Source organism: Streptomyces sp. R35 (genome assembly GCF_041053035.1).
GTDB lineage: Bacteria > Actinomycetota > Actinomycetes > Streptomycetales > Streptomycetaceae > Streptomyces > Streptomyces lutosisoli.
This window is the reverse complement of record NZ_CP163440.1, coordinates 7,700,724-7,816,066: the sequence shown is the minus strand read 5'-3', so window position 1 is coordinate 7,816,066 and position 115,343 is coordinate 7,700,724. Positions and strand designations below refer to the sequence as shown.

General features: G+C 70.4%; 93 protein-coding genes and 5 tRNA genes (2 of these 98 cut by a window edge). 37 read left to right on the top strand and 61 right to left on the bottom strand.

Annotated features, from left to right (window positions below; genetic code table 11):
* From coaD to recG, 3 genes are all read right to left on the bottom strand, one after another.
* Nucleotides 1-345 carry the 5' portion of a pantetheine-phosphate adenylyltransferase gene (gene coaD / locus AB5J50_RS35465; RefSeq protein WP_330307547.1) on the bottom strand. The gene continues 165 nt to the left of window position 1, outside the view, so only the first 345 of its 510 coding nucleotides appear in the window; the start codon lies at nt 343-345; the stop codon falls past the left edge of the window.
* Nucleotides 342-929 (bottom strand): 16S rRNA (guanine(966)-N(2))-methyltransferase RsmD, encoded by a 588-nt coding sequence (gene rsmD, locus AB5J50_RS35460; RefSeq protein ID WP_369262556.1) that lies wholly within the window; start codon nt 927-929, stop codon nt 342-344. Before rsmD ends, coaD begins: the two co-directional genes overlap by 4 nt.
* 139 nt (nt 930-1,068) lie before the next feature.
* The gene (gene recG / locus AB5J50_RS35455; protein ID WP_369262554.1) at nt 1,069-3,282 is read right to left on the bottom strand and encodes an ATP-dependent DNA helicase RecG; all 2,214 of its coding nucleotides are present in this window, start codon (nt 3,280-3,282) and stop codon (nt 1,069-1,071) included.
* 167 nt (nt 3,283-3,449) lie between these two features.
* Here recG and AB5J50_RS35450 point away from each other — a divergent pair, with 167 nt between their 5' ends.
* Both AB5J50_RS35450 and AB5J50_RS35445 read left to right on the top strand, forming a co-directional pair.
* Entirely contained in the window at nt 3,450-5,285 is a 1,836-nt protein-coding gene (locus AB5J50_RS35450) for an HSP90 family protein (protein WP_369262553.1), read from the top strand.
* On the top strand, nt 5,282-8,326 hold the full coding sequence (locus AB5J50_RS35445) for a tetratricopeptide repeat protein (RefSeq protein ID WP_369262551.1): 3,045 nt from the start codon (nt 5,282-5,284) through the stop codon (nt 8,324-8,326). Before AB5J50_RS35450 ends, AB5J50_RS35445 begins: the two co-directional genes overlap by 4 nt.
* Nucleotides 8,327-8,438: 112 nt before the next feature.
* Here the strand turns inward: AB5J50_RS35445 and AB5J50_RS35440 are convergent, their stop codons facing one another.
* The gene (locus AB5J50_RS35440) at nt 8,439-8,726 is read right to left on the bottom strand and encodes a hypothetical protein (RefSeq protein ID WP_369262549.1); all 288 of its coding nucleotides are present in this window, start codon (nt 8,724-8,726) and stop codon (nt 8,439-8,441) included.
* Nucleotides 8,727-9,080: 354 nt separating this feature from the next.
* A complete protein-coding gene (locus AB5J50_RS35435) occupies nt 9,081-10,880 on the bottom strand; it encodes a DAK2 domain-containing protein (RefSeq protein ID WP_369262547.1) in 1,800 nt (599 codons plus the stop codon).
* A 259-nt stretch (nt 10,881-11,139) separates the two neighbouring features.
* Here AB5J50_RS35435 and rpmB point away from each other — a divergent pair, with 259 nt between their 5' ends.
* Entirely contained in the window at nt 11,140-11,325 is a 186-nt protein-coding gene (gene rpmB, locus AB5J50_RS35430) for a 50S ribosomal protein L28 (protein WP_037625034.1), read from the top strand.
* A 99-nt stretch (nt 11,326-11,424) separates the two neighbouring features.
* Here the strand turns inward: rpmB and thiD are convergent, their stop codons facing one another.
* Complete coding sequence (gene thiD / locus AB5J50_RS35425; RefSeq protein WP_369262545.1) at nt 11,425-12,222, bottom strand: bifunctional hydroxymethylpyrimidine kinase/phosphomethylpyrimidine kinase; 798 nt, start codon at nt 12,220-12,222, stop codon at nt 11,425-11,427.
* Nucleotides 12,219-13,184 carry a thiamine-phosphate kinase gene (locus tag AB5J50_RS35420; RefSeq protein WP_327431999.1) on the bottom strand — a complete coding sequence of 322 codons (966 nt, stop codon included), beginning with the start codon at nt 13,182-13,184 and terminating at the stop codon, nt 12,219-12,221. The genes thiD and AB5J50_RS35420 overlap by 4 nt, the downstream gene beginning before the upstream one ends.
* Nucleotides 13,185-13,390: 206 nt before the next feature.
* On the opposite strand from AB5J50_RS35420, the gene AB5J50_RS35415 reads away from it, so the two are divergent.
* Both AB5J50_RS35415 and AB5J50_RS35410 read left to right on the top strand, forming a co-directional pair.
* On the top strand, nt 13,391-13,624 hold the full coding sequence (locus AB5J50_RS35415; RefSeq protein WP_028802415.1) for an Lrp/AsnC family transcriptional regulator: 234 nt from the start codon (nt 13,391-13,393) through the stop codon (nt 13,622-13,624).
* A 20-nt stretch (nt 13,625-13,644) separates the two neighbouring features.
* Nucleotides 13,645-14,154, top strand: coding sequence for a DUF3515 domain-containing protein (locus AB5J50_RS35410; protein WP_369262543.1), 510 nt, complete (start codon nt 13,645-13,647; stop codon nt 14,152-14,154).
* 21 nt (nt 14,155-14,175) lie between these two features.
* On the opposite strand, the gene AB5J50_RS35405 is transcribed toward AB5J50_RS35410, so the two are convergent.
* The 3 genes from AB5J50_RS35405 to AB5J50_RS35395 form a co-directional block, all read right to left on the bottom strand.
* Nucleotides 14,176-15,333 (bottom strand): D-alanine--D-alanine ligase family protein, encoded by a 1,158-nt coding sequence (locus AB5J50_RS35405; protein ID WP_369262541.1) that lies wholly within the window; start codon nt 15,331-15,333, stop codon nt 14,176-14,178.
* 130 nt (nt 15,334-15,463) lie between these two features.
* Nucleotides 15,464-16,474, bottom strand: coding sequence for an NAD(P)H-dependent glycerol-3-phosphate dehydrogenase (locus tag AB5J50_RS35400; RefSeq protein ID WP_369262539.1), 1,011 nt, complete (start codon nt 16,472-16,474; stop codon nt 15,464-15,466).
* Nucleotides 16,471-17,247, bottom strand: coding sequence for a lysophospholipid acyltransferase family protein (locus AB5J50_RS35395; RefSeq protein ID WP_327431995.1), 777 nt, complete (start codon nt 17,245-17,247; stop codon nt 16,471-16,473). Before AB5J50_RS35395 ends, AB5J50_RS35400 begins: the two co-directional genes overlap by 4 nt.
* Before the next feature lie 144 nt (nt 17,248-17,391).
* Between AB5J50_RS35395 and cofC the strand changes: the two genes are divergently transcribed.
* On the top strand, nt 17,392-18,030 hold the full coding sequence (cofC, locus tag AB5J50_RS35390; protein ID WP_369262536.1) for a 2-phospho-L-lactate guanylyltransferase: 639 nt from the start codon (nt 17,392-17,394) through the stop codon (nt 18,028-18,030).
* 127 nt (nt 18,031-18,157) lie between these two features.
* The gene (locus tag AB5J50_RS35385; protein WP_369262534.1) at nt 18,158-18,361 is read left to right on the top strand and encodes a hypothetical protein; all 204 of its coding nucleotides are present in this window, start codon (nt 18,158-18,160) and stop codon (nt 18,359-18,361) included.
* 95 nt (nt 18,362-18,456) lie between these two features.
* Here the strand turns inward: AB5J50_RS35385 and AB5J50_RS35380 are convergent, their stop codons facing one another.
* The 4 genes from AB5J50_RS35380 to leuC form a co-directional block, all read right to left on the bottom strand.
* Complete coding sequence (locus AB5J50_RS35380; protein ID WP_369262532.1) at nt 18,457-19,110, bottom strand: HU family DNA-binding protein; 654 nt, start codon at nt 19,108-19,110, stop codon at nt 18,457-18,459.
* Nucleotides 19,111-19,248: 138 nt separating this feature from the next.
* Nucleotides 19,249-19,479, bottom strand: a complete 231-nt coding sequence (locus AB5J50_RS35375) for a hypothetical protein (RefSeq protein WP_327431991.1) — start codon at nt 19,477-19,479, stop codon at nt 19,249-19,251.
* 254 nt (nt 19,480-19,733) lie between these two features.
* Nucleotides 19,734-20,327 carry a 3-isopropylmalate dehydratase small subunit gene (gene leuD / locus AB5J50_RS35370; protein ID WP_369262531.1) on the bottom strand — a complete coding sequence of 198 codons (594 nt, stop codon included), beginning with the start codon at nt 20,325-20,327 and terminating at the stop codon, nt 19,734-19,736.
* Nucleotides 20,328-20,333: 6 nt separating this feature from the next.
* Nucleotides 20,334-21,764, bottom strand: a complete 1,431-nt coding sequence (gene leuC / locus AB5J50_RS35365) for a 3-isopropylmalate dehydratase large subunit (protein ID WP_369262530.1) — start codon at nt 21,762-21,764, stop codon at nt 20,334-20,336.
* Nucleotides 21,765-21,956: 192 nt separating this feature from the next.
* On the opposite strand from leuC, the gene ndgR reads away from it, so the two are divergent.
* Entirely contained in the window at nt 21,957-22,673 is a 717-nt protein-coding gene (gene ndgR / locus AB5J50_RS35360; protein WP_007384919.1) for an IclR family transcriptional regulator NdgR, read from the top strand.
* A gap of 73 nt (nt 22,674-22,746) precedes the next feature.
* On the opposite strand, the gene AB5J50_RS35355 is transcribed toward ndgR, so the two are convergent.
* A complete protein-coding gene (locus AB5J50_RS35355) occupies nt 22,747-23,265 on the bottom strand; it encodes a DUF4188 domain-containing protein (RefSeq protein ID WP_369262529.1) in 519 nt (172 codons plus the stop codon).
* 109 nt (nt 23,266-23,374) lie between these two features.
* On the opposite strand from AB5J50_RS35355, the gene AB5J50_RS35350 reads away from it, so the two are divergent.
* Entirely contained in the window at nt 23,375-24,019 is a 645-nt protein-coding gene (locus AB5J50_RS35350) for a MerR family transcriptional regulator (protein WP_369262527.1), read from the top strand.
* 55 nt (nt 24,020-24,074) lie between these two features.
* Here the strand turns inward: AB5J50_RS35350 and AB5J50_RS35345 are convergent.
* The 10 genes from AB5J50_RS35345 to AB5J50_RS35300 form a co-directional block, all read right to left on the bottom strand.
* A tRNA-Glu gene (locus AB5J50_RS35345) sits at nt 24,075-24,147 on the bottom strand.
* Nucleotides 24,148-24,166: 19 nt separating this feature from the next.
* Nucleotides 24,167-24,238: transfer RNA gene (locus AB5J50_RS35340), tRNA-Gln, on the bottom strand.
* A gap of 21 nt (nt 24,239-24,259) precedes the next feature.
* Nucleotides 24,260-24,332: transfer RNA gene (locus AB5J50_RS35335), tRNA-Glu, on the bottom strand.
* A 62-nt stretch (nt 24,333-24,394) separates the two neighbouring features.
* Nucleotides 24,395-24,467, bottom strand: a tRNA-Glu gene (locus AB5J50_RS35330).
* Between the two features lie 42 nt (nt 24,468-24,509).
* Nucleotides 24,510-24,581: transfer RNA gene (locus AB5J50_RS35325), tRNA-Gln, on the bottom strand.
* Between the two features lie 93 nt (nt 24,582-24,674).
* Entirely contained in the window at nt 24,675-25,409 is a 735-nt protein-coding gene (locus tag AB5J50_RS35320) for an HAD family hydrolase (protein WP_369262525.1), read from the bottom strand.
* A gap of 50 nt (nt 25,410-25,459) precedes the next feature.
* Entirely contained in the window at nt 25,460-26,134 is a 675-nt protein-coding gene (locus tag AB5J50_RS35315) for a DUF4241 domain-containing protein (RefSeq protein WP_369262524.1), read from the bottom strand.
* A 124-nt stretch (nt 26,135-26,258) separates the two neighbouring features.
* On the bottom strand, nt 26,259-27,734 hold the full coding sequence (gltX, locus tag AB5J50_RS35310; RefSeq protein WP_369262523.1) for a glutamate--tRNA ligase: 1,476 nt from the start codon (nt 27,732-27,734) through the stop codon (nt 26,259-26,261).
* Nucleotides 27,727-28,503: a fumarylacetoacetate hydrolase family protein gene (locus AB5J50_RS35305; protein WP_327431983.1), complete on the bottom strand. Its 777-nt coding sequence runs from the start codon at nt 28,501-28,503 to the stop codon at nt 27,727-27,729. Before AB5J50_RS35305 ends, gltX begins: the two co-directional genes overlap by 8 nt.
* A 133-nt stretch (nt 28,504-28,636) precedes the next feature.
* On the bottom strand, nt 28,637-28,825 hold the full coding sequence (locus AB5J50_RS35300) for a hypothetical protein (RefSeq protein WP_327431982.1): 189 nt from the start codon (nt 28,823-28,825) through the stop codon (nt 28,637-28,639).
* Nucleotides 28,826-29,422: 597 nt separating this feature from the next.
* Here AB5J50_RS35300 and AB5J50_RS35295 point away from each other — a divergent pair.
* The 9 genes from AB5J50_RS35295 to AB5J50_RS35255 all read left to right on the top strand — a co-directional run bounded on the left by AB5J50_RS35295 (nt 29,423) and on the right by AB5J50_RS35255 (nt 43,125).
* Nucleotides 29,423-33,226, top strand: coding sequence for a nitrate- and nitrite sensing domain-containing protein (locus tag AB5J50_RS35295; protein WP_369262521.1), 3,804 nt, complete (start codon nt 29,423-29,425; stop codon nt 33,224-33,226).
* Nucleotides 33,227-33,235: 9 nt separating this feature from the next.
* Nucleotides 33,236-33,649: a roadblock/LC7 domain-containing protein gene (locus AB5J50_RS35290; protein WP_010984127.1), complete on the top strand. Its 414-nt coding sequence runs from the start codon at nt 33,236-33,238 to the stop codon at nt 33,647-33,649.
* Between the two features lie 110 nt (nt 33,650-33,759).
* Nucleotides 33,760-34,158, top strand: coding sequence for a DUF742 domain-containing protein (locus AB5J50_RS35285; RefSeq protein WP_327431980.1), 399 nt, complete (start codon nt 33,760-33,762; stop codon nt 34,156-34,158).
* Nucleotides 34,139-34,714: an ATP/GTP-binding protein gene (locus AB5J50_RS35280; RefSeq protein ID WP_028802395.1), complete on the top strand. Its 576-nt coding sequence runs from the start codon at nt 34,139-34,141 to the stop codon at nt 34,712-34,714. The genes AB5J50_RS35285 and AB5J50_RS35280 overlap by 20 nt, the downstream gene beginning before the upstream one ends.
* A gap of 351 nt (nt 34,715-35,065) precedes the next feature.
* Nucleotides 35,066-38,299 (top strand): nitrate- and nitrite sensing domain-containing protein, encoded by a 3,234-nt coding sequence (locus AB5J50_RS35275; RefSeq protein WP_369262518.1) that lies wholly within the window; start codon nt 35,066-35,068, stop codon nt 38,297-38,299.
* Between the two features lie 10 nt (nt 38,300-38,309).
* Complete coding sequence (locus AB5J50_RS35270) at nt 38,310-38,723, top strand: roadblock/LC7 domain-containing protein (RefSeq protein ID WP_005479603.1); 414 nt, start codon at nt 38,310-38,312, stop codon at nt 38,721-38,723.
* A gap of 94 nt (nt 38,724-38,817) precedes the next feature.
* The gene (locus tag AB5J50_RS35265) at nt 38,818-39,417 is read left to right on the top strand and encodes a DUF742 domain-containing protein (protein ID WP_327431978.1); all 600 of its coding nucleotides are present in this window, start codon (nt 38,818-38,820) and stop codon (nt 39,415-39,417) included.
* Nucleotides 39,398-39,979: an ATP/GTP-binding protein gene (locus AB5J50_RS35260; protein WP_099502672.1), complete on the top strand. Its 582-nt coding sequence runs from the start codon at nt 39,398-39,400 to the stop codon at nt 39,977-39,979. The genes AB5J50_RS35265 and AB5J50_RS35260 overlap by 20 nt, the downstream gene beginning before the upstream one ends.
* Before the next feature lie 122 nt (nt 39,980-40,101).
* A complete protein-coding gene (locus AB5J50_RS35255) occupies nt 40,102-43,125 on the top strand; it encodes an NACHT domain-containing NTPase (RefSeq protein WP_369262515.1) in 3,024 nt (1,007 codons plus the stop codon).
* A 58-nt stretch (nt 43,126-43,183) separates the two neighbouring features.
* On the opposite strand, the gene AB5J50_RS35250 is transcribed toward AB5J50_RS35255, so the two are convergent.
* Entirely contained in the window at nt 43,184-43,375 is a 192-nt protein-coding gene (locus tag AB5J50_RS35250) for an acyl-CoA carboxylase subunit epsilon (RefSeq protein ID WP_369262514.1), read from the bottom strand.
* Nucleotides 43,376-43,431: 56 nt separating this feature from the next.
* The gene (locus tag AB5J50_RS35245; protein ID WP_369262512.1) at nt 43,432-45,039 is read right to left on the bottom strand and encodes an acyl-CoA carboxylase subunit beta; all 1,608 of its coding nucleotides are present in this window, start codon (nt 45,037-45,039) and stop codon (nt 43,432-43,434) included.
* 506 nt (nt 45,040-45,545) lie between these two features.
* Here AB5J50_RS35245 and AB5J50_RS35240 point away from each other — a divergent pair.
* Nucleotides 45,546-46,166 (top strand): YceI family protein, encoded by a 621-nt coding sequence (locus AB5J50_RS35240; RefSeq protein WP_327431974.1) that lies wholly within the window; start codon nt 45,546-45,548, stop codon nt 46,164-46,166.
* A gap of 472 nt (nt 46,167-46,638) precedes the next feature.
* The gene (locus tag AB5J50_RS35235; RefSeq protein ID WP_369265601.1) at nt 46,639-48,243 is read left to right on the top strand and encodes a subtype B tannase; all 1,605 of its coding nucleotides are present in this window, start codon (nt 46,639-46,641) and stop codon (nt 48,241-48,243) included.
* Nucleotides 48,244-48,416: 173 nt separating this feature from the next.
* On the opposite strand, the gene AB5J50_RS35230 is transcribed toward AB5J50_RS35235, so the two are convergent.
* Nucleotides 48,417-49,874, bottom strand: coding sequence for a DHA2 family efflux MFS transporter permease subunit (locus tag AB5J50_RS35230; RefSeq protein WP_369262511.1), 1,458 nt, complete (start codon nt 49,872-49,874; stop codon nt 48,417-48,419).
* Between the two features lie 110 nt (nt 49,875-49,984).
* Here AB5J50_RS35230 and AB5J50_RS35225 point away from each other — a divergent pair, with 110 nt between their 5' ends.
* Nucleotides 49,985-50,431, top strand: coding sequence for a MarR family winged helix-turn-helix transcriptional regulator (locus AB5J50_RS35225; protein WP_369262509.1), 447 nt, complete (start codon nt 49,985-49,987; stop codon nt 50,429-50,431).
* 87 nt (nt 50,432-50,518) lie between these two features.
* Here the strand turns inward: AB5J50_RS35225 and AB5J50_RS35220 are convergent, their stop codons facing one another.
* Nucleotides 50,519-51,601 (bottom strand): FUSC family protein, encoded by a 1,083-nt coding sequence (locus AB5J50_RS35220; protein ID WP_369262507.1) that lies wholly within the window; start codon nt 51,599-51,601, stop codon nt 50,519-50,521.
* 71 nt (nt 51,602-51,672) lie between these two features.
* On the opposite strand from AB5J50_RS35220, the gene AB5J50_RS35215 reads away from it, so the two are divergent.
* The gene (locus tag AB5J50_RS35215) at nt 51,673-52,131 is read left to right on the top strand and encodes a MarR family winged helix-turn-helix transcriptional regulator (RefSeq protein ID WP_369262505.1); all 459 of its coding nucleotides are present in this window, start codon (nt 51,673-51,675) and stop codon (nt 52,129-52,131) included.
* Nucleotides 52,132-52,254: 123 nt separating this feature from the next.
* On the opposite strand, the gene AB5J50_RS35210 is transcribed toward AB5J50_RS35215, so the two are convergent.
* A complete protein-coding gene (locus AB5J50_RS35210) occupies nt 52,255-53,613 on the bottom strand; it encodes a hypothetical protein (protein WP_369262504.1) in 1,359 nt (452 codons plus the stop codon).
* Between the two features lie 346 nt (nt 53,614-53,959).
* Nucleotides 53,960-56,971, bottom strand: a complete 3,012-nt coding sequence (locus tag AB5J50_RS35205) for a glycoside hydrolase family 3 N-terminal domain-containing protein (RefSeq protein ID WP_369262502.1) — start codon at nt 56,969-56,971, stop codon at nt 53,960-53,962.
* A 133-nt stretch (nt 56,972-57,104) separates the two neighbouring features.
* Between AB5J50_RS35205 and AB5J50_RS35200 the strand changes: the two genes are divergently transcribed.
* Genes AB5J50_RS35200 through AB5J50_RS35190 form a run of 3 tightly spaced genes read left to right on the top strand, consistent with a single transcriptional unit; the run spans nt 57,105 to nt 60,069 of the window.
* Nucleotides 57,105-58,973: a ricin-type beta-trefoil lectin domain protein gene (locus tag AB5J50_RS35200; protein WP_369262501.1), complete on the top strand. Its 1,869-nt coding sequence runs from the start codon at nt 57,105-57,107 to the stop codon at nt 58,971-58,973.
* 24 nt (nt 58,974-58,997) lie between these two features.
* Nucleotides 58,998-59,507 carry a hypothetical protein gene (locus AB5J50_RS35195; RefSeq protein ID WP_369262500.1) on the top strand — a complete coding sequence of 170 codons (510 nt, stop codon included), beginning with the start codon at nt 58,998-59,000 and terminating at the stop codon, nt 59,505-59,507.
* Nucleotides 59,508-59,526: 19 nt separating this feature from the next.
* Nucleotides 59,527-60,069: a hypothetical protein gene (locus AB5J50_RS35190; RefSeq protein ID WP_369265600.1), complete on the top strand. Its 543-nt coding sequence runs from the start codon at nt 59,527-59,529 to the stop codon at nt 60,067-60,069.
* Between the two features lie 16 nt (nt 60,070-60,085).
* On the opposite strand, the gene cimA is transcribed toward AB5J50_RS35190, so the two are convergent.
* The 7 genes from cimA to ureA all read right to left on the bottom strand — a co-directional run bounded on the left by cimA (nt 60,086) and on the right by ureA (nt 68,557).
* The gene (gene cimA, locus AB5J50_RS35185) at nt 60,086-61,690 is read right to left on the bottom strand and encodes a citramalate synthase (RefSeq protein ID WP_369262499.1); all 1,605 of its coding nucleotides are present in this window, start codon (nt 61,688-61,690) and stop codon (nt 60,086-60,088) included.
* Nucleotides 61,691-61,997: 307 nt separating this feature from the next.
* Nucleotides 61,998-63,071, bottom strand: a complete 1,074-nt coding sequence (locus AB5J50_RS35180) for a TolB family protein (RefSeq protein ID WP_369262497.1) — start codon at nt 63,069-63,071, stop codon at nt 61,998-62,000.
* On the bottom strand, nt 63,068-64,318 hold the full coding sequence (locus AB5J50_RS35175; RefSeq protein ID WP_369262496.1) for a TolB family protein: 1,251 nt from the start codon (nt 64,316-64,318) through the stop codon (nt 63,068-63,070). Before AB5J50_RS35175 ends, AB5J50_RS35180 begins: the two co-directional genes overlap by 4 nt.
* Before the next feature lie 183 nt (nt 64,319-64,501).
* Nucleotides 64,502-65,092, bottom strand: a complete 591-nt coding sequence (locus tag AB5J50_RS35170; protein ID WP_369262494.1) for a TetR/AcrR family transcriptional regulator — start codon at nt 65,090-65,092, stop codon at nt 64,502-64,504.
* Nucleotides 65,093-65,103: 11 nt separating this feature from the next.
* The gene (locus AB5J50_RS35165) at nt 65,104-66,141 is read right to left on the bottom strand and encodes an agmatine/peptidylarginine deiminase (protein ID WP_369262493.1); all 1,038 of its coding nucleotides are present in this window, start codon (nt 66,139-66,141) and stop codon (nt 65,104-65,106) included.
* A 26-nt stretch (nt 66,142-66,167) separates the two neighbouring features.
* Nucleotides 66,168-67,865: an urease subunit alpha gene (locus AB5J50_RS35160; RefSeq protein ID WP_369262492.1), complete on the bottom strand. Its 1,698-nt coding sequence runs from the start codon at nt 67,863-67,865 to the stop codon at nt 66,168-66,170.
* Nucleotides 67,862-68,557 (bottom strand): urease subunit gamma, encoded by a 696-nt coding sequence (gene ureA / locus AB5J50_RS35155; protein WP_369262490.1) that lies wholly within the window; start codon nt 68,555-68,557, stop codon nt 67,862-67,864. The genes AB5J50_RS35160 and ureA overlap by 4 nt, the downstream gene beginning before the upstream one ends.
* A gap of 165 nt (nt 68,558-68,722) precedes the next feature.
* Here ureA and AB5J50_RS35150 point away from each other — a divergent pair, with 165 nt between their 5' ends.
* Nucleotides 68,723-70,156 (top strand): cytosine permease, encoded by a 1,434-nt coding sequence (locus AB5J50_RS35150; RefSeq protein ID WP_369262488.1) that lies wholly within the window; start codon nt 68,723-68,725, stop codon nt 70,154-70,156.
* Between the two features lie 466 nt (nt 70,157-70,622).
* Here the strand turns inward: AB5J50_RS35150 and AB5J50_RS35145 are convergent, their stop codons facing one another.
* A complete protein-coding gene (locus AB5J50_RS35145; protein WP_369262486.1) occupies nt 70,623-71,711 on the bottom strand; it encodes a branched-chain amino acid aminotransferase in 1,089 nt (362 codons plus the stop codon).
* 279 nt (nt 71,712-71,990) lie between these two features.
* Nucleotides 71,991-73,034 (bottom strand): 3-isopropylmalate dehydrogenase, encoded by a 1,044-nt coding sequence (locus AB5J50_RS35140; RefSeq protein ID WP_327431956.1) that lies wholly within the window; start codon nt 73,032-73,034, stop codon nt 71,991-71,993.
* Between the two features lie 142 nt (nt 73,035-73,176).
* Here AB5J50_RS35140 and AB5J50_RS35135 point away from each other — a divergent pair, with 142 nt between their 5' ends.
* The gene (locus AB5J50_RS35135; RefSeq protein ID WP_369262484.1) at nt 73,177-74,742 is read left to right on the top strand and encodes a purple acid phosphatase family protein; all 1,566 of its coding nucleotides are present in this window, start codon (nt 73,177-73,179) and stop codon (nt 74,740-74,742) included.
* Nucleotides 74,743-74,839: 97 nt separating this feature from the next.
* On the opposite strand, the gene AB5J50_RS35130 is transcribed toward AB5J50_RS35135, so the two are convergent.
* Together AB5J50_RS35130 and AB5J50_RS35125 are read right to left on the bottom strand one after the other, a co-directional pair.
* Nucleotides 74,840-74,968: a hypothetical protein gene (locus tag AB5J50_RS35130; RefSeq protein WP_268240522.1), complete on the bottom strand. Its 129-nt coding sequence runs from the start codon at nt 74,966-74,968 to the stop codon at nt 74,840-74,842.
* 204 nt (nt 74,969-75,172) lie between these two features.
* Nucleotides 75,173-76,606: a DHA2 family efflux MFS transporter permease subunit gene (locus AB5J50_RS35125; RefSeq protein WP_369262482.1), complete on the bottom strand. Its 1,434-nt coding sequence runs from the start codon at nt 76,604-76,606 to the stop codon at nt 75,173-75,175.
* Between the two features lie 67 nt (nt 76,607-76,673).
* On the opposite strand from AB5J50_RS35125, the gene AB5J50_RS35120 reads away from it, so the two are divergent.
* The gene (locus tag AB5J50_RS35120; protein ID WP_369262480.1) at nt 76,674-77,627 is read left to right on the top strand and encodes a LysR family transcriptional regulator; all 954 of its coding nucleotides are present in this window, start codon (nt 76,674-76,676) and stop codon (nt 77,625-77,627) included.
* 30 nt (nt 77,628-77,657) lie between these two features.
* Here the strand turns inward: AB5J50_RS35120 and AB5J50_RS35115 are convergent, their stop codons facing one another.
* Nucleotides 77,658-79,262 (bottom strand): serine/threonine-protein kinase, encoded by a 1,605-nt coding sequence (locus AB5J50_RS35115; protein WP_369262478.1) that lies wholly within the window; start codon nt 79,260-79,262, stop codon nt 77,658-77,660.
* Nucleotides 79,263-79,348: 86 nt separating this feature from the next.
* Nucleotides 79,349-80,248 (bottom strand): LysR family transcriptional regulator, encoded by a 900-nt coding sequence (locus tag AB5J50_RS35110; RefSeq protein ID WP_369262476.1) that lies wholly within the window; start codon nt 80,246-80,248, stop codon nt 79,349-79,351.
* Between the two features lie 139 nt (nt 80,249-80,387).
* Between AB5J50_RS35110 and AB5J50_RS35105 the strand changes: the two genes are divergently transcribed.
* A complete protein-coding gene (locus AB5J50_RS35105; protein WP_369262474.1) occupies nt 80,388-81,395 on the top strand; it encodes an NADP-dependent oxidoreductase in 1,008 nt (335 codons plus the stop codon).
* Between the two features lie 48 nt (nt 81,396-81,443).
* On the opposite strand, the gene AB5J50_RS35100 is transcribed toward AB5J50_RS35105, so the two are convergent.
* Nucleotides 81,444-81,983 carry a GNAT family N-acetyltransferase gene (locus tag AB5J50_RS35100; protein ID WP_369262473.1) on the bottom strand — a complete coding sequence of 180 codons (540 nt, stop codon included), beginning with the start codon at nt 81,981-81,983 and terminating at the stop codon, nt 81,444-81,446.
* Between the two features lie 156 nt (nt 81,984-82,139).
* On the opposite strand from AB5J50_RS35100, the gene AB5J50_RS35095 reads away from it, so the two are divergent.
* Both AB5J50_RS35095 and AB5J50_RS35090 read left to right on the top strand, forming a co-directional pair.
* The gene (locus AB5J50_RS35095; RefSeq protein ID WP_369262471.1) at nt 82,140-83,060 is read left to right on the top strand and encodes an alpha/beta fold hydrolase; all 921 of its coding nucleotides are present in this window, start codon (nt 82,140-82,142) and stop codon (nt 83,058-83,060) included.
* Between the two features lie 75 nt (nt 83,061-83,135).
* Complete coding sequence (locus AB5J50_RS35090) at nt 83,136-83,342, top strand: DUF5988 family protein (RefSeq protein ID WP_327431947.1); 207 nt, start codon at nt 83,136-83,138, stop codon at nt 83,340-83,342.
* A 97-nt stretch (nt 83,343-83,439) separates the two neighbouring features.
* Here AB5J50_RS35090 and pruA read toward each other — a convergent pair whose 3' ends face one another.
* Together pruA and AB5J50_RS35080 are read right to left on the bottom strand one after the other, a co-directional pair.
* A complete protein-coding gene (gene pruA / locus AB5J50_RS35085) occupies nt 83,440-85,071 on the bottom strand; it encodes an L-glutamate gamma-semialdehyde dehydrogenase (RefSeq protein WP_369262469.1) in 1,632 nt (543 codons plus the stop codon).
* Nucleotides 85,072-85,202: 131 nt separating this feature from the next.
* Nucleotides 85,203-86,129, bottom strand: a complete 927-nt coding sequence (locus AB5J50_RS35080) for a proline dehydrogenase family protein (protein ID WP_369262467.1) — start codon at nt 86,127-86,129, stop codon at nt 85,203-85,205.
* Nucleotides 86,130-86,272: 143 nt separating this feature from the next.
* Here AB5J50_RS35080 and AB5J50_RS35075 point away from each other — a divergent pair, with 143 nt between their 5' ends.
* Nucleotides 86,273-87,496 carry a PucR family transcriptional regulator gene (locus AB5J50_RS35075; RefSeq protein ID WP_369262465.1) on the top strand — a complete coding sequence of 408 codons (1,224 nt, stop codon included), beginning with the start codon at nt 86,273-86,275 and terminating at the stop codon, nt 87,494-87,496.
* A 172-nt stretch (nt 87,497-87,668) separates the two neighbouring features.
* Here AB5J50_RS35075 and AB5J50_RS35070 read toward each other — a convergent pair whose 3' ends face one another.
* Nucleotides 87,669-89,102 (bottom strand): PLP-dependent aminotransferase family protein, encoded by a 1,434-nt coding sequence (locus AB5J50_RS35070; RefSeq protein WP_369262463.1) that lies wholly within the window; start codon nt 89,100-89,102, stop codon nt 87,669-87,671.
* Nucleotides 89,103-89,149: 47 nt separating this feature from the next.
* Here AB5J50_RS35070 and AB5J50_RS35065 point away from each other — a divergent pair, with 47 nt between their 5' ends.
* Entirely contained in the window at nt 89,150-90,406 is a 1,257-nt protein-coding gene (locus AB5J50_RS35065; protein ID WP_369262461.1) for an MFS transporter, read from the top strand.
* Between the two features lie 107 nt (nt 90,407-90,513).
* On the opposite strand, the gene AB5J50_RS35060 is transcribed toward AB5J50_RS35065, so the two are convergent.
* Nucleotides 90,514-91,104: a TetR/AcrR family transcriptional regulator gene (locus tag AB5J50_RS35060; RefSeq protein ID WP_369262459.1), complete on the bottom strand. Its 591-nt coding sequence runs from the start codon at nt 91,102-91,104 to the stop codon at nt 90,514-90,516.
* A gap of 110 nt (nt 91,105-91,214) precedes the next feature.
* On the opposite strand from AB5J50_RS35060, the gene AB5J50_RS35055 reads away from it, so the two are divergent.
* A complete protein-coding gene (locus AB5J50_RS35055; RefSeq protein ID WP_369262457.1) occupies nt 91,215-92,774 on the top strand; it encodes an MFS transporter in 1,560 nt (519 codons plus the stop codon).
* A gap of 147 nt (nt 92,775-92,921) precedes the next feature.
* Nucleotides 92,922-95,888 carry an AAA family ATPase gene (locus AB5J50_RS35050; RefSeq protein ID WP_369262455.1) on the top strand — a complete coding sequence of 989 codons (2,967 nt, stop codon included), beginning with the start codon at nt 92,922-92,924 and terminating at the stop codon, nt 95,886-95,888.
* 97 nt (nt 95,889-95,985) lie between these two features.
* On the opposite strand, the gene serA is transcribed toward AB5J50_RS35050, so the two are convergent.
* The 6 genes from serA to AB5J50_RS35020 all read right to left on the bottom strand — a co-directional run bounded on the left by serA (nt 95,986) and on the right by AB5J50_RS35020 (nt 105,993).
* Nucleotides 95,986-97,575: a phosphoglycerate dehydrogenase gene (gene serA, locus AB5J50_RS35045; RefSeq protein WP_327431936.1), complete on the bottom strand. Its 1,590-nt coding sequence runs from the start codon at nt 97,573-97,575 to the stop codon at nt 95,986-95,988.
* A gap of 287 nt (nt 97,576-97,862) precedes the next feature.
* A complete protein-coding gene (gene ilvC, locus AB5J50_RS35040; RefSeq protein ID WP_327431935.1) occupies nt 97,863-98,861 on the bottom strand; it encodes a ketol-acid reductoisomerase in 999 nt (332 codons plus the stop codon).
* 115 nt (nt 98,862-98,976) lie between these two features.
* Nucleotides 98,977-99,504, bottom strand: coding sequence for an acetolactate synthase small subunit (gene ilvN / locus AB5J50_RS35035; protein ID WP_327431934.1), 528 nt, complete (start codon nt 99,502-99,504; stop codon nt 98,977-98,979).
* Nucleotides 99,505-99,530: 26 nt separating this feature from the next.
* The gene (locus AB5J50_RS35030; protein WP_369262452.1) at nt 99,531-101,378 is read right to left on the bottom strand and encodes an acetolactate synthase large subunit; all 1,848 of its coding nucleotides are present in this window, start codon (nt 101,376-101,378) and stop codon (nt 99,531-99,533) included.
* Between the two features lie 244 nt (nt 101,379-101,622).
* A complete protein-coding gene (locus AB5J50_RS35025; protein WP_369262451.1) occupies nt 101,623-104,820 on the bottom strand; it encodes a putative bifunctional diguanylate cyclase/phosphodiesterase in 3,198 nt (1,065 codons plus the stop codon).
* A gap of 231 nt (nt 104,821-105,051) precedes the next feature.
* The gene (locus tag AB5J50_RS35020; protein WP_369262449.1) at nt 105,052-105,993 is read right to left on the bottom strand and encodes a 2-hydroxyacid dehydrogenase; all 942 of its coding nucleotides are present in this window, start codon (nt 105,991-105,993) and stop codon (nt 105,052-105,054) included.
* 75 nt (nt 105,994-106,068) lie between these two features.
* On the opposite strand from AB5J50_RS35020, the gene AB5J50_RS35015 reads away from it, so the two are divergent.
* Both AB5J50_RS35015 and AB5J50_RS35010 read left to right on the top strand, forming a co-directional pair.
* Entirely contained in the window at nt 106,069-107,076 is a 1,008-nt protein-coding gene (locus AB5J50_RS35015; RefSeq protein WP_327431930.1) for an aldo/keto reductase, read from the top strand.
* A gap of 110 nt (nt 107,077-107,186) precedes the next feature.
* Nucleotides 107,187-108,356, top strand: a complete 1,170-nt coding sequence (locus AB5J50_RS35010) for a sorbosone dehydrogenase family protein (protein WP_369262447.1) — start codon at nt 107,187-107,189, stop codon at nt 108,354-108,356.
* Between the two features lie 29 nt (nt 108,357-108,385).
* Here the strand turns inward: AB5J50_RS35010 and AB5J50_RS35005 are convergent, their stop codons facing one another.
* From AB5J50_RS35005 to AB5J50_RS34980, 6 genes are all read right to left on the bottom strand, one after another.
* Nucleotides 108,386-108,664 (bottom strand): DUF6191 domain-containing protein, encoded by a 279-nt coding sequence (locus AB5J50_RS35005; RefSeq protein WP_369262445.1) that lies wholly within the window; start codon nt 108,662-108,664, stop codon nt 108,386-108,388.
* Nucleotides 108,665-108,702: 38 nt separating this feature from the next.
* Nucleotides 108,703-111,786: an AAA family ATPase gene (locus AB5J50_RS35000; RefSeq protein ID WP_369265599.1), complete on the bottom strand. Its 3,084-nt coding sequence runs from the start codon at nt 111,784-111,786 to the stop codon at nt 108,703-108,705.
* A gap of 164 nt (nt 111,787-111,950) precedes the next feature.
* Entirely contained in the window at nt 111,951-112,148 is a 198-nt protein-coding gene (locus AB5J50_RS34995; protein WP_369262443.1) for a hypothetical protein, read from the bottom strand.
* A gap of 182 nt (nt 112,149-112,330) precedes the next feature.
* Nucleotides 112,331-112,942 (bottom strand): hypothetical protein, encoded by a 612-nt coding sequence (locus AB5J50_RS34990; protein ID WP_369262442.1) that lies wholly within the window; start codon nt 112,940-112,942, stop codon nt 112,331-112,333.
* 35 nt (nt 112,943-112,977) lie between these two features.
* Nucleotides 112,978-113,553, bottom strand: coding sequence for a GNAT family N-acetyltransferase (locus tag AB5J50_RS34985; protein ID WP_369262440.1), 576 nt, complete (start codon nt 113,551-113,553; stop codon nt 112,978-112,980).
* Nucleotides 113,531-115,343: the 3' portion of an MMPL family transporter gene (locus AB5J50_RS34980; protein ID WP_369262438.1), read on the bottom strand. 467 nt of this gene lie beyond the right edge of the window; only the last 1,813 of its 2,280 coding nucleotides appear in the window; its start codon lies beyond the right edge, outside the window; the stop codon is at nt 113,531-113,533. The genes AB5J50_RS34985 and AB5J50_RS34980 overlap by 23 nt, the downstream gene beginning before the upstream one ends.

Below are 115,343 nucleotides of genomic sequence, written 5' to 3'. Positions count from 1 at the left end.
GTTCATCTGGGCCATCTGGAGTTCGTAGTCGAAGTCGCTGACCGCGCGGAGACCCTTGACGATGGCGGGGATGTCGCGCTGCTTGCAGAAGTCGACGAGCAGGCCGTGGTAGGCCTCGACCTGGATATTGCCGTATTCGGCGGTGACCTCGCGGATCAGCTCGATCCGCTCGTCGACGGTGAACAGGCCCTGCTTCGACTGATTGATCATCACCACGACGTGCACGACGTCGTACAGCCTGGAAGCGCGGGCGATGATGTCGAGGTGTCCATTGGTGATGGGGTCGAATGACCCCGGACAGACGGCGCGGCGCAACTGTGGTCCCTCGCTCTCCGGTCCGGTCATCGTGCGTCTTCGCACGTAGAGGCGGCGCGACCGTACCAAAACGTCCCCTCGCCGTAACGACGGGCCCTGATCGCTTCGAAGCCGTCGGGCCAGCCGAATTCGCCGCCTCTGGTGCTGCGCTCCACGGTGACGAGGGCTTCGGCCGCGAGCCAGCCCTGCGTGCGGAGTGTGAGCAGAATCTCCCGAAGATCGTCGTCCGAGACGGCGTACGGAGGGTCGAGGAAGACCAGGTCGTACGGGTCTGCCGGCGCCGGCGCCTGGATGATCTGTTCCGCTTTGCCCGACCTGACCTCGGCGCCGGGGAGACCCAGCGACTTGACGTTCTCGCGGATGACCTTGGCCGCGCGGGCGTCGGCCTCGACGAGCAGGGTGTGTCCGGCGCCGCGGCTGAGCGCCTCCAGTCCGACGGCACCGGAACCGGCGTACAGGTCGAGCACGCGCTCCCCGTGCAGCGGGCCGCCGAGCAGGGACTGCCAGGTGGAGAAGAGGCCCTCGCGCGCCCGGTCGGAGGTGGGCCGGGTGCGGGTGCCCTGCGGGACGGCTAGGCGGCGTCCGCCGGCTGCGCCGGCGATCACGCGGGTCATCTGGGGTCCTTGTCCGTGGGGGTGGTTACGGATCCAGTTTGGCAGGCGGAGGTGGGGGTGGTTTGCGTCGTGGGCGGCTGCGGGCTTCGCCGTGGTTGCTCGCGCAGTTCCCCGCGCCCCTTTCAGGGGCGCTGCATCCTCAGCCCTTTTCCAAGTACTGCTCCCTCTCCTCGTCCAGCAGCGCGTCCAGCGCCGTCCGCAGGCCGGGCAGGCGCTCCAGGTCCGGGTCGGCGGCCACCACCGCCGCCGCCTCCTCACGGGCCTCGGCGATGATCTCCTCGTCCTCGATGACGGCGAGCATGCGCAGCGAGGAGCGGACGCCGGACTGGGCCTGGCCGAGGACGTCGCCCTCGCGGCGCTGTTCGAGGTCGATGCGGGAGAGCTCGAAGCCGTCGAGCGTGGACGCCACCGCGGTCAGCCGCTGGCGGGCCGGGCTCGCCTCCGCCATCTCGCTGACCAGGAGGCAGAGTCCGGCGGCGGAGCCTCGGCCGACGCGGCCGCGCAGCTGGTGGAGCTGGGAGACGCCGAACCGGTCGGCGTCCATGATCACCATCGCCGTGGCGTTCGGCACGTTCACCCCGACCTCGATCACGGTCGTCGCGACCAGCACGTCCGTCTCGCCCGCGGCGAAGCGGCGCATCACGGCGTCCTTGTCGTCGGGTTGCATACGGCCGTGCAGGACCTCGACCTTGAGGCCTTGGAGAGGGCCCTTGGCGAGCTGTTCGGCGACGTCCAGGACGGCGAGGGGAGGGCGCTTCTCGGCCTCGTCCTCGGGGGACTTCTTCTTGGTCTTCTTCGGGTCGTCCTCCTCGTCTCCGATGCGGGGGCAGACGACGTACGCCTGATGGCCGTTCTCCACTTCCTCGCGTACGCGCTCCCACGCGCGCGTGAGGAAGTGCGGCTTGTCGGCGGCCGGGACGACATGGCTGGCGATGGGCGAACGTCCGGCGGGGAGCTGGTCGAGGACCGAGGTCTCCAGGTCGCCGAAGACCGTCATGGCGACGGTGCGCGGAATGGGCGTGGCGGTCATGACCAGGAGGTGCGGGGGCTGCTTGCCCTTGCCGCGCAGGGCGTCGCGCTGCTCGACGCCGAAGCGGTGCTGCTCGTCGACCACGACCAGGCCCAGGTCGTGGAACTGCACCTTGTCCTCGATCAGCGCATGCGTGCCGATGACGATGCCGGACTCACCGGTGACCAGATCGAGCAGCGCCTGCCGCCGCGCCGCCGCGCCCATGGATCCGGTGAGCAGCACGACCTTGGTGGAGTGCTCGGCCCCGCCGAGCATGCCGCCCTCGGCCAACTCCCCCATCATCTCCGTGATCGACCGGTGGTGCTGCTGGGCGAGCACCTCGGTGGGCGCGAGCATCGCGGCCTGCCCGCCCGCGTCGACGACGGCGAGCATGGCGCGCAGGGCCACCATCGTCTTGCCCGATCCGACCTCTCCCTGGAGCAGGCGGTGCATCGGATGCTCGGTGGCGAGGTCGTCGAAGATCTCCTTGGAGACCTTCTGCTGGCCCTCGGTGAGGGTGAAGGGCAGCTTGGCGTCGAAGGCGGTGAGCAGGCCGTCCGGCTTGGGGGTGCGGGCCACGGCCGGGAGTTGGGCGTCGGCATGGCGGCGGCGGGCCAGGGCGACCTGGAGGACGAAGGCCTCGTCCCACTTGAGGCGGGCGCGGGCGTCGTGGATGTCGGCCTTGGTGTGCGGGCGGTGGATCTTGAGGAGGGCTTCGGGGAGGGCGACCAGGCCGCGGCCGTCCCGGAGGGAGTCGGGGAGGGGGTCGACGGCTTCCTGGGCGCTCGGCAGCACCGTCTGCACGGACTTGGCGATCTTCCAGGACTCCAGCTTGGCGGTGGCCGGGTAGATCGGGATGAGGGCGCCCGCCCAGGAGTCGACGCTCTCGGCGGCTTCGTCGCTGTCGCCGCGCAGCAGCTCGTACGCCGGATGGGCCAGCTGGAGGCGGTGGTTGAAGACGGAGACCTTGCCGGAGAACATCGCGCGCGTGCCGGGCAGGAGGTCCTTGTGGGGCTTGTGCACGCCGTTGCCGAAGAAGACCAGCTGGAGGCGGCCGCTGCCGTCCGTGATGGTGACTTCGAGGCGCTGGCCCTTGCCGCGGGGTGCCCTGGACGAGGCGAAGGTGTGCAGGCGCGCGTCGGCGACCTGGGCGACCACCGTCACATGCTCGTCCATGGGGAGGTCGGCGAGGTGGGTGAGCTGCCCGCGCTCCTCGTATCTGCGCGGATAGTGGTGCAGCAGATCGCCGACGGTGTGCAGGCCGAGGTGCTCGGCCATCACCTTCGCGGTGGCGGGACCGAGCGCCTTCTTCAGTGGTTCTTCGAGCACGGGCACGAGATCCATTGCACACCACCGCACTGACAATGCCGTATACGTCCTGGAAATCCGCTGGTCAGGCGGGTCGTTCCGGGCCTAGGATGACCCGCTCCGGCCCTCTTCGCGGTCACCGTCCGCCGGGACCGCCCGACCCCGCGCCGTCGCCCGTCCCCCCACCCACCGGCGCAGCGACGATGGACTCCCAGACTTCACAGCCATCACAGGCACCCCAGTCACCTCATTCGTTCCAGGTCGACCTGCGCGGTTTGGTGGACCTGCTCTCCCATCACCTCTACTCCAGTCCCAAGGTCTATCTGCGCGAGCTGCTGCAGAACGCCGTGGACGCGATCACCGCGCGCCGGGCCGAGCAGCCCGATGCCCCGGCCACCGTGCGCCTGTACGCCGAGGGCGGCGCCCTGCGGGTGGAGGACTCCGGTGTGGGGCTCACCGAGTCCGACGTGCACAACCTCCTCGCGACGATCGGGCGCAGCTCCAAGCGGAACGACGGTCTGGAGTCGGCCCGCTCCGACTTCCTGGGGCAGTTCGGCATCGGGTTGCTGGCGTGTTTCGTCGTCGCCGAGCGCATCCGGGTCGTCAGCCGCAGCGCGCGGACGCCCGACGCGGCGCCCGTGGAGTGGACGGCGGCCGACGACGGCTCGTACACCGTGCGCACGCTGCCGCACGAGGCGCGCACCGAACCGGGCACCACCGTGCACCTGGTGGCGCGCGCCGGGGCCGGCGAGTGGCTGAGCGAGGAGCGGGTCCGGTCGCTGGCGCGGGACTTCGGGTCGCTGCTGCCGTACGACGTGCGCGTCGGCGACGAGGTGATCGCGGACCTTCCGGCGCCCTGGGACCGTCCTTATCCGAGCCCTGCCACCCGGAGGGTGGCGCTGGCACGGCACTGCCACGACCTGTTCGGTTTCACGCCGCTGGACTCGATCGACCTGGACGTGCCGCTCGCCGGGATCCGGGGCGTGGCGTACGTCCTGCCGTCCGCGGTCAGCCCGGCCCAGCGAGCGGGCCACCGCGTGCACCTGAAGGGCATGCTGCTCACCGAGCGGGCCGAACAGCTGCTGCCCGACTGGGCGTTCTTCGTGCGCTGCGTCCTGGACACGGACAGCCTGCGGCCCACCGCGTCACGGGAGTCGCTGTACGAGGACGAGACGCTCGCGGCCGTACGGGAAGCGCTGGGCGAAAGGATCCGCTCCTGGCTGACCGGGCTCGCGGCGGGTGACCCGGACCGCCTGGCGGCCTTTCTCTCCGTCCACTACCTGGGGGTGAAGTCCCTCGCGCGGCACGACAAGGAGATGCTGCGCACGATGCTGCCGTGGCTGCCCTTCGAGACGACCGACGGGCGGCTGTCCCTGGAGGAGTTCGCGCAGCGGCACCCGGTGGTCCACTTCACGCGGACCGTGGAGGAGTACCGGCAGGTCGCGCCGATCGCCTCCGCACAGGGCGTCGGGGTGATCAACGGCGGCTACACGTACGACAGCGAGCTGATCGAGGCGCTGCCGTCGGTGCGTCCGGGAACGGTCGTGTCGGAGCTGGACGCCGACACCGTGACGGCGCACCTGGACGCGGTCGACACGGCCGAGGAACTGGCCCTGTCGGCCTTCCTGGCGGCCGCGCGGGCCAAACTCGACCCCCTGGGCTGCGATGTGGTCCTGCGCGCCTTCCACCCGCTGTCGGTCCCGGCGCTGCACCTGGACGACCGGGCGGCCCGCCACGAGCAGGCACGCGCGGAGGCGGAGGAGCAGGCCGACGACCTGTGGGCGGGCATTCTCGGCTCGCTGCGGGGCAGCGCTCCACGCGCGCGTCTGGTCCTCAACCACCTCAACCCGCTGATCCGAAGGATCAGTTCACTCAGTGACCCGGAGCTGATAGGCACCGCCACCGAGTCCCTCTACGGGCAAGCCCTCCTCATGGCGCAGCGCCCCCTGCGGCCGGCCGACTCCGCGCTCCTCAACCGCGCGTTCATCGGCCTCCTGGAGTGGGCCACCCACGACCCCGGGAAGGACGACCGCCGATGAGCCAGGCCATGGACTTCGACACGCTGCGCCAGGCGATGGCGGACAACTACGAGCAGCCGGAGGGGCCCGCCCGCAACGCGCGCGCGGAGCAGCTGCTCGTCGAGGCCGAGAAGCTGAACATCCCGCTCGCCGTCATCGAGGCGCTCGGACACCAGCTGAAGGTCTACAACTACAGCTCCGAGAAGGACAAGATGTTCGTCCCCTTCGCGCGCCTGCTGCGCATGTGGGACGAGCGCCCCGAGGACTTCGACGAGTATGAGATCCATTCGCTGCACTGGGTCTTCAAGTGGATGTCCGCCGGCATGCTCGACCAGCCGCACGTTCCACTCGCCTCCATAGAGAAGTGGCTCGGCGAGATGGAGCACCGCTACCGGCTGGCCGGACACTCCGAACGGGCCGTGCGCGGCGCCGAGTTCAGCGTCGCCGCCCACCTGGGCGACCTGGAGCGCGCCGAGCGGGCGTACACCGCCTGGCTGGCCGCCGACCGGGACACCATGGCCGACTGCCACGCCTGCGAGCTGCACAGCCAGGGCTGGTGGCGGGCGGTGCGCGGCGCGGACGCGGAGGCGCTGGAGCTGTGGGGACCGGTCCTGGAGGGCGAGTACACCTGCGCCCACGAGCCGCACACCGTCCTCGCCTCCTCCCTGGTGCCCCTGCTGCGCCTGGGACGCGTGGACGAGGCGCGCGCCCATCACCTGCGGGGCTTCCGGCTGGTGCGCCCCATGGAGAGCATGCGCGGCGCGTACGCGGACCACGTGGAGTTCTGCGCGCTCTCCGGCAACGAGGCGCGCGCCCTGGAGCTGCTCGCCGAGCGGCCCTCCTACTTCACGGACTCCGGGGACCCGCGCAGCAAGCTGGACTTCATGGCCGTCACGGCGCTGCTGATGGACCGGCTGAACGGGCTCGGACTCGGCGACCAGGCGGTGCCCGGTCCCGCCGGGCGCGCGTGGACCTCGGGGGAGCTCGCCGTCCACGCGCGCGGGGAGGCGCTTTCGCTGGCCGCGCGCTTCGACGCGCGCAACGGCACGTCGTATGTCAGCGAGCGCGCCCGCGCGCGCATGGATCAGCCGGCGCTCGTGGACCGGCTCCCGCTGGGCGTGCGCTCCACACGCCCGGCGCGCACCGGGCAGCACGCTACGGCGCCCGCTCCTCTGCCGCGCGCCATCACGGAAGCCGCCGCCGTGACCTCCTCCGGCGAGCCCGGCCTGTCCGCGCTGCTCACCGAGGCCCGGCGGCTCTCCGCCCTCCGCAGTCCGGAGGCCGTAGAGGCGTGGGCCGCGGTCTCGCGCGCCGCCGAGGGCCACGAGCTGGATCTCCGCGACCGCGCGGAGATCGCTGACCACGCGGCGATGGAGCGCGGCCCGGAGGGCATCGAGCTCTTCCACCGCGCGGCCGAGCTGTACGCCGAGGCGGGCGACCCCGGCGAGGCACTGGCGGCCCGCTCCCGCGCCGCGTACATCCACGCCCTGAGCGGCGCGACGGAGGAGGCCCTGACGGCCGCCTCGGAGCTGTACGAGAAGGTGCTCGCCCTCTTCAAGGAAGGCGGGACGGGGGTGTCCCAGACGGCGTCCGTGCTGGTGGGGCGGGCGCGGATCTTGATGCACCGGGTGGATGAGGCGGAGGGCGGCTCCGGCGCCGAGGCTGAGGCCGAGGCGGCGGGCTACGCGGAGGCCGGGGGCGATGTCGTGGCCGCCGCCGAGGAGGCCGCGCGGGAGTTGCTGGCGCTTGCCGAGCCGCATGTGGCGGACGTCCCGTTGGCCTCGCGGGCGGCGGAGGCGCAGGCGATGCTCGGGGAGCTCGCGGCGCGTTCCGGGGACGCCGAGGAGGCCACGGACCGGCTCTCGCTGGCCGTGGAGACGTTCGTGGCGGCCGGGCTGCCGTGGTTCGCCGTCGAGTACGACTCCCGGCTCGCCGGGATCGCCCTGCGCCTCGGCGACACGGACAGGGCGGAACGGGCGGCGCGCGCCGCGCTGGACCACGCAGGGGCGTACCTGGAACCCATGGGCCAGGCCCAGTTGCACCTCCAGCTCGCTGAAATCCTCGGCACCAGTGGGCAGTTGCGGCCCGCTTCGGAGCACGCCATGGAGGCCGCGCACTGGGCCGACGAGGCGGGCCAGGCCGGCACGCTCGGCGCCTGGGCCCGGCACCAGCTCGGCGGTTTCCTGCTCCGTCAGGGGCGGTGGGCGGAGGCCGCCGAGGTGCTGGAGTCGGCACTGCCCGATCTGACCGCCGACATGCACGGTGAGGGTGCGATCGTGCAGACGCGGTGGTGGCTCGGCGACTGTCTCACCGAGCTCGGTGAGCACCGCGAGGCCGCCGAACACTGGCTGCGGGCCGCCGACATCGCCCAGCACTGGCCTGAGCAGCGCGACCACGCGATGCTCGCGCATCTCGCCGCCGAGGCCCTCGGGCACGCCGGGCTGCCCGCCCAGGCCGACCAGGCGTACGCCCGTGCCGGCGATCTCTGGCGTGGCCTCGGCAACGTCCATGGGCTGGTCCGAGCGCTGCGAGCGCGGGCGTGGGCGGCGGCTCGTACGGACGGGGGGCTCGACGGGGCGCGGGAGTTGATGGGGGCGGCGGTGCGGGAGTGCGAGTCCGCGATCGCGGGCGCACCTCTCGGATCGGGCTCGCCGTCCCGTGCGCCCGCCGGTTCCGGTTCGCCGGACGACTCCGACGCGCGTCCTCGCCTCGTCTCCGAACTCGGCCACACCTATCGCCAGTTCGGGGATCTCGTGGCCCGTTCCGTGCCCAGCGACGCGGAGGAGGCTTCCACCCGGGTCACGTTCGAGGAGGCCTTGGGTCACATCACGAAGGCCATCTCCGTGTTCGGCTCCCTCGGGAGTGACGGGCTCGATGCTCGGACCGGGGCCGAGCTCGCCGCTGGGTGGCTGGAGGCCGATCTGGGGCGGGCCGCCGCGGCCTTGGCACGCGCGCGTGGGGTGCTTTCCGCTTACGCGGGGTTGGAAGGGGAGACCGCGGAGGCGCGGTGTGCTGAGGCGGGGAACATGGTGAAGCTGATGGAGGCGGGACAGGAACGCTGACGGTTGCCGCCGGGCGGCCGGAGGCTTCTTTCGCCCCCGCCCGCCCCTTCCCGTGCGTGCCCGTCCCTGGGGGATGCGCCCCCAGGGACGGGCACGGCCCGAAACGCCAGGCTCAGGCGACGCCACTTTCGGTGGAGCCGCAGTCGTGACCGGCGCCGAGGTAGCCGTCGCCGCTGTTGGAATAGGCGCTGTCCACACTGCCGCAGGCTCTCACCCACACGTCCGCACCCTCGGGGATGTCCGACCAAGGGTGCTTCGTGTCCGTGGTGCCACAACCGGACGTATTGTGAATCGTCCGGAAGTGCCATCCGTCCCCGGACTTGTACCACGTCAGCTGAGCCCAGACGGTGCCGCCGTCGCACTGGCTGTCATGGATTTTGAAATCGTCGCCGTTGGACACGAAGTACGCATAACCGTCACCGTTGCTCGCGTCCGAACCGGGCGAGTCCGTGCCTGCGCTGGCGGACGTGGCGGTCCCCAGGACCAAGCACGCAGCAGCAGCGGCGACAGCCGAGAGACGACGTCTGGACTTTGCTGTCATTCCGGAAATTCTCCGATCTGGAGGAAATCAAGGGCGGCTGCACACCACTCATCCGAATCAGCGCATCTCGCCGCAGATGACGTGTTCACGTAGACTCTCACGCGGGGTGCGTCGCGATCAAGCCAAATTTGCGGGGGTATGAACGCGACAACTCCGGCTTGTTCGGGGAGAGTTCATCCAAGAAGCCTTGCGGTCGGCCAGTTGAGGCGCTGGCTACTCCACGCCGATCAGCAGCAGCGCGCCCTGGCGGCCACCCCGGTAGACCATGGTGTCGACGGCGAGCCAGGACTCCCGTACCCGGGCTTCCAGGCGTTCGGCGATGCCGTCGGGGGCCTCGTCGCCGAGGACGAGAGTGACCATTTCGCCGCCGGCGGAGAGCATGCGGTCGAGGACGGTTTCGGCGGTGAGGGTGATGTCGGAGCCGATCACGGCGACATCGCCGTCGATGAGGCCGAGGACGTCGCCGGCCTGGCAGATGCCGGCCATGGTCCAGGACTGCCGCTCGGCGACGGCGACCTCGGCGTAGCGGGTGGCGCCGGCCGCGGAGGTCATGGCGACGACGTCCTCGTCGAAGCGGCGCTCCGGCTCGTGGACGGCGAGCGCGGCGATGCCCTGCACGGCGGACCGGGTCGGGATCAGCGCGACCCGCACGCCCTCCGTACGGGCCTGCTCGGCAGCGGCGGCGGCGGTGTGGCGCAGTTCGGCGTCGTTGGGCAGGAGCACCACCTCGCGCGCGTGGGCCCGCCGTACGGCCTCGACGAGCTCCCCGCTGGCGGGCGGCTCCCCGGGCCGCGCGAGCACGGTGGTCGCCCCGGCCTCCGTGTACAGCCCGGCCAGGCCCTCGCCGGGCACCACGGCCACGACGGCGCGCTGTGCCCGCTCGCGGGGCGGACGCCCGGCCGCGCCGCCGGTGTGTACGTCCCCGAGCCCGAAGTGTGTGATCCTGATCCGGTACGGCCGCCCGGCCTCGACGCCCGCCTCCACGGCGGCGCCCGCGTCGTCCGCGTGCACATGGACGTTCCACAGCCCGTCCCCGCCGACCACGACGAGCGAGTCCCCCAGGCTGTCGAGCCGGTCCCGCAACCGGGCCACGGCCGCGTCATCCGCCTCCAGGAGGTAGATGACCTCGAAGGCGGGGCCGCCTTCCTCCGGCGGCCCTTCCCCGCACACATCGGCGTGGACTCCGCCGATGCCCGCGCCGATGACGTCGCTCATGCTCAAGGTCTTCTCCACGCGCGCGTGGACCTCCACCTGGGCCGAGAGCACCCCGGGCGTCTCCCCGGTGAACGTCTCCACCAGCGCGGCCAGCACGGCCACCAGTCCCCGTCCGCCCGCGTCGACCACACCGGCGCGCTCCAGGACGGCCAGCTGGCCGGGGGTCGCCGCGAGGGCCGCTCGTGCACCCTCGTAGGCCGCGCGGGCGACCGTGCCGCAGTCGCCCTCGGCGCCGGTGGCCGCGTCGGCGGCGGCCGAGGCGACCGTGAGGACCGTGCCCTCGACGGGGTGGGCGACGGCCTGGCGCGCGGAGTCCGCGGCATGCCTCAGAGCGAGCCGCAGGCCCTGGCCATCGGCGTGAGCCGCCTCACTGTCATCGGCCAGCACCTGCGCCATGCCGCGCAGCAGCTGCGCGAGGATGGTCCCGGAGTTGCCACGGGCCCCGATCAGCGCCCCGTGCGCCATCGCCCGCACCGCGTCGGCGAGGGTGGGCCGGCCGGCCTCCGTGAACGCGTTGTCACGCCCCCCAGTGGCCGCGAGGGCCGCGCTCAGGTGGTCCGCGGTCGCCGCACTCCCCTGACCGGCAGCGGCCGCGGTCTCGTAGCCCGCGAAAACGGCCTCGACCGCCGTGGCGGCCGACTCCACCGTCAGATACAGATTCGTCCCGGTGTCTCCGTCGGCCACCGGGTAGACATTGATCGCGTCGATCTCTTCGCGCGCCCGTCCCAGCGCCTCCAGCGCCAGCCCGCACCAGGTGCGCACCGCGAGAGCATCCAATGTCTGCGGCACCTGCGGCACCTGCGCCTCCTTGAGCTGCTGGACGTGGGACGCAGCGTAGACCCAGGACGGGTTACTGCCGGTAGGCGGCCCTGGGGAGGGCCTGGGCAGTGCCCGGAGCAGCCATGGTAGTTTCGTTCTCCGGACGCAGTCGTTGTATGCTGCTCCAGTTGCCCGATTCGATCGGGTCTTCCTCCTGGCACCGCCACTCAGATCCTAGATCTCGATTCCGGCATGCCGGGATCAACCGTAAGAGCATCTGAAGTCTTTGGAGTGACCCGTGGCTGCCAACTGCGACGTCTGCGGCAAGGGGCCGGGCTTCGGCAACAACATCTCGCACTCGCACCGCCGTACGCCCCGTCGCTGGAACCCCAACATCCAGCGCGTTCGTACCGTGGTGGGCGGGACGCCGAAGCGCGTGAACGCTTGCACCTCGTGCATCAAGGCCGGCAAGGTCACGCGCTGACAACCGCTAGCGCGCGGCCACTGCTGGTTCGCTTGCACTGAACCGGTCCACCTCACGGTGGGCCGGTTTTTTGCTGCCCTCACGCGCGCACGTAAACGCTTACGCGCCCGCCCTGAACCGCCAGCCGTGATCCACCGGCCCGATCCCGCCCCCCAGCGCGAACCCGGCCGCGATCGCCCCGGTGACGTACTCCTTGGCCGCCGCCACCGCCTCCGGCACGGACTGCCCCTTCGCCAGCCCGGAAGCGATCGCCGACGCCAGGGTGCAGCCCGTGCCGTGCGTGTGCCGGTTGTCGTGGCGCGGGGCCTGCAGCCAGTGCTCCTCGGAGCCGTCCGTGAGCAGGTCTACGGCATCACCGGGCAGATGACCGCCCTTGATCAGCACCCACTTCGGCCCGTACGACAGCACGGCCGCCGCGGCCCGCCCGAAGTCGTCCTCAGAATCGACCCGTACACCTGTGAGCTGGGCCACCTCGTCGAGGTTGGGTGTCGCCACGGTCGCCACCGGCAGCAGTTTCGTCCGTACGGAGTCCAGCGCGGAGGCGGCGAGCAGCGCGTCCCCGTGCTTGGAGATGCCGACCGGGTCGACGACGGCCGGGGCGTCCGTACCCCCGATCAAGTCGGCGACCGCCTCGACGAGTTCCGCCGAGGCCAGCATGCCGGTCTTCACGGCCTGGACGCCGATGTCGTCGACGACGCTGCGGTACTGGGCGCGCACCGCGTCCACCGGCAGCTCCCAAGCGCCCTGGACGCCCAGGGAGTTCTGCGCGGTGACGGCGGTGATCACGCTCATGCCGTGCACACCGAGCGCGAGCATCGTCTTCAGGTCGGCCTGGATCCCGGCTCCGCCACCGGAGTCGGAGCCCGCGACCGTCAGGACCGTGGGCGGTGCACTCACGACTCGATGTCCCCGAAGTGGTCCCAGCCGCCCTTGCTCGTCCAGGGCGCCCCGTCCACCGTGACCTGGGGCAGCGCCGAGGGGTTGAGCACCTCGCCGATCACCTTCCAGCGGGCGGGCAGCTTCACGTCCGGCGGGAAGGTCGCCACGATCGCGTGGTCCTCGCCGCCGCTGAGCACCCACTGGATCGGGTCGACGCCGACGGCCTGTCCGATGTCGTTCATCTGGGAGGGAATGTCGATGTCTCCGGAGCGGACGTCGATGCGCACCTTGCTCGCCTCGGCGATGTGTCCGAGGTCGGCGATCAGCCCGTCGCTGACGTCCGTCATCGAGGTCGCGCCGAGCCCGGCGGCCGCCGGACCCGCGTGGTACGGCGGTTCGGGCCGCCGGTGGGCCTCGACGAAGGCGCGCGGCGAGCGGAAGCCCCGCGAGAGGACCGCGTACCCGGCCGCCGACCAGCCCAGCCAGCCCGTCACGGCGACGACGTCACCGGGCTGGGCGCCGCCCCGGGTGACCGGCTCGTGGTTGCGCAGGTCGCCGAGCGCGGTGATCGAGACCATGATGGTGTCGCCGCGTACGACATCGCCGCCGACCACGGCCGCGCCCGCGACCTGGCATTCGTCACGCAGCCCGTCCATCAGCTCGGACGGCCAGGTGGCCGGGAGTTCGGCCGGCACGACCAGGCCGAGCAGCAGCGCGGTCGGTACGGCGCCCATGGCGGCGATGTCCGCGAGGTTCTGCGCGGCCGCCTTGCGCCCGACGTCGTACGCGGTGGACCAGTCGCGGCGGAAGTGCCGTCCCTCCAGGAGGATGTCGGTGCTCGCCACGACCCTTCGGTCCGGCGCGGCCACCACCGCGGCGTCGTCGCCGGGGCCGACCCGGACGGCCGGCGTGGTGGTGAGACGTGAGGTGAGCTCTCGGATGAGCCCGAACTCCCCCAACTCGCCCACGGTGCCTTTCATGATCGTAGTGCTCCCTCTGTCGCTACCCGTGCCCGGTCGCGAGCCGTCTCCGTACTCGGTACGGTCGAGTTGACCGTCAACTTGTGCAGTCTGTGCACCCCGGCGCGCAAGCCCCAGCCACCGCGGGTCTCCCCGCGGCGAGCGGCAACGCGATACCGTGGCGTTCCTTTTCCCCACATGATCCTCGTGGCCGCCCTGGAGGTTCCGTGGTACAGGCGTACATCCTGATCCAGACGGAGGTCGGCAAAGCGTCGACCGTCGCCGAAACGATCAGCAAGATCCCGGGGGTGATCCAGGCCGAGGACGTGACAGGACCGTACGACGTGATCGTGCGTGCCCAGGCCGACACGGTCGATGAACTCGGCCGCATGGTGGTCGCGAAGGTCCAGCAAGTGGACGGCATCACCCGCACCCTGACCTGCCCGGTCGTTCACCTCTAGCCCCCGTCTACCCTTGGCCGGTGAACTTCTTCCGTCACCGGCGCCCCGTTCTGCTCGGGCTGCCCGCCGTCGCACTGCTGATCACGATTGCGGGCTGCTCCTCAGCAGACGACAACGCCTCGGTCTCGGTTCCGAGCCCGAACGCGAAGGTCACCAAGCTGTGCCAGAACCTGGACAAGGTGCTGCCGCGGAAGGTCGACGGTCTGAGCCGCGAGGACCCCGAGCCCCGGTCCGCGCTGACCGCGGGCTGGGGAAGCCCGGCGATCATACTGCGCTGCGGTGTCGAACGACCCCCGAAGATGATTGACCCCAAGGTGGCCCTCGGCAACGACCCCAAGGCGGCCGGCGGCAACGTGAACGGCGTCGACTGGCTGATGGAGACGCAGGACGACGGGTCGACCCGCCTCACCACCGCGAACCGCAGCGCGTATGTCCAGGTCACGGTACCGAAGGGCACTGACAACTCCGGCGTGCTCGTCGACCTGGCCGCCTCCATCAAGAAGGCGATCCCCAAGGGGATCGCCAACTGACACGACCGTCGTACGAGGTGCTCAGCGCAGCCCCGTCGAGCGCCGCAGCGCCGCCTGCACCAGGCGGTCCACCAGCTCCGGGTAGCTGACGCCGGTCTCCTGCCACATCCGCGGGTACATGGAGATCGGCGTGAAGCCCGGCATCGTGTTGATCTCGTTGATCACGAACTCGCCGTCCTCGGTGAGGAAGAAGTCCGCGCGGACGAGGCCCTCGCACGAGGCCGCCTCGAAGGCTTCGACGGCCAGTCGCCGCACCTCGGCGGTCTGCTCCGGCGTGAGCGGCGCGGGCACGATCCCGTCGGCCGAGTCGATGTACTTGGCCTCGAAGTCGTAGAAGGCGTGGGACTGCACGGGCGGGATCTCCGCGGGCACGGAGGCGCGCGGGCCGTCCTCGAACTCCAGGACCCCGCACTCGATCTCGCGGCCGCGCAGCAGCGCCTCCACGATGATCTTCGGGTCGTGGCGCTGGGCCTCCGCGATCGCCTCGTCGAGGCCCGAGAGGTCGTCGACCTTGGTGATGCCGAACGAGGACCCCGCGCGCGCGGGCTTCACGAACAGCGGCCAGCCGTGCTCGCCCGCGAAGTCGATGATCTTCTTCCGGGCGGCGGACTCGTCCTGCTGCCACTCACGCGGCCGGATCACCACGTACGGGCCCACCTTCAGGCCGAACGAGGTGAACACCCGCTTCATGTAGTCCTTGTCCTGGCCGACGGCCGAGGCGAGCACGCCCGAGCCGACGTACGGGACTCCGGAGAGCTCCAGGAGGCCCTGGAGGGTGCCGTCCTCGCCGTACGGGCCGTGCAGCATGGGGAAGACGACGTCCACCTCGCCGAGGGCCTTGGGCACGGAACCCGGTTCGCTGTAGACGACTTCGCGGTTGGCGGGGTCGACGGGAAGCACCACGCCGCCCTCGCTCGACTCGGCGAGCTGCTCGACGCTCGGCTGCTGCCGGTCGATGATGGCCATCCGGTCCGGCGCGTCGGCGGTGAGCGCCCAACGGCCGTCCTGGGTGATACCGATCGGCAGGACGTCGTACTTGGTCCGGTCGATGGCGCGCAGGACGGCGCCGGCCGTGACCACGGAGATCCCGTGTTCGGAGCTGCGGCCGCCGAAGACGAGGGCCACACGCGGCTTGCGAGGCGGCTGCTCGGGGCTCTGGGGGAGGTTCTCGGTGCTCATATCGCGTTGAGAGTACCCGGTGGTACGGCGGTGAGTCAGCGCCCCACCGCGGCCGTTGCTCAGCGTCGCACGAGCGGTCGCACAGCGTTGATTCCGGGGCGGCGTACGAGCCTTCGCACCACGCCCGTGCTCAGCGGCGCTCGGGCTTCGCGCTGCGCGACATCAGTTCCTTGACGGCGACCACCGGAGGCTTGCCGTCGTGCACGATGGCGACGACCGTCTCCGTGATGGGCATGTCGACGCCGTGCCTGCGGGCCAGATCCAGCACGGACTCACAGGACTTGACGCCCTCGGCGGTCTGCTTGGTGACCGCGATGGTCTCCTGGAGGGTCATGCCCTTGCCGAGGTTGGTGCCGAAGGTGTGGTTGCGCGAGAGCGGCGAGGAGCAGGTGGCGACCAGGTCGCCGAGGCCCGCGAGTCCGGAGAAGGTCATCGGGTCGGCGCCCATGGCGAGTCCGAGCCGGGTGGTCTCCGCGAGCCCGCGTGTGATGAGCGAGCCCTTGGCGTTGTCGCCGAGGCCCATGCCGTCCGCGATGCCGACGGCGAGACCGATCACGTTCTTGACGGCGCCGCCGAGTTCGCAGCCCACCACGTCGGTGTTGGTGTACGGGCGGAAGTACGGCGTGTGGCAGGCGGACTGGAGGCGCTGGGCGACCGCTTCGGAGCGACAGGCGACCACGGCGGCGGCCGGCATCCGCGCGGCGATCTCACGCGCCAGGTTGGGCCCGGTGACCACGGCGATCCGGTCCGCGCCGACCTTGGCGACGTCCTCGATGACCTCGCTCATCCGCATGGTGGAGCCGAGTTCGACGCCCTTCATGAGGGAGACCAGGACGGTGTCGGGAGCGAGCAGCGGTGCCCATTCCGCGAGGTTCCCGCGCAGCGTCTGCGAGGGCACCGCGAGGACGGTGAAGTCGGCGTCCGCGGCGGCCTCGGCGGGGTCGGTCGTGGCCCGCAGGTTCTCGGGGAGTTCGACGCCCGGCAGGTAGTCCGGGTTCGTCCGGGTGGAGTTGACCGCCGCGGCGAGTTCGGCGCGACGCCCCCACAGCGTGACGTCGCACCCCGCGTCGGCGAGCACCACGCCGAACGCCGTGCCCCACGATCCGGTCCCGAAGACGGCCGCCTTGACCGGCTTGCTCACGTGCCCTGCCCCTCTTCCTGCTGTGCCTGTGCTTTTTCCTTGGCCGCGGCCCTGCGGCGCTGCGCGATGCGCACCTCACGCGGGTCGTACGGCTTCTCGGGCGCCCTCTCGCCGCGGATCTGCTCCAGCTGCGCGGTGATGGCGGCCATGATGACCTCGGTGGCCTCCTTCAGGAGGTCCGGGCTCATCTCCTTGTCGTAGAAGCGCGAGAGGTCCACCGGCGGGCCCGCGAGCACGTGGTGGGTCTTGCGCGGAAGGAGGTTGGGCTTCTTGGCGTACGGCGGCAGCAGTTCGTTGGCGCCCCACTGGGCGACCGGAATCACCGGGCACTTGGTCTGCAGCGCGACGCGGGCGGCACCGGTCTTGCCGGTCATCGGCCAGCCGTCGGGATCGCGGGTGAGGGTGCCTTCGGGATAGAACGCGACGCACTCGCCGCGTTCCACGGCGTCGATCGCGGCCCGGAAGGCGCTCAGCGCGTCGGTGCTCTCGCGGTAGACGGGGATCTGTCCGGTGCCGCGCATCGCGGCCCCCACGAATCCCTTCCGGAAAAGGCCCGCCTTCGCCAGGAATCGCGGAACACGCCCGGTGTTGTACTGATAGTGCGCGTACGCGAACGGGTCCACATGCGAATTGTGGTTCACCGCGGTGATAAATCCGCCCTCGACCGGAATGTTCTCCATTCCGCGCCAGTCCCGCTTGATCAGAACCACCAGTGGTGGTTTGCAGAGGACCGCTGCGAAGCGGTACCAGAAGCCGATTCTGCGGCGGGGCACGCGGACACCTTCCTCTAGGGCCTGGGGGGCCGCACAAGTGTCGCCCCAGGCCGCCTGTCTGTCGAGAACACCGTACGCCCCGGCTTCCGGACCGCCAGGGCCGCAGGGTCACAATGGGGCGCGACAAGGGAGGGCGGAACGCTGGTGCGGTGGACTTTGGTCATACCCCTCAAACCTCTGGCGCGCGCCAAGAGCAGGCTGGCGGACACGGCCGCCGACGGACTGCGCCCCGGGCTCGCCCTCGCCTTCGCGCAGGACACCGTGGCGGCCGCGCTGGCCTGCGCCGCGGTCCTGAATGTGGCGGTCGTCACGGACGACGCCCTGGCCGGCCGGGAGCTGGCCGCACTCGGGGCGCGGATCGTCACGGACGAGCCGGGAGGGGGCCTGAACGCGGCGCTGGCGCACGGAGTGGCGGCTGTACGCTCCCTAACTCCCGAAATCGCCGTGGCCGCCCTGAACGCCGATCTGCCCGCGTTGCGCTCCGCGGAATTGGGCCGGGTGCTTGATGCCGCCGGTGAATTCCCGCGGGCATTTCTTCCCGATGCCGCCGCAATCGGTACGACGCTGCTGACCGCAGGGGCTGGGCAGGAATTGCTGCCCTCTTTCGGTGCGGATTCCAGGTTGCGGCATCGGGCCTCGGGTGCCGTGGAACTCCGGCTCGACGCCGTGGATTCCGTACGGCAGGACGTGGACACGGGGGATGATCTGCGGGCGGCGCTGGCGTTGGGGGTGGGGCCTCGGACGGCTGCTGCGGCGGCTCGGTTGCTGATTCCCGGGCAGTAGGTGGGTGGGTTCTTCGGCTGCCGGTCCGTTGTGGCTGGTCGCGCCCACGCGGCGGAGCCGCACGATGTCACAGCCCCGCGCCCCTTTCAGGGGCGCTGCAGCCAGCCGGGGTAAGTAGGCTGGCCCCATGCAGGCGACCTCGTACACGTACGACTCCGAGACCCGCAGCGGACAGGTGCTGCTCGACGACGGCACGCCGGTGCCGTTCGACGGGGCGGCGTTCGATGCCGGCGGGCTGCGGCTGCTGCGGCCCGGGCAGCGGGTGCGTATCGAGACCGAGGGTGAGGGCGAGGCGCTCCGGATCACCTTGATCACCTTGCAGACCCTCTAGAGGCCGCGAAAGGCCCCGTGAAGGCCACGAACACGCCGCGGGCCGGGCTCCCAGTGGGAGCCCGGCCCGGCGCGTGAGTTGCCCCTGCGCCCCTGCTACTTGCGGGCGGTGGCCTTCTTGGCGGTGGTCTTGCGAGCCGTCGACTTCTTGGCGGGGGCCTTCTTGGCCGTCGCCTTCTTCGCCGGAGCCTTCTTGGCCGTCGCCTTCTTGGCGGTGGTCTTCTTCGCCGCGACCTTCTTGGCGGTCGCCGTGGTCTTCTTGGCGGTCGTCTTCTTGGCCGTCGCCGTGGTCTTCTTCGCGACGGCGGTGGTCTTCTTCGCGACCGTCTTCTTCGCGACCGTCTTCTTGGCCACGGCCTTCTTCGCGGTGGTGGCCTTCTTGGCCGCGGCCTTCTTGACCGTCGCCGCGGCGCCACCGGTCAGGCTGCCCTTGGGCGCCTTCTTGACGGCGACCTCGCCACCCCGCGGGAGCTTCTTCGAGCCGCTCACCAGGTCCTTGAAGCCCTGGCCCGCGCGGAAGCGTGGCACAGAGGTCTTCTTGACCCGAACGCGCTCACCCGTCTGCGGGTTGCGGGCGTAGCGAGCCGGACGGTCGACCTTCTCGAAGGAACCGAAGCCGGTGACCGAGACCCGGTCCCCGCTGACAACTGCACGGACGATGGCGTCCAGTACGGCGTCGACCGCGTCGGCGGCCTGCTGACGCCCGCCGACCTTGTCGGCAATCGCTTCTACGAGCTGCGCCTTGTTCACGTCTTCCCCTTCGGAGACATTGCCCGAACGAATGCGTTCAAGCTTTTTCGCACGTTAGGCAGATATATACCGCAAATCAAACACGAAACGGGCTAATCACCCTTGTGCCGCAACGAACTCGGACTGTCGTGGAGTTCCTCAGCGTTCCTCTTCGAGGAATCGACCCTCGTCGAGGTCAGTGGTGAAGCGCTCCAGACGCCTTGTCGCATCGGCGAGATCGTGCTTGGCCACGGCCGTAATGACCAGCAGCTTCCGGGTCAGCGCCATCCGTACGCCCTCCGGGACTTGCAGTGCGCGCACTCTTGTGTGCGCTTCCTTGAGTTGGGCCGCGACTGCCACGTAGAGCTCGAGTTGGCCGTCGTGTTCCATGCACAGATTGTGCCATCTGGGGCGAGTTGTCGCCTGCGCAGGGTCTAACTGCCGTCCCTGGAGGGGGTTCTGAGCACCTCGGCAGGACGCGGGGCCAAGATGCGCGTACCCAGGCAATCGCCTTTGTAAATAGGGGAGTTGGGCCCTTCCGAAGAGGTGTTCCGGAGCCGTCCGAGGGCAGACACAGCTGTACCCCCAACCGTCCACGATTGGGGGTACAGAGGGGTGTTGCCGTGGCCGAAATCAGCCTTGCGTCAGACGTGCAGCGTCTTCGGCTTGTACGACGGCCGCTTGGCCTCGTAGGCCGCGATGTCACCCTCGTTCTGGAGGGTGATGGAGATGTCGTCCAGGCCGTTCAGCAGCCGCCAGCGGGCGTTCTCGTCGAGCTCGAAGGCCGCGGTGATGCCCTCGGCGCGCACCTCGCGGGCCTCCAGGTCGACCGTGATCTCGGCCTCGGGGTCCTGCTCGGTGAGCTCCTGGAGGGCGTCCACGATCTTCTGCTCCAGAACCACCGTGAGCAGGCCGTTCTTGAGCGAGTTGCCCCGGAAGATGTCCGCGAAGCGGGAGGAGATGACGGCCTTGAAGCCGTAGTTCTGCAGCGCCCAGACGGCGTGCTCGCGCGAGGAGCCCGTACCGAAGTCGGGACCGGCGACCAGAACCGTGGCTCCCTTGCGCTCGGGCTGGTTGAGGATGAAGTTCTCGTCCTTGCGCCAGGCCTCGAACAGCCCGTCCTCGAAGCCGTCCCTGGTCACCTTCTTGAGCCAGTGGGCGGGGATGATCTGGTCGGTGTCGACGTTGCTGCGGCGCAGCGGGACGGCCCGGCCGGTGTGCGTGGTGAATGCTTCCATGGCTGATCAGACTCCAGCGGGCGTACGGACGTCGGCGTCGGACAGGTCGGCCGGCGAAGCCAGATGGCCCAGCACGGCGGTGGCGGCGGCGACCTGCGGCGAGACCAGGTGCGTACGGCCGCCCTTGCCCTGCCTGCCCTCGAAGTTGCGGTTGGAGGTGGACGCGGAGCGCTCACCGGGGGCCAGCTGGTCGGGGTTCATGCCCAGACACATCGAGCAGCCCGCGTGCCGCCATTCGGCGCCGGCCTCCTTGAAGACCACGTCCAGGCCCTCGGAGACGGCCTGCAGACCGACCCGCGCGGAGCCGGGGACCACCAGCATCCGTACGCCGTCGGCGACTTTGCGGCCCTCGACGATCGCGGCGGCGGCGCGCAGGTCCTCGATGCGGCCGTTGGTGCACGAACCTACGAAGACGGTGTCGACCTTGATGTCGCGCAGCGGCTGTCCGGCGCTCAACCCCATGTATTCCAGGGCCTTTTCGGCGGCCAGGCGCTCCGAAGCGTCTTCGTACGAAGCCGGATCGGGGACGGACGCCGAAAGCGGCGCGCCCTGGCCGGGGTTGGTGCCCCAGGTGACGAACGGCGACAGGGAGGCGGCGTCGATGACGACCTCCTCGTCGAATTCCGCGTCGTCGTCCGACTTCAGGGTCTTCCAGTACGCGACGGCGGCGTCCCAGTCCTCGCCCTCGGGGGCGTGGGCGCGGCCCTTCAGGTACGCGAAGGTGGTCTCGTCGGGGGCGATCATGCCCGCGCGGGCGCCGGCCTCGATCGACATGTTGCAGATGGTCATCCGGGCTTCCATCGAGAGCTTCTCGATGGCGGAGCCGCGGTATTCCAGGATGTAGCCCTGGCCGCCACCCGTACCGATCTTGGCGATGATCGCCAGGATCAGGTCCTTGGCGGTGACGCCGTCGGGCAGATCACCGTCGACCGTGATGGCCATGGTCTTCGGGCGGGCCAGCGGCAGCGTCTGGGTGGCCAGCACATGCTCGACCTGCGAGGTGCCGATGCCGAACGCCAGCGCGCCGAAGGCGCCGTGCGTGGAGGTGTGGGAGTCACCGCAGACCACGGTGGTGCCCGGCTGGGTCAGGCCCAGCTGCGGTCCCACCACGTGGACGACGCCCTGCTCGACGTCGCCCAGCGAGTGCAGGCGCACACCGAACTCGGCGGCGTTCTTGCGCAGCGTCTCCAGCTGGACCCGGGAGACCGGGTCCGCGATGGGCTTGTCGATGTCGAGGGTCGGGGTGTTGTGATCCTCGGTGGCGATGGTGAGGTCGAGGCGGCGCACCGGGCGCCCCGCCTGACGCAGACCGTCGAAGGCCTGCGGGCTGGTCACCTCGTGCAGCAGGTGCAGATCGATGAAGAGGAGGTCGGGCTCGCCCTCGGCGCGCCGGACGACATGGTCGTCCCAGACCTTCTCCGCGAGTGTCCTACCCATCGCTTTCCCTCCGGCCGGCCTGTGTGGCGCCGGCCCAACTAGAGATTTCCGGTGCGGCAAACGTTCGTTACCCCTAGTACCGGACGTCGTCCGCCGGGCCCGTTGGTCCGCGGGCCCCTATGCATCCAAGGGTTGCGCGTTTCACGGAAAATTGAACTTGCGTTTCACAGAGTGAGACGCGAGTATCGTTGCATGGACAACAGTAGCGGCGTCGGCGTTCTGGACAAGGCAGCCCTTGTCCTGAGCGCTCTGGAGTCCGGTCCGGCCACCCTCGCGGGACTGGTCGCGGCGACTGGACTGGCACGACCCACGGCACATCGCCTCGCCGTGGCACTTGAACACCACCGCATGGTGGCGCGTGACATGCAGGGCCGGTTCATTCTCGGCCCCCGCCTCGCCGAGCTGGCCGCGGCCGCCGGCGAGGACCGCCTCCTCGCGACGGCGGGCCCGGTGCTCACGCACCTGCGTGACATCACGGGCGAGAGCGCGCAGCTCTACCGCCGCCAGGGCGACATGCGCATCTGCGTCGCCGCGGCCGAGCGCCTGTCGGGCCTGCGGGACACGGTCCCGGTCGGCTCCACGCTCACCATGAAGGCCGGCTCCTCGGCCCAGATCCTGATGGCCTGGGAGGAGCCCGAGCGGCTGCACCGGGGCCTCCAGGGCGCCCGCTTCACGGCCACCGCGCTCTCGGGCGTACGGCGCCGGGGCTGGGCCCAGTCGATCGGCGAGCGCGAGCCGGGCGTCGCGTCCGTTTCCGCGCCCGTACGCGGCCCCTCGAACCGTGTGGTGGCTGCCGTCTCCGTCTCCGGGCCGATCGAGCGCCTGACGCGCCACCCGGGCCGGATGCACGCCCAGGCGGTCATCGACGCCGCCGCCCGCCTCTCCGAGGCCCTGCGCCGCACCGGCTGACCGTTCAGGGACGTCGACGAAGGGGCCTGCCTCAACGCCGCGGCAGGCCCCTTCGTTCCCCCGATCCCCCCGGTCACTTCGCCTCTTCGGCCACCTTCGCCGTCCGGTACGCGAACCGGTCCTTGGCCCGCCGGCCTCGCTTCTCCAGCGGCACCTGACCGTGCGCCGCGGCGAGCCCGAAGGCCGGCATGTCGGCGTAGATCGACTCGTACGCCCCCTCCGGCACGATGTAGCTCTCGTGCCACAGCCCGACGTGTCCGCGCACCTTTCCGGCCCGCTCCTTGCGGTTGATGATCGCCCAGGCCTTGTGGTGGAGCATGTCGGGCGAACTCGCGTACGCGTAGAGCTTCTCCTTGGACTCCCAGTACTGGACGACGTAGTACGTGCGCTGGGACGCCGTCAGCAGTACATGGCTGAGCAGTCCGCGGCTCTTGTCCTTCTGCAGTTCGCGCAGCATGCGCGACATCGCGACGAACACCGGCAGCCAGTGATGCACAGCCCAGAAGTGGTTGATCCGCATACCGATCAGCAGCACGACCGCATCACCTTCGACTGCGGCGGTGGTGCGGCCCCGTATCGGTTTCGCGAACATGACGACCCCCCGGATCTCCGATCGGATAGCGGCACTATCCTTCTGAGCAATGCTTGGATAGTGGCACTTCCCAAGTGGGGGCGCAAGACCCCGAAGAGAGGCGCGAGAGATGCGGCTGGCCGAGTTGAGCGAGCGCAGCGGTGTGTCCATCGCGACGATCAAGTACTACCTGCGCGAAGGGCTGTTGACGCCGGGCCGCCAGGTGAACGCGACCACGGCCGAGTACGACGAGGAGCATCTGCGCCGGCTGCGACTGGTGCGCGCGATGATCCAGGTCGGCCGGGTGCCGGTGGCGACGGTCCGCGAGGTGCTCGGGCACGTGGACGACGACTCCCTGGGCCGCACGATCCGCCTGGGCGCGGCGATGTGGGCGCTGCCGCAGGTGCCGGAGCCGGACGAGGACGACGCGTACGTCCAGGCCGCACACCAGGAGGTCAACACGCTCCTGGACCGGCTCGGCTGGGAGAACGCCAAGCGGCTCTCGACCATCTCCCCCGCGTACCGCTCACTGGTGGTCTCGGTGGCCGCGTTCCGCCGGATCGGCTACGGCTGGGGTGCCGAACTGATGGCGCCGTACGCCGAGTTGATGCACCGGACGGCCGTCCTCGACCTGGACAACATGGAGACGCACCCGTCGGAGGAGGAGCGGATCGAGTTCGCGATCCTGGGGGCGATCATCAACGAGCCGATCCTGCAGTCGCTGCACCGGCTGGCCCAGGAGGAGGAGACAGCGCGGCGGTACGGCTTCGAGTAGCCGGCGCCGGGCATGACGAAGGCCCCCCACCGAGGTGGAGGGCCTTCACTGTACGTACCCCCGACCGGATTCGAACCGGCGCTACCGCCTTGAGAGGGCGGCGTGCTAGGCCGCTACACAACGGGGGCAAGGATCATGACGATCCAGCTGGGCTACCAGGACTCGAACCTAGAACAACGGAACCAGAAACCGTCGTGTTGCCAATTACACCATAGCCCAATGATGGTCTAGACCACCGAGTACCCCCGACCGGATTCGAACCGGCGCTACCGCCTTGAGAGGGCGGCGTGCTAGGCCGCTACACAACGGGGGCCCTAGCGATCCTGCATGAGAGTCAGCGGGTGCGACCCGGACTGTCCCCCTGGGAAGGATCTGTACCCCCGACCGGATTCGAACCGGCGCTACCGCCTTGAGAGGGCGGCGTGCTAGGCCGCTACACAACGGGGGCCTTGCAGAGTTGGTTCTCTGCGATGCAGATAAGCTCTGCGAGCTGGCCTACCAGGACTCGAACCTAGACTAACGGAACCAGAAACCGTCGTGCTGCCAATTACACCATAGGCCACTGAAACACAATCCCTTGCGGGGATCTTGTTTTAGCTTGCGCCTCCGGGTTTCCGGACCTTTCGGTTCGCTCTCCGGCGGCGCAGGAAGAACATTACCCGAAGGTGGACGGCGCTCCAAAACGGGTATCCGCGCCGAGGATCGCGGGGAGTTCGGCCAGCGAGGAGATCCGCCGTGGGCCGGCCGGTCCACCGTCGGTGACGGGGTGAGCGCCGCCACGGTCGATCCAGACGGAGAGCAGACCCGCGTCGGCGGCGCCGCGCCCGTCGATCTCCGGATGATCGCCCACGTACGCGACCTGGTGCGGGGGCAGGCCGAGGGCCTCGCAGGCGGCGTGGAAGGCCTCCGCGGCGGGCTTGGAGACGCCGAGTTCGGCGGCGCACAGGACGGCCTCGAAGCGGTCGTGCACGCCCAGGACGCGCAGCTTGCGGTCCTGGACGAGGAGGCTGGAGTTGGACAGCACCGCGTGCCGGTGGGTGGCGACGAGGGCGTCCAGGGCGGGCAGTACGTCCGGGAAGAGGGACCAGGCGGCTTCGTAGTGCGCGACATACCGGTCGAACCACGCGTCGGCGTCGGCGTCGCTCAACGGCTCTCCCAGGAACGCCCTGACACGGTCCCTGCGTTGCCCCTGCCAGTCCGTCTCCCCCGCCGAGAACCTCGCCCACTGCGCGTCGGTCACCTCCCGCCAGCGCGTGAGGGCCTGCTCCACGGTCTCGTACCCGTCGAGCAGGCCTTCGGCCGCCAGGTGTTCCCGCATTCCGGCCCGGTCCGCGGCCGTGTAGTCGAAGAGGGTGTCGTCCACATCCCAGACCACGGCGCGAATGCTCATGATCCGACCGTAACGCGGTCTCCGGGAGCGCGTCGGCGGATTGACGGTTGTCACACCGGGACGGCGGCCGGATCCGGGGCGACGAAGAAGTCCGTGACGAAGCAGGTGACATCGCCGGTCGCCGTGCGGCCGATCCAGGTGGGGTAGACACCGTCACCCCAGCCCGACGAGAAGGCGACGAGGTTGTGCCCGGTGTCCGGGGCGGTGACGAGATGGGGGCCGGGCCCCCACGTGCTGTTCTCGAAGGCGTCCCACAGCGGCCCTTCGTCGCCCTCGCACTCGGGGAAGGAGGCGTCGGCCGCCGCGTCGTAGAAGGCGCCGGTGCCGGCGTCGACTCCGTAGCCGTAGAACTCGTCGTCGCCGAGCTCGGCGAGGTCCTGGCCGGACCGGACGGCGAGCTCCCAGGTGGCGGTGGGCGCGTCGCGTACGACGAGACGGGCGGCGGCCACGCGCCGGTGGGGATCGCCGGACGGCGTCACGCCCGGCCGGGTGAGGGTCGCCACCGCCGCCTCCACCCGGTAGCGGCCGGGCTCGACGGCGACCGTGAAGGGCTCGTTGTCCCCCTGGCCCAGGCAGACGAACGGGTCGCAGGCCACGACGCGGCCGGTGGGCAGCCACAGCTCGCCGCCGTCCGCGATGTGGATCACGCCGGTGTCCCCGGATTCGTACGTGAACGTGCTTCCGGGCGTGAACAGCCAGGTGTAGTCACGGGCGGTCATCGGCATGAGCGGGCGCCTTTCCGGAACGGTCTTCAGTCGTCCAGAACCGTAGCCCGCGGCACTGACAGCGCCGGGACAACGCCGAAGGGGCGGCAGCCGTGGTGGCCGCCGCCCCTCACGGGTGCGTGCGTTACGCGCTCAGCTTCGCCAGCGCCGCGTCGATACGGGCCAGCGTCTTCTCCTTGCCCAGGATCTCCAGGGACTCGAAGAGCGGCAGGCCGACCGTGCGGCCGGTGACGGCGACGCGGACCGGGGCCTGGGCCTTGCCGAGCTTGAGGCCGTGCGCCTCGCCGGCGGCCAGGACGGCCTCCTTGAGGGACTCGGGCGAGGACCAGTCGGCCGTGTCCAGCTTCTCGCGGGCCGTGCGGAGGAGGGCGTCCGAGCCCTCCTTCATGGCCTTCGTCCAGGACGCCTCGTCGACGGCCGGCTCCGGCAGGAACAGGAAGTCGACGTTGTCCGTGATCTCGGAGAGGACCTTCATACGGGACTGGGCGTGCGGGGCGATCGCCTGCCACTTGGTCTCGTCGAAGTCCTCCGGCGCCCAGGGGGCGAACGGGGCCCGCAGCCAGGGGGCGCAGCGCTCGGTGAAGTCCTTCACGTCGAGCAGGCGGATGTGGTCGCCGTTGATCGACTCGGCCTTCTTGAGGTCGAAGCGGGCCGGGTTGGGGTTCACGTCCGCGACGTCGAAGGCGGCGACCATCTCGTCGACGGCGAAGATGTCGCGGTCCGCCGACAGCGACCAGCCGAGGAGGGACAGGTAGTTGAGCAGGCCCTCGGGAAGGAACCCGCGCTCCCTGTAGAGGTTGAGCGAGGACTCCGGATCGCGCTTGGAGAGCTTCTTGTTGCCCTCGCCCATGACGTACGGCAGGTGGCCGAAGGCCGGGGTCTCCTTGGCGATGCCCAGCTCGGTCAGCGCCTTGTAGAGGGCGATCTGCCGCGGGGTGGAGGAGAGCAGGTCCTCGCCGCGCAGGACGTGGGTGATCTCCATCAGGGCGTCGTCGACCGGGTTCACCAGGGTGTAGAGCGGGGCGCCGTTCGCACGGACGATGCCGTAGTCCGGCACGTTCTCCGGGAGGTACGTGATCTCGCCGCGGACCAGGTCCGTGAAGGTGATCGCCTCGTCGGGCATCCGGAAGCGGACGATGGGGGTGCGGCCCTCGGCCTCGTACGCGGTCTTCTGCTCGGCGCTCAGCTCGCGGCAGTGGCCGTCGTAGCCGGACGGCTTGCCGGCGGCGCGGGCGGCGTCGCGGCGGGCGTCCAGCTCCTCCGTCGAGCAGTAGCAGTGGTACGCGTGACCGGCGTCCAGGAGCTTCTGCGCGACGTCCTTGTAGAGGTCCATGCGCTGCGACTGGCGGTACGGCGCGTGCGGGCCGCCGATCTCGGGGCCCTCGTCCCAGTCGAAGCCCAGCCAGCGCAGCGAGTCCAGGAGCTGCTCGTACGACTCCTCGGAGTCGCGGGCCGCGTCGGTGTCCTCGATGCGGAAGACGAACGTGCCGCCGGTGTGGCGGGCGTACGCCCAGTTGAACAGGGCCGTGCGGACCAGACCCACGTGGGGGTTGCCGGTCGGGGACGGACAGAAACGTACGCGGACGTTCGCGTTAGCCACGCTTGATCACCTTGTTGGTGAGAGTGCCGATGCCTTCGATGGTGACGGCGACCTCGTCGCCGACGTTCAGGGGGCCGACCCCAGCCGGGGTGCCGGTGAGGATCACGTCGCCCGGGAGCAGCGTCATGGCCTCGGTGATGTTGACGATGAGATCCTCGATGGAGTGGATCATCTCGCTGGTGCGGCCGAGCTGGCGCTGCTGGCCGTTGACCGTGCACTGGATGGTGAGGTCGCTCGGGTCGAGGTCCGTCTCCACCCAGGGGCCGAGCGGGCAGGAGCTGTCGAAGCCCTTGGCCCGGGCCCACTGCTTCTCACGCTTCTGGACGTCGCGCGCGGTGACGTCGTTGGCGCAGGTGTAGCCGAGGATGACGTCCTTGACACGCTCGCGCGGGACCTCGCGGCACATGCGGCCGATCACCACGGCGAGCTCGGCCTCGTGGTGCAGCTCGTTCGAGAAGGACGGGTACTGGATCTCGTCGCCGGGGCCGATCACGGAGGTCGACGGCTTGAAGAAGGCGAACGGGGCGTCGGGCACCTCGTTGCCGAGCTCCTTGGCGTGCTCCGCGTAGTTGCGGCCGAAGGCCACGACCTTGTTCGGGAGCACCGGCGGCAGCAGCCGGACCTTGTTCAGGGGGACTTTCGTGCCGGAGAGCTCGAAGTCCGCGAACGGGATGCCCTTGATGATGTCGAGGACGAGCTCGTCCGGCTTGTCGCCCTCGACCGCGCCGAAAGCGACGTTGCCGTCGATGGAGAACCTGGCGATGCGCACGGGATCCTTGCGCCCCTCACTGAGCTGGCTGGAGTCTGACGCTCCAGGCTAACGCGGCAAGGGGGGCGCGCCTCGCGTTATATCCACCGGCACGGTGAGTGTGCCGCGGCCTGTCTGCGTACTACCCGGCGTACTACTCGGCGACGAAGGCGGCGACCGGGGCTTCCATCAGGATGGTCCGGCGGGGGTTGGCGGTCTGGGCGGGGAGGTCGAGCGAGTGCTCCGGCTGCTCCGGCGTCTGCAGGGCTTCGGCGTCCTCGAGGTGCGCCAGCGTGGTGCGTCGCGGGTTCGCTATGTTGCGGAACATCATCGTCGTCTTCACTGTTGTTCTCGACCTTGTCGTCGTCGGCGCCGGGCGGGCTCAAAGGCCCCCGTGTCGGCGCGGGTTGTCGGATTCGCCATCCCTGTAAAGCGTCAGGCTAAACATGCGATTCCCTGGCGAAGACGTGAAGAGGCCATGATCGCCATGTGAGTTTCCTCACTTACTAGCAGGCAAACCGGTCAATTCAGGCCCTCAACCCCACCCGGCGAAACGGACATTGCTCCACTGAAGCAAACATTCCGCTCCTGATCATGTCGACTGGGACACCCTGCACACTCCAACACCTCGTACACATACGCCCGTTATGTATGAGATCACTTTCTACATCTCGTAACGCACCACTCACAAGCTGTCACGGAGGTCACAGCCTGGTACTCGGCCCTTGTTGGAGATCCGGCACTGTGCTGGAATTCCACGGACCGCCGCGGGATCGAACCGGCGCGCAGGGGCGCAACGCAGCGCCGAGTGGCGGCGGGAAGGGGGAAACCTGCGCCGGTCACTCACGACCACCAGGGGGCGCATCTGCGCCCCTGTACGACGCCGACACCGTCCCATCCGTTTCGCGGAGGGGCGCCTGGTCCAGAGGTTGCGACGCTAGTGCAGGGACGTTTCAAGAGGGATGGCAGCGCTTCGGCGGAGCCGGAGCCGCACGGCGGGACTGGCCCGATGGCAGCCGGCTCCTCGCCCCAGCACGCCCAGAACCCGGGACCGGCAGAGGTCGGCGGCAGCGGTGAACACTCCGCACGCTCCGGCGCGAAGGCCAAGGCTCCCGCCACATCGGCCGCGAAGCCGGCGGGCCCCCCGGGCCCCGGCCCGCGAATAGCGCTGCGCAACTGGCGCATTTCGACGCGTCTGGTCTCGCTGCTTGCGCTCCCCGTGGTCGCCGCGACCTCGCTCGGTGCGCTGCGCATCAACGACAACATGGACAGCATTCAGCAGCTCGACAACATGAAGCTGCTGACCGACATGACCAAGCAGGCGACCGAGCTCGCCGCCGCGCTCCAGAAGGAACGCGACCTGTCGGCGGGTCCGCTCGCGAACGGCGCCAAGGCCAGCGACTACACGGTCAAGGGAGTCCGCGACCAGACGGACATCGCCAAGAGGAACTTCCTCAAGGGCACCCAGGAGATCGAGGACGCCAACGCGAACGGACAGCTCTCCGGTGTCCGCGAGAGCCTGGTCGGTATCGCGTCCGACCTGTACAAGCTCGGCGCCATCCGCAGCGACGCGTACAGCGACCCCAAGAACTCGACGCAGACGGTCGACGCCTACCACCGGCTCGTCACCAACCTCCTCGCGCTCTCGCAGGACATGGCCGAGGCCACCAGCAACCCGGAGATGATCCAGCGCACCCGCGCGCTGTCCGCCTTCTCCTCCGCCAAGGAGTACGCCTCCGTCCAGCAGGCCGTCCTCGCCGCCGCGCTGCCGGAGACGAAGGACACCTTCGGCTCGCTGTCGGAGAACGACCGGCAGTACGCGCTCTCCGCCCTGGACAGCCAGGAGTCGGAGATCAGCGGCTTCAAGAGCATTTACGGCGCCGCCGCCGCCACCGAGCTGCTGAAGCCCATCGACAAGGGCAGCAGCCCGACCATCAAGTCGGCCGACGAGTACGCCAGGCGCGTACTGGCCGACTCGGACGGTCTCAAGACGCAGACCAAGCGCTCGTACAAGGACTGGGTCGACGACGACAGCACCAAGATCCAGAAGATGGGGACCATCGAGACCACGCTGCTCGGCCAGATGGAGCAGAAGGCCCGTGAGCTGCGCAACGAGTCCGAGAGCGAAGCGATCCTCTCGGGTGCGCTGATCCTCCTCGTCCTCGGTGTCTCGCTCGTCGGCGCCTTCGTCGTGGCCCGCTCCATGATCCGCTCGCTGCGCCGCCTCCAGGACACCGCGACCAAGGTCGCCCAGGACCGGCTGCCCGAGCTGGTCAAGCAGCTGTCGGAGTCGGACCCGCAGGACGTGGACACCTCCGTCGAGTCGGTCGGTGTGCACTCCCGGGACGAGATCGGCCAGGTGGCCGCGGCCTTCGACGACGTGCACCGCGAGGCCGTACGACTCGCCGCCGAGCAGGCCCTCCTGCGAGGCAACGTCAACGCGATGTTCACCAACCTCTCGCGCCGCTCCCAGGGTCTTATCCAGCGTCAGCTCTCGCTCATCTCCGAGCTGGAGTCCCGCGAGGCCGACCCGGACCAGCTGTCGTCCCTGTTCAAGCTCGACCACCTCGCGACCCGCATGCGCCGTAACGGTGAAAACCTTCTGGTTCTCGCCGGTGAAGAGCCCGGCCGCCGCTGGACCCGCCCGGTCCCGCTCGTCGACGTGCTCCGCGCCGCCGCCTCCGAGGTGGAGCAGTACGAGCGCATCGAGCTGGCCTCGGTCCCGACCACCGAGGTCGCCGGCCGGGTCGTCAACGACCTCGTGCACCTGCTCGCCGAGCTGCTCGAGAACGCCACCTCGTTCTCCTCCCCGCAGACCAAGGTCAAGGTCACCGGTCACGCGCTGCCCGACGGCCGGGTGCTGATCGAGATCCACGACACGGGTATCGGCCTCTCCCCCGAGGACCTCGCGGCGATCAACGAGCGGCTCGCCTCGCCGCCCACCGTGGACGTCTCCGTCTCCCGCCGCATGGGCCTCTTCGTGGTCGGTCGTCTGTCGCAGCGCCACGGCATCCGCATTCAGCTTCGGCCGTCCGACTCCGGTGGTACGACCGCGCTCGTCATGCTCCCCGTCGATGTCGCCCAGGGCGGCAAGAAGGCTCCGGGCAAGCCGGGCCAGGGCGCCCCGGGCCTCAGCGGTCCGGCCGCCTCGCAGGCCTCCGCCGGTGCCGCCGCCGCCCGCCGTGGCAACGGCTCGCAGGGCGGTCCCTCGCTCGGTGCCGGTGCCCCCGCCGGTGGCGCCGGACGCATCAGCGCCCCGCCGCAGCGCGGCCAGGTCGGCGCCGGCCAGGGTCCGCGGGCCGCACTGCCCGGAAGCAACCCGGGTGGTCCCGGACTGCCGGGCGGCGCGCGTGGACCGCAGGGTGCGGGCAATCCGCCGCAGGGCAGGCCGGCTCCGGCCGGTGCCGGTGCCGGTGCCTTCGGGCAGAGCGCGCCGGGTGCCCCGCAGGGCCTCCAGGCCACCGGAACCGGTACGCCGCAGGGCTTCGGTGACGGACCCGGCGCACGCCAGGGCGGGTTCGGCGACGGACCCGGGGCGCGTCAGAGCCAGGGCAACTTCGGTGACAGCGGTCCCGCGGCCCCGCCCGCCCAGCAGCCGTCCGGCGGCAAGGGCAAGGGCAGCCGTCGCAGGCCGCAGCTGCCGGGCCGCGGTGGTGCGCGTGCCGAGCTTCCCGGTGGCAGCCCGCAGCAGAGCAGGCCGAGCTGGAGCGACGACAACGCGCTCCCGCCCGTGCCGCGCTCGTCCCTCGACACCCCGCGTGGCCACGAGGAGCCGGACGCCACTTCGCGCATGCCGCGGATCGACGACCGTCAGGGCCCCGGCGCGACGTCCGAGTTCGCCCGTCCCGACTTCGACGCCCCGCGCCCCGGTGCGGGCGCGCCGCAGAACAACGGCCAGAACACCGGCCAGTACGTCCGCCCGGACGTGTTCGGTCCCGGGAACCCGGCCCCCGTCGGCCAGAGCCCGTCCACCACGGGCCAGTTCGCCACCCCCGGCTACGGCGCCTCCCAGGACCCCTCGTCCACCGGCCAGTTCGCCCGGCCGGGCTACGGCCAGGACCCCTCGTCCACCGGCCAGTTCGCGACGCCCGGGTACGGCAACCGCCAGGACCCGTCGTCCACCGGCCAGTTCGAGCGGCCGCAGTCGGGCGCCGGGCGGGACAACGCCGACTTCGGCGCTCCCCGCCAGCCCGCTCAGCAGCGCCCGCAGCCGCCGCAGCAGCGGCCGGTGCGTCCGCAGGAGCCCGAGGCGCTGCCGCCTGCGGGCCCCGGCGACGGACGTACGCCGCTGTACGACACGCTGGAGACCAACTGGTTCCACGGTCAGGCTCAGGCGAACGGCGCCGCCGGCGGCGCTCAGAACAACGGCTCCCAGGGTGCCCCGCAGGCCGCGCAGCAGCAGCCGCAGGCTCCCTCGGCTCCGCAGCGGCCGGCTGCCGCACCGGCCCCCGCTTCGTGGCGCAGCACGCCCAACGACGACCTCGTCCGACAGGCAGAACGCGTCCGTCAACCGTCGGCGGGCGGGGTCACCACCTCAGGCCTGCCGCGCCGCGTCCCGCGAGCCAACCTCGTCGCGGGCACGGCACAGCAGCAACAGCACCAAACCGGTCCGCAGGTCTCGCGTGCGCCTGATGACGTACGCGGCCGGCTGACCAATCTCCGTAGGGGCATTCAGCAGGGTCGACAGGCCGGCAACGGCCAGACCGGCAGCTTCCCCAGCCCCACTCACCAGCAGGAGCGTTAGTTGAGCCCGATGAGCCAGGCGGCACAGAACCTCAACTGGTTGATCACCAACTTTGTGGACAACACCCCCGGGGTGTCCCACACCGTCGTCGTGTCCGCCGACGGGCTCCTTCTGGCGATGTCCGAAGGATTCCCGCGCGACCGCGCCGACCAGCTCGCGGCCGTCGCCTCCGGGCTGACCTCGCTGACCGCCGGGGCCTCCCGGATCTTCGAGGGCGGCACGGTGGCCCAGACCGTCGTCGAGATGGAGCGCGGCTTCCTCTTCCTGATGTCCGTCTCGGACGGATCGTCCCTGGCGGTCCTCTCCCACCCGGAGTGCGACATCGGCCTCGTCGGCTATGAGATGGCGCTGCTCGTCGACCGTGCGGGCGCCGTCCTCACGCCGGACCTGCGCGCCGAGCTCCAAGGCAGTCTGCTCCACTGACGGCCCTGGTTCCACCGACTGCACGAAACCACCGTCCGGCCGTCACAATCCCCCCACCGGCCCCAACAGACGGCACGAATGACCGACTTGCTGTCCCGCCCGGAGGATTCATGACCCCGCCTACCGCCTCTCATGATCCGTACGCACATACGTACGAGGATGAGGGCGACCAGCCGCTGGTACGTCCGTACGCGATGACCGGCGGCCGGACCCGGCCGCGCTACCAGCTCGCCATAGAGGCACTGATCAGCACCACGGCCGACCCGGCGCAGCTGATGGGGCTGCTCCCCGAGCACCAGCGGATCTGCCACCTCTGCCGTGAGGTCAAGTCGGTGGCTGAGGTGTCGGCCCTCCTGTCCATGCCGCTCGGTGTGGCCAGGATCCTCGTCGCGGACCTCGCGGAGGCCGGACTCGTCGCCATTCACCAGCCTGGCGGCGATGAGAACAACGGCGGCGCGCCGGACGTGACTTTGCTCGAAAGGGTGCTCAGTGGACTTCGCAAGCTCTGACGGAGGCCGGGCGACCACCTCCGCGAAGATCGTCGTGGCGGGTGGCTTCGGCGTCGGCAAGACCACATTCGTGGGTGCCGTCTCCGAGATCAACCCGCTGCGCACCGAGGCCGTCATGACGTCCGCTTCCGCGGGCATCGACGACCTCACCCACACCGGGGACAAGACCACCACCACGGTGGCCATGGACTTCGGCCGTATCACCCTCGACCAGGACCTGATCCTGTACCTCTTCGGTACGCCGGGTCAGGACCGTTTCTGGTTCATGTGGGACGACCTGGTCCGCGGCGCCATCGGTGCCGTGGTCCTGGTGGACACCCGCCGTCTCGCCGACTGCTTCCCGGCGGTCGACTACTTCGAGAACAGCGGTCTGCCGTTCGTCATCGCCCTCAACGGCTTCGACGGGCACCAGCCGTACAACCCCGAAGAGGTCCGCGAGGCACTGCAGATCGGTCCGGACGCCCCGATCATCACGACGGACGCCCGGCACCGTGCGGATGCGAAGAGCGCACTGATCACGCTCGTCGAGCATGCGCTCATGGCACGGCTGCGGTAGTAGCCAAGTCGACAGTTCCATAAGGCAGTTGTCGTAGACGCATTGGAGCCGGCTGTGTCGTTTGACACGGTCGGCCACAGTGTTCATAACGTTTCGACAGAGAATTTCACTGGCACCGCCACGCATCGCGGTCACCCGGTACCGCTGTGCTCACAAAAGCCCCGCCTTTTGGCGGGGCTCGCTGCTTTATGACCGTTTTATCTGGGGCTTACCTCACTCGGAATCATCGGTTCCGAGTGTTTGGAAGGGCGCCGCCTGACGTGCTGGAATGCGCTGAACTGCCCAGTAGTCAAGGGCGCTGGAGACACCGCGGCACAACGTAGGTGCCGACGCCGAGAGGTTGTTGGTCGAGTGAGGCGAAGCAAGAACGGTCCCGAGCCGTCGGCACGGGGCAACTTCACCCCGCCGCCGCGCGGAGCGGCGCCCGCACAGGTGCCCGGCCCGGAGCCCACGGCGGCGCCCGCGTCGAGCGGCGGTCGTTTCTCCCCGCGCAACTGGCGCGTGCCGACCAGGCTGAACGCGATCCTGCTCATACCCGTGGTGGTCGGCCTTGTCATGGGCGGCTTCCAGGTGAAGGGCTCGATCGACACCTGGCAGGAAGCCCAGGACGCCGAGAAGACGGCCCGTCTGGTGCAGGCCGCTCTCACGTACGGCGACAAGCTGTACGTCGAGCGGGACGTCACCGCCGCTCCCCTGCTGAAGGGAAGCGCGCAGACCGCCAAGGACAAGGCCACCGTCACCGCGGCCCGCAAGGACACGGACTCGGCCGCGGACGCCTTCGACGAGGCCGCCCAGAACATGCCCAAGACGGCGGGCCTGGAGCGCCGCCTCGCCATCTTCCGCAAGGTCGAGCCCGGTCTGGACTCCCTGCGCAAGCTGGCTTACACGACAAAGCTTCCCGGTGTGAAGACCGAAGAGGGCTACGTCGCCATCCAGCACCCGCTGATGGAGTTCGCCAACGAGCTCGGTCTGGGCACCGGAAACATCACCAGCTACGGCCGTACGGTCTACGCGATCTCGCTCTCCAAGGCCGCCCTGTCGCTGCAGCGCTCCATCGGCATGCACCTGCTGGTCAAGCCCGGCCCCGGTCTGAGCAGCTTCGCCAGCCAGCGCGTCGCCCTCTCCTCGTACGCCTACCTCGAAGGCATCGCCATCGAGGAGTACATCGGTGGTGGCACACAGGCCGACGCGGACAAGCTCGAGGCGGCCAAGGCGGACATCAAGACCCACCTCACGGCCCAGGCCAAGGCGGCCGCCGCGGCCGACCCCACCTACGTACCGCCGCCGACGGGCGACAACGCGATGGTCACGGACCTCGCGACGATGGCGAGCCCGGACGCGACCACCGTCCAGGGGCTCGCTGCGAAGGGCGTCACCGCGCAGAACTGGTGGGTGGTCAACACCGCCAAGTACAACGCCTACCGCCAGATCGAGTCGGATCTCGCCGACAAGGCCGTGTCCGAGGCCGCGTCCATCTCCGACAGCGCCAAGACCGACGCCTTCATCACCGGTGCCGCCGTCGTGGTCGCCCTGCTCGCCGCGTTCATCCTGGCCGGCATGGTGGCCCGCCAGATGAGCCGCTCGATGCGCCAGCTGCGCAACGCGGCCTTCAACGTCGCCGAGCAGCGTCTGCCGATGCTGGTCGACCAGCTCTCGCGTACCGACCCGGGCCGCGTGGACACCCGCGTACAGCCCATCCCGATCACCACCACGGACGAGATCGGCGAAGTCGCCCGCGCCTTCGACCAGGTCCACCGCGAGGCCGTACGACTCGCCGCCGAGCAGGCCCTCCTGCGAGGCAACATCAACGCGATCTTCACCAACCTGTCGCGCCGCAACCAGTCGCTGATCGAGGGCCAGCTGACCCTGATCACCGACCTGGAGAACAACGAGGCCGACCCGGACCAGCTGGAGAACCTCTTCCGCCTGGACCACCTCGCGACCCGTATGCGCCGCAACGGCGAGAACCTCCTGGTCCTCGCCGGCGAGGAGCCCGGCCGCCGCTGGGACCAGCCGGTCCCGCTGGTCGACGTGCTGCGCGCCGCCTCCTCCGAGGTGGAGCAGTACGAGCGCATCGAGCTCTCCGGCGTCCCGGAGGCCGAGATCCACGGCCGCGCGGTCACCGACCTCGTACACCTGCTGGCCGAGCTGCTGGAGAACGCCACCACGTTCTCCTCCCCGCAGACCAAGGTCCGCGTCACCGCGACCCGGCTGCCCGACGGCCGCATCATGGTCGAGATCCACGACAAGGGCATCGGCCTCACCGCCGAGGACTTCGCGGACATCAACCACAAGCTGGCCAACCCGCCGACCGTGGACGCCGCGATCTCGCAGCGCATGGGCCTGTTCGTGGTCGGCCGGCTGTCCGACCGGCACGGCATCCGCGTCCAGCTGCGCCCCTCGGGCGAGCAGGCCGGTACGACGTCCCTGGTCATGCTCCCCGACGCGATCACCCACGGTGGTGGCGGCGGCGAACAGCAGCTCCAGCGCGACGAGTTCACCGTCTCGCAGATCATCCCCCAGCAGCAGCAGTCGTTCCAGGGCGAAGACTTCGGAGGCCAGCAGCCGATGCGTACGGCCGCGGAGCTCGGCTTCGACGACAGCCGCTACGACGTCCCGGACGACATCCGCGAGCTGGACCCCGTGGGCCGCTCCCTGATGCGTGAGGAGCGCCGTGCGGCCCTGGAGGCCCAGACGCACGGCCAGGAGGCCATCGAAGGCCCCCAGGGCTACCAGGACGACTTCGATGCCCAGCAGCCCGCGTACGACAACGGCCGGCCGTCCTACGAGGGTGGCCCCGCGTACGGCAACGGGCAGGGTGCGTTCCAGGAGCAGCAGGCGTCGTACGACCAGCAGACGGCGTACGACGAACCGCAGCAGCAGTCGTATGACGAGTCATACTTCCCGTCCAGTGGCGGCTACCCGGAGCCCGCTTATGCGGAGCCGGTCCAGGAGGAGCACTCGGGAGCCCGGGGCGCTGCCTCGGAGACGTTCTCGGCCTTCGAAGAGCCGTCCCACCAGGACGACTGGCCGCAGCAGGACGCGTATCAGGGCGGGTATCGGTCCGGGTACGCTCCGGAAGCGGAATCCACGCAGGCCGCTGACGTGAGTGAGCAGGACCGCGTAGGCTTCACCCGTCCGGGACCGGCTGCCTCCGCCGCCCACGCGTTGACCGACGCAGGGCTGCCCCGCCGCGGATCCACCGCCGGCGGCAACGCCAACGGCAACGGCCAGCGCCCCCTCATCCAGGGCGGCCAGGGGGCACAGGCACCGTCCGCGGGCAACGGCACCGACGACTGGCGTTCGAACAACGACGACCGCTGGCAGCGCGCCGAGCAGCTCAAGAAGCCCAAGGCGGGCGGGGTCACCTCGTCCGGTCTGCCGCGGCGGGTACCCAAGGCCAACCTGGTCGAGGGAACCGCGGAGCAGACCCCACAGGGCGGCCCCCAGGTCTCCCGCGCTCCTGAGGACATCCGGGGCAGGCTGAGCAACCTGCGCCGCGGCGTCCAGCAGGGACGCAATGCAGGTAGTGACACGAACGGCCAGGGCTTCGGCCCTGACAGCACCTACAACCAGGAGCGTTAGTGTGAGCCCGATGAGCCAGGCGGCACAGAACCTGAACTGGTTGATCACCAACTTCGTGGACAACACCCCCGGGGTGTCGCACACGGTGGTGGTCTCCGCCGACGGACTCCTTCTGGCCATGTCCGAAGGCTTTCCCCGTGACCGCGCCGACCAGTTGGCGGCCGTCGCGTCCGGTCTTACCTCGCTGACCGCGGGGGCCTCCCGCATCTTCGAGGGAGGCAGTGTGAACCAGACGGTTGTGGAGATGGAGCGAGGATTCCTCTTCATCATGTCCGTTTCCGATGGTTCATCGCTCGCCGTCCTCGCACACCCGGAGGCGGACATCGGTCTCATTGGGTACGAGATGGCACTTCTGGTGGACCGTGCAGGTACGGTCCTGACCCCGGACCTTCGAGCAGAGCTCCAGGGGAGCCTTCTCAACTAACAGACAGACGGTGCGTTTTGGCGTCCCGGGGCCGTAAGGTTTCGGGACGCGGTCCCTCAGTGATGGGTGCCCGGCACAGTCGGAGGAGGAGAAAGTGGCAACACCCCCAGGCGGTTCGTCTTCGGGCAACTGGTCGCACGGCCCCGGCCAGGGGCAGGGCGGCCAGGGTGACGGTTCGCAGAACCCGAACCGGTACAACTTCCCCTCCGCGCCCAGCCACAGGCAGCAGCCGTACGCGCCCCAGGGCCCCCAGGGTCCCGGTCCCTCGCCGTACGACCAGCCCTCGGCACCGCGCATCCAGCCTGTGCAGCCGCAGCGACGCTCACCCGAGCCGTCACCCGCGGGATCGTCGAACAATCCCCTGGTGCGCCCGTACGCCATGACGGGCGGCCGCACCAGGCCCCGCTACCAGCTCGCCATCGAGGCACTGGTGCACACCACCGCGCAGCCGCACCAGATGCAGGGCCAGCTGCCCGAGCATCAGCGGATCTGCAACCTCTGCCGAGAGATCAAGTCGGTCGCCGAAGTCTCGGCGCTGCTCACGATCCCCCTCGGCGTGGCCAGGATCCTCGTCGCCGACTTGGCGGAGGCGGGCCTGGTCGCCATTCATCAGCCGGGCGGCGACGAGAGCGCCGGCGGCCAGCCAGCCGTGACTTTGCTCGAAAGGGTGCTCAGTGGACTTCGCAAGCTCTAGCGGAGGGCCTTCCCGCTCCACCACGTCCGCGAAGATCGTGGTGGCGGGCGGCTTCGGCGTGGGCAAGACCACGTTCGTCGGCGCCGTCTCGGAGATCAACCCGCTGCGCACCGAGGCCGTCATGACGTCCGCTTCCGCGGGCATCGACGACCTCACGCACACCGGAGACAAGACGACGACCACCGTCGCCATGGACTTCGGCCGCATCACCCTGGACCAGGACCTGATCCTCTACCTGTTCGGCACCCCCGGTCAGGACCGTTTCTGGTTCATGTGGGACGACCTGGTCCGCGGCGCCATCGGCGCCGTCGTCCTGGTGGACACCCGCCGTCTCGCCGACTGCTTCCCCGCGGTCGACTACTTCGAGAACTCGGGCCTCCCGTTCGTCATCGCCCTCAACGGCTTCGACGGCAACCAGCCGTACAACCCCGAAGAGGTCCGCGAGGCGCTCCAGATCGGTCCGGACGCCCCGATCATCACGACGGACGCCCGCCACCGCGCGGACGCGAAGTCGACGCTGATCACGCTGGTCGAGCACGCGTTGATGGCGCGCCTGCGCTAGCGGTACGGAACTTCCGAGGCAGCGGCCCTCGTTTCTCCCCAGGGAGAAGCGGGGGCCGTTGCCCGTGGGCCACAATGCCTTGTCGCATCGCTGGATCACCGGATCACCTGGGGAGGGGCTCGATGCTCGCGGAGACGGCGGCGTTACGGCTGGGGACGACCGTGGCGAACACGGCGGCGCAGCTGTGGCTGGGGGGCAAACGGCGGGAGCAGGAGCGCCGGTTGCCGATCGAGGAGCTTGCCCGGGTGAGGGTTCCCGGGGTGAAGTTCCAGCGGAGTGTGAAGCGGCAGTTCGAGCAGATCGCCGACGCGGTGTTCGACCGCGTGGAGCCGTTCCTGGAGCACGAGTTCCGGGCACTGGACGAGTCGGGCCGCACGGCCGTGATCGACGCGGTGTGCGACACCTTCGAGCGGGCGGATCTGTCGGACGAGGCGCTGTTGGCCGCGGATGCCCAGCCGGCTGAACTGATCCGCCGGATCACGGGATCGGTGAGGGCACCGGTCGGCCTGAGCGAGCCGGAAACCCGCCTCTACGAGCGGCTCTTCGCCGAGTGCGTCGAGTACTACGTCCGCATCGTGCGAAGCCTTCCGGTCTTCGAGGAACGGGCACTGGCCGAACTGCTGGCCCGGACGGCCACTTTGGGCGGCGAGGTGGCCCGCATCCTCGAACGGCTCCCGGACCGCTCACTGTTCGCACCGGACGGCATGGACCAGGACACGGCCTTCCGCCGCCGGTACCTGGAACTCGTCAGCGAGGACCTGGACGAGGTGGAGCTGTTCCGCCGCGCCTCGGACCGAGCGGCGGCGCAGGTACGGCTGTCGGTGGCCTACGTGAGCCTGCGGGCCACGGGCGACGACGGCACCCACCGCCGCCGGACCGCCCGCTCCCTGCCACAGCTGCGGGCCGACATGAGCGACTGGGAGGAGGCGGGGGGCGAGGGCTCCGGAATGCGGGTCGAGGCCGCGCTGGGCGGAGCCGCACGGGTCCTGCTGCGGGGTGAGGCGGGCTCGGGGAAGACGACTCTGCTGCGCTGGCTGGCCGTCACGGCTGCCCGAGGGGCCTTCACGGGAGAGCTGGCGGACTGGAACGGCCTTACCCCGGTCTTCGTGAAGCTGCGAGAGTACAGCGACCGCCCCCTGCCGACGCCGGAGGCGATGCTCGACGGGGTCGCTTCACCTCTGACCGGCATCATGCCCAAGGGCTGGGTGGAGCGGCAGCTCGAAGGCGGCAAGGCCCTCCTGCTGATCGACGGTGTGGACGAGTTGCTCAACCGGGAGCGGCGGGGGGTACGGGACTGGCTGCGCAGGCTGCTGACGACGTACAGCGGTGTGCAGGTGGTCGTCACCTCCCGTCCGGCGGCGGCCGGCGCGGACTGGCTGCGTCGGGAAGACTTCGCCACCTTGAATCTGGACCGGATGACACCTCCGGACCTGGCGGCGTTCGTACGGCAATGGCATCAGGCGGTACGGGAACTGGGCGACGAGTTGCCTTGCGGGGCCGACGAACTCCCCCGGTACGAACAGTCCTTGCTCACCAGCCTCAAAGACCGGGCGCATCTCCAGTCTTTGGCCGGCACTCCCCTGCTGGCGGCGATGCTCTGCGCCATGCACCTCACCCGGGGCAGTCAACTGCCCCGCGACCGGATGGAGTTGTACCGCAACGCGCTCCGCACGCTGGTCCACGACCGGGACGCGGACCGGAACGTGCCGAGCGCGGTGGAGAGCAAGCTCAGTCTCGGGGACAAGCTCGTCGTGTTGCGGGATCTGGCCTGGCGGCTCTCCAACAACAACCGTAGTGAGATCGCTCTGGAGAGGGCGGCCGAATACGTCGGGGCCAAGCTCACCGCGATGCGCCACCTGGATCTCATGGATGGCACGCAGGTACTTGAACAACTACGGGACCGTTCCGGAGTGCTCCGTGCTCCCGCCGAGGGACGCCTCGACTTCGTACACCGGACCTTCCAGGAGTACCTCGCCGCCGAGGAGGCCGCGGAAGAGGACCAGATCGGCAACCTGGTCGAGCGGGCCCACCTCGACCTCTGGCGCGAGACGATCATCATGACCGCGGGGCATGCCAACAGCCGCCAGCGGGAGGAGTTGCTGGGCGGCATCCTCGACCGGGCCGAGCGGGACCCCCGGCACGCGCGCACGCTGCGGTTGCTGGCGGCTTCCTGTCTGGAGACGCTGCCCTCCGTTTCGGACGAGCTCGGGGAGCGCCTGGAGGCGGCGGTGACACAGCTGCTTCCGGCCCGCCGGAAGACGGACCCGCCCGCACTGGCGGCGGTGGGGCCGAGCCTGCTGCGCAGAATGCCTCGATCGCTCGGCGAGCTTTCGGAGAAGGCCGCCGCGCAGACGGTACGGACCGTGGCGTTGATCGGGGGTGAGGAGGCGTTGGGGCTGCTGGCCGGGTATGTGAGGGACGAGCGATTCGAGGTGATCGGTGAACTCATCCGAGCCTGGGGGTCCTTCGACGCCGAGGCCTACGCCGAGCAGGTTCTGTCACGACTGCCGCTGGCACACCGAATCATCGCGCTCACGCACTCCGGCCAGTGGCGAAGCCTGCCCAAGCTGGGACGCATCGGCGGGCTGTCGATCTCCTATCCCTTCACGGAGTTCGGAGCGTTGGGTGAGTTGCAGACAGTGACAAGCCTGTCCCTTTTCGGACCACGCGGAGAGGCCGACCTGTCGGTACTCAGGCACCACCCCGGCCTGACCTTTTTCGGCCTGGTGGGCGACATACCCCTCAAGCACATCGAGGTACTCGGAGAGCTGCGAGATCTGAGGTATCTGTTCCTTGACCTCGGCGGCACGCCTCATCTCGACGGAAGCCTGCGTTTGGAGCAGGAAGCTTTCTACGTCTCGATCCAGAACGTGAGGGAAACCACCAACCTGGCCACTCTCGCCGACTCCCCCGCCCTTAAGCAGGTGGCGCTGTTCGCCAAGGACGTCTGCCTGCCTCAAGGCTTGCCAGCAGTGGCCTCGTTGCCTGGGGTGAGCCTGGTGCTCAACGGTATCGACGTCGCCGCCTGGCTGAGGACACCGAAGTTTCATCCCCCCAAGGTAAGGCAGCTCATTCTTCGCAACTGCCTTCTGCCCGACGACCCCCATGCCCTCGACTTCCCCGGCGTAGACGTCACCTTCGAGTGACCCCAACACCACAGCCCCGCCCTCCACCAGGAGAACGGGGCTGTCGGCGTCAAAAGCCTCAGTGCCAGCTGTGCGGCGCCCGGAAGCCGGGCTCGCGCTCCAGCCGGCGCCAGCCGGCCTTGTGGCGGCCGTGGCGGGCCGGAGCATCAGTGGGGGCGGCGGCGGCACGGGCCAGGAGGATCGCCGTGATGGCGGCGACTTCCTCGGGCTCGGCGTGGCCCTTCTCGACGCGGATGTCAGGGGTGCTCATAGGTTCAGTCTCCGTGAGAGAGGTTTCCGCGGGGCTGCCGCGGAGGATCCGCAGGGTTACTGCGGGGGGTTGCCGTGCTTGCGCGAGGGCAGGTCCGCATGCTTGGTGTGGAGCATCGCGAGCGACTTGATCAGGACCTCGCGGGTTTCCGCCGGGTCGATGACGTCGTCGACCAGGCCACGCTCCGCCGCGTAGTACGGGTGCATCAGCTCGGCCTTGTACTCCTTGACCATGCGCACCCGCATCGCCTCGGGATCGGCTGCCTCGGCGATCTGACGGCGGAAGATGACGTTGGCGGCACCTTCCGCGCCCATCACGGCGATCTCGTTCGTCGGCCAGGCGTAGGTGAGGTCGGCCCCGATGGACTGGCTGTCCATGACGATGTAGGCACCTCCGTACGCCTTGCGCAGGATGAGCGAGATCCTCGGCACGGTCGCGTTGCAGTAGGCGTAGAGGAGCTTCGCGCCGTGACGGATGATCCCGCCGTGCTCCTGGTCGACGCCCGGGAGGAATCCGGGGACATCCAGGAGGGTGATGATCGGAATGTTAAAAGCGTCACACATCTGGACAAAGCGCGCAGCTTTTTCACTCGCTTCGATGTCCAGGACACCGGCCAGCGTCTGCGGCTGGTTGGCGACGATGCCGACGACCTGGCCGTCCAGGCGGGCCAGCGCGCAGATGATGTTGCGGGCCCAGCGCTCGTGGACCTCCAGGTAGTCGCCGTCGTCGACGAGTTCCTCGATGACCTTGGCCATGTCGTACGGGCGGTTGCCGTCCGCGGGGACCAGGTCCAGCAGGATGTCCGAGCGACGGTCCGCCGGGTCCTCGGACGCGACCTGCGGCGGGTTCTCGCGGTTGTTCTGCGGGAGCATCGACAGGAGGTACCGCACCTCGGCGATGCAGGTCTCCTCGTCGTCATAGGCGAAGTGGCAGACGCCGCTCGTCTCCGCGTGGACGTCGGCGCCGCCCAGGCCGTTCTGGGTGATCTCCTCGCCCGTCACCGCCTTGACCACGTCCGGCCCGGTGATGAACATCTGCGAGGTCTCGCGGACCATGAACACGAAGTCCGTGAGGGCGGGCGAGTAGGCCGCGCCGCCGGCGCACGGGCCGAGCATGACCGAGATCTGCGGGATGACGCCGGACGCCTTCGTGTTGCGCTGGAAGATGCCGCCGTAGCCGGCGAGGGCGGAGACGCCCTCCTGGATACGGGCGCCGGCGCCGTCGTTCAGGGACACCAGCGGCGCACCGGCCGCGATGGCCATGTCCATGATCTTGTGGATCTTCGTGGCGTGGGCCTCGCCCAGGGCGCCGCCGAAGATGCGGAAGTCGTGCGCGTACACGAAGACCGTACGGCCCTCCACCGTGCCCCAGCCGGTGATGACACCGTCGGTGTACGGCTTCTTGGCCTCCAGGCCGAATCCGGTCGCCCGGTGCCGGCGCAGCTGCTCGACCTCCTGGAACGAGCCCGCGTCCAGCAGCAGCTCGATGCGCTCCCGGGCGGTCAGCTTGCCCTTGGCGTGCTGCGCCTCGGTCGCCTTCTCACTGGGGCCCCGCAGCGCCTCGGCACGGATCGCGTGCAGTTCGGCCACCCGTCCGCGCGCGTCCGTGGGTTCGCCGGCGGAAGTTGTGGCGCTTGCGGATCCAGCCTCGTCCAAAACGGTCATGTAGTGACCTTACGAAGCCCACCAAGGAAAGCGAGCCGTCGACTCCGTACAGTCTCCGGCCCGTTTTCCTGGTACCCCTGAACAGAACCACGACTGCATGCAGGCGATGTGACTGCTCAGAGGGCCTCTGGCTTGTAGAGGTCTCACAAAGCAGTCGGCTGAGAGCCGCCTCACATTGACGAGTGGCCCATGCCATCCCCTGGGTGATAAGGACCCTCAGCCGGCGTACCGGCCGGTTCCAGACGATCTCCAGCGACTCCGCGGCCGGCGTCGGCCCACCCACACCGAGCGTAGCGGTGCACGGCGAGGGTGCCCGAGGTCTGCGCGCGTCCGCCCGGAAGGCGGACGGAATTGACTCGAAGTAACGTCGTGAACACGCTGCGGATGATGTTGAAACTTGAATGGAATAGGTCTACGGTGCTTCATGTTGACCTCGTTGAAGATTCAACATCCTCAACGCCGCGGCTTCCGGACGAATCCGCGACCCGTCCCTTAGGAGCAACGTCATGGGTATCTTCAGCCGCAAGAGCGACGCCGCCGACGCCACGGCCACGACCGCCGAGGCCGCAGCCGTCAGCCCCGACCTGGCCGCGCTGAGCGGCGACTACACGATCGACCCCTCGCACTCGACGATCGGCTTCGTGGCGCGTCACGCGATGGTGACGAACGTCAAGGGCAGCTTCCAGGAGTTCGACGGCACGCTGCACCTGGACGGCTCGGACCCGTCCAAGTCCACCGCCACGCTCGACGTCAAGATGGAGAGCGTCGAGACCGGTTCCGCCGACCGTGACGGTCACCTGAAGAGCTCCGACTTCTTCAAGATCGACGAGTTTCCGACGATGACGTTCCGCTCCACCAAGGCGGAGGCGCTGGGCGGCGACGACTACCGGATCACCGGCGAGCTGTCGATCATGGGCACCACCAAGCCGCTCTCCATCGACCTGGAGTTCAACGGCGCCGCGAAGGACCCGTTCGGCAACGAGCGCGTCGGCTTCGAGGGCAAGTCGGAGATCCTGCGCTCCGAGTGGGGCCTCACCTGGAACGCGGCGCTGGAGACCGGTGGCGTCCTCGTCTCGGACAAGATCAAGCTGGTCTTCGACATCTCGGCGATCAAGAACGCCGGCTGAGCCTTCCCTTTCGCCGGCACCCGGCACCCCCTGAGCGCGCCCGCCTTCCAACTCCCCCGTACGAGGAGGGCGGGCGCTCTGGCATGTCCGAACGCGCCCGCCCAGGTCAATTTCTGCCCCAAAGAATCCCCGGGCTTTCTCGGACACTCTCAGAAACCCTGGCGGATCTTGTGAGCCCGCTATGAGACCTTGAGTGTTCACAATGAAATTAACAGAATTGTTGACAATGTTTGGCGCGGCAAATTACGTTCGCAACACAAGATCGAGTAGGGCGCCACGTGTAGGCAACGAACCCGCACCGGCGCTGCGGTCCCGGCCGAAGCCCCGACCGTCAGCGCGTTGACTGCACTGGCCTGCATCCACTGCGTGGGCGTCCGGCGCGTATCACAGTCGACTCGACGGCAGTTCGGACATGCCGCGAAGGGGAGAGACCTCAGTGAAGCACAAGGCAGTGAAGCGCAGGACCGTCGTCATGGGTATGGGCGCGACCGTCGGAGTCGTGGCAGCCGGCGGCTTCGCCTTGAGCGCGAACGCGTCGAGCAACTCCGGATCGAAGACCTCGGACGCCCTCGCTTTCGACAAGGACGCCTACACGGAGCTGACGACGACCATCACGGACGCCGGCGGCACCGACCACGAAGTGGTCTACCACTTCTGGAAGGCCATCACCTACGTCACCAACCCGGTCGACGAGGCGTACCAGAGCCTGAACGTCAGCGTCCCGGTCAAGGTCGACGGCACCGCGGTCGACGCCACCAACGCTCCGATCGTCTTCGCCAACTCGGTGGGCGGCTACATGCCGTCGTCCGTCGCGGACGCCACCGGCGTGGGCGGCGCGAGCATGACCGGCGGCCCCACGGGCACCACCGGTACCAGCGCCTCCCCCAGCGCCTCGGCATCCGCCAGCAGCGGCAATGGTGAGGTCCAGTCCGGCGGCAACGCGATGGTGAACGCCCAGGGCGGCATGGTCAACCTCGGCAAGCTGGGCCTCGCGGCGGGTTACGTCGTCGTGGAGCCGGGTGCACGCGGTCGTACCCTCAAGGACAGCGACGGCACCTACTACGGCACCGCGCCCGCCGCGATCGTCGACCTGAAGGCCGCCGTCCGCTATGTCCGCGCCAACAAGGGCGTCATCCCCGGCGACACCGACCGGATCGTGTCCACGGGCACCAGCGCCGGTGGCGCGCTGTCCTCCCTGCTCGGCGCGTCCGGCGACAGCCCGATCTACGACAAGTACCTCACGGAGCTCGGCGCCGCCGACGCGTCCGACGCGATCTTCGCGACCGGCGCCTGGTGCCCGATCACCGACCTGGAGCACGCCGACGGCGCCTACGAGTGGAACTGGGGCACCAACGTCACCGCGAGCACCGGCAAGGTCGTCGACCAGACGGTCTCGAAGGACCTGCAGTCGCAGTTCGCCGAGTACCAGGCGTCCCTCAAGCTGCGCGGTCTGAACGGCTTCGGTCCGCTCAACGCCCGCAACTACGACGAGTACATGGTCAAGCAGTACCTGGAGCCGTCGGCCACCAGGTACCTGGCGGACCTGTCGGACGCGGACCGCACGACCTACCTCGCCGCCAACACGTTCATCGACTGGGACGGCGAGAAGGCCACCTTCACCTGGGCCGACTTCCTCACCCACGTGGGCGCGCGCAAGAAGACCACGCCGGCCTTCGACGCCTTCGACCTGTCCGCGGGCGAGAACAACGAGTTCGGCGCGGGCACGACCGAGACCCGCCACTTCACGGCGTACAGCCTCAAGAACGACACCACGGGCGTCACCAGCAAGCGTCTCGACAGCGACATCCCCGAGAAGCTCGACCTGATGAACCCGATGTACCACTTCGCCAAGAAGAACCCGGGCCGCTCGAAGCACTGGTGGATCCGCCTCGGCACCAAGGACTCCGACACCTCGCTGACGGTCTCCGCCAACATCGCGGCCGCCGCCGACAACCTCGGCGACGACGTCAACCACCTCTACTACTGGGACGAGGGTCACGGGTCGAACACCGACCCGGCCGACTTCCTCACCTGGATCGCCAAGGTGACGGGCCACAAGAAGCGCGCCGGGAAGTAGCCTCCCGCCCCCTCGACGCGGTGTCCGTTCTCACCTTCCCGTCTTCCCGTCTGCAACGGACGCCGCCGAAAACGACGCCGAGCCCCCGCACATCTGGGGCTCGGCGTCGCGGTGTTGTGGGACGTGTGGAACTTGCGGACGTGTGGAACTTGCGGGGACGTGCGGGACTCGTATCAGCGGCAGACCGCGGGCTGCGGCCGGCCCCCGGCTGCCGGGACGCTCTCGGCAGCCGGCAGCCCTGCGGTGTGGCGGCGCAGCAGCAGGCAGGCCAGGATTCCGGCGGCCAGCACGGCCAGCGGCAGGACGGCGGTGGTGTGCAGGGTGGCGGTGAAGGCGGCGGCGTAGGTCTTGCCGGTGGCGAGTTCGGCGGCGAGGCGGCTCTGCACCAGGGCGCCGACGGCGGCGGCACCGGCCACGGAACCGATCTGGCGGACGGTGTTGTTGACGCCGGAGGCGGCTCCGGCGAGGTGGCGCGGGATGTGCCGCATCGCCTCGGTGGACATGGGGGCGATGATGCAGCCGACGCCAAGACCGGTGACCAGGGTGGCCGGGACGAAGGCGTACCAGGCGGTGGTGGGCGCGGCGGTCAGGGTGAGGGCGAGGATCCCGGCGCCGTAGCAGACGAGCCCGGTGAACAGGACGTACTTGCCGCCGATACGGTCCGCCAGCCGGCCGGCGAAGGGGCCGACGGTCATCGACACCAGTGACGAGGGGGCGAGCACCAGACCGGCCTTGATGGGGCTGAGGCGCAGCACGGACTGCAGATAGAGGTTGAACGGCAGGACCATGCCGAGCATGGCAACGGAGACCAGGCCGACCAGGGCAGTCATCGCGGTGAAGTTGCGGTCCCTGAACAGCGCGAACGGGACGAGCGGTTCGCGGTCCTGGCGGCGCCGCTGGTGCAGGACGAAGCCGGCGCCCAGCGCGACCCCGGCGGTGAGCAGCGCCCAAATCCCCGCTCCCCACTGGTAGTTCGCGCCTTCCTGGAGGCCGAAGGCCAGACAGAACAGGGCGGCCGTGGACAGCAGGACGCCGGTCAGGGCGAAGCGGTGGGCCCGCGCGGGCCGGATGTCGGGGACCACCAGGAACGTCAGGACGAACGCGGCCACCCCGATCGGCACGTTGACCAGGAAGATCCAGCGCCAGTTCACGGCGGAGACCAGCACACCGCCCAGGGTGGGCCCGGACAGGGTGGCCAGCCCGGCGACCATGCCCCAGATTCCCATGGCGGTGCCGCGGCGCTCGGCCGGGAAGACGGCGACGATGAGGGTCATGGTCTGCGGGGTGAGCAGCGCCGCGCCCAGACCCTGCACGACCCGGGCGGCGATCAGTGCCGTCGCGGTGGGGGCGAGCCCGCAGGCGACGCTGGCGAGCGTGAAGACCACCAGGCCCGCCGCGAACAGCGTCCGCGGCCCGCGCAGATCACCGAGCCGGCCGGCCGTGATGGTCAGCACCGACAGCGCCAGGGCGTAGCCGCTGACCACCCACAGGGTCCGGTCGAGCGAGGTGCCGAGGTCGCTCATCATGTCCGGGATCGCGATGTTCACGATCGTCAGATCCAGCAGGGTCATGAAGAACCCCAGCGAGAGCGCCACCAGAACCGCCCACGGGTTCGCTCGCCACTTCCGCATGGTCGTGCCCCTTCCCTCCGCCCGGCGGTGTCCGGGTGCCTGCCAGAACAGTAATCCATCTTTTTAGATGCATCAAGATTGATGCATCGATCCTGATGTAATCTGGGGGCATGAATGGAGTCGAGCTGTTCCTCCTCGGACGCGCCCTGATGAAGATCGGCGAAGCCGCGATGCCGGAGCCCGAAGGCGGCGCCGGGCGTCACGGCGGCAGCGTGCGGTCCGTCCTCATCGTGGCCAGCGACGTGGCCACCCACCCCGACACCGCCGTGGGCGAGATCGCCGCCCGTACGGGCCTGCCGCAGAGCCAGGTCTCCACCGCCGTCGCCCGCCTCAAGGACACCGGTGCCGTCACCACCGCCCCCGACCCGGCCGACCGCCGCCGCCTCCTCGTCCGCCAGGCCCCGCAGGTCTCCGCCCGCGTCGCCGAGGTCAGGGCCACCACCATCGACGACGCCCTGGAGGCAGCCCTGGGCGACAGCACGCCCGAGCAGCGCAAGGAGGTCGCCGACGCGCTGGAGGTGCTCGCCCGCCACCTGGCTCCGCGCGATCAGCCTTGACACGGTAAAGCGGTAAAGAGGGGGGCCTCTACGCCGTCGAGACAGCTGGCCCTCGCCGCCCGGCTGGTGGCATGCCGCCGGTGAGCGTTACGCGTGCCGGTGGCCGGTGTCCGGGAGGCGTGGGGATGAACTGCTGGGGCCCTGACGTCTTGGCGCCGGTACCGGGAGAAGCCACCATGCCGATGCCACCGCCAGTGCCGCGCCCAGTGCGATCGCTTCGAGGCGGGTCGGGAGGAGGCTCTGTGCGTCCTGGCCGTAGTAGCCGAGGAGGAGGGAGAGGGCGGTGGTCATGCCCGCCGCCCAGTACGCGTAGTTCAGTGGGCGCAGCCACAGGGCGACGGCCAGGACGACGAAGATCAGGACGACGGACGTCCGGCCGGTGATCCCGGCCACGGCGACTCCGGCGGCCAGTACCGTTCCTGCGCAGGCACCTACGAGGCGTTCAACTCCCTTGCGCACCACGTCATTTCGGCCTCGGTTGCCGCTCGCCGCCACATACGCCGTGAGGACCATCCACGGCCAGTGCTGGTCGAAGAGCAGCCGTCCGAGGGCGAAGGCCGCGGCGACGGCGGCCGCCATCTGCACGGCCATGCGTGCGCTCGGGCGGGGGCGCAGCCGGGAGGGACGCCGGGGGCGGTCCGGTGCGGGTTCGGGCCCCCAGGGGCCAAGGTGGTCGGCCAGCGCCTGGACCAGCCGGACACAGCCGCACGCCAGCAGCCCGATCAGCGCCGCCCAGCCCCAACTCACCAGCGCGGACTGGGCCCTGGGCGGCAGCGCGGGGCCCGGCACCACGAGCAGGGCGATCAGCGGCAGCGTCATCAGGGTGCCCGCCTTCGTCGCAGCCGGGCCGAAGCGGCGGATCCAGATCGGCAGGGAGATACCGAGGGTGAAGACGGCGGCGCCGGCAGCGTAGTGCTCCGCCACGAGGTGGCCGAGCAGGATCGAGACCCCGGCCACGGCGGGCAGCAGCACGAAGGACATGAGCCGTACGCGGGTGTCCGCGGTCCGCTGGACGCTCGCCAGGGGGAGGGTCAGGGCGACCGCGAGGACAAGGACGTCGGCGTGCAGTCCGGCGGCACCCTCCAGCCACAGGGCGACGGCCCAGCAGAGCAGCACGGCCGTCATGGTGAGCGACGCTTCGTAAGCATTGCGTATGAGTTTGACGGTCACCATGTCGATGGTAAGCGGGTAGGCGCCGCAATGACAGGTCGCAATCGTACGTAATCGCTTACGATCTCCTCATGGACCAGCTCTCCCGCGCCGCCCAGATCCGCCGCGGCATCGTGCGGCTCAACCGTCGGCTGCGGCAGGAGCGGGGCGACGGTGGGCTCAGCCCGAATCAGCTGGGGGTGCTCGGGCATCTGCGGCGGCACGGGCCGGCGACCCCCGGCGAGGTCGCGGCGGCCGAGCGGCAGCGGCCGCAGTCGCTGACCCGGGTCTTCGCCGAGCTGGAGGCGGACGGGCTGATCGCCCGGGAGCCCGGCACCGCCGACCGGCGCCAGTCCGTGCTCACGCTCACCGCGGAGGGGCGCCGCGCGCTGGAGCGGGACATGGCCGAGCGGGACGTCTGGCTGGCCGCGGCGCTCGGCACGCTGAGCGAGACTGAGCGCGAGGTGTTGCGGCTCGCGGGTGCGCTGATGGACCGGCTCGCGGACGCCGAGGTGTCCGAAGCCGACCGAACTACCGATCCCGGTAACTGAACTACCGGTCTCGGTAACGGAACCGCTGGTCCCGGTAACTCAACTGCTGGTCCCGGTGACTGAACTACCGCTCCCCATAAGGGACTTCCTCCGGTCCTGAAGGGCCGGCGCCGGCGCCCTCCCTCAGAAACCTCCGCCGAAGTCCCCTCCCCCGCCGAAGTCGCCGCCTCCGCCGTCCCCGAAGCCGCCGCCGAAGTCGCCGGGGTCGAAGTCGGAGCCCGAGACGTCGCCGCCGTCGTAGCCGGCGGCGCCGAAGTCGCCGTATCCGGAGCCGTAGTCGGCCGCGTAGGAGGGGCTGGACATCATGCTGCCCAACATCGTGCCGACGAGGAGGCCGGGCAGCACGCCGCCGCCGAAGTAGCCGCCCGCCCAGGGGCCGTACGCCGGGCCCGCGTCCCAGTACGGGCGGCGGCCGTAGTCCGTCTCGACCTCGCGGATCGCCGGGTCGGCGCCGTCGGCGAGGCGGGTCTGGTCCGCCGCGCAGACCGGGACCTCGCGGGATGCGCCGCCGGCGGGCGTCCAGGTCGCGTCGGCGACGGAGGGGCCGTGGCGCGGGTCGAAGAAGCAGGGGGCGCGGCGCTCGGGGATCGGGCGGCTCTCGCGGCGCGCGGCGAGCATCGTGAGCGAGAAACGGCCGTCCTCCAGGGACTGCGTGACCGCCCGTACGTCCTCGGGGCGCGTGGCCGCGGCCATGTACCCCTTCGCCTGCTCATACGCGTCCAGCGCGCGCTCGTAGTCAGCCCGCATCGCGTCGTCGGCGCCCGCTTCGGCCGGGTGGAAGTCGAGGCGGTCGAGTTCCTCGCCGAAGGCCGTGATGTCCTCGTCGACCACGACGCGGAGTTTGTCCAGTGCTTCCTGTTGTTCCCGCGCCTTACGGCGGCGGTCGCGGCGTACGAGGGTGTACGCGCCCGCGCCGCCCGCGACGACCACCGCCCCGAGCACGATCAGGGCGCCCGTGGAAACGCCGCTTCCCGTGTCTCCGCCGCCGCTCCAGCTCGCCGGGGCCGAGCCGCCGATGTTGATGATCGCGCGGTTCGTGAAGTCGTTCAGCTGGGTGTTCGTGTTGTTCTCGCCCTGGACGCTGGTGACGAGGTTCTGTACGGCGGTGCGGGGCATCACGGCGGAGTCGGCGCGGGCGTCGAAGAGGGTGCCGAGTCTGATGGCGTACAGGCCTGTGATGCCGGTGGAGGTGCGGAGGTTCTGGAAGAGGTTCTGGGTGGGGAAGTCTGCGGGGAGGACTGCGATGAGGATGGGCTTGTTCGCGTGCTCGATCTTCTTGGCCAGGGCGTCGGCGTCCGTGGTGGAGAGCTGGGCTGCGGCGGCGGGGTCTACGTAGACCGGGCTCTTTCTGAGGGCTGCTGCGATGGTGGAGATGTCGGTGGACGCGTGGGCGGTGAGGGCGGGGGTTGCAAGCGCCATCAGGGCGGCCAGCGTCAGTGCGATCAGCAGGCCTGGGAGTCCTCGGGTGAGTACGGCCTTCATGTCTTCGAAGCTACCCGAAGGTGCGCAAATCTGGACATTGGGGCTGACGGGAGCTCGGGGCTGGTATTTCGCCCCCGCCGCCCCTACCCGTCCCATCCCTGGGGGCTGCGCCCCCAGACCCCCCTAAAAGACTGCGCAGTTCCCCGCGCCCCTTTTAGGGGCGCGGGGAACTGCGCGAGCAACCCCCACCCACCCGCAGCCGAACGAACCAGGGCGGGCGGGGGACGGCGGGGCGAACTGCGCGACCAGCCCCCACCCACCCGCAGCCGACGAACTCACCCACGGGGTCTGGGGCGGAGCCCCAGGAGGATGGGACGGGTAGGGGCGGCGGGGGCGAGGAACGGCTTCAGGCGGCTCTGTATGCCTCCGTCAGGCTTGCGATCGCCGAGGCGTAGTGGCCGGTCAGTAGGAGGTGGTCGGCGTTGGCGAAGGGTTTGGTGGTGGTGGGGGCGAGGGTCTGGCCGAGTTTCTGCTGGACCAGGAGGCGGGCCTGGGTCACGGCGGCTCGGCCGGCTTCGGCGGAGCCGGTGCGGTCTGCGGCCTCGGCGGCCTTGGCGAGGGTCTTCAGGGTCGCCGTGCCGCCTGCGGGCACCTTGGTGAGGGTCGTCAGGCCCCAGCCGTACGGGAACTGCGGATCGTACGACGTGTCACCGACGTTGATCGGGAGCTGGGACTCCGACTTCGGCCAGGTGACCGGGAGCTGACCGGTGAACGCCCGCTTGCCGTACAGCACGTCCGCCACTCCGTCGCCCTCCGTTCCCGGCAGCCAGGAGGCGACCAGCGCGTCGATGCCGGCGAGACGGTCGCCGATCAGCTGCGGGCGGCCCGAAACGATCAGCACCGCACACTTCATGGCCGCGCACACCTTGTCGACGGCTTCCTTGTCGGCCGCGGTCAGTTCCAGGTCGTTGCCGTTGCCCACGTCGCCCACGCCCTCGGCGTACGGGGTCTCGCCGACGACCACCACGCCCACGTCGTAGCCGGCCGTAGGTGCCGAGGCGTCCTTCGAGTACGTGACGTCACCGCCCGCGCTTCGCATGCCCTCCAGGATCGTCGTGCCCTGGGTGACCGGGCCCGACGCGCCCTGCCACGTGATCGTCCAGCCGCCCGTCTGGTTGCCGAGGTCGTCGGCGTTCGATCCGGCGACGTACACCTTCTGGGACTTCTTCAGCGGCAGGACGCCGGCCGAGTTCTTCAGCAGGACCTGGGACTCGGCCGCCGCCTCGCGCGCCACCGCCCGGTGCGCGGGTGAACCGATTGCCGCCGCCCCACTCGTGTCGGCGTACGGCTTCTCGAAGAGGCCCAGCTTGAACTTCTGGGTGAGGATGCGCGAGACCGCGTCGGTCACCCGGCTCTCGCTCACCCTGCCCGCCTTCACCTCGTCGATCAGTGTCGTACGGAAGTCCTTGTACGCGTACGGGACCATGATCATGTCGAGACCGGCGTTGACGGACGTACGGACGTCGGACGCGTAGTCGCCGGGGATCTGGTCGATGGCCGCCCAGTCGCTGATGACGAAGCCGTCGAAGCCCATGCGGTCCTTGAGCACGCCGTTGATCATGTCCGCGCGGGCGTGCATCTTCACCGGGCCCTGCCCGTCGCCGAGGATGTCCAGCGAGGAGTAGGACGGCATGACCGAGCCGATACCGCGGTCGACCGCCGTCTGGTAGGGCGAGAGATGGATGGCCTCCAGCTGCTCGCGCGTGACCTTCGTGATGCCTTGGTCGATGGTGTACGAGCCCGTCGTGGACGAGCCGTACTCCGTGCCGCCGTCGCCGGCGAAGTGTTTGGCGGTGGCGAGCACCTTGTCGTCGTCCTTCAGGTCCTTGCCACTGCGGGCGCCTTGGAGGCCTTGGATGATCGTCTCCATGGACTTGACGAGCGCCGGGTCCTCACCGAAGGACTCGTACGAGCGGCCCCACCGTTCGTCGCGGGTCACACAGAGGCAGGGGGCGAAGTCCCACGGGATGCCGGTGGCGCGGACTTCCGATGCCGTCACCGCTCCTGTCCGCTCGGCGAGCCGGGGGTCGCGGGTCGCGCCGATGCCGATGTTGTGCGGCATGATCGTCGCGCCGGTGAGGTTGTTGTGGCCGTGCACCGCGTCCACGCCGTAGATCAGCGGGATCTGGAACCGTGTTGCCTGCGCCCGGAGTTGGAAGGCGTCGATCATCTTCGCCCAGGCCCCGGGGGTGTTGGGGGTGGGCGTGGAACCGCCGCCGGAGAGGAGCGAGCCGAGGTCGTACGTCGCGATGTCGCCTTGCGCCGTCAACGCGCCGCGCTCGGCCTGGGTCATCTGCCCGGCCTTCTCCTCCAGTGACATCCGCGACACGAGGTCGGCGACCCGCTTCTTGAGCGGCAGCTTCGCGTCCAGGTACGGCAGTCCGTGGGCGTCGATGACGACCTGCGGGGTCTCGGTGGGGGCCTTCGCGCCGGTGACCGTGAGCTTGAGGGGGATCGTCTCGGCCGGTTCGGCGGACTTGTCCTTCAGCGTGGACACCTGGACCGTGCGCGAGGCGCCGGACGCCGTGCCCGCCGGGAAGGTGATCTCGCCCTTGACCGGTGTGTAGTCCTTGCCGGACTCGGCGGTGCCGCCCGCGCTCTCGTACGCGACGGTCACGGGCTCGTCGATCGGGGCGGAGCCGGTGGTGGCGACGGATACCCGCACCGTGGCCGCGCCGCCCTCCTTCACCGGGTAGACGGCGGCATCCGTGCGGACGCTCGCCCGCAGGGACTGGTCCGCCTTGCCGTACAACTCGACGTCATCCATGGCGAACTGGCCCTTGACGCCGACCGGGAGCGTGACCGCGTACCCCCACATCCCGGTGAGACCGAGGACTTGGTCGATGCCGCCGACGGGCTGGTAGTCCGTGCGGTAGGTGAAGTCGGTGAAGGGGATCTCGATCTGTTTCCAGCCGCTGAAGTCGTCGGTGAAGGACGTCGTCCACAGTTCGGAGGCCTCGCCGTTGGCGCCGCCGTCCTTGATCTCGAACGCCGTCTTCTTGCCGGTGTTCCGGCCGTCCCACCAGAAGCGGATGCCCTTGTGCGCGGACCAGTCGTGGGCGGGCTGGCCGGCGGCGAAGTCGTGGGTGAAGCCGCCGTAGCCGCTGATGTCGTAGGTGCCGGTGAGGACCTCGGCGCCCTCGGGGGCGTCCGACCGTGCGGTCAGGGCGAGTTGGGGTGGGTCGTCGTTGTCGCTGCCCCAGGTGAAGATGCCCTCGGCGGGCTGGCCGGCGAAGGGCACCTCGCCTTCGAAACGGTCGACGGGGACAGGCGCGGGGTCGTCGGCCGCCTGGGACACGGCCGGTGACAGCAGCGCGGCCAACAGGGCGGTGGAGACGAGCAGGGCGGTTCTTGGCATGGACCTTCCCTCGGCTCTCGGGTCTCTGGTTCACTCTGGTTCGCACAGTTCACTCATGACTTAGATCACGCCGTGAGTTAACTAACGGCCCGCAGACCCGTCAAGACGTCTCGTCAGGAAGGGCGACGCTTTCATGTCCAGGAGAACCCCCCGCACGGCCCGGCTGTTACTGGCCGGACTGCTCTCCGTGGCCGGCCTCACCGCGGCCGTACCCCCCGCGCACGCGGCCGGTGAGCAAGTGACCGCCTGGCTCACCACCACGGACGACACCGGCGGGCGCCATGTCGTCCGCGGGCTCCAGGCGCAGACCCCGTTCGCCTTCCAGTCCGGCAGCGGTGGCAGCGGCGAGAACATCACCGTCGACGAGAACACCCGCTATCAGACCTTCACCGGCGGCGGCGCCTCCTTCACCGACACCGCCGCCTGGCTGATGAACAGCAGTGGCGCGCTGACGCAGGCCACGCGGGACGCGACCATGCGGAAGCTGTTCTCGCCGACGGACGGCATCGGGCTGTCGTTCCTGCGCAATCCGATGGGCGCGTCGGACCTGGCGCGGTACGGGTACTCGTACGACGACGTGGCGGCCGGGCAGACCGACCCCAACCTGGCGTCGTTCTCGATCGCGCACGACCTGGCCGACGTGGTGCCGCTGACCAAGCAGGCGCTCCAGCTGAACCCCTCCCTGACCGTGATGGCCTCGCCGTGGACCGCGCCCGCCTGGATGAAGGACAGCGGGTCGCTCAACGGGGGCTGGCTGAAGTCCGAGGACTACGGGGCGTACGCGAACTACTTCGTCAAGTACCTTCAGGCGTACAAGGATCAGGGCGTTCCGGTGTCGTACGTGACCGTCCAGAACGAGCCGACGTGCTGTTCCGGCTATCCGTCGATGAGCTGGAACGCCTCGGGCCTTGCGTACTTCACGAAGAGCGAGCTGCTGCCGAAGCTCCAGGCGGCCGGGCTGTCCACCAAGGTCCTTGCCCACGACTGGAACTGGGACGTGTACGACTCCTACGCGGCCTCGACCGTCGACGACGCGGCGGTCCGCTCGCACCCGAACTTCGGTGGGATCGCCTGGCACGGCTACGGCGGTGACGTCACCAAGCAGACCACCGTCCACAACCAGTACCCCACGCTGGACGCCTTCGGCACCGAGCACTCGGGCGGCACCTGGATCGCCAACCAGCAGCGCGAGGACATGTCCAACATCATCGACTACACCCGGAACTGGGCGAAGTCGGTCACGAAGTGGTCGCTTGCCGTGGACCAGAACATGGGCCCGCACAACGGCGGTTGCGGCACCTGCACCGGGCTGATCACCGTGCACAACGGGGACGGCGCGAGCGGGACCGTCGACTACACGATCGAGTACTACACCATGGGCCACCTGACGAAGTTCGTACGGCCGGGTGCCCAGCGGATCGCCTCCACCGCGTCCACCGCCGTGCCGAACGTGGCGTGGCGCAACCCTGACGGCAGCAAAGCGCTCATCGCGTACAACGACGCTTCGACCGCCAAGACGGTCACCATCAACTGGGGCTCGCAGCACGCGACTTACTCCCTGCCCGGCAAGACGTCCGCCACCTTCACCTGGTCGGGGACGCAGGCCGGGGGCGGCAGCCAGACCGGGGCATTCGTGGGGCTCGCGAGCAAGTGCCTTGATGTGGCCGGGGGTTCGAGCACCAACGGCACGGCGGTGCAGCTCTACGACTGCAACGGGTCGACCGCGCAGCAGTGGACGGTGCAGACCGACGGGACGGTGCGGGCGCTCGGCAAGTGCCTTGACGTGACGTCGGCTTCGACCGCCGACGGCGCGAAAGTCCAGTTGTACGACTGCAATGGAACCGGTGCACAGCAGTGGTCGTACAACTCCGCCACCGGTGATGTGGTGAACACGGCGGCGAACAAATGCCTCGACGTGACCGACAACTCGTCGGCGAACGGGGCGCGGGCACAGATCTGGTCGTGCACCGGAGCCGCCAACCAGAAGTGGCACTTGCAGTAGCCACGTCGGCGGAGGGGTGGAGGCATGAGGCGTACGGGGGTGGCTGCGGTGGGTGCGGTCGCGGGGTGTCTGCTGCTCGGCGGGTGCAGCCCGGCACAGCTGTCGCTCGCGGCCGTCCGGCTGGACGGGGACGGCACGCCGGTCGCCACCGTGCGGCTGTGCGGCGGGGACCACGGCAGTCGGGCGGAACTGCACAGTTGGCCCACCGACGACGCGGACGCCAGTGAGCCGGCCACCGAGGACACCGGCTGGTGGCCGGACTACGGCGAGCAGGTCGAGGTCTCCACGGCGACGTTCCCGCTCTTCTCACCGCCCGCCGCCTGGCACACGGAGGCGACCGGGCCGCAGCGGCTGCGGCCCGGCCGCACCTATGCCCTCGATGTCACCGGCCCCCGCTCCGGCTGGTCCCCGTACGACGTCTGGGTCTACTTCACCACCGAGGATCTGAACCGGCTGAAGCCCGGCCAGGTCTGGGCCGACAGCCGTGCGATGAGCCGGGACGCCTTCGACGACCTTGTCGACGACAAGTGCTGAGGAGCGCGCGGTGACGTGGATGCGACGACGCGAGGCGGCGGTGGCCGGTCCGACGACTCGGAGACGGCGCCGCGTGGCGGCGATAGCGGGTGTCGTGGGTGCGCTGGCGCTGTTGAGCGGGTGCGGAGCCGAGCTGCGCCCCTTGGCCGCGGTCTACCTGGACGCGTCCGGCGCCCCACGGGCGCTGCTGCGGCCGTGCGGCGACGACCTCGTCCAGGGGCTCGGCCTCACCGGCGTGCCGGACACGGCGGACACCGGCTCCGATTCCGTACGCAACCGCTCCGGCTGGGAGGTCCCCGGCAAGCGGCACGGCTCCGACGCCGGCTTCCCGCTCTTCTCGCCGCCACGGCAGTGGCACAGCCGTGCGGCCGGGGAGCAGCGGCTGGTGCCGGCGTACACGTACGAACTCGCCTTCGGGAAGGCCGAGTACAACTACGAGTACACCGGCACGGTCACCTTCCGGCCCGCCGACCTGAACCGGCTCAAGCCCGGCCAGGTCTGGGCCGACGACCGTGCCATGAGCCTCGGCGAGTTCGAGAGACTCGCCGAGGACTCGTGCTGACGCGTCGCCGGATCCGCTACGCCGCGGGCTCCACCCCGGCCCGCAGCAGCCCGTACGTGTACGCGTCCTCCAGCGCCTGCCAGGACGCGGCGATGACGTTCTCGCCGACGCCCACCGTCGACCACTCGCCGGTGCCGTCCGAGGTGGAGATCAGGACGCGCGTCGTGGACTGGGTGCCGTGCTTGCCCTCAAGGATGCGGACCTTGTAGTCGACGAGCTCCAGCTTGGCGAGCTGGGGGTAGATCTTCTCCAGGGCGACCCGGAGCGCGCGGTCGAGGGCGTTGACCGGGCCGTTGCCCTCGGCGGTGGCGACGATGCGCTCGCCCTTGGCGAAGAGTTTGACCGTGGCCTCGTTGGCGTGGGTGCCGTCGGGGCGGTCCTCGACGATGGCCCGCCAGGACTCCACCTGGAAGTACGAGCGGGCCTTGCCCTCGGCCTCCGCGCGGAGCAGGAGCTCGAAGGACGCGTCGGCCGCCTCGTACGTGTAGCCCTGGAGCTCGCGCTCCTTCACGCGTTCCACGACCCTGCCCACCAGCTCGCGGTCGCCGCTGATGTCGATGCCGAGCTCTTTGCCCTTGAGCTCGACGGAGGCGCGGCCCGCCATGTCGGAGACCAGCATCCGCATGGTGTTGCCGACCTGCTCGGGTTCGATGTGCTGGTACAGGGCCGGATCGACCTTGATCGCGGAGGCGTGCAGGCCCCCCTTGTGGGCGAAGGCGGAGACGCCCACGTACGGCTGGTGCGTGGCGGGGGTGAGGTTGACGACCTCGGCGATCGCGTGCGAGATCCTCGTCATCTCGCGCAGGGCGCCTTCGGGGAGCACCTTCTTGCCGTACTTCAGCTCCAGGGCCGCCACCACGGGGAACAGGTTCGAGTTGCCGACCCGCTCGCCGTAGCCGTTGGCCGTGCACTGCACGTGGGTCGCGCCCGCGTCCACCGCGGCCAGGGTGTTCGCGACCGCGCAGCCCGTGTCGTCCTGGGCGTGGATGCCGAGCCGGGCGCCGGTGTCCGCGAGGACCGTGGCGACGACCGCCTGGACCTGGGCCGGGAGCATGCCGCCGTTCGTGTCGCAGAGCACCACCACGTCGGCGCCCGCGTCCGAGGCCGCGCGGACCACGGCCTTCGCGTACTCGGGGTTCGCGCGGTAGCCGTCGAAGAAGTGCTCGCAGTCGACGAAGACCCGGCGGCCTTGGGAGCGGAGGTAGGACACTGTGTCGCGGACCATCTCCAGGTTCTCTTCGAGGGTGGTCCGCAGGGCGAGTTCCACATGGCGGTCGTGGGACTTCGCCACCAACGTGATCACCGGGGCGCCGGACTCCAGCAGCCCCTTGACCTGCGGGTCCTCGCTCGCCTTGGCTCCCGCGCGGCGGGTGGAGCCGAACGCCACCAGCTGGGCGTGCTTGAAGTCGATCTCCTGCTGGGCGCGGGCGAAGAACTCGGTGTCGCGCGGGTTGGCGCCGGGCCAGCCGCCCTCGATGAAGCCCACCCCGAAGTCGTCCAGGTGCCGTGCGATGGCCAGCTTGTCCGCCACGGTGAGGTTGATGCCCTCACGCTGCGCGCCGTCGCGCAGGGTCGTGTCGAAGACGTGGAACGAATCGTCGAGCTCGCTGGTTTCGGTCATGGTTTCGGCTCCTGATGTCGGATCTCGGTCTGTACCGGAATGACCGGCTCCACCGTCCCCCAATACTCCCTCGCGCTCTCTTCCCGGCTTGAGGTGGGCCAGGAAAACGAAAAACCTCTCGCGGGTGCGAGAGGTCTGCGCGCGGGTCGAGGACGACGGTGTCCGCCCGTACGTGGTGGTACGTGGCGGTCACTGCGGACCGGCGCGCCTGCTGCCAATAATCATGGCGAACGAGAGCACGGGGGCAGTCTGGCACATACCGCCCCCGTGCTCACGGGGTGTCTCAGGATGCGAACAGCGTGTTGGTTCAGCGCACGGTGAGGAACACGTCCGAGACCCCGTTGGTGTCCCCCGGCACCAGGTCGTCTGCCGTGGAGCTGAAGACGACGGCACGGCCGCGCCGGGTGACCGCGCCCGGAAGGGCGGTCGCGCCCGCCGGGCCGACGGTGTGACGTTCGCCGGTGCGCCGGTCGAGCAGCACCAGCCCGTCGTCCTCGGTCAGCAGGACGTGCCGCAGGGTGCTGTCGGCCGCGTCGGCGACCCCGTCGGCGATCCGCTGGACCCGGTCGGTGCGCAGGTCGCGTACGTATGTAGCCGAAGTCCCGTCTTCCGCCCGGGAGTTGAAGAGGACCCGGCTGGCGTCGGCGGAGAGCTGGACGAGACCGGCCGAGGTCCCCGTGTCCACCCGGCGCGTCTCGCCCGTGTCGCGGTCCTTGACGTAGACCTGGACGACGGCGCCCTGGCCGGTGCGGACGAGCAGGCCGTACGCGACGGTGCGGCCGTCCGCGCTGAGCGAGGCGCCCACGATCATGCCTTCGGGTGGCAGCGGCGAGATCTGCTCGTCGGTGCCGGTGGCCAGGTCGCGGACGTACAGCACGCGGGCGTACTGGTCACCGGCCCGATTGCCGATCGTGTACGCCACCTGCCGGCCGTCGGCGCTGATCGCGGCGGCCTCGCCCAGTTCGTAGGAGGCGGTGTCGGGCAGTTGGGCCGGCCACAGCTGCTGTGTCTCCCCGGTCACACGATCGTAGACGTACGGCTTCGGGTAGCGGTTGCCGTTGGAGTACGCGACGCGGCGGCCGTTCGCGCTGAGCACCGCGTGCGTGGTGTAGAGCATGTCCTCGGGCACCTGGGTCAGCGTCCCGGTGCGCAGGTCCTTCACGTACACGCGGGTGTCGTAGCCGCCCGTGGGGTCCGCCGAGATGAACACGGCGTACCGGCCGTCGGCGCTGACCGTGCCGCCGGAGGACGCGGCCGTGAGCTGGACACCGCCGGTGCCGGTGCTCACCCGCTCGGTCCGCTCCGGCGCGGCCTGGGCGGGGGTCACGGTCAGGGTGAGCGCGGCGGCCAGGGCGGCGGCGCTCCACAGCGACGGTCTCATCGGTTCCCCTCCAGTTCGCGTACGAAGATGTCGTCGACCCCGTTGCCGTCGCCGGGGACGAGGTTCGTGGCCGCGGAGGAGAAGGCGGCCCGGTTCCGGCCGAGCGACACCGTGCCCGCGGCGCCGTCCGCCTGGGTGCCCTCGGCGGCGGTGCTCACGCGCTCGACGGCGCCCGTCCGCAGGTCCTTGACGAAGACGTCGGCGACGCCGTTGGTGTCGCCGGGGACCAGGTTGTCGGCGGTGGAGACGAAGGCGACGCGGCGGCCGTCGGCGCTCAGAACCGCGCCCTGGCTCGGGCCGTCGGGCGGGGTCCCGTCGGCGGCGGTGCTCACGCGTACGGTGGTCTGCCGGTCGCGGTCGAAGACGAACACGTCGGTGAAGAAGTCGGTGTCTCCGGGCACGAGCGAGTTCACGTTGGAGGAGAAGGCCACCAGTCGGCCGTCGGCGCTGACGGTTCCGCCCCACGAGCTCTTCTTGTAGACGAAGCGGGTGGGCAGGCTCACCTGCTCCGTGGTGCCTTTCGCCCGGTCGCGCACATACACGTTCAGGGCGTGGGTGTAGTCGTGCGAGGGGTCCAGCTGATCCGCCGTGTCGAAGACGACGAACCGGCCGTCCGCACTGAACGAGGTCGCCCCGGAGTCGCTTTCGCCGAGGGTGCCGTCGGTGCGGTACTGGATCAGCTCGGTGCGGCCGGTCCTGCGGTCGAGGACGATCGCGTCGTCCCGGCCGTTGGTGTCGCCGGGCGCGGCGTCCGGGGCCGAGGTGGTGTACGACACGAACCGGCCGTTCGCGCTGATCACGGGCGAATAGTTGAGCCGGTAGCGAGGCGGTGCGTCCGGGTGGCCGGCGCTGATGCGCTGGGTTCGGTGTGTTCTGCGGTCGTGGAGGTAGATGTCGTCGAGGCCGTTGTCGTCGCCCTTCGCGAGTGCGGCGGTGGTGGCGAAGACGACGTAGCGGCCGTCCGCACTGATCGCGGGGTGGTCGGCCGGGCCCTCGGCGACGCGCTGGGTGCGGCCGGTCCGCAGGTCGCGTACGAAGACGTCCGCGACACCGTTCGTGTCCCCGCGCACGAGGTTGCCGGCGGCCGAAGTGAACGCCACATAGCGGCCGTTGGCGCTGATCGCGGGCGCGGCGGACGCGCCGTCGCCCTCAAGTCCGCCGGTGGCGGTACTGATCCGCTCGACGCGTGGTGCGTGCGGGGCCGCCATGGTGGTCGGGACGGCGGCTCCGACGAGCCCGAGCGCCATGGCGGCACCTAAGGACACACGTGCAGCAGTGGACATGATTTCCCCCGGAATCCTGTCGGCCCCCGGTCCCGCACCGGGGGCTCATCCGGATGCAACCGCACCACGCACCCCGGGTCAATGCGTTCGATTACGTACAACCCGGGCGGCTGATCGACCGTCCGCGAACCCCGGAAGCCACCGCTGTCAGCCGAGCGACTCGTCCAGGAACTCCCTTACGTGGGACAGGATCTGGGCACGGTCGGTGCCGCGCAGGCCGATCGCCACATGGATGGAGAAGCCGTCGAGCAGGGCGCGCAGCCGGGCGGCGAAACGGTCCGGGTCGACGGCGCGGAACTCGCCGTGCGAGACACCCTCGGCGATCAGCGCCACCAGGTCGCGGTGCCAGGCGCCCTCGATGGCGACCTGTCGCTCACGGGCGTCGTCGTCGGCGTTCTGCGAGCGGTTCCAGACCTCCAGCCAGAGCGTCCAGTGCGGGTCGCGGTGGCCGTCGGGGACGTACAGGTCGACGTACGTGTCGAGGCGTTCGCGGGCGGTTCCCCGTGCGGCCAGCACTCGGCTCCGCTCGGCGCCGAGCCGGCCCTCGCTCCACTCCAGGGTCTGCAGCAGCAGCTCGTCCTTGGAGTGGAAGTAGTAGAGGAGATGGCCGCTGCTCATGCCGACCTCGCGGCCGAGCGCCGCCATGGTGAGCTTCTCCAGACCGCGCTCGGCGATCATGTCCATGGCGGCGGCGAGCACGTCCTCCCGCGGGGGCGCGTTCTTTCGCGCACCGGCCATCGCCCGACTCCCTAGATCTTCGGCTGCTGCTGGGTGATGCAGTGGATTCCGCCGCCACCCGCAAAGATCGTACGTGCGTCCACCAGTGTCACCGTCCGCTCCGGGAACAGCCGCCGGAAGATCCCGGCCGCGATCTCGTCGCGCGGGTCGTCGAAGCCGCAGAGCACGACGCCGCCGTTGCAGAGGTAGTGGTTGATGTAGGAGTAGTCGGCCCAGTGGCCGTCGGCCTTCAGAACGGTCGGGGCCGGGACCTCGACGACCTCCAGACGGCGGCCGCGCGCGTCGGTCTGCCCCTTGAGCAGGCCGATGATCTCCTTGCTGACCTCGTGGTCGGGGTGCGCCGGGTCCTGCTGGGAGTGCGCGACGATCACGCCGGGGCGCGCGAAGGCGGCGACGATGTCGACATGGCCGAGCGTGCCGAAGCCGTACGGCGGATAGTCGCCGGTCAGTCCGCGCGGCAGCCAGATCGCCTTGCGGGTGCCGAGCTGGGCGTGGATCTCCGCCTCGACCTGTTCGCGGGTCCAGTCGGGGTTGCGCTCGGGGCCGAGTTGCACGGTCTCGGTGAGCAGCACGGTGCCCTCGCCGTCGACGTGGATCGCACCGCCCTCGTTGACCAGGTTCGAGGCGTACGTACGCGCTCCCGCGAGGTCGGCGACGTACGCACCGATCTTGGAGTCGTGCTCCCAGCGGGCCCAGTCCTGGGCGCCCCAGCCGTTGAACGTCCAGTCCACGGCGGCGAGTTCACCCTTCCCGTTGGTGAGGAAGGTGGGGCCTATGTCGCGCATCCAGGCGTCGTCGAGTTCGCGCTCGACGGTGTCGATGCCGGGGCCGAGGAGTGCGGCGGCCTCCCGGGACTGGCCGGGACCGCAGACGACCGTGACCGGCTCGAAGCGGCGGATCGTCCGGGCCACTGCCGCCCAGGCCGCCCGCGACTCCGCGAGGTCGTCCGGGTTGTCGAAGGTGGGGTTCGGGCCCGGCCACGCCATCCAGGTGCGCTCGTGCGGGGTCCACTCGGCGGGCATGCGGAAGCCGTCGGCGGCAGCAGACATCGGGGGGTCCTTAGGGGCGGTGAACATCAGAGGAAGTAAAGGCGGTTGAGGGATACGGAGTCGGCGGGCTCGGAGCGCAACGGGTCGCCGTCGAGGGTGACCAGTCCGGTGCGCTGGTCGACATCGACGGCTCCGGTACGGGAGTTGAGCCGCAGGTCGGCGGGTCCGATCCCGCGGGTGCCGCGCACGGCGACCCGCCGGCGGCGCGTCGGCATGCGGTCGTTGCCCTGGTCGAGCGCAGCCTGCGCGACGAAGGCCACCGAGATCTCGGCGGGTGTCGCGCCGTGCGCCCCGAACTGCGGTCCCAGCACGAGGGGTTCGCAGGTGTCGGTCGCCGCGTTGGGGTCGCCGACAACTCCGTACGCCGGGAAGCCGGACTTCAGCACGAGCTGCGGTTTGGCGCCGAAGTACTCGGGCCGCCAGAGCACGATGTCGGCGAGCTTGCCGACCTCGATGGAGCCGACCTCGTGGGCGAGGCCGTGCGCGATGGCGGGGTTGATGGTGAGCTTGGCCATGTAGCGCAGGACGCGTTCGTTGTCGTGGTCCTCGGGGGCGCCGAGCTCGGCCTTCATCTTTCCGGCCATCGCGAAGGTGCGGCGTACGGTCTCGCCCGCGCGGCCCATGCCCTGCGCGTCCGACGAGGTGATGCCGATCGCGCCCAGGTCGTGCAGCACGTCCTCGGCGCCCATCGTGCCGGCCCGGATCCGGTCGCGGGCCATGGCCGCGTCGCCGGGCAGATCGGTCTTCAGGTCGTGGACGGAGACGATCATCCCGTAGTGCTCTGCGACCGCGTCGCGGCCGAAGGGCAGGGTGGGGTTGGTGGAGGAGCCGATGACGTTCGCGACTCCCGCCATTTTCAGGACATTGGGCACGTGACCGCCGCCGCAGCCCTCGATGTGGAAGGCGTGAATCGTCCGCCCGTCGAGGACGCGCAGCGTGTCCTCGACCGACAGGCACTCATTCAACCCGTCGCTGTGCAGGGCGACTTGGACGTCGTGCTCCTCGGCGACCCGCAACGCGGTGTCGAGGGCGCGGGTGTGGGCGCCCATGTCCTCGTGGACCTTGAAGCCGCTCGCGCCGCCCTCGGCGAGGGCCTCGACCAGGGGCGCGTCGGAGGACGACGAACCCCGGCCCAGGAAGCCGATGTTGACCGGCCAGGCGTCGAAGGCGCTGAAGGCGTGGCGCAGCGCCCAGGGGGAGTTGACGCCGACGCCCCACACGGGCCCGAACTCCTGGCCGATGATCGTGGTCACGCCGGAGGCGAGCGAGGCCTCCATGATGCGCGGCGACAGCAGGTGGACGTGGGTGTCGACGGCTCCGGCGGTGGCGATCAGCCCCTCGCCCGAGACGATCGAGGTCCCCGTACCGACCACCACGTCCACTCCGTCGAGGGTGTCGGGGTTTCCGGCCCGCCCGATCGAGCAGATCCGCCCCTCGCGGATGCCGATGGAGACCTTGCGGATCCCCTGGACCGCGTCGATCACCACGACATTGCTGATGACGACGTCGCAGGTCTCACGGACGGCGGCGGCCTTGAGGTGCAGCCCGTCGCGGGCGGTCTTGCCGAAGCCGGCGAGGAACTCGTCGCCGTACTTCTGGGCGTCGGACTCGACGCGGATGGTCAGCCCCGAGTCGCCGAGGCGGACGCGGTCGCCGGCGCGGGGGCCGTGGGTGGCGGCGTAGGCGTAGGGATCGACGCCGCTCATCGGTTCGGCGTTGCTCATCGGTCTGCTCCCTGAGGCTCGGCTCCCAGATATCCGCAGGCGGCGGCCCTGCGCAGGGCTTCTTCCTTCGCTCCGGGCGCGTCCAGCGGCCCGTCGACCAGACCGGCGAACCCGATGGCGATCCGCTCGCCGCCGATCGGCACGAGCCCGACCTCGACGCTCTCCCCCGGCCCGAAGCGCACGGACGAACCGGCGGGCACGGCGAGCCGCCTCCCGTAGGCCTTCTCCCGTACGAAGTCCAGGCGCGGATTGGCCTCGAAGAAGTGGAAGTGGGAGGTCACGGAGACGGGCACGGTCGCGGTGTTCGTCACCGTCAGCCGTACGACCGCCTCGGGCTCGGTGTGCGCGGGCCCGGGCAGCAGCGCGCCCGGCGCCTGGTCCCCCAGCCCGCCGCCGATGGGGTCGGAGACCACCGCGAGCCGCGAACCGTCGTCGAAGACGGCCTCGACATGCACCTCGGTGACGACGTCCGCGACGCCCGGCAGGACGTCGTCGGGGCCGAGTACGGACCGGGCCGCCTCAATGGCCTGCGCGAGCCGGCGCCCGTCGCGGGCGGCCTCGCACACGGTGTCCGCGATGAGCGCGGTGGCCTCCGGCACATTGAGCCTCAGGCCGCGCGCCTTGCGGGCCCGGGCCAGTTCGGCGGCCGAGAACAGCAGCAGCCGGTCACGTTCCGTGGGGGTCAGTCTCACGTCCCGACACCTCCTTGCCTTCCTCGCTTTAGAGCATCACTCTAAACGGAGGATTCATGAAACGGAAACATTGACGGGCGACCTTCGAAGACGTCACATTGAACGTCGCTCTAACTTTTAGAGCGTCGCTCAGAACTCTCAGGCGGCCGTCGAAGGAGACCAGCCATGCCGATCGAACAGCGCGGAGTCGACACCATCCCGGACGAGGAGCGCACCAGCGGGCCACGCGATCTGATGTCGATCCTGCTCGGCTCCAACCTCTGCCTGGGCGTGATCATCTTCGGCTGGCTGCCGCCGTCCTTCGGGCTCGACTGGTGGTCGTCGGTGAGCTCGATCGTGGCGGGCACGGTGATCGGCACGGCACTGACGGCGCCGCTCGCCCTGGTGTCACTCCGTACCGCGACGAACCTCTCCACCTCCTCCGGCGCCCAGTTCGGCGTACGGGGACGGCTGGTCGGCTCGGTCGTCGGCCTGCTCCTCGCGCTCGGCTACACCGCGCTGACCGTGTGGATCGGCGGCGATGTGATGGTGAGCGTGCTCGGCCGGCTGTTCGGGCTGCCGGACAACGGATTGTCGTACGCCGTCGTCTACGCGCTGCTGGCGGTGGCGACGGTGGCGGGCGCGGTGTACGGCTACCGGGTGCTGCTGGCCATGTCCCGCGTCCTGGCGATCGGCATGACGGCCCTGCTGGTCGTCGGCGTGATCGCGTACGCCCCGCACTTCACCACCGCAGCGCTTCCGGAGACCGGCGGCTACCTGCTCGGCTCCTTCTGGCCGACGTGGCTGCTGGCGGCGGTGGCGGCGGGCCTGTCGGGCCCCATCGCCTTCATCACCCTGCTTGGCGACTACACCCGCTACATCTCCCCGTCGCGCCACTCCTCCCGCACGGTTCTGCACGCCACGTGGCTGGGCCTGATCGCCGGTCTCCTGGTCCCGCAGCTCTTCGGCACCTTCACGGCGTACGCGGCCCGCGCGGCCCTCGACTACGCGGGCCCGCTGGTCGCCGCGTCCCCCACCTGGTACCTGGTCCCGCTGCTGCTGGCCGCCTCCGCGGGCTCGGTCGGCAACGCGGGCCTGATGCTCTACTCCATGGGCCTCGACCTCGACGCGATCCTGCCCCGCGCCTCACGTGCCCGGGCCACCTGCACCGTCGCTGTCGTCGCCACCGTCTGCGTCTTCGTCGGCCATTACGCGTGGGACGCGCAGTCCGCGATGACGTCCTTCGTGCTCCTGCTCACCGCGATCGGCACGCCCTGGGCCGTCATCACCCTCATCGGCTTCGCCCGCTGCCGCGGCGTCTACGACCCGGACGCCCTCCAGGTCTTCAACCGCCGCTCGCGGGGCGGCATCTACTGGTACCGGGGCGGCTGGAACATCCAGGCCGTGGTGGCGTGGACCCTCGGCGCGTTCACCGGTCTCCTCGCGGTGTCCCTTCCCTCGTACGAGGGTCCGCTGCTGTCGCTGACGGGCGGGGTGGACTGCAGCTTCCTGCTGTCGGGCGTGGTCGGCGGTCTGGTGTACCTCGCGCTCACACCCCGGCAGACGCCAGTCGGCCCCCAGGCCCGGGAGGAACTCGCTCGCGCGGAGAGCGGACGTTAGGTCGACTGCGGGGGTGGGGGGTTGCTTGTTTGACTGCGGGCCGGTGGGGGCTGGTCGCGCAGTTCCCCGCGCCCCTTGGGTGGGGGTGGGTGAGGGTTGTTCGTTTGACTGCGGGCCGGTGGGGGTTGCTCGCGCAGTTCCCCGCGCCCCTTGGGTGGGGGTGGGTGAGGGTTGTTCGTTTGACTGCGGGCCGGTGGGGGTTGCTCGCGCAGTTCCCCGCGCCCCTTGGGTGGGGGTGGGTGAGGGTTGTTCGTTTGTCTGCGGTGGGTGGGGGTTGCCCGCGCAGTTCCCCGCGCCCCTGAAGGGGCGGGGCTGCGCCCCGCGATCCCACGCCCGCCCCCCGTTTTTCAGGGGCGCGGGGAACTGCGCAATCTTTTGGCGGGGGTCTGGGGGCGCAGCCCCCAGGGATGGGACGGGTAGGGGCGGCGGGGGCGAAGAACCCCAGCGCGGCCCCCGTCCAGGTCGGTCAGGTCAGCGGGTGCATCCAGCCGTGCTTGTCCTCGCTGACACCGCGCTGGATGTCGAGCAGCGCCTCGCGCAGCCGCAGCGTGACCTTGCCGGGCTCCCCACCGGCCTGCTGCCACTCGGCGCCGGTGCGCTTGACCGTGCCGACGGGGGTGATGACGGCGGCGGTGCCGCAGGCGAAGACCTCCGCCAGCGTGCCGTTCTCCGCGTCGCGCTGCCACTGGTCGATGGAGACACGGCCCTCCTCGGCCTCGTAACCGAGGTCGCGGGCGAGGGTGAGGAGGGAGTCACGGGTGACGCCCTCCAGGATGGAACCGGTGAGAGTCGGGGTGATGATCTTGTTCCCGTACACGAAGTACAGGTTCATGCCGCCGAGTTCCTCGATCCACTTGCGCTCGACCGCGTCGAGGTAGCAGACCTGGGCGCAGCCCTTCTCGGCGGCCTCGGCCTGGGCGAGCAGGGACGCGGCGTAGTTGCCGCCGGTCTTGGCGTCGCCCATGCCGCCGGGCACGGCGCGGACGTGGTCCTCGGAGACCCAGATGGAGACGGGCTTGACGCCGCCCGGGAAGTAGGCGCCGGCCGGCGAGGCGATGACGAGGAAGAGGTACTCGTTGGCGGGCTTCACGCCCAGGCCGACCTCGGTCGCGATCATGAACGGGCGCAGGTACAGGGACTCCTCGCCACCGTGCGCCGGGACCCAGTCGCGGTCCTGCTGGACCAGCACGTCACAGGCCTCGATGAACGTCTCGACCGGCAGCTCCGGCATGCCGAGCCGGCGGGCGGAGGTCTGGAAGCGGCGGGCGTTCTTCTCAGGGCGGAAGGTGGCGACCGAGCCGTCGGCCTGCCGGTACGCCTTGAGGCCCTCGAAGATCTCCTGCGCGTAGTGCAGGGTCATGTTCGCCGGGTCGAGGGAGAGCGGACCGTACGGAACGAGCTGGCCGTCGTGCCAGCCGCGGCCCTCCGTCCACTTGATCGTCACCATGTGGTCGGTGAAGTGGCGGCCGAACCCGGGGTTGGCCAGGATCGCCTCGCGCTCCGCGTCGGAGAGCGGACTGGCGGAGGGCTTGAGCTCGATCGTGGGCTGCGTCATGAGTGGTTGTCCTTCACCGGTTGTATGTGACGGGCCGCATTGCTCGGTACTGCACTCGGTACTGCAAGGGAGGACCAGTGCTAGGACGTCCGAGCATTCCCTCATTCCGCGGCTCCGTGTTCGATTATCGCGCGTACGGGGCTGCGGACGAAAACGGTGTGTTTACGGCCCATGGGATTGCCCACGGGTTGATGGTGGCACCCGGCGAGGGCATAGGAAAAGCCGCCGGGTGCGGCAGCGACCCGGCGGCTTCTACGCAGATGTACGGAGAGCGGCGGGTCAGCCGGCTACTCGTACGGCCAGGGCGTCGCCGATTTCCTGGGTGGAGCGGGCGGGCTGGCCCACTCGCTCGGCGAGGTCGGCGGCGACGGCGTCCTCGATGCGGGCGGCCTCGGGCTCGTAGCCGAGGTGGCGCAGCAGGAGGGCGACGGACAGGACGGTGGCGCTGGGGTCGGCCTTGCCCTGGCCCGCGATGTCGGGCGCCGAGCCGTGCACGGGCTCGAACATCGAGGGGAACTCGCCGCTCGGGTTGATGTTGCCGGAGGCGGCGACGCCGATGCCGCCGGAGACGGCCGCGGCGAGGTCGGTGATGATGTCGCCGAAGAGGTTGTCGGTGACGATCACGTCGAAGCGCGCGGGGTCCGTGACGAGGTAGATCGTCGCGGCGTCCACGTGGATGTAGTCCGTGGTGACCTCGGGGAACTCCTTGGCCACCTGGTTGAAGATGTTCGTCCAGAGGTGGCCCGCGAAGGTCAGCACGTTGTTCTTGTGAACCAGCGTCAGCTTCTTGCGCGGACGGGCCTGGGCACGGGCGAAGGCGTCCCGGACGACACGCTCGACACCGAACGCCGTGTTCACGGAGACCTCGGTGGCGACCTCGTGCGGGGTGCCCTTGCGGATGGTGCCGCCATTGCCGGTGTACGGACCCTCGGTGCCCTCGCGGACCACGACGAAGTCGATCTCGGGCTGTCCTGCCAGCGGGGTGGCGACACCCGGGAGGAGCTTCGACGGCCGCAGGTTGACGTGGTGGTCGAAGGCGAAGCGGAGCTTCAGCAGGAAGCCGCGCTCCAGGACGCCGGACGGAACCGAGGGGTCGCCGATCGCGCCGAGCAGGATCGCGTCGTGCTGCTTCAGGGCGTCCAGGTCCGCCTCGGTGAGGGTCTCACCGGTGGCGTGGTACCGCTTGGCGCCGAAGTCGAACTCCTTGGTCTCCAGCTTCACATCCTGCGGAAGGACGGCGGAGAGGACCTTGAGTCCCTGGGCCACGACCTCCTGGCCGATGCCGTCACCGGGGATCACTGCGAGATTGATGCTGCGAGACATGACGGCACCGTACTCCTTGTCCCATGGGATGACACGCTATGTCCGCCATACGGACATGTCGTCTCCGGAGCACGCCTACCCTTCGACCGCCGTTCACCCGTACGTATGGCGGCTGTTGGGGCTTGCTGGGAAGTTTCCCCCCATGGACACCCCCGACGTCGGTATTCCGCCTCAGCTCGCGCGCCGCATGACCATGGCGGAGCAGTACGAGTACCTGCGGACGAAGCTCACGCGGCGCCGCGCGCTGGTCACGGCGGGCGCGTTCGCGGGCGGCGGGCTGCTGGCCGGCTGCGCCACGGGCACCAAGACCCCCTCCCCCTCGTCCACCACGACGCCGAGCCCCGCCACCAGCCGCGTACCCGGTTCCGTCGTCACGCCCTTCGGCCGTCACCTCGCCTTCGGCGCGGACCCGAAGACGCAGATGCGGATCTCCTGGCAGGTGCCGTTCGCGGTCAAGAAGCCGTACGTACGGGTGGGGTTGAAGCCCTGGGGGCTGAGCCGGAAGATCGAGGCCGAGGTCCGCGATCTGCACACGCCGGGGCTGGCGGGGCAGCGGCTCGCGCTGGACCAGTACTACCTGCACGCGGCGCTCGACGGTCTGCGCCCCGGGACGACGTACTACTACGGCGTCGGCCACGAGGGATTCGATCCCGCGTCCCGGGAGCGGCACTCCACGGTCGGCTCCTTCCGCACGGCGCCCGCGAGCCCCGAGAAGTTCGTGTTCACCGCCTTCGGCGACCAGGGCGTCACCCCCGACGCGCTCGCCAACGACAAGGTGCTCCTCGGCCGGCAGCCGTCCTTCCATCTGCACGCGGGCGACATCTGCTACGCGGACGTGGTCGGCCTGGGCAAGGAGTCGGACGTCTACGACCCCGGCGCCTGGGACCTGTTCCTCAAGCAGACCGAGTCGGTGGCGAAGTCGGTTCCGTGGATGGTGACGACCGGCAACCACGACATGGAGGCCTGGTACTCGCCGAACGGATACGGCGGCCAGTCGGCCCGCTGGTCACTTCCGGACAACGGCTTCGACGCGCGGAACGCGCCGGGCGTCTACTCGTTCACGTACGGCAATGTCGGGATCGTGGCGCTGGACGCGAACGACGTGTCGTACGAGATCCCCGCCAACAAGGGCTACACGGACGGCAAGCAGACGGCCTGGCTCGACAAGCGGCTCGGTGAACTGCGTAAGCAGGTCGACTTCGTCGTGGTGTTCTTCCACCACTGTGCCTACTCGACGTCGACGCACGCCTCCGACGGGGGTGTTCGGGACGCCTGGCTGCCGCTGTTCGCCAAGCACCAGGTGGACCTGGTGATCAACGGGCACAACCACGTGTACGAGCGGACCGACGCCATCAAGGGCGGCACGGTGGGCAAGCCGGTGCCGGTCGGCGCGTCGACCGATCCCACGCGGGACGGGATCGTGTACGTCACGGCGGGCGGCGCGGGCAAGAGCCTGTACAGGTTCCCCGCCGGGGTCAAGGACAGCTACGAGGGGAAGGTCACCCGCCACGAGTCCGTGGACACCTACCACTGGACGAAGTCGCAGCAGCAGAACAACGACACCGTGGAGTGGTCGCGGGTGCGGTACACCGGCTTCTCCTTCCTCTCGGTGGAGGCGGAGGCCGGCACGTCACCGCGGCTCAAGGTGTCGGCGCTCGCGCAGAGCGGCAAGCGCATCGACTACTTCGAGGTGCGGCGCGGGGCGTGAGCACTCCGAGGTGCGGCGCGGGGCAGGAACCTCGCGCCGCACCCCGTGCGGGTGCGGCTCCCGGTAGGGGGTGGGTCCGTCAGCGGACCCATGGGCCTCAGTGGCCCGTCGCGCCGCCGTTGTCCCTGCGGTCGAGGGCGCGCTGGAGCGCGGCGGCGGCGTTCTTGCGGTCGGACTCGCTCGAACGGGAGATGTGACGGACTCGGCGGACGGTCGTCTCGGCCATGATGAATCGACTCCTTGCCTCCGGAGAAGCCCGGGAAGGGCAGCCGGAAGTGGGGTGAGATTTACGAGACGCCGGAAGGGGCGGGGAGCGGTGCCGCAGGGGTTACCTGCCAAGGGGCTCCGGCTCACGACCGCCATTCGCTTGGTCGAGCGAGACGTTCGGCTCCTACAAAGCTAAGGGAGGAGCGAGCATCTGTCTCCACAATTACTCGGACTTCCTACTATCTGAGACGGTGGATTGGGTCACACCCCCCTGACCTGGGACGACAGTTCGTACGGCGTCACCCGCCGCGGGATGCAGCCGCAGGGCGCCCACCGTCGGCAGCAGACAGAGCGCGCCGAGCACCACAAACGCGACGGCGTACGCCGGGCGCGGACCGTCCGTCAACTCCGCGCCCCCGCGCAGTGCGACCGCCGCGATGGCGACACCCAGACCCGCGGCCAGTTGATGGGAGGTCGCGAAGAGGGCGTTGGCGTCGCGCAGCCGCTCCGGCCGCGTCTCGCTGAAGGCGATCGTCGAGTAACCGGTGAGGCCGACCGAGCGGGCGACACCGCCGAGCGCCGCGACGACCGCGATCACCGCGACCGGCGTCGCCGCGGTGAACAGCGCGCAGCCCGCGGTCGCCACGGCCAGTCCCAGCGTGGAGACGATCAACAGCGGCCGGAAACCGAACCGGTTGATCAGATACGTCGTCGCGGGCTTGATCCCGATGTTGCCCACGAAGACGAAGAGCACGACCGCGCCCGACTTCACCGCGCTCCACCCGAAGACCTCCTGGAAGAGCAGGGGCAGAAGGAAGGGGATGGCGCTGACGACCGCCATGTAGAGCGAGCCGTCGAGCGCCGAGGCCCGGAAGGACGGGACGTCCAGGGTGCGGAGGTTCACCAGCGGGTGCTCGGTGCGCAGCAGATGCCGTACCGCCGCCGCGAGCACGACGACGGCGATCGCCCCGGTCACCGCCGCCTCCACCGGGGTGCTCCGGGCCTCGGAGACCAGGTGCGCGGTCCAGGTCAGGGCCGCGAGGCCGGTGCAGGTGAGCAGGACGCCGATGAGGTCGAGCGGCGGCGTCTCCCCCGGCGCGCCCGGCGCGATCAGGCGGCGTGCGACGAGGAGGGCGAGGGCGCCGAGGGGCACGTTCAGGAGGAAGATCCAGTGCCAGGAGGCGTACGTGGTGATCACGCCGCCGAGCAGCGGCGCGAGCACCGGGGCGGCGAGCCCGGGCCACACGATGTACGCGACCGCGCGCGGCAGATCCTGCTTGGCGGTGCCGGCGAGGACGACGAGCCGGCCGACCGGCACCATCATCGCGCCGCCCGCGCCCTGGACGACACGCATCGCGACCAGCACGCCGAGGTTGGGTGCGAAGGCGCAGGCCAGGGAGGCGAGGGTGAAGACCGCGATCGCGGCCAGGAAGACGCGGCGGGGGCCGAAGCGGGCGGTGAGCCAGCCGGAGAGGGGGATGAGGACGGCGAGGGTGACGAGGTAGGCCGTGATGATCAGGCCCACGGAGGCGGGGGTCGTGTGCAGGTCTGCGGCTATCCGCGGAGCGGCGGTGGACACGATCGTGCCGTCCAGCATCTCCATGAAGAAGCAGCCCGCGACCAGGAGCGCGGTACCGCGCTGGCGCGAATCCAACATGGGTCCAGGTTCGGGGTGCATCATTGCTGCACACAAGGTCCGATTGATTCATGGAGAATTGCGTCTCATGCAGCAGTCGCCTCAGTCGCCCGATGTGGCACCCCCACTCCCCGACATGAACCTCCTGCCCGCCCTGGACGCCCTGCTCCGCGCGGGCAGTGTCGCGGGCGCGGCGGCCGAACTGAACGTGTCCCCCTCGGCGATGAGCCGCACCCTGGGCCGGCTGCGCCGGGTGGTCGGCGACCCCCTCCTCGTGCCGTCGGGGCGGGGCCTGACCCTCACCCCGCGCGCGCACGAGATGCAGCCCCGGGTGCAGGCGGCGCTCGCGGCCGCGGTGGCGGCGCTGCGGCCGCCGCGCGAGGTGGAACTTGCCACCCTGCGACGGGAGTTCAGGATCCGCACCAACGACGGGGTCGCCATGTCCCTCGGCGCCCCGCTGCTGGCGCTGGCGGCCCGGGAAGCTCCCGGGGTACGGCTGCGGCTGCTGCCGGAGGGCGACGAGGATCCGGCGGACCTACGCACGCATGTCGACCTGGACGTGGGCGAGTTGCCGGACCCGCTGCCGCACGACGTGCGCAGCAGCGCGCTGCACGAGCACCGCTATGTGGCCGTCGCGCGCGCCGACGCCGAGTTCGCGCGCGGGCCGCTGACCGCGGCACGGTTCGCCGCGCTGCCGCACCTCACGGTGACCCGGCGCGGCCGCACGCACAGCGTGGTCGACGAACGCCTCGCCGAACTCGGCCTGCACCGCGACATCCTGGCCACCGCCCCGACGTACGCCGCCGCCTGCTTCTTCGCCCTCCGCACGGACGCGCTGGCCCTGGTCCCGTCGGAGGTCGCGACCGAGGCGTCCCGCGTGATGCCGCTCGCCGTCCTGGAGATCCCGCTCGACCTGCCGACGGTCGCGTCGGGCCAGGCGTGGCACGTACGGCTGGACACGGATCCGGCGCATCGGTGGCTGCGGGGGGCTCTGGCGCGGGTGGCTGAGGGGGTCAACGGGGGGAGCGACACTCACATTTGAGAGAGGCTGGGGCGGCTGTCCTCCGACTGGCTAGACCGCCCGCCAGACCGTCATGTCCATGGTCGTGAAGGCGAGCTTCGGCACCGCGGTCGACTTCACCTGGATCACGAGCAGTGCGATGTCGCCGGAGGAGTGCTTGACACAGATCTCGGTGCCGGCCGCCGCCGCGGCCAGCGGGAGGCGGTGGCTCTTGGCACTGTGGAGGAGGAGTCGGCACATATCGAGGGTGGTGCCCGTATCGCCGAAGATCTGGACGAACACGCTGGTGTCGCTGTCCAGCGCGCAGCCGACGTCCTTGCAGTCGAAGCGGATGTCCCCCTTGCGGTCCTTACGCTGGGTCGGCTCCCCGAAGGACAGTGAGTTCTTCGCGTCCAGCCACTGTCCGGGGTGCGGGACGGGCCGCGGCGACTCGGACGCGGTCGGGGAGGGGCTCGATGTCGCCGATGTCCGGCTACCGCTCCCAGAGGCCGGCGCGGAGGCCGGTGAGGACGCCGAGGGCCCTGCGGACCCTGTCCGACCGGGCGTCGAGGAGCCGGCCGCGTCCCGGTGGCGGAGCCGGTCCGCCGCGTCCATGAACCTCCATGCCATGCCCGTCAGCAGCAGCGCACCCGCCGTCACCGCGGCGGTGACGATCAGCGCGGTACGTCGCCGGCGGGCCCGCGGTTCGTCCGGCCGGGTCGGCTGCGACGGCGGCGCGAGCAACGGCAGCGTGTGCACCGGGGTGGGATCGGGGACCGCCGACGGAACCCTCACCTCCGGCCCGGTGACCTCCCGCCAGACAGCCGGCCCCGCGCCCGCGTCGGCGTCCGGGCCCAGCCGCTGCCGGCACCACTCGACGATCTCCGCCGGGGTGGCCCGCTCCTCCGGATCGGCGGCGAGGCACCGGGCGATCAGCGGACGGAGCTGCGCGGGCAGAACGGACAGGTCGGGCTTCGAGTGCACGATCCGGTACAGCACGGTGGGCGAAGGGCCGTCCCCGTACAGCGGCTCGCCCAGCGCCGCGAACGCCGCGGTCTGGCCGAGCGCGAAGACATCGGTCGCCGCCGTGACCTCACCCGCGGTCGCCTGCTCGGGAGCCATGAACTGGGGTGTACCGACGGCGGAGCCCGTGGCGGTGTTCGAGGTGAGGTCGGAGGCCAGCGAGATGCCGAAGTCGATCACCCGCGGTCCGTCGGCGGCGAGCAGCACGTTCGACGGCTTCAGGTCCCGGTGCACGATTCCCGCGCCATGGATGGCCTGGAGCGCCTCGGCCACCCCCGCCATCAGCCACAGCACCGCCGGAACCGGCAGCGGCCCGCGCCGGGCGACGGCCTCCGCCAGGGAGGGCCCGGGCACGTACAGCGTGGCCAGCCAGGGCGGTATGCCGTCCGCGTCGGCGTCGAGCAATTCGGCGGTGTACGCGCCCCGGACGCGCTGGGCCGCCTTGATCTCCCGGCTGAACCGCCGCCGGAAGGCCGGGTCGTCGGCCAGCTCCGGCCGCACCACCTTGATCGCCACCGGTCTGCCACCCTGCGTGTGCGACAGATAGACCCGGCCCATGCCTCCCGCGCCGAGCCGGGCGGCGAGCCGGTAACCGGCCACGACGGGCGGATCGTCCACCTGCAGTGGCTGGAACACCTCGGTCGCGTTGTCCATCGGTCCCCGTCCCCCTGATCCCCAGTTCCACAGATCCCTGATCCGATGAGCTGACCAACATCAGCACCCTAAAGGTTGAGCGCCGCTCACCCCACCCGCGGATGCAGCGCCCGCAACTCCCTGATCAGCGCGCGGACGGCGACCGTCGTGGCGAGTTCCGGCGTGGTCACGTAGCCGATGGAGCGGGTCGGGCGCTCCGGACCGAGATCGGTGATCTCGGTGGTGAGCGGTGCACTCGTGAGGGACAGCGCGGGCATGATGGCCATTCCGAGACCACTGCTCACCATCGAGAGCACCGCTCCGTCGTCCTCGGCGCGGACCGTGGCGCAGGGGATCCAGTCCTGTGCCGCCCACCAAGTCCGGGTGTAGGACGAGCAGTTCTCGGTCCAGTCGACCAGTGGGAGGGAGCGCGGGTCCGGGTGGCCGGCCGGGTGCACCAGGGCGTACGGCTCCTCCAGGAGTACGTCGCCGATCAGTTCCGGCGGCACCGGCGAGCTCGTGCCGAGAGTGGCGATCCCGACGTCTGCCCGGCCCTCGGCCACCTCCCCCGCCGTGCCGGGCCCGATCTCCCGTACGACGCGCACGGTCGGCTCGATACCGGGGTGCCGGGCCGCCAGTCGTTCCAGTGCGGGCGGCAGCAGATGCAGCGCCGCGCTGCGGAAGGCGGCGATGCGCAGCGGCCCGGCGACGGTGTCGCCGCCGTCCGGGCCCGCGCCCGCACCCCGCGCCTCCGCGACGAGTGTGTCCAGCATCCGCAGCACCCGCCGTGCGTGCGCCACCGCCCGCTCCCCCGCGGCCGTGGGGCGCGCCCCTTGCCGCCCGCGTGCGAACAGCACGACGCCCACCTTGCGTTCGATGCCGCGCACCGCGTGCGAGACCGCGGACTGTGTCATGCCGAGCGTGACGGCCGCCGCGGAGAAGCCGCCCTCGCGGGCGACGGCCACCAGGGTCCGCAGCTCCTGCGGGGAGAGGTCGGCCGTGGTCATCGGGGCTCCCGCGGGGCAAGGCCGGCTGTCGTCATGAAGGGCTTCCCACCTGCTGCTATGAACACGGCTCATGGAAGCGGCCGTTCCATGAGCCCAACCCTCTCCCCGGCCGCCGCATTCCTTCCTACGGTCCCGTTCCATGAGTTCCCCGAACGCCATCGCGCTCACCGTCCAGCAGACCGCCCGCCCGTCCGGCTTCCCGGCCCCGGACCACTTCCGCTTCGCCGAGTCACCCCTGCCCGAGCCCCTCCCCGGCACGGCTCTCGTCGAGAACCTGTACTGGTCCGTCGACCCCTACCACCGCGAAATGATGGACGGCGACTTCGAGTTGAACGCCCCGCTGGAGGGCCGCACCCTCGGCCGCGTGATCGAGTCCCGGGACCCGGCGCTCCCCGAGGGGGAGATCGTCTTCCACCGCGCGGGCTGGCGCACCCACTCCGTCGTACGCCCGGCGGAGACCAGGCGCCTCCCGCACTACGACGGCGTACCGCTGTCCGCGTATCTGAGCGTGCTCGGCGGCACCGGTCTGACCGCGTACGTCGGCCTCACGCGCATCGCCCGACTCCGGGAAGGGGACGACCTGTTCGTCTCGGGGGCCGCGGGCGGGGTCGGTACGGCGACCGGACGGTTCGCGCGGCTGCTGGGTGCCGGACGGCTGGTCGGCAGCGCGGGCAGCCCGGCGAAGGTGGCGTACCTGAAGGAACACGTCGGTTACGACGAGGCGTTCGACTATCACGCGGGACCCGTGGCCGACCTGCTGGCCAAGGCCGCCCCGGACGGCATCGACCTCTTCGTCGACAACGTCGGCGGCGGTCAACTCGGCGCGGCCATCGGCGCGTTGCGTGAGCGCGGGCGGGTGGTGCGGGTCGGCACGGTCGGCCAGTACAACACCCCGGACACGCCGCCGGTCCTCTTCAACCATGCCGACGTCGTGGAGAAGAGCCTGCGGATCGAGGGCTTCCTCGTGCGCGACTACCGTGACGTACAAGAGGAGTTGGACGCGTTCGCCGTACCGCATCTGCTCAGCGGCCGGCTCGCGCTCGACGAGACGGTCGTCGACGGGTTCGAGCGGATCGTGGACGCGTTCCTGTCGATGCTGCGCGGCGGCAACACCGGCAAGATGATCGTCAGGAACGCGTCCCTCTAGCCAACCGGCCGTCCTCAGGGGCTACCGGCCGTCCCTCAGGCTGACCGGTCAGAGCACATCACCGTCACGCCAGTCGAAGACCAGTTCGTGCGCCGGGTCGAGAGGGCCGGCCGAGGCGGGACGCAGGAACGTGGCGCCCTCCTCCTCCGCCAGCCGCACGATGCCGTCGGGGCCGAGCGCGCAGATCCGGCCCGGCCAGACCTGCCAGCCCCGGGCCGTGTACAGGGCGGCCCCGTCCTCGCTCGCGGAGAGCGCCCCGAGCGCGTACGCCCCGTCGACGATCCGCTCCAGCTCGGCCAGTACGCGCCCGCCGAGCCCCCTACGGCGCGCGTCGGCACGTACCCCGACCGCCTCCACGTATCCGACGCGCAGCGAGCGGCCGCGATGCAGGACACGCCGCTGTATCACCGAACCGTGGGCCGCGAGACCCCGCTCGTCGTGCACGAGGACATGGATGCCGCCGAGCCCGTGGTCCCAGTCCTCGTCGCTGAAGCCCCCCTCGAAGGCGTCGTCCAGGAGGTCGCGGACGGCGTGGAGGTCGGCGGGGGCGAGGTCCGCCGTGTGGGCGGTACGCAGTCGGATGGCCATCGGCCCAGTATTCACACGGCTCGCGGCGGCAACAGTCCCCTCCCCGAACTGGCATCACACTAACCCTTCAATGTCACTTGACCAGTTACAGGCGAGCGTGCTGAACTGAGACTAACCACTAAATGAGTTTTCAAAGGTTAGGGGAGCGAGCCGCTCATGACCACCCACGGGATCCACCACCGCACCACCACCGTCCGCGGCCACGAGATCCACTACCGGGAGGCGGGCCCCGCGGACGCCCCCGTGCTGCTCCTGCTGCACGGCTTCCCCACCAGCTCGCACATGTTCCGCGACCTGATCCCGCTGCTCTCCGACCTCCCCCACTCTCGGCTTCGCTCGAGCGGGGGGACCCCCATCCGCATGATCGCCCCCGACCACCTGGGATTCGGCCGCTCGGCGGCACCCGCGGCCACCGCGTTCCCGTACACCTTCGACCAACTGGCCGAGATCACCGGTGAGTTCACCGAGCTGCTCGGCCTGAAGGAGTACGCGCTCTACATCCAGGACTACGGCGCCCCGATCGGCCTGCGCCTCGCGCTCGCGCACCCGGAGCGGGTGACGGCGGTGATCACACAGAACGGCAACGCGTACGAGGAGGGGCTGGGCGCCGAGGCCTGGGCGCCGGTCCTGGCGCTGATCGCCGGGCGCACGCCCGAGACCGAGGCACCCGTCCGCGAGATCAGCAGCCCCGACGGCATCAAGTGGCAGTACCTGCACGGCGTCGCGGACCCGACGCTCGTCAGCCCCGACGCGTACGAGCACGACGCGGCCCTGATGGCCCGCCCCGGCCAGCCCGAGATCCAGCTCGACCTGATCTCCGACTACGGCTCCAACCTCGCCCTCTACCCGGCCTTCCAGGAGTACTTCCGCACCAGCCAGGTCCCGCTGCTGGCGGTCTGGGGCGGCCACGACGAGATCTTCGTCCCGGCGGGCGCGCTCGCCTTCCGGCGCGACCTCCCGGGGGCGGAAATCCATCTCCTGCCCACGGGCCACTTCGCCCTGGAGACACACGCCGACCAGATCGCACGGCTCATGCGGGACTTCCTCGACCGGCACCTGACGACGGCCCACGGCTGAGCGGCGGATCGCCCACACGGCTGATCCTCCGCGCGGTATGCGGCATCGGGCTCCGGCAGCGGGAACGAGGACGTCATGAGCGACAACACCAAGGCATTCCTTGAGGGCGGCCCGGATGATCTGCCCGCACGGATCGTCCCGATCCCGCCCGCTGGAACGGATGTGAAGATCGAGTGGCGCGGCGGATACGAACACTTCAGGGCGACCCCACGCCACGCGGACACGCACGAGGGCAGGCTGCGCGTGTACGAGTGGTGGGAGCGGACGGAGCTCCCCGGGTGACGCCACGTCCCCGTACTACCGGTGACGTCGACGTGGAAACGGGCCGGGAAGCCTGCTCGGGGGGTCAGGCTTCCCGGCCCGGGTGTGCGGGGGCGTGTCAGCCCATGTGCGGGTAGCCGTAGTCGGTCGGCGGGACCAGCGTCTCCTTGATGGCGCGGGTCAGCGTCCAGCGCATCAGGTTCTGCGGGGCGCCCGCCTTGTCGTTGGTGCCGGAGGCACGGCCGCCGCCGAAGGGCTGCTGGCCGACGACGGCGCCGGTCGACTTGTCGTTGATGTAGAAGTTGCCGGCCGCGTAGCGGAGCTTGTCCATCGTGTACGCCGCCGCCGCGCGGTCGTTCGAGATGACCGCGCCCGTCAGCGCGTAGTCCGAGGCCGACTCCATCTGGGTCAGCATCTCGTCGTACTGGTCGTCCTCGTAGACGTGCACGGCGAGGAACGGACCGAAGTACTCGGTCTTGAAGATCTCGTTCTCCGGGTCCGAGCACTCGACGACGGTCGGGCGCACGAAGTAGCCGACGGAGTCGTCGTACGAGCCGCCCGCGACGATCGTGCAGGTCTCGTCCGCCTTGGCGCGGTCGATGGCCGCCTTGTTCTTGGCGAACGCGCGCTCGTCGATGACCGCGCCGATGAAGTTCGACAGGTCGGTGACGTCACCCATGGTCAGGTAGTCGACCTCGGCCGCGAACTCCTCCTTGAAACCGGAGTTCCAGATGGAGGCCGGGATGTACGCGCGCGAGGTCGCGGAGCACTTCTGGCCCTGGTACTCGAAGGAACCGCGGGTGAGCGCCGTCTTCAGGACCGCGCGGTCGGCCGACGGGTGGGCCACCAGGAAGTCCTTGCCGCCGGTCTCGCCGACCAGGCGCGGGTACGAGCGGTACTTCTCGATGTTGGTGCCGACCGTCTTCCACAGGTACTGGAAGGTCTTGGTCGAACCGGTGAAGTGGATGCCCGCGAGGTCCCGGTGCTCCAGGGCCACCTTGGACACCTCGATGCCGTCACCGGTGACGAGGTTGATGACGCCCTTGGGCAGGCCCGCCTCCTCCAGGAGCTGCATCAGCAGCACGGCGGCGTGGGTCTGCGTCGGGGACGGCTTCCACACGACGACGTTGCCCATGAGCGCCGGAGCGGTGGGCAGGTTGCCCGCGATCGCCGTGAAGTTGAAGGGCGTGATCGCGTATACGAAGCCCTCCAGCGGACGGTGGTCCAGACGGTTCCAGACGCCCGGGGAGTTGGCCGGGGGCTGCTCGGCGAGCAGGTCACGGGCGTACTTGACGTTGAAGCGCCAGAAGTCGACGAGCTCGCACGGGGTGTCGATCTCGGCCTGCTGAGCGGTCTTCGACTGGCCGAGCATGGTGGACGCGGCGAGGGTCTCGCGCCAGGGTCCGGCCAGCAGCTCGGCGGCGCGCAGGATGATCGCGGCGCGGTCGTCGAAGGCCATCGCGCGCCACGCGGGGGCGGCGGCCAGGGCGGCGTCGACGGCGTCCTGGGCGTCGGCCTGCGTGGCGTTGGCGTAGGTGCCGATGCGCGCCTTGTGGTTGTGCGGCTGCACGACGTCGACACGCTCGCCGCCGCCCATCCGCCGCTCGCCGCCGATGGTCATCGGCAGGTCGATCGGGTTCTCGGCCAGCTCCTTGAGCTTGGCCTCCAGACGGGCACGCTCGGGAGAGCCGGGGGCGTAGCCCTGCACCGGCTCGTTGACGGGGGTGGGGACCTGGGTTACGGCGTCCATGTCTTCCGTGACTCCTTATACGAGTGAGCGGTGGTTCGGGCTCAGCCCTTGCTGATGATCGAGCGAGCGCTGTGCTTGCCCGGGGGACAACCCCCGGACCCCCGGCAGAAAATGCCAGTGACAGCCATCTCTCAGCCTCTGGTCAGAATGCTGCGGGCGAAAAAGAGGAGGTTGGCCGGCTTCTCCGCGAGGCGGCGCATGAAGTACCCGTACCAGTCCGTGCCGTACGCCGTGTACACGCGCATGCGGTGGCCCTCGGCGGCGAGCCGCAGGTGTTCCTCGCTGCGGATGCCGTAGAGCATCTGGAACTCGTACTCGTCCAGCTTGCGCCCGGCCTTGCGGGCGAGCTCCTGTGCGATGGAGATGAGACGCGGGTCGTGGGACCCGATCATCGGGTAGCCCTCGCCGTCCATCAGGATCTTCAGGATGCGGACGTACGCCTTGTCGGTCTCGGCCTTCTGCTGGTAGGCGACCTCGGCGGGCTCCTTGTAGGCGCCCTTCACCAGGCGTACGCGGCTGCCGCTGTCGGCGAGGCGGCGGGCGTCGGCCTCGGTGCGGAACAGGTAGGCCTGGATGACGCAGCCGGTCTGCGGGAAGTCCTTCCGCAGCTCTTCGTGGATGGCGAACATCGAGTCGAGGGTGGTGTGGTCCTCGGCGTCCAGCGTGACCGTCGTACCGATGGCGGCGGCGGCCTCGACGACCGGGCGGACATTGGCGAGGGCGAGCTCGTGGCCGTCCTCCAGCGCCTGCCCGAACATGGACAGCTTGATGGACATCTCGGCCTTCGTACCGAGGTCCAGCTCCTTGAGGTGCTCGATGAGCTCCAGGTACGCGTCCCGGGCGGCGTAGGCCTGCTCGCGGGTGGTGATGTCCTCGCCGACGACGTCGAGGGTGACTTCCAGCCCCTTGTCGACGGCGTCCTGGACGATCGGGATGACCTGGTCGACGGTCTCACCGGCGATGAAGCGGGCGACCACCTGCTTGGTGCCGGGGGCCGCCGACACAAAGCGGCGCATCCTGTCGCTGCGCGACGCGGCGAGAATCACGGGACCCAGCACGGGGCACCTCCACAACAAGGCTAATAGGAGGCCGAATCCCGACGATTCGGGTACGGCACGGAGAACCACCGTGAAACCTAAGGATCCCTCCGATCCTCGGCCATCGACAGCTGTCACGCATCCGTGCCCTGGATCTCAGACATATGTATGAAGGCCTTGCGGAAATGAGGGAGAATGCCCGGGTGAGCGGCGAATACAGAGGCGACTACCAAGAGCTGGTCGATGAGATCTCGGCGCTGCTCGGCGCGCCCGCGACCCTGGAGAACCGGGACTTCGAGCTCATCGCCTTCGGCGCGTACGACAGCGAGGGTGAGCTCGACCCCTCGGACCTCGACCCCGTGCGCACCCGCTCGATCCTCACCCGCCGCTCCACCACGGCGGTCCGCACCTGGTTCGAGGGCTTCGGCATCACCCGCGCCACCGGCCCGGTCCGTATCCCGCCGACCCCGGAGGCGGGGGTGTACCGGGGACGGATCTGTCTCCCCGTACGCCATCGGGGTGTCGTCCTCGGCTACGTCTGGCTGCTCGACGACGACCCCGGCCCCACCGACATCCAGCTGACCGCCGCCATGGAGGTCGCCTCCCGCATCGGCGCCCTGCTCGCGGACGAGGCCCAGGCCGGCGCGGACCTCACCCGCGAGCTGCGCGCCGTCCTCACCGCCGAGCGCGGCTGGCAGCGCGACATGGCGGTCGCCGAACTGCGCACGGCGCTCGGCCCGCGCGGCGACGGCCTGCACACCGTCGTCTGCGTCGCCCCCTGGCCCTCGGCCGACCCGGACGACGCCCCTTCAGCCCGTACGGTGCCGGGGGCGACGGCGCTGTGCACGGTGCCGTGGGGTGCCGCCGGGCAGAGCCTCGCGCTGCTCGTACGGCTCCGCTCGGCGGACGTACTGACTCCGGCGCTGACGGCGGCTTCGCGGTTCGTACGGGAGGCGGAGGGGGCCGGCGCGGGAACGAAGCCGGCGGCCGGGGTCGCCGAGGCCCGCGTCGGCCTGGCCGAGCTGGGCGCCGCCTGGCAGGAGGCGTCCGCCGCGGCGCGCGCGGTGCTGGCCGAGCCGCGCCTCGGTCCGGTCGCCGAGTGGACGTCCATCGGGCCCTTCCGGCTCCTGACGTCCCTGCCCCCGGAGGCCGCCCACGACCCCGCTGTACGGGCCCTGTTGACCCCCACCCACCGCGAACTCGCCCGCACCGCCGAGGTGTTCCTCGACCGCGCGGGCCAAGCGGGGCGCACCGCAGCCGAGTTGGGCATCCACCGCCAGACGCTCTACTACCGCCTCTCCCGCGTCGAACAGCTCACCGGCCTGGACCTGGACGACGGGGAGGACCGGCTGCTGCTGCACATGGCGTTGAAGGGGGCGCGGCTCTAAGGACGTCAGTCAGTCCTCGTCGTCGCCCTCATCGCCCTCGTCGTCCTCGTACAGGTCCTCCAGTTCGCTGACGCACTCCTCGGCGACCTCTCCGGCGAACAAGCCCCGCAGGGCGCCGCGTCCACGAGCCCATCCAGCGGCGTGCCGTCCATCTCGATCACCCGCACGGTCTTCACGACGCGCGGCGCACTGCCGGAGTTCCGGGTCCGCCGAGCAGATCGCCGATCGCCGCGATGCCCTCGGCGATCGCCCTCTCCCCCACATCGCCGAAGCCCAGCAGGAGTTGGGCCGGTGTGGTCGCGTGCGTGGAGCGGCACGGGCTCATGCCGTAGAGGCCGACGGACCGTTCCCGTGCCGCGATGACGACGGCCTGTTCGTCGGCGGAGGCCGCGAGGTGGGCGACGGCGTGGAACCCCGCGGCGAGGCCGGTGAGCCGGACCTCGGGGGCGTGGGCGGCGAGGGCGGAGACCAGAGCCGTACGCCGGGTCGCGTAGCGCGAGCGCATGCGGCGCAGATGGCGGTCGTAGCGGCCGGACTCGATCAGCTTCGCGAGGGCGAGCTGGTCGAGGGCCGGGGAGCCTCGGTCGGTGAGGCGCTTGGCCTCCGTGACCGGGTCGGTGAGCACGGGCGGGCAGAGCACCCAGCCGATGCGCAGCGCCGGGGCGAGGGACTTGCTGACGGTGCCGATGGAGATGACCCGGTCCGCGGCGAGCCCCTGGAGCGCGCCCACGGGCTCGCGGTCGTAGCGGAACTCGGCGTCGTAGTCGTCCTCGATGACGTACGCGTCCCGTCGCATGGCCCACTCGATGAGAGCGAGCCGGCGGTCGGGGGCGAGGACGACTCCGGTGGGCCATTGGTGCGCGGGCGTGACGATCACGGCCCGTGCTCCGGTCGCGTCGAGCGCCCGTACGTCGATGCCGTCGTCGTCGACCGGGACGGGCACCGCCGTGAGTCCGACGGCCTCCGCGGCGGCCGTCGCGGTGGCAGGCCCGCCCGGGTCCTCGTACGCCACGACCCGCACACCGCTCCGCGCCAGGCTGCGCAACGCGAGCCCGAGGCCCTGGGCGTAGCCGGAACAGACCACGATCCGCTCGGGGTCGGCCGCGGCGGCACGCACCCGGCGCAGATACCCGGCGATGACCTCGCGCAGGGCCGAACTGCCGCGTGGATCACCGTAGTCGAGCTCCGTCGTCGGCATGGCGCGGCCCGCCTCGCGCAGCGCCCAGAGCCAGTCGGCGAGCGGGAAGCCGCCCAAGTCCGGTACGCCGTGCCGGAAGTCGGCGATCAGGCGCGGGGCCGCCGGATGCGCGGAGGGGGGCGCGGGCGGCACATGGGCGCCTGCCGCGACCCGGGTGGCGGAGCCGACGCGCGTCACGAGGTAGCCCTCCGCCTGGAGTTGGGCGTAGCAGTCCTGGACCAGGCCCCTCGACAGGCCGAGCTCGCGGGCGAGTTCACGGGAGGACGGGAGGCGTTCGCCTGCGCCCAGCCGACCGGTGCGGATCGCGTCGCGCACCTGCCGTTCGAGCTGCGCGCGCAGCTGCTCACCGCTGCCCCGGTCGACGGACAGGAGCAGCTCGGGCGACAGACCGGCCCACTGCGGAGGCATGGAATTGGAGCTTACCGGCGGTCCTCCCGGTGCCTAGCCTCGTTCCCATGACGACTCCGTCGACGCCCCCGACGCCCCCGACGCCCCCAGCGACTGCACCCACCGCGCCCGGGCCCGCCGCCCGGCCGCCCCTCCTCACCCGCCCGCTGATGCTCCGTTTCGTGAGCATGATCGGCTCCTCGGTGAGCTTCTTCCTGCTGCTGTCGGTCGTCCCCCGTTACGCGACGGCGTCGGGCGCGGGCCTCGCCACCGGCGCCCTGATGCTCTCCACGGTCCTCGGCGAACTGGCCGCGCCCCGCTTCGTCGCCCGCCATGGCTACCGCGTCGCGCTGGTCGCCGGGCTCTGTCTGCTCGGCGTGCCCGCGCTCGTCCTGACCGTCTCCCACGACCTGGTGTGGGTCGCGGCGGTCTGCCTGGTCCGCGGCCTGGGTTTCGCGCTCACGCTCGTGGCGGGCGGCGCGCTCACCGCGTCATTGATCCCGGCCGAGCGCCGCGGTGAGGGCCTGGCACTGGTGGGCGTCGTCTCCGGCGTACCGTCGCTGATCGCCCTGCCCGTGGGCGTGTGGCTCGCCGCACACGTGGGGTACACGCCCGTCGCCGTGACCGCGGGTGTCGCCGCGCTGGCCGCGATCGCCTCCGTACCGGGCCTGCCGGAACGGGAGTTGACGTCGGGGAGGCCGGTGGGCGTGGTGGCCGGCCTGCGCACCGGCGGCCTGGTCCGCCCTGCCGTCGTGTTCGCGACCACCGCGCTCGCGACCGGGATCATCGTCACCTTCCTGCCGCTCGCCGTCCCCGCCGGGCACACGGGAGTCGTCGCCGTGGCCCTCTTCGTCCAGCCCGCCGCGTCGACCGCGGCCCGCTGGACGGCGGGCCGTTACGCCGACCGGCACGACCCCGCGCGCCTCGTGCTGCCCGCCCTGCTCCTCTCCTGCCTCGGCATGCTCATCACGGCGCTGACCGGCAGCCCGGTCGCCGTCCTCGCAGGGGTGACCGTCTTCGGCATCGGCTTCGGCATCGCCCAGAACGCCACGCTGACCCTGATGTACGCACGGGTCACGGCGTCCGGATACAGCACCGTCACTGCCCTGTGGAACCTCGCGTACGACGGCGGCATGGGCGCCGGCGCGGTCGGCTTCGGCGCGGTCGCCGGGTGGACGGGCTATCCGTGGGCGTTCGCGGCAACGGCCGTACTGATGCTGGTGGCGCTGATCCCGGCCTGCCTGGACCGGCGGGCGGGCACCCCGGCAAACGGCGACGGCGCCGACCGGCCGCAGGCGAAATCCCCTTCGGGGGACGAGAGATGACGAAGCTCAGCGACCGCTCTCGGCACTCGACGCGTCCGTCCGGGCCGGCATCCTGACCCTGCGGGCCGACCCCCAGGAGAAGCTCGGACTCGTACCGGCCTGAGGCCTCACCCGTCCGATTTCTCCGCCGCGTCGATCACCCGCCGCAGCCCTTCGGTCAACTGCTCCGCGGTCGTCGCGGACCCCGCGTCGAAAAGCCACTGCACGCAGAGCCCGTTGAGCAGCGTCTGGTAGAAACCGCCGAGCGAGCGCAGCGTCTCGTCGTCGACGTCGGCCTCGGATCCGCCCATGAGCAGGGGGATGATCCCCCGGCGCCCCTCGTCCGAGGCCTTCACCAAGAGCTCGCGGACCGTGGGCAGCCGGTCGGCGTTGGTGATCACCTCGAAGGTGAGCATCCAGATCGGGCGGGCCTCGACGAAGGACTTGGTGACGTTCGCCCAGACCTCCTGGAAACGTTCGAAGGAGCCCGGCTCCCCTGCCACGGCGGCCCCGCCGAAGCCTTCGAACGTGTCGCCGACGTTCGAGATCAGATCGACGTACGCCGCCGCGAGCAGCGCGTCCTTCGATCCGTAGTGGTAGCCGATGGACGCCAGGTTCGTCCCGGACTCCTTCACGATGTCGCGCGCCGTCGTGCGCGCGAACCCCTTTTCCAGCAGGCAGCGCTTGGCGCCTTCGAGCAAATCCTCACGGTGTCCCATGCGAGCCAGCGTACCCCCGATCCATACAACCGTCCCAGACCGACGTCCTAATCAATCGTCTTACACATTCGTACTAGACAAGCGTTTAAGACGCTCGTACAGTTCCTGCCATGACGAAGAACTCGACGAACCCGACGAGCTCCACCCCCGCCCCCGGCGCCCTCGCCGGCCGCCGCGAATGGACCGCCCTCGGCGTCCTGATGCTTCCGCTGCTCCTGGTCTCGATGGACGTCTCGGTCCTCTACTTCGCGATCCCCGCGATCAGCGCGGACCTGGAGCCGAGCGGCACCCAGCAGCTCTGGATCTTCGACATCTACGCGTTCGTGCTCGCCGGTCTGCTGATGACGATGGGCTCGCTCGGCGACCGCATCGGCCGCCGCAAGCTCCTCCTCTTCGGCGCCGCCGCCTTCGGCACCGCCTCGGTGATAGCGGCGTACGCCAACAGCGCCGAGACCCTGATCGCGGCCCGCGCGCTCCTCGGCATCGGCGGCGCGACCCTGATGCCGTCGACGATGGCGATCATCCGCACGATGTTCACGGACCCCGGTCAGCGCGCGAAGGCGATCGGTATGTGGTCCGGCGTCATGACCGGTGGTATCGCGCTCGGTTCGGTGATGAGCGGCGTCCTCGTCGAGTACTTCTGGTGGGGCTCGGTCTTCCTGGTCAACCTGCCCGCGATGGTGCTGCTGCTGGTCCTCGGCCCGATCCTGCTGCCCGAGTCCAAGAACCCGGAGCCCGGCCGCTTCGACCTGCTCAGCGTGCCTCTGTCGATGGCCGCGGTCCTGCCCGTCATCTACGGCATCAAGGAGATCCCGTCCGAGGGCTGGAACGTCCGGTACGTCGTCTCGATCACCGTCGGCCTGGTCTTCGCCGTCCTCTTCGTCCACCGCCAGCGCACCGCGAAGTCCCCGCTGATCTCCCCGGCCCTGTTCCGCGGCCACGGCTTCGCCCCCGCCGTCGTCCTCAACCTCATCGCTTCCTTCGGGATGCTGGGTTCGGCGTACTTCACCACCCAGTACCTCCAGTCCGTGCTCGGCAAGAGCTCCATGGAGGCCGCGCTGTGGGCGCTGCTCCCCACCGTGCTGGTCGGCGTGGCCGCTCCGGTCGCCGCGCAGCTCGTGCAGAAGGGCGTGCACCGCGCCTACGTGGTCTCCGGCGGCTTCGTCACCGCCGCGTGCGGCTACGGGCTGCTGGCGCTCGCCGGCACCGACTCGATGTGGCTCGTCCTGGCCGGCGCGGGCGTCCTCGCCTCGGGAATCGTCACCGTGATGTCCCAGATGATGGACCTGGCGCTGGGCACCGTCCCCGTCGGCAACGCGGGCGCCGCCTCCTCCCTGCTGGAGACGGGCGCGGAGTTCGGCGGCGCCCTGGGCATGGCCGTCCTCGGCTCCATCGGCACCGCGGTCTACCGCCACGACATCCCGTCCGGCGCCCCGGCCGCGGCCCACGAGACCCTCGGCGGCGCCCTGGCCGTCGCCCACCAACTGCCGGGCGACGCGGGCCAGGCCCTGGCAACGGCCGCGCGCGAGGCGTTCACCAGCGGTATGCAGGCCGCGGCCGTCGCGGGCGTGATTCTGCTGCTGGCCGCGGCGGCCCTGGCCACGACGACGCTCCGCAAGGTCCACGTCCACAAGTCCGAGGCCCCGGAAGGCGCGGAGTCCCTCGTCTGAGGGGGCTGCGCCCCCAGACCCCCGCTTAAAAGATTGCGCAGTTCCCCGCGCCCCTTAAGGGGCGCGGGGAACTGCGCGAGCAACCCCCACCGGCCCGCAGCCAACGGACAAGCCCACCCTGTCAGTCCCGCATGCCAGGATGGCCCTGTGGCACAGACATTCGGTACGCCGTTCATCGGCCGGGAAGACGAACTCGCCCGGCTCACCGGCGTGCTGGAGCGGGCCCAGGCAGGCGACCCCCGCGCCGTCCTGGTCGCGGGCGACGCCGGCGTCGGCAAGACCCGCACGCTGGCGGAAGCCGCCACCCAGGCCGCGGCCACCGGCATGACGGTCCTCACCGGTCACTGTGTGGACCTGGGCGACGTGGGCCTGCCGTACCTGCCGTTCACGGAGATCCTCGGCGTCCTGGCCGCCGACGACCGGTTCGCCCCCGCCTTCGCGGCGCACCCGGCCGTGGACCGCCTCCTCGGCAGCGGCACCGGCAACGCGCCGGACCCGGGCAGCCGACTGCAACTCTTCGAGGGCATGGCCGGCCTCCTCGCCGACCTCGCCGACATCACCCCGCTCCTGCTGATCCTCGAAGACCTCCACTGGGCCGACCAGTCGTCCCGGGACCTGCTCCGTTTCCTGCTCAGCCGCGGCCTCCTCCAGCGCCCGCGACCCGGCGCCCCCGCCCACCGCCTGGCGGTCTTCGCCTCGTACCGCGCGGACGACCTGCACCGCCGCCACCCCTTGCGTCCCCTCCTCGCCGAGCTGATCCGGCTGCCCGCCGTCGACCGGGTGGAGCTGCGGCCGATGGCGGACGCCGAAGTGGCCCGTCTCGTAAGGGCGTTGGGCACGGACCCGCTGCCGGACGCCACGGTCCGCCGTATCGTCGACCGCGCCGAGGGCAACGCCTTCTACGCGGAGGAGCTGCTCGCCGCCCTGCCCGGCGACTTCGACCCGGCCTCGCCCGCCATGCCGAGCGGTCTGGCCGACGTCCTCCTCATCCGCATCGAGCAGCTCTCCGAGACCGCCCAGCAGGTGCTGCGTACGGCCGCCGTCGCAGGGCGCCGCGTCGAGCACGACCTGCTGCGGGACGCCGTACAACTGCCGGAGGACGAGCTGGAGTCCGCGCTGCGCGAGGCCGTGGGCCGGCAGCTGCTGGTCCCCGACGACGACGCCACGTACTCGTTCCGGCACGCCCTCACCCGCGAGGCGGTGTACGCCGATCTGCTGCCCGGCGAGCGGGTCAGACTGCACGGGGCGTTCGCCGGACTCCTTGCCGGGCACAGCCGTTCGGCGGAGCGCGCGGCGGAGCGGGCCCACCACTCGCGCGAGAGTCACGATCTCGCCGACGCGCTCACAGCCTCACTCGAAGCCGCCGACCACGCCCAGCGGGTCGGCGCGCCCGCCGAGGAACTGCGCCACCTGGAGACGGCACTTGAGGTGTGGCCCGCGGTGGACGCCGCCGCCCGCCCGGAGGACGGCGACTCGGTGACCCTCACCCTGCGCGCCTCCGCGGCCGCCGCGCGCGCCGGCGAGACCCACCGGGCGGTCCACCTCACCCGCTCCGCCCTCGCCAGGGCCGGCTCGGACGCGGACTCCGAACTCGCCGCCCGCGTCCGCTACACGCTCGCGGGCAACCTGCTGCGCATCGACAACCTGACGGCCGCCTTCACGTACAGCAGCGAGGCGCTCGCCATGATCCCCGCCGACCCCCCGTCGTACACCTGGGTGTGGGCGGCGGCGACCCACGTCATGGCGGCGCGGTACGTGGGGCAGGACGAGGACGCCGAGCGGGTCGCCCGGCAGGCGCTGCGCATTGCCGAGGAGCTCCGGCTGGCCGACGCCCAGGCCGACTTGATGATCTCCCTGGTCGGCCTGGAAGCGCAGAACCGGCGTACGCCGCAGGGCCGGGACCGGCTGCGGGCGGCCCGCGAGCTGGCCCGGGGCGCCGGCAACATCCCGGTCGAGATGCGCGCGCTCTACAGCCTGGCCGTCGGGTGCTACGAATCCGGTGACCTCGACGAGTGTCTGACCTCGCTCACCGACGGCCTGGACCGCGCCCGCCGCGCCGGTCTCCTCTCCTCCCCGTACGCCCTGGAGCTGCGCTACCTCCAGTCCCTGGTGCTCTACACGCTGGGCCGCTGGGACGAGTGCACGCGAGCGGCCGCCGCGGACGCCGAACGGCTGCCCGCTGCGGGCGGGTTCGCGATCGGGCCCGCCCTGTATGTCGCCCTGGCGCGCGGCGATCAGGACGCCGCCGACCGTGCCCGCGCCCTCCTCGACGGGCCGTTCGACTGGATGGCCACCCTCGTCGCGGGCATCGTGCTGACCGACGACGCCGCCGTACGAGGGGACGCCGAGGGCGCCGTCGAGTGGATGCGCGGCACCATCGCGAGGATCACCAACGACACGGCCACCGACCGGCCCGACGTCGGTGTGCGGCTCGCCGCGCTCGCCCTGTCCGCGGTCGCCGACACGACCGTGGAGCTGCGGCTGACCGGCGACGAGGCGGGGGCGCGCCGCTGGGCCGACACCGCCACCGAGCTGGTGGAGGTGGCCCGGGCCACGGCGGCCAAGGGCGAGGACGGCTCCCGGCAGGGCCCGGAGGGGCTGGCATGGCTGGCCCGCGCCGAGGCGGAGTGGCTGCGCGCGCGGTCGGGGCCGGACGTGGCGGCCTGGGAGAAGGCCGTCGCCGCGTTCGGGTACGGCGATCCGTACGAGCTGGCGCGCTGCGGGCGACGGCTGGCCGAGGCACTGTTGGCGGCGGACCGCCGTGAGGAGGCGGCCGAGCGGGCGCGCGAGGCCCACGACACCGCCGTGCGCCTCGGTGCGGTGCCGCTGCGCGAGGCCCTGGACGCCCTCATCCGGCGCGGGCGGCTCGCCGGGGCGCCGTCCGGTGCGGAGCGGATTCCCGTGCTGACCGCCCGCGAGGGCGATGTCCTGCGGTTGCTCACCCGAGGGCGGACCAACCGTCAGATCGGCGAAGAGCTGTTCATCACGGGCAAGACGGCGAGCGTGCACGTGTCCAACATCCTGGCCAAGCTGGGGGCCGCGAGCCGCACGGAGGCCGTGGCCATCGCCTATCGCGAGGGCCTGGTCGAGCCCGGGGCGACAGCGTCCACGTGACATCCCGTACGACCGAGGGCCGGGCCACCCGAAGGTGCCCCGGCCCTCAACTGCCGTACAGGAAGCCGTCGTACAGGACGGCGTCGTGCAAGGAACCTCAGACGAGGTTCACCGACCGCGCCGACGTGGCGCCGATCTCCTCGGCGACCTCGGACAGGACGGCCTGCGGGACCGTGTCGTCGACGGTGAGGACCGCGAGGGCCTCGCCGCCGACGGCCGCGCGGGCGACCTGCATGCCGGCGATGTTGATGCCCGCCTCGCCGAAGATGCGGCCGACGGTGCCGACGACACCGGGACGGTCCTCGTAGCTCAGCACGACCATGTGGTCGGCGAGGGCCAGGTCCACGTCGTAGTCGCCGACCGCGACGATCTTCTGGAGGTGCTTGGGACCGGCGAGCGTGCCGGAGACCGAGACCTCCTGGCCGTCGCTGAGCGTGCCGCGCACGGTGACGACGTTGCGGTGGTCCGGGGACTCGCTCGACGTGGTCAGACGGACCTCGACGCCGCGCTCCTGCGCGAACAGCGGGGCGTTGACGTACGACACCGTCTCGTCGACGACGTCCTCGAAGACGCCCTTGAGCGCGGAGAGTTCGAGCACCTTGACGTCGTGCTGGGTGATCTCGCCGTACACCTCGACGTCGAGGCGGACCGCGACCTCGCCCGCGAGGGCGGTGAAGATGCGGCCGAGGCGCTCGGCGAGCGGCAGGCCCGGCTTGACGTCCTCGGCGATGACGCCGCCCTGGACGTTCACCGCGTCCGGGACCAGCTCACCGGCGAGGGCGAGGCGCACCGAGCGGGCGACGGAGATACCGGCCTTCTCCTGCGCCTCGTCCGTGGAGGCGCCGAGGTGCGGGGTGCAGACGACCTCGTCGAGCTCGAAGAGCGGGGAGTCCGTGCAGGGCTCCTTGGAGTACACGTCCAGGCCGGCGCCGGCGACGCGGCCCTCCTTGAGCGCCGAGTACAGCGCCACCTCGTCGACGATCCCGCCACGCGCGGCGTTGACGATCCGCACCGACGGCTTGACCTTGTGCAGCGCCTCGTCGCCGATGAGACCGACCGTCTCGGGGGTCTTCGGCAGGTGCACGGTGATGAAGTCGGAGACCTCGAGCAGCTCGTCGAGCGAGAGGACCTTGACGCCCATCTGCGCGGCGCGCGCGGGCTGTACGTAGGGGTCGTACGCGACGACCTTCATGCCGAAGGCCGACATGCGCTGCGCGACCAGGGCGCCGATGCGGCCGAGGCCGACGACACCGAGGGTCTTCTCGGCCAGCTCGACGCCCGTGTACTTCGAGCGCTTCCACTCGCCGTTCTTCAGCGCCGTGTTGGCCTGGGGGATGTGGCGCGCGGTGGCCAGCAGCAGACCGCAGGCCAGCTCGGCCGCGGTCACGATGTTGGAGGTGGGGGCGTTGACGACCATCACGCCGGCCTTGGTGGCGGCGGAGACGTCCACGTTGTCCAGGCCGACGCCGGCTCGTGCGACGACCTTCAGCTTCTTGGCGGCGGCGACTGCCTCGGCGTCGACCTTGGTGGCCGAACGGATCAGGATCGCGTCGACGTCGGCGATCGCGGGCAGCAGCTCGGCGCGGTCCGCGCCGTTGCAGTGCCGGATCTCGAAGTCCGGGCCCAGGGCGTCGACGGTCGCGGGCGACAGCTCTTCAGCGATGAGTACGACAGGTTTCGAGCTCACGTGAGTCCTCACAGGTCCAATGCGGACGGCCGTCCCGACGGCCGCAGGCGGTGGAGGGTTGTCGCGGCCCCTCGGGGTCGCTTGAGCCGCGTGGAAGACGCACGACGCTGTGGGCCTGACGCGTATGTTGTGCAGCAGTGTAGTGGCGTCGCGGTGGTCGTCTTACGCCGCTGCGGAAGGATCACCCGTCCGTGGCTGGACGGGATGGACAACGCCGAGTTCACCGGCGTTACCCGGGGTTCGACGAAGGGGCCGGGGCGTCATGCCCCGGCCCCCCGTCGTACGGCTTACGCCTCGTCGTTCACCCACGACATGAGCTTGCGGAGCTCCTTGCCGGTGGTCTCCAGGAGGCTCTTCTCGTCCTGGCTCTTGTACTCGTTGTACTTCTTCAGACCGCCGTGGTACTCGGCCATCCACTCACGGGCGAACGTCCCGTCCTGGATCTCGGCGAGGACCTTCTTCATCTCGGCCTTGGTGGCGTCCGTGATGATGCGGGGACCGGTGACGTAGTCGCCCCACTCGGCGGTCTCGGAGACCGACCAGCGCATCTTCTCCAGGCCGCCCTCGTACATGAGGTCGACGATGAGCTTCAGCTCGTGCAGGCACTCGAAGTAGGCGATCTCCGGCTGGTAACCCGCCTCGGTCAGCGTCTCGAAGCCCGCCTTGACCAGCGCGGCCGTACCACCACAGAGGACGGCCTGCTCACCGAACAGGTCGGTCTCGGTCTCCTCGGTGAAGGTCGTCTTGATGACGCCGGCGCGGGTGCCGCCGATGCCCTTGGCGTACGACAGCGCCAGCGGGAACGCGGAACCGGTCGCGTCCTGCTCGACGGCCGCGATGCAGGGAACGCCGCGACCCTCCTCGTACTGGCGGCGGACGAGGTGGCCCGGGCCCTTGGGGGCGACCATGCAGACGTCGATGCCGGCCGGGGGCTTGATGAAGCCGAATCGGATGTTCAGGCCGTGGCCGAAGAACAGCGCGTCGCCGTCCTTCAGGTTGTCCTTGATGGACTCCTCGTAGACCTGGGCCTGGATCGGGTCCGGCACCAGGATCATGATGACGTCGGCCTCGGCGGCGGCCTCCGACGGCGTCACCACGCGCAGGCCCTGCTCCTCGGCCTTCGCCTTGGACTTGGAGCCCTCGTGCAGACCGACGCGGACGTCGACACCCGAGTCGCGCAGCGACAGCGCGTGGGCGTGGCCCTGGCTGCCGTAGCCGATGACCGCGACCTTGCGGCCCTGGATGATGGACAGGTCGGCGTCGTCGTCGTAGAACAGCTCGGCCACTGGGGTTCTCCTTGGTGTGCGGTGTTGCGTCCCACCGTACGGCGGGCGGGGGAAGGGAAGTTTTCGGGTCTCGGTATACGGGCGGTCGGTGATCACCGACCGCCCCTACCAAGGATCAGGCTGATCGGTCCAGCGCGCGCAGCGACCGGTCCGTGATCGAACGCGCCCCGCGTCCGATCGCGATCGTGCCTGACTGGACGAGCTCCTTGATGCCGAACGGCTCCAGCATCTTGAGCATGGCCTCCAGCTTGTCGCTGCCGCCGGTGGCCTCGATGGTGACGGCCTCCGGGGAGACGTCCACGGTCTTGGCGCGGAACAGCTGGACGATCTCGACGATCTGGGAGCGCGTCTCGTTGTCGGCGCGCACCTTCACCAGAACGAGTTCGCGCTGAACCGCCGAGGACGGCTCCAGCTCGACGATCTTCAGGACATTGACGAGCTTGTTGAGCTGCTTGGTGACCTGTTCGAGCGGGAGTGCCTCGATCACGTTCACCACGATGGTGATGCGGGAGATCTCGGGGTGCTCGGTGACACCGACCGCGAGCGAGTCGATGTTGAAGCCGCGCCGCGAGAACAGGGCGGTGATCCGGGCAAGGACACCGGGCTTGTTCTCGACCAGGACGGAGAGCGTGTGCTTGGACATGGGTCTCGTTCCTTTTCCTACGGCTCTCAGTCGTCTTCGTTGTCGCCGAAGTCGGGGCGGACGTCCCGGGCGGCCATGATCTCGTCGTTCGAGGTGCCGGCGGCGACCATCGGCCACACCATCGCGTCCTCGTGGACGATGAAGTCGATCACGACCGGGCGGTCGTTGATCGAGTTCGCCTCTTCGATGACCTTGTCGAGGTCGTCCACGGACTCGCAGCGGATCGCGTAGCAGCCCATGGCCTCCGACAGCTTCACGAAGTCGGGGACGCGGGTGCCCCTGGCCTCCGGGTTGACGTCCTCGGGCCCGGAGTGCAGCACGGTGTTGGAGTAGCGCTGGTTGTAGAAGAGGGTCTGCCACTGGCGGACCATCCCGAGGGCGCCGTTGTTGATGATGGCGACCTTGATCGGGATGTTGTTCAGGGCGCAGGTGGTGAGCTCCTGATTGGTCATCTGGAAGCAGCCGTCACCGTCGATCGCCCAGACCGTACGGTCCGGCCGGCCCGCCTTGGCGCCCATCGCGGCCGGGACCGCGTAGCCCATCGTTCCGGCGCCGCCGGAGTTCAGCCAGGTCGCGGGCTGCTCGTACTGGACGTAGTGCGCGGCCCACATCTGGTGCTGGCCGACGCCCGCCGCGAAGATCGTGCCCTCGGGCGCGAGCTGCCCGATGCGCTCGATGACCTGCTGCGGCGAGAGCGAGCCGTTCTCCGGCTGGTCATAGCCGAGGGGGTACGTCTCGCGCCAGCGGTTCAGATCGTTCCACCAGGCGGTGTAGTCGCCGGCGTGACCCTCGCTGTGCTCCTTCTGCACGGCCTGGACCAGGTCGGCGATGACCTCGCGGGCGTCACCGACGATCGGCACGTCCGCGGCGCGGTTCTTGCCGATCTCCGCCGGGTCGATGTCGGCGTGCACGATCTTGGCGTACGGCGCGAAGCTGTCCAGCTTGCCGGTGACACGGTCGTCGAAGCGGGCTCCGAGGGCGACGATCAGGTCGGCCTTCTGTAGCGCGGTGACGGCGGTGACCGCACCGTGCATGCCCGGCATTCCCACGTGCAGCGGGTGGCTGTCGGGGAATGCGCCGAGCGCCATCAGGGTGGTGGTGACGGGCGCTCCGGTGAGTTCTGCGAGGACCTTCAGCTCGGCGGTGGCCTTCGCCTTGAGGACGCCGCCGCCGACGTAGAGGACGGGCCGCTTCGCCTGGGTGATCAGCTTCGCGGCCTCGCGGATCTGCTTGGCGTGCGGCTTGGTCACCGGGCGGTAGCCGGGCAGGTCCTGGGTGGGCGGCCACTGGAAGGTGGTCTGCGCCTGGAGGGCGTCCTTGGCGATGTCGACGAGGACGGGACCCGGGCGGCCGGTGGAGGCGATGTGGAAGGCCTCCGCGATCGTCCGCGGGATGTCCTCGGCCTTGGTCACCAGGAAGTTGTGCTTGGTGATCGGCATGGTGATGCCGACGATGTCCGCCTCCTGGAAGGCGTCCGTGCCGATCGCCTTGGACGCGACCTGGCCGGTGATCGCGACCATGGGCACGGAGTCCATGTGAGCGTCGGCGATCGGCGTCACCAGGTTGGTGGCACCCGGGCCGCTCGTGGCCATGCACACACCGACCCTGCCGGTGGCCTGCGCGTAACCGGTGGCCGCGTGACCCGCGCCCTGCTCGTGGCGGACGAGCACGTGCCGCACGCGCTTCGAGTCCATCAGCGGGTCGTAGGCCGGGAGGATCGCACCGCCGGGAATGCCGAATACCGTGTCGGCCCCGACCTCCTCAAGCGAGCGGATGAGGGACTGCGCACCCGTGACGTGCTCGGGGGCGGACTGCTGTCCTCCGGAACGGGGCCGCGGCTGCGGATGGTGGGCCCCGGTGGCCTGCTCGGTCATCGGCATTCTCTTCTCGATGCTGAGGGTTTTTGCGAGTTTTGTGCGGGTGTGCGGTTGTTGCTCGACAGGCACCTGTGCAACAAAAAACCCCTCGTGCCGTGAGGCAAGCGAGGGGAGCGCGCCGGGTGCGGTCGCTGGGTGTTCCGGGTCGGTCCGGTGGTCACCAGCTTCAGCCGACGCGCTTTCCAAGTACGAGAATTCGGGTGCGCATGGCATTGACCCTCCCCCCGGCACGCACTGACTGTCAAGTGGGTGGGACGGGAGTCTCATTATGTGAGCGGAGGGCCGTACCGCCCCCGAAAACTGCGGGCACACCACTCGTATACACCCCTGAGCCGCCGCCCGCGAACGCCGGCTCGACCGGCCCGTGCGGCACCGGATAGTGGCCGGAAGACAGCGCCCGGCGCAGCCGGTACTCATCCAGCGGCCCGGAGAAGGCCATGCCCTGCCCGTGCGTGCAGCCCATCGCGCGCAGGGCGATGACCTGCTCCGGAAGGTCCACCCCGTCGGCCACGGACTGGAGCCCCAGGTCGGTGGCGATCCGCAGCAGCCCGCTGGTGATCTTGTGCAGCCGGGCGGACTCGACGACCCCTTCGACGAGACCCCTGTCGAGCTTGAGCACGTCGACGGGGAGCCTTCTGAGGGCCGTGATGGCGGCATAGCCGCTGCCGAAGCCGTCCAGGGCGACCCGGACGCCGAGCCGCCTGAGCGCGTTCAGCCGGCGCTCCAGCTCGTCCAGGGAGACCCGGGGGTCGGTGTCGGACAGCTCGACGATCAGGGCACCGGAGGGCAGCCCGTGCCGGGTCAGCAGGGCTTCCACGGAGCCGAGGGGCATCGAGCGGTCCAGCAGCCGCCGGGCGTTCATCCGGACGGCGACGGGCACGGTGACGCCCGCGGCGGCGCGCTGGGCGGCCTGCTGAACGGCTTCTTCGAGCATCCAGCGGCCCAGCTCGGCGGTCTTGTCGCTGTCCTCGGCGACCCGCAGGAACTCGGCGGGCGTGAACAGCACGCCCTGGGAGGAGCGCCAGCGCGCCTTGGAGGTGACCGATGTGATCCGGCCGTTGTCGAGGGACACCACGGGCTGGTGCAGCAGGGTGAACTCGCCGTCCTGAAGGGCGGAGCGCAACCGGGTGGCCAGCTCCGCCTTCCGTACGACGTCCTGCTGCATCTGGGGCGCGTACAGCTCGACGCGTCCCTTGCCCGCCGCTTTGGCGCGGTACATGGCCAGGTCGGCGTTGCGTTGCAGCTCACCCGCGCCGAGGCCCGGTTCGGCGAAGGCCACGCCGATGGACGCGGCGACCCGGACATCGTTGCCGTCGATGGCGTACGGCTGCGAGAGCCTGACCCTGAGCCGGTCGGCGAGCTCCAGGATGTGGCGCTCACGCGCGCTGCGGTCGCGGGTGCCGTCGCCGACGATCAGGGCCGCGAACTCGTCGCCGCCGAGGCGGGCGGCGGTGTCGCCGTGCCGCACCGAGTCCTGGAGTCTGCGGGCGGCCTGGACGAGGAGCTCGTCGCCGGCCTGGTGCCCGATCGTGTCGTTGACGGCCTTGAAGCCGTCGAGGTCGATGAAGAGAACGGCCGTGCCACGAGCAGCAGCACCTCGGTCGGTGGAGCGGCGGCCGGACAGGGCCTGCTGGACGCGCTGGGTGAACAGCGCGCGGTTGGGCAGGTCGGTGAGCGGGTCGTGCTCGGCGTTGTGCTGCAACTGCGCCTGCAGGCGGACCCGCTCGGTCACGTCACGGCTGTTGAAGATGAGGCCGCCCTGGTGCCGGTTCACGGTGGACTCCACATTGAGCCAGCCGCCGTCGCCGGACCTGAAACGGCACTCGATCCGGGTGGTGGGTTCCTCGGTGTGGCTGGCGGCCAAGAAACGTCGTACTTCGTGAACTACGCAGCCAAGGTCTTCGGGGTGGATGAGCGAAGCGAGCTCATTGCCGACGAGTTCGTCGGCGTCGCGTCCGTAGACCCCGGCGGCTGCCGGGCTGACGTACCTCAGGATCCCGTTGGGCGCGGCGATCATGATGACATCGCTGGAGCCCTGCACCAGGGAGCGGAAGTGGTTCTCCTTCTGGGCCAGCTCCTGGGTGAGGGTGATGTTGTCGAGCAGCATGATGCCCTGGCGCACGACGAGGGCGAGCACGACCAGGCCGGCGGTGATGAGCACCACGCGGTCCACGTTGCGCCCGTTGAGGACGTTGTAGAGGATGCCCAGCGTGCAGACGGCGGCGGCCAGGTAGGGCGTGAGCGCGGCCAGCGAACCGGCGATCGGGCGCGTGGCCGGGTACCGGTTGTGGCCTCCTCCCTGCGGGAGCACGTACGCGTGCTCCCCTTGCTGACCCTCTTGCCGTTGCACTTGCTGTCCGAGCTGCCCTTGCTGTCCGTGCTGTCTGTCTTGGTGCTGCCCCTCTTGGCGCTGCCCCGGGATGTGTTCGTGCACCACGCGCGCGTGCCCGTCGTCGTCCGGCTGCCCATGCCGGGTGCCGACCCAGGGGGCGTACGCGAGGAGCAGCGAGCCGGCGAACCATCCCGCGTCGAGGAGCTGACCGGAGTGGTAGTTGTTGTGCAGGAGGGGCGAGGTGAACAGGGCGTCGCACATCACGGTCAGGGCGAGTGCCCCGATCGCCGTGTTCACCGCCGATCTGTTCACCGACGAGCGTCGGAAATGGAGCGCGAGCACCATGCTGACCAGCGCGATGTCCAGCAGCGGGTACGCCAGCGACAGCGCGGTGTGCGCGACGCTCGGCCCGTCGAACTTCGCGGCCTGGGCGAGCGCGAGGCTCCAGGACAGCGTGAGCAGCGAGCCGCCGATCAGCCAGGCGTCCAGCGCGAGGCACACCCAACCCGCCTTGGTGACGGGCCTCTTGGCGAGCACGAGCAGTCCTACGATGGCGGGTGGCGCGAAGCACAGGAAGAACAGGTCGGCACAGCTCGGGCTGGGCACTGGGCGGTCGAGGACGACCTCGTACCACCCCCACACCAGGTTGCCGAGCGAGGCCATGGCGGAGGAGAGCGCGAACAGCAGCCACGCGGGTCGAAAGCGGCTGCGGCGACTGCGGGCATAGCGGAAGCAGGAGACCGCCGCGGCGCCGGCGGCGGCGCTCAGCCCGAAGTCACCCATGATCAGCGCGAGGCTCGCGGAGCCCCAGCCGAGCGCGGAACCGACGGCGTATCCCGCGCACACCAGGGCCAGTACGAGTTGCGAGAACAGGCCCGTCCCGCCGCCGAGTGCCGGCCGACGGGTCAGCAGCGCTCCGGGGGAGCTCACCGGGCCCACCCTGTCCGCACCCCGGGGTCCCGCTGGTCCCCGTGCGCTGGGTGCGCATGCCTCCGGCGGCCGCTGTGCCTGCGGTGGTGATGGCCGCCGTGGCCGCTGTGGCCGCGTCTGCGCGTGGCCGCGCGCCAGGGTCGTCGGCGGCCCCGCCGCGTCGGATCGTTGCTCCATAGGCCGTGCATCGCCCGTCGCCCCCCTCGCAGTCTGAAATGTCCGTCCCCGGCGCCGAACGGTGCGCGGCGCAGCCCCTGTCGGGACGATACACCAGTCTCGTCACTCAGGGACATAGTTCCTCTACGCTCCGTGACGACCAGGGAGGATGTCGGTACTGCCCGCATTCGGGGAACTGCGGAGGGTGCTCGAAGCGAACGGGAAGCGGACGAGGCGCGGACGGAACGCGACTCAAGCGCCGGTAGTGAGGACCACGTTGCGCAGCGGCTCCCGGTTCACGAAACGGTTCAACTGGTCCACCAGGAGCCGCTTGGCTCGCGGCAGGAACGCCGAGGTGGGCCCGCCGACATGGGGGCTGATGAGCACGCCGGGCGCGTGCCACAAGGGGTGTCCCTGGGGCAGCGGCTCGGGATCGGTGACGTCGAGGGCCGCGGTGATGCGCCCGCTCTCCAGCTCGGCGAGGAGCGCCTTGGTGTCGACGACGGGGCCGCGGGCGACGTTCACGAGGAGCGCGCCGTCCTTCATCCGGGACAGGAAACCGGCGTTCACCAGGCCACGCGTGCTGTTCGTGAGGGGCGTCGACAGGATCACTACGTCGGCCTCGGGCAGCAGAGAAGGCAGTTCCGTGAGCGGATGCACAGGACCGCGCGCCGTGGTGCGCTCGGAGCGCGCGACGCGCGCCACCCGCGCGAGCTCGAAGGGCGCGAGCCGGTCCTCGATCGCGGACCCGATCGACCCGTACCCGACGATCAGTACGGTCTTGTCGGCCAGCGCCGGATAGAACCCCGAGCGCCACTCCTCCTTGTCCTGGGCCCGTACGAAACCGGGGACGCCCCGCAGCGAGGCGAGGATCAGCGTGAGGGTGAGCTCGGCGGTGCTCGCCTCGTGCACCCCGCGGGCGTTGCACAACTGCACGCCCGGGCGCAGGAACTTGAGGCTCGGCTGGACGTGGTCGACACCGGCGGACAGGGTCTGCACGGCCCGTACCGACCTCATTTCGGACATCGGCCGCTGCGAGACGGCCGGCGGCTTCATATAGGGCACGACGTAGAACACGCAGTCGGCCGGATCCGCGGGAAACTGCTGGTCGCCGTCCCAGAAGAGGTAGTCGAGGCCCTCGGGGAGGCCGTCGATCTCGTCGGCGTGAAACGGAAGCCACACATCGGAAGTCATGGTCAGGAGGCTATGCGAAGCACCCGCGCGCGCAGAGGTTAGTTTGGGGTGCCAGATGAGGGAGGGTGCGGCCAAGTGGAGCGCAGGACGATCGGGGCTGCGGCGCTAGATGTGGGGGCGGTCGGGCTCGGATGCATGCCGATGAGCTGGGCGTACACGGGTTCGCGGCAGCGTGGTGAGGAGTCGCTCCGCGCGGTGCACACGGCGCTCGACCGGGGTTCGACGCTGCTCGACACGGCCGACATGTACGGCCCCTTCACCAACGAGCTGCTGGTGGGGCGGGTGCTCAAGGAGCGGCGCTCCGAGGCCTTCGTGTCGACCAAGGTCGGCCTGCTGGTGGGCGAGCAGCACATTGTGGCCAATGGGCGCCCCGGCTATGTGAAGCGGGCGTGCGACGCGTCGCTGCGGCGCCTCCAGACGGACGTGATCGACCTCTATCAGCTGCACCGCGCGGACCCGGAGGTTCCGGTCGAGGAGACCTGGGGCGCGATGGCCGACCTCGTGTCGGCCGGAAAAGTGCGGTCGCTCGGACTGTGCGCGGTGGGCGCCCGGTCCGCCCGCCGCTCGGGGGCCCGGCTGCATGACGGAACGATCCGGCAGCTGGAGCGGGTGCAACAGGTCTTCCCGGTGAGCGCCGTGGAGGCCGAGCTGTCGGTGTGGTCGACGGAGGCGCTGGACGCGCTGCTGCCGTGGTGCGCGGCGCGCGGGGTCGGCTTCCTGGCCGCGATGCCGCTCGGCAACGGCTTCCTGACCGGCACGCTGACCCCCGGCGAGGGCTTCGAACCCGACGACGTACGCGCCCGCCACCCCCGCTTCACGGCCGAGATGATGGCCGCGAACCAGCCCATAGTCGTAGGGCTGCGGCGCATCGCCCGGCGGCACGGGGACCACGAGAACGCGGTCACGCCCGCGCAGGTGGCACTCGCATGGGTCCTGGCGCAGGGTCCGCACGTGGTCCCGGTACCGGGGGCCAAGCGGGAGCGCTGGGTCACGGAGAACGCGGGCGCGGCCGGCCTGCGGCTGACGGCGGAGGACCTCGCGGAGGTGGCGGGGCTGCCGGGGGCGCGGGGATCCTGGGACTGAGAAGGGTCCTGAGGCTGTACGGGGATTTGCGGATTGCTTGTCCGTGATCGGGAACCCGCGGATCGCGAGCGGTGTATGAACAGTAGGACCGCCGCATCGAAGGGACCTTGATGGTGCAACGTCGAGCAGTGACAGCCGTGTTGGCCGCGGCCGCGCTCCTGATGACGGCCGGATGTTCCTCCGGCGACGGGGGAACGTCGGGCGGCGGGAGCGCGTTCCCGAACGCCAGGAGTACGGAGCCGGGGTCGCCCTCCTCCCAGCAGTCCGCCGAGGCGACACCGCCCGCCAAGGGCTCGGTGAAGGTCCTGCGCACCGTCACCGAGGACCTCGACACCCCTTGGGGCCTCGCGCCGCTGCCCGAGGGCGGACTGCTGGTGTCCTCGCGGGACAAGGGGACGATCACCCGGGTCGACGAGAAGTCCGGCAAGAAGACAGTGATGGGCGAGGTGCCCGGGGTCGCTCCCGCGGGAGAGGGCGGCCTCCTGGGCATCGCGCTCTCCCCGGACTACGCCTCGGACCACATGATCTACGCCTACTTCACGACGGCCTCGGACAACCGCATCGTCCGCATGCTGTACGACGAGAAGAAGCCGCCCGGCGAGCAGCTGGGCGCACCGGACACGATCTTCAAGGGCATCCCCAAGGGAATGATCCACAACGGCGGCCGGATCGCGTTCGGCCCGGACAAGATGCTGTACGCGGGTGCGGGTGAGACCGGTGACCGTGAGCTGGCCCAGGACAAGAAGGCGCTGGGCGGAAAGATCCTGCGGATGACACCGGACGGCGAGCCGGCGCCGGGCAATCCCTTCGGCGACTCGGTGGTCTACTCGTACGGGCATCGCAATGTCCAGGGCCTCGCCTGGGACGACAAACAGCGCCTGTGGGCCTCCGAGTTCGGCCAGGACACCTGGGACGAGCTCAACCAGATCAAGCCGGGTGACAACTACGGCTGGCCGGTGGTCGAGGGCAAGAGCGACAACCCCAAGTACCACAACCCGATCGCCCAGTGGCCCACCGACGACGCCTCCCCCAGCGGCATCGCCTACGCCGAGGGCTCCATATGGATGGCCGGCCTCAAGGGCGAACGCCTGTGGCGCATCCCCTTGAACGGCACAAAGGCCTCCGCCGCCCCCGAGGCCTTCCTGAAGGGCAAGTACGGCCGTCTGCGCACGGTCGTGTCGGCGGGCGGAGACAAGCTCTGGCTGACGACGAGTGAGACAGACGGCCGCGGGAGCCCTGAGAAGGGGGACGACAGGATTCTGGAGGTGGAGGTGAAGTAGGAGCAGAGGTGAAGCAGGCGCGCGGAGCCTCAGGACGCGTCGGGCTCGGACTTGGACTCACGCCCGGACTCGGGCACACGCCCGGACTCCGGCGCACGCTCGGCCACGGGTTCCCCGGCCGTGCCCGCCCGCTCCTGCCCGGGCTCCGGCTTCGGCAGTCGTACGACCACCTTGCCCGAGGACAGGTCTATGGGGCCGCGGCCCGGGTCGCCGTCGTTCAGGTCCACTCGGGTCAGTTCCAGACGTTTGCGTTCATCGTTCGTGTGCTTGCGGCCTGGTGCGAAGAGCTCCTCGAACATGTTGAACACGGCGCCTCCCTCGGCCCGGATCCCTTACAGCGTAGGCGTCAGCCCGCCGCCTGGGCAGCGCGGGCCTCCGGTGGGAACAGCCGCAGCCGATGCGCCAGGGCCGCCGCCTCCCCCCGTCCTGAGACGTCCAGCTTGGCCAGAATGTTCGAGACGTGGACGCTGGCCGTCTTAGGGGAGATGAAGAGTTCCTCCGCGATCTGGCGATTACTGCGGCCGGCGGCGACCAGGCGGAGGACATCGCGCTCGCGGCTGGTGAGGCCGAGCGCCGCCGCCGGGTCGACGGGGGCGAGGGCGGACGCTTCGCGGGTGTGGGTCAGGGTCAGGCGGGCCCGCTGGGCGAGCAGCGCGACGGCGTCGGCGAGCGGGCGCGCGCCGAGGTGGTCGGCGGTCGCCCGGGCCAGCCGGAGGAGTTCCGTGGCGCGGTCGCGGTCGTCGTCGTCCGCGCCCGAGGTCAGCAGGGCCTCGGCGAGACGGTGGCGGACGCGGGCGAGGTCGTAGGGGCGCTCCAGGGGTTCGAAGGCGGTGACCGCCTCGGACCAGTCGTGCGGCGTGGTCACGCCCTCGGCGCGCTGGAGTTCGGCGCGCACCCACTGCTCGTACGCGAGCCAGATGGGCGCGCCGGTCGCCAGCGACTTCGCGGCGGTGCGGATGTGTTCGACGGTCTCGGCGCGGGCCGCTTCGGCGACGGGCAGCCCGCGGGCGTCGGCCTCGGCGGTGGCGGCGGCGCGCAGCAGGGGCCAGGCGTAGCGCTGGGTGCCGGGCGGGAAGCCCATGTCCAGGGTCTGCCGCAGTTCGGCGCGGGCGTCGAGGAGGCGGCCCTCGTCGGCGGCTATGCCGATCGCTGTGCACGTCAGCGGCAGGGAATGCTGGGGCATGGGGCTGTGGGTGCCGAAGTGGCCGCGGGCTGCGGCCAGTTGGCGTCCCGCCTCGGCGAGGTCGCCGCGGGCGAGGGCGACGGGTGCCAGGCGGGAGGCGCCGACGCCGGACGCCTTGCCGCCGAGCCCGATACCCAGAGCGTTCCGCCCGGCCTCGACGGCCTCGTCCCACTGGCCGAGCGCGTAGAGCGACTCCGAGAGGTTGCCCCAGACCCATGCCTGGGTGTCCAGCAGACCGTTCCTGCGGGCGAGTTCGACGCCCTCCCGCAGGACCGTGACGGCCTCGCGGGAGCGGCCGACCGACTCCAGGTTGGACGGGAGGTTGATGTGCACGCGGCCGACGACATAGGCGGCGCCGGACCGGTTCACCTGCTCCTTGACCTCGTACATCTCCGCGAGTCCCGCCTCGATGTCCCCCGCGTCGACCATGAGGCCGCCGAGCGTGAGCCGGGCGTTCAGCTCGGTGTCGCGGGCGCCCACCATGCGCGCGTACTCCACGGCGCGCTCGGCGGCGGAGAGGGCGCCGGGGCCCGGTTCGTGCAGCATGCACCAGGAGGCGACCATGGACAGCACCTCGGCGTGCACCTCGGACGGCGGGAGGCCGCGCACCAGGTCCTGGGCGGTGGCGAGCTCCTTCCAGCCGTCGCCGCGCACCAGCAACTGGGTCAGCCGGGAGCGCTGGAGCCAGAACCAGGCGGCGCGCAGCGGGTCGCCCTCGTCCTCCAGGAGGCGCCCCGCCTTCTTGGTGATCTTCAGGGCGCGCTCGCGCTCCCCGCACAGGCGGCCGGCGACGGCGGCCTCGGCCATCAGGTCGACATAGCGCAGGGGTGTGGTGGCGGGGTCGCAGCCGCAGGGCGGATAGACCTCCACGTAGTCGATGGGGCGCAGTTCGGCCCGTACGGCGTCGGGGGCGATGTCCCACAGCTCCATCGCCCGCTCCAGGAGCCGCAGTTGCTCGGAGTGGGCGTGGCGGCGGCGGGCCTCGACGGAGGCGTCGAGGACGGCGGGCAGGGCCTTGGCGGCGTCGTGGGCGTGGTACCAGTAGCTGGCGAGGCGGGTGGTCCGCTCGTCGGCCGGTACGAGTGTCGGGTCGGCCTCCAGGGCCTCGGCGTAGCGGCGGTTGAAGCGGGAGCGCTCGCCGGGCAGCAGATCGTCGCTGACGGCTTCGCGGACCAGGGAGTGCCGGAAGCGGTAGCCGTCGCCGCCGGGCGAGGCGAGCAGGATGTTGGCGCCGACGGCGGCCCGCAGCGCCTCGATCAGGTCGTCCTCGGCGAGCCGGGCGACGGCGGCCAGCAGCCGGTACTCGACGGTGGAGCCGCCCTCGGCGACGATCCGGGCGACGCGCTGGGCGCTCTCGGGGAGGCCTTCGACCCGTACGAGGAGGAGGTCGCGCAGGGTGTCCGTGAGTCCCGTACGACAGCCTTCGTGGGCGGCGACGGCGAGTTCCTCGACGAAGAAGGCGTTGCCGTCGGAGCGGGCGAAGATCTCGTCGACCTGGGCCGGGTCGGGTTCGTGGGCGAGGATTCCGGCGATCTGGCGGCCGACTTCGGCGCGGCTGAAGCGGCTGAGTTCGATGCGGCGGACCGTGCGGAGGCGGTCGAGCTCGGCGAGGAGGGGCCGCAGCGGGTGGCGGCGGTGGATGTCGTCGGCGCGGTAACTGGCGACGACGACCAGGCGGCCGGTGCGCAGCGTGCGGAAGAGGTAGGCGAGCAGGTGGCGGGTGGAGGCGTCGGCCCAGTGCAGGTCTTCGAGGGCGACGACGACCGTGCGGTCCGCGGCGACGCGCTCCAGGAGACGGGCGGTGAGTTCGAAGAGGCGGGCCATGCCCTCCTCGTCGTACCGCTGTCCCCGGGGTGCCTCGCCCAGCTCGGGCAGCAGCCGGGCCAGCTCCTCCTCCTGTCCGGCGGCCGCGGCGGCGAGTTCGTCGGGGAGGATGCGGCGCAGCGCGCGCAGGGCGGTGGAGAACGGTGCGAAGGGGAGTCCGTCGGCGCCGATCTCGACGCAGCCGCCGCTCACGACGACGGCACCCTCGCGAGCGGCCGCGGCGGCGAACTCCTCCAGCAGGCGGGTCTTTCCGACCCCGGCCTCGCCGCCGAGCAGCAACGCCTGGGGCTCTCCCGCAGCGCTCGACGCCGGCGGGGTATCCCCACCGGCGGCGCGCGCGAGCGCTTCGTTCAACACCCCCAATTCGTCGGTGCGTCCGACGAACACCGGGCTGACGGACCTGGTCTCCACAGGCCCGAGCATCGCACAGGGGTCCGACAGCGCGGCACCGGTTATCGGCAGAGCGGCCGTTGTTCCGGCCTGGCGGCCTTCGTGTTCCAGGAGGCGGCCGACCCCCGTACGGCCGCTCTCCACCGTCACGGGAGGACGGCCGCCGGTGGCGCGGCTGTCCTCCCGTGCCCCGCCGCTCATGCGGCGCGGGCGAACCGGTGCCGGCGGGGACGGTCGCTATGCGACTGCCCCTCCGTGTCGTTCTGCCCGGACTCACGCGCGGCGGCGCGGCGGGCGGCACGGCGGCCGCGGAGGGCCTCCTGCACCAGACGGTGGTTCTGGGCCTCGCGGATCAGCTCGGCGGATCGGATCTGGTGAAGCTCGTACTCGAACATCTTGTGCCCCTCGTGAAGAGTCGGTTTCGGCCTCGCTCGTTTGCGATGCCTCAACTCTCTTCTCCCAGGGGGGTGCGCCACATCGGGAGAGTTCCGCATCTTGCGCATGCGAAGGGCCTTAGGTCCGGCGTAAGTGTCTTACGCCGGACCTAAGGCCCCTCAGAAACCCGGGCAGCAGGTGCTCAGGTGGACGGCATGGACATGAGGATGTCGGTGTACTTGAGGACGGCCAGCAGCAGACCGATGATCGCGAGCGAGACACCCGCCCAGGCGACGGACTTGATCCACGGGGCCTGCACCCGGTCGGGGTTCCCGAACGCCGGCCGGGCCAGCACGACGACGGCGACGATCAGGGCCGTCAGCGCGAAGAGGCCGGCGACGAACGCGTTGACGTTCCACGAGTCGGCGTAGACCTGCTTGATCTGCGTGGAGACGGAGGCGGTCGACGCGGTCTCCAGCTGCCCGTACAGCGAGTCGCGGGCCTGCCCGACGGTGCCGAGCCAGCTGCCGGTCAGCGAGACCAGGCCCAGGGCGGCCGAGACGACCGCGGCGGCACCCTGGCCGACTCCCGCGGAGGTCTTGTCGGCGATCGCCTCGGACTGGTCGTCCCCGGCCCCGTCCTCGTCGTAGCCGTCCTCGTCGTCGTCAGGAGCGCCGGCCGAGGCGTCCGATTCGGTCTCCGTCGCCTCGTCGGCCTTGGTGACGTCGGTCTTGGTGACGTCCACCGTCTCCTGGTCGCTCTTCGCCTCGGTGCCGGTCTCGACCCCGGCCTCGTCAACAGTCTTGGTTCCCATACCCCGCACGGTACGGACGCTCTCTGAGAGGTCCCTTAATGATCGTTGTGAGCGGCACGCGCGCGTGCCTCACGCCATTCGGGGGCGAGGAGGGACCACACCTCGAGATCGTGCCGTACGCCCCGGTAGAGGTGGCTTTCCCGGCGCACCCCGTCCCGGCTCATGCCCAGCCGGCGTGCCACGTTCAGGCTCGGCTCGTTCCGGGAGGCGGCGATCCACTCGATCCGGTGGATCCCGCGCTCCTCGAAGGCCCAGTCGAGGAGCACCCGCATCGCACGGGTGACGAGCCCGCGCCCGGTGCCGTCGGGTTCCAGCCAGCACCCGACCTCGCTGTTGCCGCGCTCCGCGTCGAAGTTCAGGAAGAGCACCCCGCCCACGAGTTTCCCGTCCAGCCACAGACCGTGCAGGGACCCGGTGTCGGCGGCGCGCATGTCGGCGTACCTCTGGAGCATGACCCGCGTGGACGCGACGTCCGTCGCCTTCGTCCCGAAGGGGATGAACCGGCCGATGAACTCCCTGCCCCGGTCCAGATGCGCCAGGAACTCCTCTGCGTGCCACGGTTCCAGGGGCCGCAGTTCCGCTCCGTCGTCACCCAGAGATATCGCGTACATCCCGCTGCCGCTCCTTCGCCAGTACGTCCGCCACCTCGGAGTCCGTCACCGCAGCCAGCCTCTCATGGGCGGCGCGGCATTCGGGCGGCTCGATGCTGATGCGCGGCAGCCGCTGGTCGAGCCAGCGGGGCAGCCACCAGTTGGCGCCGCCCAGCAGGTGCATGAGGGCGGGCACCAGGAGCGTACGCAGGACGAAGGCGTCGAGGGCGACGGCGGAGGCGAGGGCGATGCCGAACATCGCGATGACGCGGTCGCCGCTGAGCACGAAGGCGAGGAAGACCGAGATCATGATGACGGCGGCGGAGTTGATCACACGGCTGGTCTCGGCGAGGCCGACCCGGACGGCGCGCCGGTTGTCGCCGGTTTCCAGCCATTCCTCGTACATCCGGCTGACCAGGAAGACCTGGTAGTCCATGGAGAGCCCGAAGAGGACCGACACCATGATCACGGGCAGGAAGGGTTCGATCGGGCCCGCGCGGCCGAGGCCGAGCAGTTCGCTGCCCCAGCCCCACTGGAAGATCGCGACGACGACTCCGAAGGCGGCGGCCACGGCGGCGATGTTCATGACGGCGGCCTTCAGGGGGATGCCGATCGAACGGAAGGCGAGCAGCAGGAGGATGCAGCCGAGGCCGATGACGACGCCCACGAAGAGCGGGAGTTTGCCGACGATGACGTCCGCGAAGTCGTCGTAGCTGGCCGTCACACCGCCCACGTGCACATCGAGCGCGGTGTCCGCCTCGGCCCGCGGCAGGACGTCCGTCCGCAGCCTGCCCACGAGATCGCTGGTCTTCTGGGACTGCGGCGCGGAGGACGGGACGACGGTGAGGTAGGCGGTGTCGCCACCAGTGTTGTACGTCACCGGGGTCACCGACGCGACGCCCTTGGTCGCCCGGAGTGTGGCGTCCAGGTTGTCGAGCGCGAGCTTGTCCTCGGCGCCGTCGACCTTCGTGACGAGGGTGAGGGGGCCGTTCACGCCGGCACCGAAACCTCCCCCAGTCTCGGCTTCGCTCGACCGGGAGGTGCCCCCAGCGATCAGGTCGTACGCCGCTCGCGTGGTCGCCGACTTGGGATCGTTGCCCTGGTCGGAGGTGCCGAGGTGGAGCGAGAACGTGGGCAGCGCGAGCAGCGCCATGACGACGACGGCGACCGCGCCCAGCAGCTTGGGGTGCCGTTCCACGAAGACGGACCAGCGGGCGGCGAACCCGGTCGGGAGCTCCGGTTCGGGCCCGTGCTCGTAGAGCCTGCGCCGCTCGCGGCGGCTCAACGCGCGTGGACCGATGAAGGAGAGCAGCGCGGGCAGCAGCGTCACGGCGGCCGCGACGGTGAGGACGACGGTCAAGGAGGCGGCGATCGCCACGCCGTTCAGGAAGCCGAGCCGCAGGATGAGCATGCCGAGCAGGGCGATGCAGACGGTGGCGCCCGCGAAGACGACCGCGCGCCCTGTGGTGGCGACGGCGTTCCGCGCGGCCTCGGCCACCGGGAGACCTCGTTTCAGCCCGCGCCGGTGCCGGGTCACGATGAACAGCGCGTAGTCGATGCCGACGCCGAGTCCGATCAGCATGCCGAGCATGGGCGCGAAGTCGGCGACGGTCATGGCGTGTCCGAGGAGCACGATTCCGGCGTACGCCGTGCCGACGCCGACCAGGGCGGTGGCGATGGGCAGCAGGGAGGCGGCGAGCGAGCCGAAGGCGAGGAAGAGGACGACGGCGGCGACGACCACGCCGACGATCTCGGAGAGGTGCCCGCCCGACGACCTGGTGAGCCCTATCGCGCTGCCGCCCAGCTCCACT

Excerpts from the sequence above, each read along its gene's own strand:
- rsmD (WP_369262556.1), bottom strand. The coding sequence starts at position 929 with ATGACCCGCGTGATCGCCGGCGCAGCCGGCGGACGCCGCCTAGCCGTC.
- recG (WP_369262554.1), bottom strand. The coding sequence starts at position 3,282 with ATGGATCTCGTGCCCGTGCTCGAAGAACCACTGAAGAAGGCGCTCGGT.
- AB5J50_RS35450 (WP_369262553.1), top strand. The coding sequence starts at position 3,450 with ATGGACTCCCAGACTTCACAGCCATCACAGGCACCCCAGTCACCTCAT.
- AB5J50_RS35445 (WP_369262551.1), top strand. The coding sequence starts at position 5,282 with ATGAGCCAGGCCATGGACTTCGACACGCTGCGCCAGGCGATGGCGGAC.
- AB5J50_RS35420 (WP_327431999.1), bottom strand. The coding sequence starts at position 13,184 with ATGAAAGGCACCGTGGGCGAGTTGGGGGAGTTCGGGCTCATCCGAGAG.
- AB5J50_RS35405 (WP_369262541.1), bottom strand. The coding sequence starts at position 15,333 with ATGAGCACCGAGAACCTCCCCCAGAGCCCCGAGCAGCCGCCTCGCAAG.
- AB5J50_RS35385 (WP_369262534.1), top strand. The coding sequence starts at position 18,158 with ATGCAGGCGACCTCGTACACGTACGACTCCGAGACCCGCAGCGGACAG.
- AB5J50_RS35375 (WP_327431991.1), bottom strand. The coding sequence starts at position 19,479 with ATGGAACACGACGGCCAACTCGAGCTCTACGTGGCAGTCGCGGCCCAA.
- leuD (WP_369262531.1), bottom strand. The coding sequence starts at position 20,327 with ATGGAAGCATTCACCACGCACACCGGCCGGGCCGTCCCGCTGCGCCGC.
- leuC (WP_369262530.1), bottom strand. The coding sequence starts at position 21,764 with ATGGGTAGGACACTCGCGGAGAAGGTCTGGGACGACCATGTCGTCCGG.
- ndgR (WP_007384919.1), top strand. The coding sequence starts at position 21,957 with ATGGACAACAGTAGCGGCGTCGGCGTTCTGGACAAGGCAGCCCTTGTC.
- AB5J50_RS35355 (WP_369262529.1), bottom strand. The coding sequence starts at position 23,265 with ATGTTCGCGAAACCGATACGGGGCCGCACCACCGCCGCAGTCGAAGGT.
- AB5J50_RS35350 (WP_369262527.1), top strand. The coding sequence starts at position 23,375 with ATGCGGCTGGCCGAGTTGAGCGAGCGCAGCGGTGTGTCCATCGCGACG.
- AB5J50_RS35320 (WP_369262525.1), bottom strand. The coding sequence starts at position 25,409 with ATGAGCATTCGCGCCGTGGTCTGGGATGTGGACGACACCCTCTTCGAC.
- AB5J50_RS35315 (WP_369262524.1), bottom strand. The coding sequence starts at position 26,134 with ATGCCGATGACCGCCCGTGACTACACCTGGCTGTTCACGCCCGGAAGC.
- AB5J50_RS35290 (WP_010984127.1), top strand. The coding sequence starts at position 33,236 with ATGAGCCAGGCGGCACAGAACCTCAACTGGTTGATCACCAACTTTGTG.
- AB5J50_RS35285 (WP_327431980.1), top strand. The coding sequence starts at position 33,760 with ATGACCCCGCCTACCGCCTCTCATGATCCGTACGCACATACGTACGAG.
- AB5J50_RS35270 (WP_005479603.1), top strand. The coding sequence starts at position 38,310 with ATGAGCCAGGCGGCACAGAACCTGAACTGGTTGATCACCAACTTCGTG.
- AB5J50_RS35255 (WP_369262515.1), top strand. The coding sequence starts at position 40,102 with ATGCTCGCGGAGACGGCGGCGTTACGGCTGGGGACGACCGTGGCGAAC.
- AB5J50_RS35250 (WP_369262514.1), bottom strand. The coding sequence starts at position 43,375 with ATGAGCACCCCTGACATCCGCGTCGAGAAGGGCCACGCCGAGCCCGAG.
- AB5J50_RS35245 (WP_369262512.1), bottom strand. The coding sequence starts at position 45,039 with ATGACCGTTTTGGACGAGGCTGGATCCGCAAGCGCCACAACTTCCGCC.
- AB5J50_RS35240 (WP_327431974.1), top strand. The coding sequence starts at position 45,546 with ATGGGTATCTTCAGCCGCAAGAGCGACGCCGCCGACGCCACGGCCACG.
- AB5J50_RS35235 (WP_369265601.1), top strand. The coding sequence starts at position 46,639 with ATGGGTATGGGCGCGACCGTCGGAGTCGTGGCAGCCGGCGGCTTCGCC.
- AB5J50_RS35230 (WP_369262511.1), bottom strand. The coding sequence starts at position 49,874 with ATGCGGAAGTGGCGAGCGAACCCGTGGGCGGTTCTGGTGGCGCTCTCG.
- AB5J50_RS35225 (WP_369262509.1), top strand. The coding sequence starts at position 49,985 with ATGAATGGAGTCGAGCTGTTCCTCCTCGGACGCGCCCTGATGAAGATC.
- AB5J50_RS35215 (WP_369262505.1), top strand. The coding sequence starts at position 51,673 with ATGGACCAGCTCTCCCGCGCCGCCCAGATCCGCCGCGGCATCGTGCGG.
- AB5J50_RS35210 (WP_369262504.1), bottom strand. The coding sequence starts at position 53,613 with ATGAAGGCCGTACTCACCCGAGGACTCCCAGGCCTGCTGATCGCACTG.
- AB5J50_RS35205 (WP_369262502.1), bottom strand. The coding sequence starts at position 56,971 with ATGCCAAGAACCGCCCTGCTCGTCTCCACCGCCCTGTTGGCCGCGCTG.
- AB5J50_RS35200 (WP_369262501.1), top strand. The coding sequence starts at position 57,105 with ATGTCCAGGAGAACCCCCCGCACGGCCCGGCTGTTACTGGCCGGACTG.
- AB5J50_RS35195 (WP_369262500.1), top strand. The coding sequence starts at position 58,998 with ATGAGGCGTACGGGGGTGGCTGCGGTGGGTGCGGTCGCGGGGTGTCTG.
- AB5J50_RS35190 (WP_369265600.1), top strand. The coding sequence starts at position 59,527 with ATGCGACGACGCGAGGCGGCGGTGGCCGGTCCGACGACTCGGAGACGG.
- cimA (WP_369262499.1), bottom strand. The coding sequence starts at position 61,690 with ATGACCGAAACCAGCGAGCTCGACGATTCGTTCCACGTCTTCGACACG.
- AB5J50_RS35180 (WP_369262497.1), bottom strand. The coding sequence starts at position 63,071 with ATGAGACCGTCGCTGTGGAGCGCCGCCGCCCTGGCCGCCGCGCTCACC.
- AB5J50_RS35175 (WP_369262496.1), bottom strand. The coding sequence starts at position 64,318 with ATGGCGCTCGGGCTCGTCGGAGCCGCCGTCCCGACCACCATGGCGGCC.
- AB5J50_RS35170 (WP_369262494.1), bottom strand. The coding sequence starts at position 65,092 with ATGGCCGGTGCGCGAAAGAACGCGCCCCCGCGGGAGGACGTGCTCGCC.
- AB5J50_RS35165 (WP_369262493.1), bottom strand. The coding sequence starts at position 66,141 with ATGTCTGCTGCCGCCGACGGCTTCCGCATGCCCGCCGAGTGGACCCCG.
- AB5J50_RS35160 (WP_369262492.1), bottom strand. The coding sequence starts at position 67,865 with ATGAGCAACGCCGAACCGATGAGCGGCGTCGATCCCTACGCCTACGCC.
- AB5J50_RS35150 (WP_369262488.1), top strand. The coding sequence starts at position 68,723 with ATGCCGATCGAACAGCGCGGAGTCGACACCATCCCGGACGAGGAGCGC.
- AB5J50_RS35145 (WP_369262486.1), bottom strand. The coding sequence starts at position 71,711 with ATGACGCAGCCCACGATCGAGCTCAAGCCCTCCGCCAGTCCGCTCTCC.
- AB5J50_RS35140 (WP_327431956.1), bottom strand. The coding sequence starts at position 73,034 with ATGTCTCGCAGCATCAATCTCGCAGTGATCCCCGGTGACGGCATCGGC.
- AB5J50_RS35135 (WP_369262484.1), top strand. The coding sequence starts at position 73,177 with ATGGACACCCCCGACGTCGGTATTCCGCCTCAGCTCGCGCGCCGCATG.
- AB5J50_RS35130 (WP_268240522.1), bottom strand. The coding sequence starts at position 74,968 with ATGGCCGAGACGACCGTCCGCCGAGTCCGTCACATCTCCCGTTCGAGC.
- AB5J50_RS35125 (WP_369262482.1), bottom strand. The coding sequence starts at position 76,606 with ATGTTGGATTCGCGCCAGCGCGGTACCGCGCTCCTGGTCGCGGGCTGC.
- AB5J50_RS35120 (WP_369262480.1), top strand. The coding sequence starts at position 76,674 with ATGCAGCAGTCGCCTCAGTCGCCCGATGTGGCACCCCCACTCCCCGAC.
- AB5J50_RS35115 (WP_369262478.1), bottom strand. The coding sequence starts at position 79,262 with ATGGACAACGCGACCGAGGTGTTCCAGCCACTGCAGGTGGACGATCCG.
- AB5J50_RS35110 (WP_369262476.1), bottom strand. The coding sequence starts at position 80,248 with ATGACCACGGCCGACCTCTCCCCGCAGGAGCTGCGGACCCTGGTGGCC.
- AB5J50_RS35105 (WP_369262474.1), top strand. The coding sequence starts at position 80,388 with ATGAGTTCCCCGAACGCCATCGCGCTCACCGTCCAGCAGACCGCCCGC.
- AB5J50_RS35100 (WP_369262473.1), bottom strand. The coding sequence starts at position 81,983 with ATGGCCATCCGACTGCGTACCGCCCACACGGCGGACCTCGCCCCCGCC.
- AB5J50_RS35095 (WP_369262471.1), top strand. The coding sequence starts at position 82,140 with ATGACCACCCACGGGATCCACCACCGCACCACCACCGTCCGCGGCCAC.
- AB5J50_RS35090 (WP_327431947.1), top strand. The coding sequence starts at position 83,136 with ATGAGCGACAACACCAAGGCATTCCTTGAGGGCGGCCCGGATGATCTG.
- pruA (WP_369262469.1), bottom strand. The coding sequence starts at position 85,071 with ATGGACGCCGTAACCCAGGTCCCCACCCCCGTCAACGAGCCGGTGCAG.
- AB5J50_RS35075 (WP_369262465.1), top strand. The coding sequence starts at position 86,273 with ATGTATGAAGGCCTTGCGGAAATGAGGGAGAATGCCCGGGTGAGCGGC.
- AB5J50_RS35070 (WP_369262463.1), bottom strand. The coding sequence starts at position 89,102 with ATGCCTCCGCAGTGGGCCGGTCTGTCGCCCGAGCTGCTCCTGTCCGTC.
- AB5J50_RS35065 (WP_369262461.1), top strand. The coding sequence starts at position 89,150 with ATGACGACTCCGTCGACGCCCCCGACGCCCCCGACGCCCCCAGCGACT.
- AB5J50_RS35060 (WP_369262459.1), bottom strand. The coding sequence starts at position 91,104 with ATGGGACACCGTGAGGATTTGCTCGAAGGCGCCAAGCGCTGCCTGCTG.
- AB5J50_RS35055 (WP_369262457.1), top strand. The coding sequence starts at position 91,215 with ATGACGAAGAACTCGACGAACCCGACGAGCTCCACCCCCGCCCCCGGC.
- ilvN (WP_327431934.1), bottom strand. The coding sequence starts at position 99,504 with ATGTCCAAGCACACGCTCTCCGTCCTGGTCGAGAACAAGCCCGGTGTC.
- AB5J50_RS35030 (WP_369262452.1), bottom strand. The coding sequence starts at position 101,378 with ATGACCGAGCAGGCCACCGGGGCCCACCATCCGCAGCCGCGGCCCCGT.
- AB5J50_RS35025 (WP_369262451.1), bottom strand. The coding sequence starts at position 104,820 with ATGGAGCAACGATCCGACGCGGCGGGGCCGCCGACGACCCTGGCGCGC.
- AB5J50_RS35020 (WP_369262449.1), bottom strand. The coding sequence starts at position 105,993 with ATGACTTCCGATGTGTGGCTTCCGTTTCACGCCGACGAGATCGACGGC.
- AB5J50_RS35010 (WP_369262447.1), top strand. The coding sequence starts at position 107,187 with ATGGTGCAACGTCGAGCAGTGACAGCCGTGTTGGCCGCGGCCGCGCTC.
- AB5J50_RS35000 (WP_369265599.1), bottom strand. The coding sequence starts at position 111,786 with ATGCTCGGGCCTGTGGAGACCAGGTCCGTCAGCCCGGTGTTCGTCGGA.
- AB5J50_RS34995 (WP_369262443.1), bottom strand. The coding sequence starts at position 112,148 with ATGTTCGAGTACGAGCTTCACCAGATCCGATCCGCCGAGCTGATCCGC.
- AB5J50_RS34990 (WP_369262442.1), bottom strand. The coding sequence starts at position 112,942 with ATGGGAACCAAGACTGTTGACGAGGCCGGGGTCGAGACCGGCACCGAG.
- AB5J50_RS34985 (WP_369262440.1), bottom strand. The coding sequence starts at position 113,553 with ATGTACGCGATATCTCTGGGTGACGACGGAGCGGAACTGCGGCCCCTG.